Below are 113717 nucleotides of genomic sequence, written 5' to 3'. Positions count from 1 at the left end.
GACCGCGACGCGGCCGAAGAGGCGGTCCATGCAGCGTTCGCCGTAGTAGGCCCAGCCGAGGAGGGTGGAGTAGGCGAAGAAGACCAGGCCGATGGTGACGACGATGCCGCCCCATTGGCCGGGCAGGCCGTCGCTGAAGGCCAGGGTGGTCAGGGGGGCGCCGGTCTCGCCGCTCTTCCAGGCGTCGGTGACGACGATGGCCAGGCCGGTCATGGTGACCACGATGAGGGTGTCGATGAAGGTCTGGGTCATGGAGACCAGGGCCTGGCGGACGGGCTCGGCGGTCTTGGCGGCGGCGGCGGCGATGCCGCCGGTGCCCAGGCCGGACTCGTTGGAGAAGATGCCGCGGGCGACGCCGTACCGGATGGCGAGCAGGATGGTGGAGCCGGCGAAGCCGCCGGTGGCGGCGGTGCCGGTGAAGGCGTCGGTGAAGATGAGCGCGATCGCCGAGGGCAGGTTGCCGATGTTGGCGATGATGATCCACAGGGCGCCGAGGATGTAGAAGACGATCATCACGGGGACGAAGGCGCTGGTGACGGTGCCGATGCTCTTGATGCCGCCGAGGATGACGGCGGCGGACAGCACGGTGATGATGATGCCGGTCAGCCACATCGGGACGCCCCATTGGGCGTTGATGGCGTCGGCGACGCTGTTGGACTGGACCATGTTGCCGATGCCGAAGGCGGCCAGCGCGCCGAAGACGGCGAACAGGATGCCCAGGATGGCGCCGAACCTGCCGCCGACGCCGTAGGTGAGGTAGAACATCGGGCCGCCGCTCTGCTCGCCCTTGGCGTCCTTGCGGCGGAAGCGCACGCCCAGGAACGCCTCGGCGTACTTGGTGGCCATGCCGACCAGGCCGGTGACCCACATCCAGAACAGCGCGCCCGGCCCGCCCAGGTGGATGGCGGTGGCCACGCCGGCGATGTTGCCGACGCCGACGGTGGCGGCCAGGGCGGTGGCCAGCGCCTGGTAGTGGGTGATGTCGCCTTCGCCGCCGGGTTCGCTGCGCCGCACCAGCGCGAGGTAGAGCGCGTGGAACAGCTTGTGGAACTGCAGTCCCCGCAGCCGGACCGTGAGGTAGAGGCCGGTGAGCAGGAGCAGGGGGATCAGCAGCGCCGGTCCCCAGACGAAGTCGGCGATGGCGGTCAATGTCTGTTGCACGCGTGCTCCTCATCGTCATGACGATCACAGGGCGTGAGCCGGGAGGTCCCGGCGATGATCCACCTTTCACCCCGATTTCGGGAACCCCCAATCCGGCATTGCCTCCCAACCTTTTCTCAGGCGTTATCACCCGATATCGGGATGCGTGGGGCGTCTGAGCAGGCGGGCCTGGCGTGCTCACCCCCGCTGACCTGCTGCGAACGCCTCGCTCCGGGGCCGCCCGGGGCACGGGCTTGACCTTGCCCTCGGGGGCAGGGTCTAGAGTCCGCCGGGTGAGCGCCCATGAAGATCAGTGAGATCGCCCGCGACGCGGAAGTGACGACGAAGGCCATCCGCTACTACGAGTCGCTCGGCCTCCTCACCCCCGCCAGGCTCGGCAACGGCTATCGCGACTACTCGGCCGAGGACGTCCGGAGGGTTCGCGAGATCCGCGACCTCAACCGGCTGGGCATCCCCGTGGAACGCACGCGCCCGTTCCTGGAGTGCCTGGAGGTCGGCCACGAGCACGGCGACGACTGCCCCTCGTCGCTGGCCGGCTACCGGGCCGTCATCGACGAGCTGACCGGGTGGATCGAGGCGCTCACCGAACGCAGGGCGGTGCTGGTCCGGCGGCTGCGAGACGCCGCGGCCCGCAACATGCCCGGAGAACCCGACGATGACCTGGAGACGATCACCATGACGGACGTCCACGACCTCCCCGCCGGACTGCCGGTGCCCGAGGACGACGGCGCCGCCGGTCACCTGCCCGGCATGACGCTGCCGGAGATCGAGCTGAGGAGCAGCACCGGGGAGACCGTGCGCCTCGACGCGCTGGGCGACGGCCGCCACGTGCTCTATGTCCTCCCGCTCATCGGCACCCCGGACGCCGACCTGCCCGACGGCTGGGACAACATCCCCGGCGCGCGCGGGTGCACCCCCGAGGCGTGCGATTTCCGCGACCACTACGAGGACCTCATCGGCGCCGGCGCGGCCGGGGTCTTCGGGATGTCCCTGCAGGAGGCCGCCTACCTGCGAGGAGTGGCGGAACGACTGCGCCTGCCGTACGCCATGCTCGCCGACACCGGCTTCCGGCTCGCCGACGCCCTGGGCCTGCCGACGTTCCACGCCGGCGGGCGGCGCTTCTACCGGCGCCACACCCTCATCCTGCGGGAGGGGCGGATCGAGCACGTGTTCTACCCCGTCTTCCCGCCGAACGAGCACGCCCAGCAGGTCCTCGCCTGGCTGAAGGACAACCCGCTCTAGCCGCCGCGGGCCGCCGCCCGGGCCGTACGCCACGGGGGGCGTGGCGCCGGAGCGCCCTCGGGGGCCGTTCCGGCGGCCCGCCGCGGCCGCCACCCGTGAGGGGGATGGGCGCGCCGGGCGGGCGGCCGGATCGCGCGCGTCCCCTCATCCGGCCGGGCCCCGGGGACCGGGCGTGTCGCCGAGGGACGCGGGGCCGGGGGAGCCGGCGGGGGAGAGCCCGGGGCGGGCGGCGCCGGCGCGGGAGAGGCGCGGGCCTGCGGGGGTGGTGACGCGGCCCGCGTCGAGCACGACGACCTGGTCGACGGCGCGCAGGGTCGCCGGCCGGTGGGTGATCCAGACGGTGGTGCGGCCGGCCGAGTCACGGCGCAGCCGGTCCAGGAGGCGTGCCTCGGTGGCGGCGTCGAGCTGGCCGGTGACCTCGTCGCAGATCAGCAGCGCGGGGCGCCGGAGCAGCGCCTGGGCGAGGGACAGGCGCTGCAGTTCGCCGCCGGACAGGTCGGCGCCGTGCTCGGCGAGCCGTGTGCGCAGGCGGCCGGGCAGGGCCCGGACCGCTTCGGCCAGGTCCACGGTCTCGAGCACGTGCCAGAGCAGGTCCTCATCCGCGCCGGGATCGGCGAGCCGGAGGTTCCCGGCGATGGTGTCCGAGAAGACGAACGGCCGCTGGTCGGCGAGCGCCACCCGGCGGCGGATCAGGTCCTCGGGGAGGTCGCGCAGGTCGGCGCCGTCGAGGGTGATCGTGCCGTGCGTCGGGGTCAGGACGGCGGCCAGCAGGTACCCCAGCGACGACTTGCCGCTGCCGGTCGCGCCGAGGACGGCCGTGGTCGATCCCGGCGGCAGGTCGAGGTCCACCCCGGCGAGGACCGGCGGCGAGCCGGGATACGCGAAGCCCACTCCGCGCGCGGACACCGCGGCGGCACGCCGTTCGGCGGCCGCGGGCGAGGCCGCACCGGTGACGGTCGGCCCGATGACGGTCGGCCCGATGATGGTCGGCCCGATGATGGTCGGCCCGGTGGTGGTGGCCGGCCCGGTGGTGGCCGCGCGCGCCGGGGGAGCGGGACGAGGCGGGGCGGAACCAGACGGCCCGGGAGGCGCCGGTGCGGGAGGCGGCGGGACGCGAGGCCGCGGGACGTCGATGATCTCGAAGATCCGCCGGGCGGCGGCCACGGTGGTGCCGGACTCCCCGGCGAACGCCTCGACCGCGGTCAGGGCGGGCGCCATGGCCAGCGTGACCGCGATCGCGGCCCACCAGGACTGGCGGTCGAGCTGCCCGTCCCGCCACAGGCACGCCCCGGCGACCGCGACGGCGGACACGGTGGCCGCCAGGACGGCGGTGTTCGCGGCCCGGCGGATCGCGAGGCGGGCCGCCAGCGCGCGGGTGTCGCCGGCGGCGCGCTCCTCCAGCGCGCCAAGCCGCCGTTCCCACCGCCCGGCCGCCCCGAGCAGGGCCAGGTCCCGCAGCCCGCCGACGGTGTCGGCGACGTGGGCCGCGATGAGCCCGCGCGTCTCCTGACGCCGCCGGGCCGCCTGCCGCACCGGGCGGCGGCCGAGCAGCGGCACCGCCAGGCCGGACACCGCCGCGCCCGCCAGCGAGATCACCGCCAGGGCCGGGTGGGCGGCGGCGGCCAGGTACCCGGCCGATCCGAGCGCGACGACGACGGCGGCGAGAGCGGGCGCGATCGTGTGCGCGTAGAACACCTCGACCCGGTTGACGTCGGCCGTGGCCCGGGCGGCCAGATCGCCGGAACGGTGCCGGTGGAGCACCCCGGGCGCCTGCCGCGCGAGGGCGTCGAAGAAGTCGGTCCGCAGCCGCGCCAGCACGGTGAAGGCCACGCGGTGGCCGAGGTACTGCTCCCCGTAGTGGGCGGTGCCCTTGGCGGCGGCGAGTACGACGATCGTCCCGGCCGTCGCGACGGCGTCCGCGCCGGCGGCGAGCGCGCGCGCCGCGACCGTCAGGATCGCGATCCCCAGGGCCAGGTGCAGCACGCGCAGCGCGGCCGAGGCCGCCAGCCACGCCGAGAAGGGCCGGGCGAACGCGGCCAGCCTGCGGATCACGCGGTCACCGCCGGTGCGCCGGTGACCGCCACGACCCGGTCCGCGGCCCGCCGCAGGGCCGCCGAGTGGGTGGCGACGAGGATCGTCCGCTCGCCGCGCAGCCGCCGCAGGGACTCGATGATCAGCTCTTCGGCGCGCGGGTCGATGTGGCTGGTCGGCTCGTCCAGCAGCAGGACGCAGGCGTCGAGGAGCAGCGCGCGGGCCAGCGCCAGCCGCTGCGCCTGGCCGCCGGAGAGGGTCAGGCCCTCGTCCCCGACACGCGCGCCGAGGCCGCCGGGCATGGCGCGCACCTCCTCCGCCAGCCGCGCCCGCTCCAGGACCTCCCACAGCCGCCGCTCACTCGCCGCCGGGTCGGCCAGCCGCAGGTTGCCCGCGACGGTGCCGGTGAACAGCCACGGCCGCTGGGGCACGAGCGCGGCCCGCGCCGCGCCGCCGCCGGGGCCCGGCAGCCGGACCGTCCCGCTCCGCGGGGTCAGTTCGCCGGCCACCACCGACAGCAGCGTGGACTTGCCCGCGCCCGAGGGGCCCGCCAGCGCCACCATCTCGCCGCGGCCGACGCGCAGCGTGATCCCCTCCAGCACGGCCGGGCCGTCCCCGTGCCCGGCCGTGACCTCCACCAGCTCGATCGCGGTACCGCCGCCCTCGCGCGAGTCCGCCCCGCGCGCGGCGGCGCTCCCGCCCGCCGCAGGCGCGGCCCGCCCGGCCGCCGCCCCGGATGCCGTACGCCGGGCCGGGTCCGCCGGGGTACGGCCACCGGCCGCGTGCGCCGCCGGCACGGCAGCGCCGGGCGCGGCGGCCGTACGGCCGCCGGACAGGACGCCGAGGATCTGGCGGCCCGCGGCCCGGCCCGTCATGGCGATGTAGAAGAACCGGCCCATGACGCCGATCGGCTCGGTCAGCAGCACCGAGATCAGCACCAGGGCGACGGCCGTGCCGGCGGAGATCGCGCCCGACGCGTGCCGGGACAGGGCCAGGGCGGCGCCCGCGCCGATCAGCCCGCCGTGGAACACCACGTCGGTGACGAGCAGGACCACCTGGTTGCCGGCCAGCAGGCGCATGGTGGCCCGCCGCTGCCGCTCGCTCTCGGCGGCCAGCAGCCGCGATCGCCGTTCGGCCGCGCCCAGCAGCGTGAGCAGCCGGAGCCCCCGCACGGATTCCAGGAAGTGCGCGGCCAGCCGCCGGGAGCGGGCCTGGTGGCCGTTGGAGGAGGCGCGGGACAGCCGCAGGAACCCGCCGATCACCGGCGGCACGGTCACCACGACCGCCAGCAGCGTCAGCGCCGCCGCCGTGCCGGCGAGCCACGCGACGATCGCCACCACGACCAGCGGGGTGGTGGCCGAGGAGACGAGCGCGCCGAGGAACCCGCCGCGCCAGGCGGCGACCTTGGCGGCCCCGTCGGTGGCCAGCGAGGCCAGGCCGCCGGCGACGGGACCACCGGCCCCGGCGGGCTCTCCGCGCGCGCCGCCCGCGAGGACGAACCGGTGGATGCGCGCGCGCACGGCGGCCTCGGCGGCGGCCTCCCCGCGCCCGTTCGCGAGACCCTGGCCGAGGACCCCGGCCGCCGCCAGGGCGATCCCCGATCCCATCAGGGCCGCCGCCTGCCAGGGCCGCCCGGTCCCCGCGATGTCGTCGATGAGGCGGCCCGTGCCCACATGGCACACGCCCAGGCCCGCCGCCGTCAGCCAGCCGCAGCCCAGCGCGGCCAGGACGTGGCGCCGCACCGGCACCTCCAGCCGGGGCGCGGCGCCCGCCGCGCGGGTCACCGGAACGATCCGGGGTGCAGCCAGCGGGCGATCTCGTCGAGCCCGTCGGCGATGCCCGCCCCTCCGGTCCCGTAGGAGATCCGCGCCGGCAGCAGCTTGACGCGGCCGTCGCGGACCGCGGGCAGGCCGGCCACGGCGGGGTTCCCCAGGACGGACTCGAACGAGGCGCGGCCCTTGCCCGTGACGTCCACCAGCAGGATCGCGTCCGGGCGCGCGGCGATGAGCTGCTCGGCGGTGACCGGCGCGGTGGCGCGGAGCCCGATCCGGGCGGCCACCGGCTCGCCGCCCGCCCGCCTGACCAGATCGGAGGTCAGCACGTCGGCGGCGTTGATGAACGGCCGGCCGGCCTGGTTGGACAGGATCGCCACGCCCGGCCTGGCGGCGACGCGCCCGATCTTCTCGGCGACGCCGCGCGCCCGCCGGTCGAGCCCCGCCACCAGCTCGGCGGCCTTCGCCTCGGCGCCCAGCGCCGTGCCGAGGAGGGTCAGGTTCCGCTGGACCTCCTCCAGGGTGCCCCAGTTGTTGCCGATGGCGATCATCGGGATGCCGGCCCGGGCGAGGGTGGCCCGGGCGTCCCGCTCCCCGCCGTGCCGGGTGGTGATCAGGATCAGGTCGGGGTTCAGGGAGATGATCTGCTCGGGGTCCGGGTCGGTGCCCGGGGGCAGCTTGGTCGCGACGGAGGCCATCGCCCGGGCGTGGCCGGACAGCGAGGGGTTGGCGGCCGAGGCGGGGACGGCGATCAGGCGCCCGGCGCCGGCCAGTTCCACGGCGGCCTCCGCCACGTCCGCCGAGAGCGCGGCGATGCGCTGGGGCCGGCGCGGGATGGTCACCGGGCCCGCCGGGTCGCCGGGCACCTGGACCGTACGCGGGTAGGACGCCGCCGCCGGGGCGGGGGCGGGCGGGCCCCCGGTGGCGTCCCGGGCGCAGCCGGCGAGCAGGCCCAGGCCGAGCACGGCCGCGCACAGCCTGGTGAGGAGGTGGTTCACGGGTTCTCCAATGCGGTGACGGTGAGGGATCCGGTGAGGTCGTCGGGGCGGACCATCGCGCGTATCCCGTAGGCCCCGTCCAGGTGGGCGGGGGTGAGCACGTGCGCCGGCGCGCCGGTGGCGACCAGGCGGCCGCCGGCCAGCAGGGCCAGTTCGGTGCAGTAACGGGCGGCGAGGTTGAGGTCGTGCAGCACCACCAGCACGGTCCGGCCGGCGTCGGCGCGGTCGCGCAGCAGCCGCAGGACGCCGAGCTGGTGGCGCAGGTCCAGGGCGGAGACCGGCTCGTCGGCCAGCAGCACGGGGGTGTCCTGCGCGAGGGCCTTGGCCAGGAGCACGAGCTGGCGTTCCCCGCCGGACAGCGTGGTCACGTCGCGCCCGGCCAGGTGGGCGGTGCCGGTGGCGGCCATCGCGCGCTCGGCCGCGCGGTGGTCGGCGGGCCCCTCCAGGGCGAAGCGGCCCAGGCGCGGGTGCCGTCCCATGAGCGTCACCTCGTAGGCGGTGAAGGGGAAGGCCAGTGCCGTCTCCTGCGGCACGTGGGCGATGACGCGGGCCAGCTCCCGGGGCCGGAGGTCGTGCGCCGCGCGGCCCTCGACCGTCACCCGCCCGCCGGCGGGCCGCCGCAGCCCGGCGATCGTGTGGAGCAGGGTGGTCTTGCCGGCGCCGTTGGGGCCGACCAGCCCGAGCATCCGCCCGGCGGGCACGCGCAGCTCGACGCCGTCGAGGAGCGCCCTGCCGTCCGCCTCGACCCGCAGGCCCTCGGCGGCGATCACCGCGTCCTCCGCCGGGTCCACAGCACCAGCAGCAGGAACACCGGGGCGCCGACGAACGCGGTGACCACGCCGGTCTGGAGCGTCACCGGGGCGAGTGTCATCCGCGCCACGGTGTCGGCCAGCACCAGGAACACCGCGCCCAGCAGCGCGCTCGCCGGGAGCAGCAGCCGATGGTCGGCGCCCAGGGCCAGCCGGATCACATGCGGGGCGACCAGCCCGACGAACCCGATCACCCCGCTGACGGACACCGCCACCCCCGTCAGCAGGGACGCCAGGAGCAGCAGGGCGTGCCGGGTGCGGGTGACGTCCACGCCGCCGGCGCGGGCGGCGTCGTCCCCGAGCAGCATGACGTTCAGGTCGCGGGAGAAGACCAGCGTGACCGCGACACCGGCGAGGACCGGCCACAGCACCAGCCGGACGTGCTCCCAGGTGCGGGCGTCCAGGTCCCCCTGCAGCCAGAAGACGACGCCGCGCAGCGACTGCTCGTCGGGTGCGTTGGCCACCAGCGCGGACACCAGCGCCCCGAGCAGCGCGTTGAGCGCGATCCCCGCGAGCAGCACCGTGGCCGGCCCGCGGCTCATCGCCCCGATCGCGTGGATCACGGCCACGGTGGCCAGCGCGCCGGCGAAGGCGGCGGCGGGCACGACCGCGGTGCCCGCCGCCCCGGAGGTGATGGCCAGCACCGCGCCCGCCGCCGCGCCCGCCGACACCCCGGTCACCCCCGGTTCGGCCAGCGGATTGCCGAACAGGGCCTGCATCACCGCGCCCGCCACGCCCAGCGCCGCGCCGACCAGCGCCGCGACCAGCACGCGCGGCAGCCGGATCTGGCCGACCACGAGGGCGTCGCGGGCGGCCACCTCGCCCGCGGGCAGGCCGAGCAGGCCGCCCAGGGCGCTCACGACGTCGCCCGGGGAGACCGGGACCGGCCCGAGCGCGATCGCCAGGCCGCCCACCGCCGCGAGCAGTACGGCCAGCCCGCCCGCGGTCCAGGCCGGCAGGGGGCCGAGGGCGCGCCCGGGCCTGGGCCGGACTACCCGCACGAGGCGACCACCCCGGCCGGCCCGGCGGGGGCGGGGGCGCACGACGTGGACGGCGGGGGTGCGGGCCAGGGCATGGATGTGACGCCTTCCTCGACAGGTGGGGTCACCCGGCCGTGACGCGGGCATGGCGCCGCCCGCGGCCGGGTCGAGCCGACATGAGGAGGATGAGGATAATGAAAACCGTTATCGTTCGCTACCTGACGAATCGCCCGGATGTCGCGCGCGGCGGCTCTGGGCGGCGGAAGGAAACGGAGAGTGATCGGCGGTGACGCCGGGAAACCTGAGGGCGATGCCCCGGGCCCGGGCCGGGCTGGAGCGCGGCGACCCGGCGGCCCGGCCCTTCCCGTACGGCGGGGCCGCCGCGCCGGGGGTGGGACCGCCTGTCCCGGCTGCGGGAGAGGCGGCGGGGGCCGGCGTCCCGGGGCGGCCCAGGTGTCACGCGCGGGCGGGCGGGGTCTCCGTCTCGCGGCGGGTGAGGACCAGGGGGCCGTCCTCGGTGACGGCGACCGTGTGCTCGGAGTGGGCCGTGCGGGAGCCGTCCGCCGAGCGGATGGTCCAGCCGTCGGGGTCGTAGACGATCCGGTCGGTCGTGCGCGCGAACCACGGTTCGAGGGCGAGGGTCAGTCCCGGGCGGAGCTTCAGCCCGTGGCCCGCCCGGCCCCTGTTGGGGACGTGCAGGTCCTCGTGCATGGTGCGGCCGATGCCGTGGCCGCCGAACTCGGTGTTGACCGGGTAGCCGTACTCCCGGGCCACCGCCCCGATGGCCGCCGAGATGTCGCCCAGCCGGTTGCCCGGTCGCGCCGCCTCGATCGCCGCCTCCAGCGCCTCCTCCGTGGCGCGGATGAGCCGCAGGTCCTCCTCGGCGGGGGTGCCCACGATGATCGTGCGCGCCGAATCGGCCACCCAGCCGTCGATGCCGACCGCGAGGTCCGCGGTGAGCACGTCCCCGTCGCGCAGCGTGTAGTCATGGGGCAGGCCGTGCAGGACGGCGTCGTTGACGGACAGGCAGATGACGTTGCGGAACGGGCCCCGCCCGAAGGACGGCGCGTAGTCCCAGTAGCACGACTCCGCCCCGCGCCGCTTGATCATGCCGCGCGCGTGGTGCTCCAGGTCCATCAGATTGACGCCGACGTCGGCGAGCCGCCCGATCTCGGAGAGCACTTCGGCGACGAACCGCCCGGCCACGTGCATGCGCCGGATCTCCGCGGGCGACTTCAGTTCGATCACGTGAGCCTCATCTCAAGGTGCTGGTATTACTATACCGTCACCCTAACACTTGCCGGTATAGTAATACCAACCGTATCCTGGGGGCATGGTCCGCCAACCGCTCACCCCTGAGCAGATCGAAGCCGGAAAGCGTCTCGGCGCCCTGCTGCGCCACGCGCGAGCGGGACGCGACCTGGCCGAGGTCGCGCACGCGGCCGGCGTCTCGCCGGAGACCCTGCGCAAGATCGAGACCGGGCGCCTGCCGTCCCCCGGCTTCGGCACGATCGTCCGCCTCTGCGAGGCGCTCGACCTGCCGGTCCAGGACCTCGCCGCCGCCTGGCGCGGCGCCCCCCTCTCCCTCGGAGCCGTCTCCTAGCCCCGGCCACGCCCCGCATCCTGTCCGCCCGCCGGCGATCCCCGCTCCCGTGGACCGCCGGCGGGCTTGTTCGTTCGTCTCGTCGCGGTGATGGGGGATGGAGGGTTGTCGGGGCCGCACATTACATGCAATGTGTAGGAAACGGAGGGAGAACACATGTCCCTGACCCGGCCCGGCGCTGACGCCGTCGACTCCGTCCCCCGTCTCCGGACCCTCGTCCCCCTGAGCCTGCAGCACGTGCTGATCGCGTACTCGGGCATGGTGACCGTGCCGCTGCTGATCGGCAGCGGGATCGGGCTGCCCCCCGCCCAGATCGCCGTGCTCATCACCGCCAACCTGTTCGTCAGCGGGGTCGCCACGCTGCTGCAGACCCTCGGCGTGTGGAAGGTCGGCGTCCGGCTGCCCATCCTCATGGGCTCCACGTTCACCGGCATCGGGCCGGGCATCATCGTCGGCCGCGAGGGCGGGCTGCCCGCGGTCTTCGGCGCCACCGTGGTCGCGGGGCTGCTGACCTTCCTGGCCGCGCCGTACTTCAGCCGGCTGCTGCGGTTCTTCCCGCCCGTGGTGACCGGCTCGGTCATCGCGATCATCGGGTTCTCGCTGGTCCCCTCGACCGCCTCGCTGATCGCCGGGCCCGACCCGGCCGCCCCCGGGTACGCCCAGGCCGGGCACATCGGGCTGGCGGCGGCGACGATCCTGCTCGTGCTGCTGCTGGAGCGGTTCGCGCCCGCCGGCGTGGCCCGGCTGGCCGTGCTGATCGCGCTGGTCGCGGGCACGCTGGCGGCGCTCCCGCTCGGCATCGCCGACTTCTCGCAGGTCGGGCGCGCGCCGCTGTTCGGGTTCGTGCTCCCGTTCGAGTTCGGCTGGCCCACGTTCGCCCTGTCGGCGGTGCTGCCGATGGTGATCGTGCAGCTCGTCAACATGGTCGAGTCGGCCGGCGACACCCTCGCCATGGGCCAGATCGCCGGCCGTCCCGTCGGGCCGCCCGAGGTCGCCAAGGCGCTGCGCGCGGACGGCGCGGCCACCGCCTTCGCCGGCGTCTTCAACTCCTTCACCATCGTCACCTTCGGCGAGAACGTCGGGCTGGTCAGCATGACCAAGGTGCTCAGCCGGTACGTCGTGGCGGCGGCCGGGCTGCTGCTGGTGCTGCTCGGCCTGCTGCCCAAGCTGGGCGCGGTGATCGCCGGGCTGCCCGGGCCGGTGCTCGGTGGAGTCGGCGTGGTGATGTTCGGCATGGTCGGCGCCGTGGGGCTGCGCATCCTGGCCCAGGCCGACCTGACCGACGCGCGCAACCTGCTGGTGATCGCGATCTCGTTCGGGCTCGGCTTCCTCCCGGTCGGGGCGCCGCACCTGTACGAGAACTTCCCGGCGTTCGCCCAGACCGTGCTGGGCAGCGGCATCGCGGCCGGCGGCATCGCCGCGTTCCTGCTGAACCTGCTCCTCAACGAGACCCGCCGCGCCGCGGCCGAGCCCGCGTGAGCCGTACCCGGCGGGGCGCCCGCGCGAACCAGGAAGGACCGCGATGCTGACCATCAGGGACACCACGGTGTGGTCGGACGGCCGCTGGCGGGCGGGCGCCGACGTCGTCGTCGAGGCCGGGCGGGTGAGCGCGCTGGTCCCGCACGGCGCCGCGCCCGCCACCGGGCGCGTGATCGACGGCACCGGCGGGCATCTCGTCCCCGGCCTGGTCAACACCCACACCCACCTGCACCAGTCGATCATGCGCGGGATCGCCGAGGGCGAGCCGCTCCTGCGCTGGCTGCGGTACGTCGCCGAGGGCACCGTCGCCCTCACCCCGGAGCAGGCGCACACCGCCGCCACGGCCGCGGCCGTGGAGGCCCTGCGCTCGGGCACGACCGCGCTGGTCGAGCACATGTGGCCGCACCCCTCGCGCGAGGTGCACGACGCGGTGCTGCGGGCGCTGGAGGAGGCCGGCGTGCGCGCCGTGGTGTGCCGCGGCGTCGCCGACCGGCCCGACCCCACCCGCAGGTGGGGCTTCGAGCCGCGGCTGATGGAGCCCCTGGAGGACGCCCTGGCCCACGCGGCCGCGCTGGCCTCCCGCCACCCGCCCGGCGGCCGGATCACGATCGGCCTGGCCGTGCCCAACCCGCGTTCGCTCACGCCGTACGGCCTGCGCCGGGTGCGGGAGTTCGCCGAGGAGCACGCGATGCCGGTCAGCATCCACCTGCTGGAGACCGGCACCGACGAGCGGATGTGCCGCGAGCACGCGGGCGCCGGGGCGGTGGAGTACCTGGCGCGGGCCGGGTTCCTGTGGCCCGGGCTGATCGCGGTGCACTGCTGCGAACTCGACGAGGCCGGGCGCCGCGCCCTGGCCGAGCACGGCGTTGCCGTCTCCTACAACCCGCTCAGCAACATGCGCCTGGGCAGCGGGATCGCCCCGGTGCCGGAGATGCTGGCCGCCGGCATCCGCGTGGGCCTGGGCGTGGACGGGGCGGCCAGCAACGACACCCAGGACATGCTGGAGGCCATGCGGATGGGGGCCTACCTCCAGCGGGCCGCGCACCGCCGCGCCGACCTGCTGGGGTTCGCCGAGATGTTCGCGATCGCCTCGACCGGGGCCAACGCGGCCGCCGGGCTGGAGGACCGCCCGCGCGGCGTCGTGCCCGGCGCGCAGGCGGACCTGGCGCTGCTGCGCTTCGACCGCGACCTGGCGTGCGTGCCCGTGCTCGACCCCGGCGCCACGCTGCTCACCAGCGGGCGGGCGGGCGCCGTGGACACGGTCCTGGTGGCGGGGGAGGTGCTCGTCGCCGGCGGCAGGCACACCCGGATCGACGAGAAGGACCTGATCGCGCGGGTGGCGGCCGCCGCCCCCGACCCCGCCCGCCTCGTGCCCGACCTGGCCTGCCCCCGCGCCCGCGCCTGACCGGAACCGCCCGTACGGCTCACCGCCGGATTCCGCCCGGAAAGGGGGTAGGCGAGATTGCACATTACATGTAATCTGGCGGTGAGCCGATCGAGGACGGACATGACCACGACCTACGAGCTGGTGAACCGCATCCCGCCGGGCGCGCTGCTGGCCGACCGGGCCTACGCCGAACTGCGCGCCTCGATCCTGGAGAACCGGCTGAAGCCGGGCACGCCGCTCAGCGTCCCGGCGCTGGCCGAGCAGCTCAACGTCAGCCGCAGCCCCGTCCGCGAGGCCGTGCAGCGGCTCATCCACGACGGGCTCGCCACCCACGTGCCCCACCGGGGCGCCGAGGTGAGCCGGGTGGACGTCGCCGACCTGCGCCACCTCTACCTCGTGCGCGAGGAACTGGAGGGCCTGGCCGCGCGGCTGGCCACCGAGCGGCTGGACGTGTCGGACCTGGCGGAGCTGGACGCGGTCCTGGCCGAGCACGAGGAGGTCGCCACCGCCGGCGGCGGGGAGGGCGCGCACGTCCGGCAGGACATGCGCTTCCACCGGCTGATCCGCCGCCTCAGCGGCAACCCGCACCTGATCGCGATCCTCGACCAGATCGAGGGCAAGGCCCACCTGGCCCTGCACTCCCTGTGGCGGCACCCCCACGCCCCGGCGCTGGCCGTGGAGGAGCACCGCCGCATCTACGACGCCATGGCCGCCGGCGACCCGGCCGAGGCCGAGCGCGCCGCCCGCGCCCACGTCGCCCGCCTGCGCGTCCGCCTGTCCCAGGCGGCCGAGCTCCAGGCGGCGGAGGACACCGGGCCCGTCCGCCCCTCCTGACCCCGGTCGCCCGGCCCCGCCCGGCGACCCCGAGATCTCCACCCCGTCCACGACAGTTCCACCGATTCCACCGATTCCACCGATTCCACCGATTCCACCGATTCCACCGATTCCACCGATTCCACCGATTCCACCGATTCCACCGATTCCAGCGACTCCACCGGCTCCGGACGAACCGGACCGGCCCCGGCCGGAGACCCAACTCCGCGTCCGGGCCGTCCCCGGTCCCGCGAGCCGAAGATCGCGCGCCCCGGCACAGGGCCGGGCCGCGCAAGCCGTACCTCCTGATCCGCGCGGCGAGTAGGCGGCCGCCACCCCACCCGCAGCCATCGGCCCCGCCCGCCGCGCGCCCGCGCCGGGACCCGGGCCGGCCCGGTGACGCAGACGAGGGAGGACGGTTCCGCGTGAGCACGATGACGACCCGGCGGACGGCCCGGGGCACGGCCCAGGGGGTCGGGGCGAGCGCGCCCCGCCCCGACGGCCGCGCCAAGGTGACCGGGCGGTTCGCCTACTCCTCCGACCTGCGCCGCGACGGCATGCTCTGGGGCGCCACCCTGCGCAGCCCCCACCCGCACGCGCTGATCCGCCGCCTGGACGTGACGCCCGCGCTGGCCCTGCCCGGTGTCCACGCGGTCCTGACCGGCGAGGACGTGCCCGGCAGCCGCACCTACGGGATGAAGGTCAGCGACCAGCCGGTGCTCGCCACCGGCGTCGTCCGCCACCACGGTGAGCCCGTCGCGGTCGTGGCCGCCGACCACCCCGAGACCGCCCGCCGGGCGCTGCGCCTGATCAGGGCCGAGTACGAGCCGCTCGCCCCGCTCACCGACCCCGAGGCCGCGCTCGCCGCCGGATCCCTGGTGCGGCACGTGCGCATCCGGCACGGCGACCTGGCCGCCGCCCGCGAGCGCGCCGAGGTGGTCGTGGCGGGCGAGTACGAGGTGGGGATGCAGGACCAGGCCTTCCTCGGCCCCGAGTCGGGCCTGGCCGTGCCGCTGCCGGACGGGGGAGTGGAGCTGCACGTCTCCAGCCAGTGGCTGCACACCGACCGGCGGCAGGTGGCCGCCTGCCTCGGGCTGCCCGAGGAGCGCGTGCGGCTGGTCCTGGCCGGGGTCGGCGGCGCGTTCGGCGGCCGGGAGGACCTGTCCGTGCACGTCCACGCCTGCCTGCTGGCACTGCGCACGGGCCGCCCGGTCGCCATGTCCTACGGCCGGGAGGAGTCCTTCCTCGGGCACGTCCACCGGCACCCGGCCCGGCTGCGGATCGAGCACGGCGCCACCCGCGACGGCCGGATCGCCTACGTCACCGCCCGGCTGCTCCTCGACGGCGGCGCCTACACCTCGACCTCGCCGGTCGTCATCGCCAACGCCTGCTACTTCGCCGCCGGGGCCTACGAGGTGCCCGCCGCCGCGATCGACGGGTACACGGTCTTCACCAACAACCCGCCCTGCGGGGCCATGCGCGGCTTCGGCGCCGTGCAGTCCTGCTACGGCGTCGAGTCCAACCTGGACCGGCTCGCCGCGGCGCTCGGCGCGGACCCGCTGGACCTGCGGATCCGCAACGCCATGCGGCCCGGGACGATCCTGCCCACCGGCCAGGCCGTGGACGGCCCCGCCCCGGTGGCCGAGCTGCTGCGCCGCCTGGCCGCGCGGCCGCTGCCGCCGCGCGAGCCGTACGACCCGCGGGCCATGCCCGGCGGGGTCGGCAACGCGACCCGGGGCGAGTCGGTACGGCGGGGCGTGGGCTACGCCGTCGGGGTCAAGGCGATCGGGTACTCCGGCGGCGTGGACGACGGCTCCGTCGCGCGGGTGACCCTGGCGGTGGACGCCGGCGGGCCCGTCGCGCGGGTGCGCAGCGCCGCCGCCGAGTGCGGCCAGGGCATCGTGACCGTCCAGGCCCAGATCGCCCGCACCGAGCTGGGCGTCGAGCGCGTCGAGGTGCTCGGGGCCGACACCGGCGCCGGCGACGCCGGGTCCTCCTCGGCTTCCCGCCAGACCTGGATGACCGGCGGGGCCGTGCGGGGAGCCTGCGCGGCCGTGCGCGAACGGGTCCTCGGCCGGGCCGCCGCGCTGCTCGGGACCCCCGCCGGAGCCCTCGCGCTCGACGGCGGCGCGATCGTGCGCGCGGACACCGGCGAGGTGGCCCTGGAGCTGGAGGAGGCGCTGGCCGGCGGGGAGATCACCGCCGAGCACGAGTACCGCCACCGGCCCACCACCGGCATCGACCCCGAGACCGGGCAGGGCGACGCGCACGTGGCGTTCGCGTTCGCCGCCCACCGAGCCGTGGTGGACGTGGACGTCGAGCTGGGGCTGGTGCGCGTCGTCGAGATGGCCACCGCCCAGGACGTCGGCACCGCGATCAACCCGCTCGCCGTCGAGGGCCAGATCGAGGGCGGCACCGCCCAGGGCCTCGGCCTGGCGCTGATGGAGGAGATGCGGGTCGAGGACGGGCGGGTGCTCAACCCCTCCTTCACCGACTACCTGATCCCCACGATCCTCGACATGCCGCCGGTGCGCATGGACCTGCTGCACCTGCCGCACCCCGACTCCCCGTACGGCGTGAACGGGGTGGGCGAGCCGCCCAGCCTGTCGTCCACGCCGGCCGTCGCCAACGCGCTGCGGAACGCGACCGGCCTCGACCTGCCCCGCGTCCCCGTCCGGCCCGAGCACATCGCGGGCCGGGCCGAGGAGGTGAGGCCCGGCACGACCTGACATCCGCCGGTCCCCGCGCCGCCGCGCGGGCGGACCGGCGAGGCGCGTCACCCACCGCACGAACGAGGCGTGAGAAAGGCGACACCATGATCATCGACACCCACATGCATCCGACCAACATCGTGGACCAGGCCTGGCGGCACGACGGCGAGCCGTTCACCGGCGAGCGCACGATCGAGATGATGAACGGCCCCTACATGATCAACGGCAAGCCGCGCCGGATCGACTACGGCTGCATCATGCCGCCGCCCGGCAACAGCGTCTGGCAGGACGGCATGCCCGGCGGCCGCGAAGGCATCCGCAAGTACATGGCGTACATCACCGAGCTGGTCCAGCGGTACCCGGACCGGTTCATCGGCAACTTCATGTACAACCCCCGCTTCGGGCCCGAGAACGGGGCCAAGGAGCTGGAGTTCCACGTCAAGGAATACGGCTACAAGATGATGAAGCTCCACGCCAACATGCACGCCTACCGGCCGGACCGGGCGCTGGACTGGCTGCGGCCGGTGCTGCGGGTGTGCGACGAGCTGGGCGTGGTCGTCCTCATCCACACCGGCGACGGGCCGTACTCCATCCCGACGCAGTTCTACCCGATCATCCGGGAGTTCCGGGACGTCAACTTCATCCTCGCCCACTTCGGCGTGCAGACCGGCGGGGTCTACTGCTTCGAGGCGCTCTACATGATCCTCGACAGCCCCAACGTGTACGGCGAGTCCGGCTGGCTGCTCCAGTCCCGCATCGTGGAGTTCGCCCAGCAGATGGAACGGCACCAGCTCGTGTTCGGCACCGACTCGCCGCCGAACGAGCCGGGCATGTGGGCGCGGGAACTGGAGGTCCTGTGCGGGCCGCCGCCGCAGGGCATGAACCTGTCGGAGGAGGACCTGGAGGGGTACCTCGGCAACAACATGGCCAAGCTGCTCGGCCTGAAGCCGACGCCGCCGCCGCGCACGATGGAGGAGGCCCAGGCCCGGCTGCTCGACACCTACGCGACGGTCGACCCGGTCCCCGCCTCCTGACGTCCCCGTACGGCGGGCGCGGCCCGTCCGGTACGGCTCCCGCCCGCCCCGGCGGGAGCCGTACCGGGCCCGGCCCGCCCTCGCGGCGCCGGCGGCCCCGCCCCGCCGTACGGGCCGAACCGGGGGTCCCACCCGCAGGAGCCGCGGCTCCGCCATGGCGCTTTGGAGGCCGCCGTGGAAAGGCATCCCGTCGACGAGGTCCCGCGCCCGGCCCGGCTCGTCCCGCTCGGCGCGCAGCACGTGCTCGTCATGTACGCGAGCACCGTCGCCGTCCCGTTCATCGTCGCGGCCGGGCTCGGCCTCCCGGCCCGCGACGTCGTCTACCTGGTCGCCGCCGACCTGCTCCTGTGCGGCGTGGGCACGCTGCTCCAGTCGCTCGGGATCTGGCGGATCGGCGCCCGGCTGCCGCTGGTGATCGGCGCGGCCTATAACGGCGTCGTCCCCATGGTGCTGATCGGCTCCCAGCACGGGCTGCCCGTGATGTACGGGTCCGTGCTGGTGGCGGGGCTGTTCATGGTCGCCTTCTCGCCGGTGTTCGGGCGGCTGCTGCGGTTCTTCCCGCCGGTGGTCGTCGGCACCACGATCACGCTGATCGGGATCACGCTGGTCCCGGCGGGCGCCCGGCTGGTCTTCGGGGGGAAACCGGGCGAGCCGGGGTTCGGCGCGCTGCCGGGCGTCGGGCTCGGGCTGCTGACGCTGCTGGTGGTCGTGCTGCTGTACCGCTTCCTGCCCGCGCCGCTCGGGCAGCTCGCGATCCTCCTGGCGATGGCCCTGGTGACGCTGGCCGCGGTGGTCACCGGGCAGGCGGACTTCGGCGCGGTGGGCCACGGCCCCCTGGTCCAGGCGCCCGAGCCGTTCCACTTCGGGCTCCCGGCCATCGACCCGGTGGCCTGCCTGTCCCTGGTCGTCATCCAGTTCGTGCTGATGGTGGAGACCGCCGGGCAGGTGACGGCCGTCGGGGAGGCCGTGGACCGGCCCGCCGGGCCGCGCGAGATCGGCGCCGCGCTCCGCGCCGACGGGCTGATCACCGCGCTCGGCGGCGTCGTGCAGTCGTTCGTCTACATCACCTTCACCCAGAACATCGGCGTCGTCACCCTCACCCGGGTGCGCAGCCGGTACGTCACCGCCGCCGCCGGGGTCATGCTGATCCTGCTCAGCCTGTTCCCGGTGTTCGGCCGGGTCGTGGCCGCCGTCCCCGAGCCCGTCCTGGGCGGCGCCACCCTGGCCATGTTCGCCACGGTCGCCGTGATCGGCGTCCGCATGCTCGCCGCCGTGCCGCGCGACACCCCCAACCTGGTGATCGTCGCCGTCTCGCTCGCCGTCGGGCTGATCCCGATGGCCCTGCCCGGGGCGTACGGCGCGCTGCCGGCCGGCGCGCGGCTGTTCCTCGACGGCGGGGTCGCCGCCGGGACGGTCACCGCGCTGCTGCTCAACCTGCTGTTCCACCACCTGCCGTCGCGGCGGCGGGAACGAGTCGGAGAGGGGTCCTCATGACGGACCGCCTGGTCGTGGGCGTGTCGGGGTCCAGCGCCCCGCAGTACGGCATCGCCCTGCTGGAGGCCCTGCGCAAGCTGGGCGCCGTGGAGACCCACCTGATCGTGTCCGCCGGGGCGCGGCGCACCATCGAGCTGGAGGCCCGCCGGGACCCGGACGAGGTGTGCGCGCTGGCCGACGTCGTCCACGACGCCCGCGACCTGGCCGCGGCCGTGGCCTCGGGGTCGTTCCCCACGCTCGGGATGGCGGTCGTGCCGTGCTCGATGAAGACCCTGGCCGCCATCGCCCACGGCTACACCGACGACCTGCTCAGCCGCGCCGCCGACGTCACCCTCAAGGAACGGCGGCGGCTCGTCCTGGTGACCCGGGAGACCCCGCTCGGCCTGATCCACCTGCGCAACATGACCGCCGTCACCGAGGCCGGGGCCACCGTCCTGCCCCCGGTCCCCGGCTTCTACACCCGCCCCCGCACCATCGACGACCTGATCGCCCACACCGTCGGCAAGGTGCTCGACCAGTTCGGGATCGCGCACGACCTGTTCCGGCGGTGGACGGGCCCGGAAACGGAGCACGCGTGAACCAGGACCTGCACGTCTTCCTCTGCGAGTACGGCGAGGCCAACCCCGGCGACGTCCTCGTGGTGGACGAGGAGATCTCCGCCGAGGAGGAGGTGACCGCGCTCGCCGCCGAACTGGCCGCCCGGGGCCGCGAGCCGCTCATCTGCTGCCCCAAGGTGACCGGCCTCGGGGTGGAGCTGGTCACCAACGTCTTCGCCTCCCGCGACCGCATCGCCTCACTCTTCGGCACGACCCCCGCCGGGCTGCACGCCGCCTACCAGGCCCGGGCGCGCGCGGCCACCCCGCCGCGGCTCCTGCCGTACGGCCCGGCCCTGGACGAGGTCGCCACCGGCGACGCGGCGGACCTGGCGGCGGTGCCGATGATCCGCCACTTCGCCTCCGACCTCGGGCGCTACATCACCAGCGGGATCGTCGTGGCCGAGGACCCGGACGGGGAAGCGGGCAACCTCAGCTACCACCGCGCCACCCCCCACTCCCCGCGCGAGCTGGCCCTCAGCCTGCACTCGCGCGGCGACCTGTGGCGGCTGCTCGGCCGCGCCGCCGAGCTGGGGCGGCCGCTGCCGGTCGCGATGGTGCTGGGCGGGCACCCGCTGTTCATGCTCGCGGCCTCCGCCCGGGTCGGCCCCGGCGTGGACGAGCGCGACATCGCCGGCGGCCTGTTCGGGGCGCCGCTGGACGTGGTCCGCACCCCCGTGCACGGCATTCGGGTCCCGGCCACCGCCGACTTCGTCATCGAGGGCGTGATCGACCCCGCCGCCCGCGCGCCCGAGGGGCCCTTCGGCGAGTTCTCCGGCTACTCCTCCCACCGCTCCACCAACAACGTCCTGCGCGTGGACGCCATCTGCCGCCGCCGCGGGGCGCTGCTCCTGGACGTCGTCGCCGGGAACTCCGCCGAGCACCTCAACCTCGCCCGCGTCCCTCGCGAGTCGGAGATGGCCGAGCAGCTCAGGACCCGCTTCCCCGACGTGACCGCCCTGCACTACCCGGCCTCGGGCACCCACTTCCACGCCTACGTCGCCCTGCGCGGGCACCGCCCCGGCCAGGCCCGCCAGGTCATGCTGGGCCTCCTCGGCTGGGACCCCTACCTCAAGACCGTGATCGCCGTGGACGAGGACGTGGACGTCACCGACGACCGCGCGGTCCTGTGGGCCCTGGCCGCCCACTTCCAGCCCCACCGCGACCTGTTCGTCGTCGACGGCCTCCCCGGCAGCCCCCTCGACCCCTCCGCCGGCCCCGACGGCACCACCTCCCGCATGGCCCTGGACGCCACCCGCCCGCCGGGCTTCGAAGGCGACCCCATCCGCCTCTCGCCCTCGGCGATCGCCCGCGCCCGCTCCCTCCTCCAGACGCTGTGACCCTCCGCCCGCGGCGATCCCGCCGTACGGCGGTGCGATGCCGTACGGCGGGCGGGGTGAGCGGAGGGGCGATGCCGTACGGCGTGGCCGGGGTGGGCGGCGGGCGATGCCGTACGGCGTGAGCGGGGCGGACGCCTGCGGGGGAGTCGGGAGGAGGCCCGTCAGCGGGCGGGGCGGGGCTCGGACCCGGCCCGCCGCCGGTCGGGGGCGGGCGCGGGCGTCTGCGCCGTCAGCAGCCGCAGGGCGTCGGACGAGGGCCGGTCGTGGGCCGTGTAGATCTCAAGCCGGTGGTCGGGGCTGTCGGGCTGGAGCCAGACCTGGTAGTCGACGACGAGGTCGCCGACCGTCGGGTGGTGGAGCCGCTTGACGCCCGCGGTGCAGTCGCCGACGTGACCGGCCGCCCAGAGCGCGGCGAACTCGCGGCTGCGCATGGTGAGTTCGCCGATGAGCTCGGCGAGGCGGGCGTCGCCGGGGTGGCGGCCGCCGACCAGGCGCAGGTAGGCGACGTGGGACTTGGCGAGGTCGTCCCAGTTGCGGTGCAGGTCCCGCGCGTGGGGGTCGAGGAAGAACCAGCGTGAGAGCGACGGGCGGGCGGCGGCGTCGGCCGGGGCCGCGAAGTCGAGGTGGGGTGTGAGCAGGGCGTGGCCCGCGCGGTTCCAGGCGAGCACGTCGTTGCGCCTGCCGAGGACGAGGGCGGGGGTGCTCTCGCCGAGGGCGTCGAGCAGGGCGAGCACCCGGGGGCTGACGCGCTCCGGCCGGGGGCGGGTCAGGGTGGCCGCGGGGCGGCGGCGGGCCAGGTTGCGCAGGTGGACCTTCTCGGTCTCGTCGAGGCGCAGGACCCGGGCGAGCGCGTCGAGGACCTGCTCCGAGGCGCCGTCGGCCTGGTCCTGTTCGAGCCGGATGTAGTAGCTGATGCTGATGCCGGCGAGCTGGGCGAGCTCCTCGCGCCGGAGCCCGGGCACGCGGCGGGCCGTGCCGTAGTCGGCGATGCCCGCCTGCGCCGGGGTCACCCGGCCGCGGCGGCTGCGCAGAAACGCCCCGAGGCTCTCTCGTTCCACGCCTCGATGGTAGGCGCGGGCGGCGGATGGGTGCCTGCCCATGTCAGTGGTACCCACGGCGGTGATCTGGCCCGCCCGCGGGGGGCGGCCGCACGGTGGATCCCATGACACAGGTGACGCACGCGCCCTCCGCGGTCGACGACCGGGAGGAAGCGACTTCTCATACTCGGCGGGGCTCGTCGTGGACACTGCTGGCCCTGGCCGTCAGCGCCTTCGCGATCGGCACGACGGAGTTCATGACGAACGGGCTGCTGCTCACGCTCGCGGACGAGTTCACGGTGCCCGTGGCCACGACCGGGCTGCTGAGCACGGGGTACTCGGCCGGGGTCGTGGTGGGCGGCCCGATCCTGGCGGCCCTGACCCTGCGCACCCCGCGCAAGCGACTGCTCGTGATCCTGCTGGCGATCTTCATCGCGGGCAACGCCGTCTGCGCGATCGCGCCGTCCTTCGGCGTCCTCATGGCCGGGCGGTTCGTCTCGGCGATCAGCCACGGCGCCTACTTCGGCGCCGCCGCCGTGGTCGCGGCGTCCCTCGTGCCGGCACAGCGCAGGGCGGGGGCCATCGCGTTCATGTTCACGGGGCTGACGCTGGCCAACGTGCTCGGGATGCCGCTGGGCACCTTCGTCGGCCAGCGGCTCGGCTGGCGCGAGGCGTTCGGGCTGGTGGTCGTTCTCGGGCTGGTCGGCCTCGCCGGCGTCCTCGTCCTCACCCCGGCGGATCGGGCCGCCGTAACGGCGCGGCTGCGGGACGAGCTGCGTCCCTTCCGCTCCCTGCCGGTGTGGGGAGCGCTGATCACGACGGCGATCGGCTTCGGCGGGCTCTTCGCCTCCTTCACCTACATCACGCCGCTGCTCACGACCGTCACCGGGTTCTCGCCCGGCGCGCTGACCTGGCTGCTGATGGTCTACGGAGCGGGCCTGGTCGCCGGCAACTGGCTCGGCGGGCGCGCCGCCGACAGGCACCCGAACGCCACCATCGCGGTGTTGCTCGTCCTCCTCATCGCCGCGCTGGCCGCGCAGTCGGCGCTCGCCGAGGTCCCGGCCGCCGCCGTCGTGCTGCTGTTCGTGGTCGGCGCCGCCGGATTCGGGCTGATCCCGCCGTTGCAGAACCGGGTCCTGGCGGTGGCGGGGAACGCGGCGACCATGATCTCCACGGCCAACATCGCCGCCTTCAACTTCGGGGCGACCGTCGGCAGCCTCGCCGGCGCGGCCACCCTCGGCGCCGGACTCGGCTACACCGCCCCCGGATACGCCGGAGCGGTCATGAGCCTCGCCGGCCTGGCCGTCTTCGCCCTCACCGCCCGAGCCCGCACATCCCGCCGCCACAGGCCCGCCCCGGCACCCGCCGGTGCTCCCGAGCCGGCGATGACGAGGCGGTAACACGCGCCCCGCCCATCGCCCGCCCCCCGCAGGCCGGTCCGACTCGATCCAGCCCTCGCCACCGAGCTGATCGAGCCGGCCCGGCGGCCCCGGAACCGGCAGCGGGTACGGCGCCCCGCCCGGGCCGGCCCCGGCGAAAACCGAGCCGCCGTCCCGCCACCCGCCCCCCTCACCGCCCAGGAAGATCGAGACCGCGCCCCCTCGCCAATCCGTGCCCAGCGACGCCCACGGCTGAGACCAGCGCGCGCGGCTCACAGTCACCCCGTTCAGCGGCCAGGGGGCTGTCCGGCCGGGCTCAGGGGGCGGAGCAGGTGGGATGGGTGAGGTCGCCCTCGGGGTTGAGGAGGCGGTGAGGGGGAGGTCGTGGGCGCGCGACGATGGACAGGCCGGGCCGGGGGCTCCGGGGCGGTGCGGGCGGGTCAGGTGGCGGGACGGCTCGGACGGCTCCGCGATCAGGTGCGGCGGAAGATGAGCTGGCCGGCGGCGGTGGCCAGGAGGGGGCCGGACTCGGCCCGGACGGCGGTCCGGAAGGCGGCCAGGCCGTCCTCGGCCAGTTGCGAGAACCCCTCGGCGTACAGCCACTCGGTCTTGGCGGGGGAGCGGTGGAACTGGACGGACAGGTCGAGGTTGGGGGCGGTGTAGGGGGTGTCCGGGGGATGGGCGTGCCAGGCGGCGGACCAGGCCATGGCGTCCAGGAGGATGAGGAGGCGGGTGGTGTCGGCGAGCGGGTCGGCGCACGTGGGGCGGGGGCGGTAGCGGTACCAGCCGTCCCAGCGGGGCTCGGCGGGCGGGCGGGAGTCCCAGTCGTCGTACCAGAACGTGGGGCGGTGCTCGATGTGACGCCAGAAGGGGATGACGTACTCCCCGTCCCAGTCGCCCCGGCTCAGCTCCTCGGAGGTCGGCAGGCCGTGCGGGCCGGGCCGCCCGATCGGGGGGACGGCGTCGTGGGTGAGGCCGTCGAGGCCCTCGGCCACGAACCAGCACAGCGCCTCGGCGATCGCCCGCCCCCGCTGCGTCATCGAGACCCGCAGCGACTGGGACCGCCGCCCCCGCCGCAGCGTGACGACCTCCAGGTCCACGGGGCCGAACTCGGCGACCGAGAGGAAGTGGCACGTCATCGACGCCGGCCGCGGCCAGGCGGACTCCCGCCCCGCCGCCCTGAGCAGGACCCCGGCCACGTATCCGCCCTGCGGCCCCCACGCGGCCCACTCCGGCGACAGCTCCGCCGTGTAGTGCCCGCCCGCCCCCGACACCGCCGTGTCGATCTCCAGATCACCCATCAGTCCGCTTCCGATCCCGTGAGCCCGATCCTCCGCGCAGCCTAGGCACACCCCGCCCGGCGGCGCGATCGGATTTCCGCGCCCGCCGCCGGCCCGCCCCGCCCGCTCCTTCGCGCCCATGGCGACTCGCCCGCCCCGCCGTACGGCCCCGCCCCGCCGTACGGCAGGGCCGCCCGGGGGCCGCCCGGGGGCCGCCCGGGGGCCGTACGGCCGGGGCGCGGCGCGGTCAGCGTTGCAGGAGGAGGCGGAGGCGGGTGTGACCGCCGGGGTGGTCGAGGCGGACCTCGTCGCACACCTGGCGGATGAGCCAGAGCCCCCAGCCGGGGCCGTGGCCGGGATCGGGGGCGCGGGTCAGGTGGCGGTGAGAGAGGGCGCCGCTGTCGTCGATGACCTCGACGTGGACGGCGTCGGCGTCCGCGCGGACGACGAGGACGCCCCTGGCGCCGCCGTGCAGCACCACGTTGGTCACCGCCTCGTTCACGGCGAACAGCAGGTTCCTCAGGGGGAGCCCGGCCAGCCCGGCCCGGGCGGCGTACTGCCGGACGTCGCGGCGCAGGCGGCGCAGCACGGCGGGGTCCTTGGTGAGCGGGCGGCGCAGCTCGGGGAGGTCGTTCACGTCGGTCTCGCAACGGGTCGGGGCTCGCCGCTGTGGTGGTTCCCCTCCCGCGGGGGAGCATGCCGGGCGTCCCCGAAGCCCACGGGCGGTCTCCTCGCGGGGCGGCCGGAGACGCAGGTGAGGGGATCTGTTCACGACGGGGCGGCGCGCGTAGGCTCCGGTCACCCGGACACACACTCCTGGCGAGGGGCAAGACGATGGTCTTCTCCTACGACGACGGCCAGCTCCGGGTCACGCTGACCGACGACCCGCCCCGGGTGACCGTGTACGGCACCGTCGATCTGAGCAACGTCGCCTTCTTCGGTTGCCTGCTCGGCACGGCGGGGCGGCTGTGGGCCGGCGATCTCGTCGTCGACGTGGGCGGCCTGGAGTTCATCGACGTGGGCGGGCTGCGGGTCCTGGCCGCGCTGGCGCTCACCGAGCACGCCCGTGACCGCCGGCTCGTCCTGCTGCGCGCCTCGCCGTACCTGCGGCACCTGCTCACCATGGCCGACTGGCACGCCACTCCCGGGCTGGAGCTCGCCGACGCGCCCGGCGACCCTCCTGCCCCACCCTGATCCGGCCCCGCGCACTGCGGGGGACGGTCGCACGCGGGGGCCGCACGCCGGGGACGGAGGTGACGACCCCGCCGAAACCTCGATGGAGGACGGCCCGAAACGTCTAGTCTGACCCGCATGATCCCCTTGGACAATCTCCTGGCCTTCACCGCCGCGGCGACCGTGCTGATCCTGATCCCCGGGCCGAGCGTGCTCTTCGTCATCGGCCGCGCCCTGGCGCACGGCAGGCGCGTGGCCCTGCTCTCGGTCGTCGGCAACGAGGTGGGGGGCGTGGTGACGGCCGCCGCCGTGGCGCTCGGCGTGGGCTCGCTGGTGACCCTGTCCGCGACGGCGTTCACCGCGCTGAAGCTGGCGGGGGCGGCCTATCTCGTCTACCTGGGCGTCCGCGCGTTCACCCAGCGGCACGGCAAGGTCGACCTGGAGGCCGTCGCCGCCGGGCCCTCCGACGGGGTCCGCGCGCTGCGCGACGGGTTCCTGGTGGGCGTGACCAACCCCAAGTCGCTGCTGTTCTTCGCCGCCGTCCTCCCGCAGTTCGTGGACCGCGCCGCCGGTCACGTCCAGGCGCAGATGCTGCTCCTCGGCCTGGTGTTCACCCTGATCGCGCTGCTGCTGGACGGCATGTGGGGCCTGGCCGCCAGCGCCGCCCGCACCTGGTTCGGCCGCTCCCCGCGCCGCATGGCGGCCCTCGGCGGCGCCGGCGGCCTGGCCATGATCGGCCTCGGCGTCACCGTCGCCTTCACCGGCCGCAAGGACTGACCCCCAAGGACTGACCCCCGGCCCGGACCGCCCCGTACGCCGGCCGGGGCGGGGCGGGGGCGGCGGGAGGCGTCAGGACAGGGGGGCCTCGCCGCCGGGGTAGGCGAACGAGGAGCGCGGCGAGTAGAAGCCCCAGGTGACCTGGAGCGGGTCGGCGGGGCGCAGGGCGTGGACGGGGTGGTCCGGCTCCAGGAACTCCAGCGACTCGACCTCGAAGGGCTCCACGGGCTCGGCCACGAAGGGGTAGACGCCGCTGAGGAAGCCCCCGCCCACCCGGGTGATGTACCGGAGCTGCCCGCGGTTGACCGCCTCGCCGGTGCGGCCGACGCGGGCCGTCGTGCGGATCACCGGGACGCCGTCGGCCTCGGTCGTGGCGACCAGGCGCCGGCCGGTGACCTCGATGGTGGTACGGCCCGGCGTCGCGGGCACCCCGCGCTCGGCGGCGTACTCGCGCACGACCTCGCTGGAGTTGAAGTAGTGCGTCCACCAGCGGCCGGGGGTGACGCCGTCCGGGGCGTCCAGGCCCGAAAGGTCCGGGCCGAGGTAGGTGAGCGAGTACGCGCCGAAACCGGAGGTCTGCCCCGCGTCGTCCACGACGTACTGGTTCATGAAGACCTGCCGGTCGGCCGCCGGCTTCAGGCCCTCGGGCACGAGCGCGGCGACGGCGCCGGGATCGGCGGGCAGCCACCCGAAGTAGATCATCCGGCTGTTGACGACGAGCTGCGGGGCCACGAGTCCGGGCACGGGCGCCTCCTCCGGCGGGGGATCTAGGCGGAACATACGTCCCGGCGCCCCCACCGGCAAGGACGTCAGGGAAGGGTCCGGGAAGGCCGGCGCGGCGTGGGCCTCACCGCTTGAGGCCCACGCCCCCGATGATCTGCGCGTCGGCGGGCTCGGAGTCCTCCGGCCGGTCCGGCCGCCACTGGGAGACCTCGACGAGGCCGGGGTCGACCAGCTCGAACCCGGAGAACAACGCGGCGATCCGCTCCCGGCCCCGCGGGTGGATGGGTGTGGCCCCCCGGTTGTAGACTGCCAGCGCCTCGGCGAACGCCTCCGGATCCATGAGGTCGGGGCAGGCGTGGGTCATCACCAGCGCGGAGCCGGGCGCCATGGCCTCGGCGAACCGCGCGACCAGGGCCGCGGGATCCTCCTCGTCGGGGACGAAGTGCAAGAGCGCGACCGCCAGCACCGCCACCGGCCGGGAGAGGTCCAGGAGGCGGCGCACCGGCGCGCTGGCGAGGACGGCCTCCGGGTCCCGCGCGTCCGCCGCGACGACGCCCACGTCGGCGTCCTCCAGCAGGGCGTGCGCGTGCTGGACGACGACGGGGTCGAAGTCGACGTACACCACGCGGCAGGCCGGGTCGACGGCCGCAGCGACCTGGTGCACGTTGTCCTGGGTGGGGAGGCCGGACCCCAGGTCGAGGAACTGCCGGATCCCCCGGGACGCGCAGAAGCGGACCGCCCGGCCGAGGAAGGCCCGGTTGGCCCGGGCGATGCGGCGCGCCTCCGGCATGAACGCCATCATCCGCTCGGCCGCCTGGCGGTCCGCCGCGAAGTTGTCCTTGCCGCCGAGCAGATAGTCGTAGATCCGCGCCGCGTTCGGCCTGGTCACGTCGAACCCCAGCGCCCCGCCCTCGCCCGTCGACTCGGTGCTCACCCTGCCTCCTCAGCGGACGGGGGACGGATCGCGAACCCGGGGCCCCGGGCCCCGGCGCCGATCGCCGCGCGCTCACGATCAACGCGAACGCGACCAGATCCTAAGGGCGCCGGAGCGCGCCCCGGAAGCGATCAACGAAACCGGTCTCGGCCCGCCCGCCCCTCCGCCCGGCAGGACCGCGCGGAGGGGGCCCGCCACGCCGTACGGCGCGAGCCCGCCCCGCCATGCCGTACGGCGCGAGCCCGCCCCGCCCCACGTCGCCCGCGCGCCCGCGACGCCGTGCCGGCAGGGGGTCGGGAGGGCCGGGAATTCCGGTGACCACCTGCGGAAACGCGTCCTCCCGCCCGCCCCGCGCAGGGCGAGGGCGATGGGGGTCTTGACGTATGCCCATATGGGAATATGATCGTGGCATGGCACGAGCGGCGACGACGACAGACGCGTTCAACGCGATCGCCGAGCCCCGGCGCCGGGAGATCCTGGACCTCCTCCTCGGCGGCGAGCGCTCGGTGAACGAGCTCGCAGGCATGCTCGGGCTGGCTCAGCCGCAGGTGTCCAAGCACCTGCGAGTGCTGCGCGAAGTGGGACTGGTGGACGCGCGCGACGACGGCCGGCAGCGGCTGTACCGCGTGGTCGGGAGCGCGCTGAAACCCGTCCACGACTGGGTCGGCAGGTACCAGCGGACCTGGTCGGAGCGGTTCGACGAGTTGGACGCCGTACTGGAAGAGCTCAAGGACGAGGAGAAGTGAGATGACCAGCACGACGAACGGCGGCGGGAACGCGATCGTCACCCTCCCGGCGGACGATCAGATCCTCATCACGCGGGAGTTCGCCGCGCCCAGGCACCTGGTCTACCGCGCCTGGACCACCCCCGAGCTGGTCAAGCGGTGGTGGGCCGGGCAGCGCGGCAAGATGACCAGCGTCGAGATCGACCTGCGGGTCGGCGGCCGGTGGCGGTACGTCATGGACGTCAACGAGGGCGGCGAGGTCGCCTTCCACGGCGAGTACCGCGAGATCGTCCCCGGCGAGCGCATCGTCTACACCGAGACGCTGGACATGCCGGGCGTCCCGGACGGGCCCGGCGACGCGCCGGTCAACACCGCCACGTTCACCGAGCGCGACGGGCGCACGACCCTGACCCTGCTGACCCAGTGCAAGGACAGGGAACTGCGCGACATGATCCTCGCCTCCGGCATGGAGGGCGGCATGCAGGAGGCGTGGGACCTCCTGGAGGAACTGGCCGTCTCCCTCGCCTGACACGCGCGCCCCACCCGCCCGCCCATGCGGACCGCCCCGGGCGCCACCACGGCCCTCCCGCCCGGGGCGGTCACCCCCCGTATGCCAAGGAACAGGAAGGAAGCCCCGATGTCGCACCCGATCTCGTCCGCAGTGCCCGCCGCCCCCGCCGCGAACGGGACCGCCGCCCCCTCGCTCACCTGCGGGATCGTGGCCGGCCCGCTGTTCCTGGCGGTGTGGCTGGCCCAGGCGCTGACCCGCGACGGCTACGACCTGACCCGCCACCCCCTGAGCCTGCTGAGCCTCGGTGACCTCGGCTGGATCCAGATCGCCAACTTCGTCCTGTGCGGGTCGCTCTTCCTGGCGCTGTCCGCGGGCCTGCGGCGGCGCCTGGAGACCGGGCGGGGCCACCGGTGGGCGCCGATCCTGGTCGGCTTCCACGGGGTCGGCCTCATCGTGGCCGGCGTCTTCCCCACCGACCCCGGGGCCGGCTTCCCCGAGGGGGCGCCGGCCGGCGCGCCCGTCATGAGCTGGCACGGCATGGTGCACGAGTTCGGCTTCCTGATCGCCCAGGTGGCCTGGTTCTCCGCCGCCGTGGTGTTCGCCCGCAGGTTCTCGGCCCTCGGCGAGAAGGCGTGGGCGCGCCTGTGCGCCGCCGCGCCGGTCGCGGTCCTCCTCGTCCTCGCGGTGCCCCACATGGACAGCCTCAGCCCGCGGATCGTCCTGGCGACGGCGATCGAGTTCGCGCTGCTGACCGCGCTCGCGCGGCACCACGCGCGGCGCTGACCGGAGGCACGGCGGCGCGGGCGGGACACGATCCCGCCCGCGCCGCCGTGCGCGTGCGCGCCGCCGTACGGGCGCGCGTGAGGCCCGCGGGGCCCGCGGGGCGCACGGGGCGTGGGGGTGGCAGGGGGCGAGGGGGAGGGGCCGTCGTAGGCTGGGGTGAACGGGGGAAGCGCGGGGCGGGGGTCTTGATGCGCGCACGGTGGGTGGCCTTGGGCGTGCTCACGCTGGCCGTGCTGCTGATCGCGATCGACGCGACGGTGCTGGTGCTGGCGATCCCGTTCCTGGCCGAGGACCTGCGGCCGTCGAGCATCGAACTGCTGTGGATCGGCGACGTGTACTCGTTCGCGATCGCCGGGCTGCTGGTGACGATGGGGACGCTGAGCGACCGGATCGGCCGCAAGCGGCTGCTCATGATCGGGTCGGCCGCCTTCGGCGCGATGTCGGTCGCGGCGGCCTATGCGCCCAACCCGCCGCTGCTGGTGGTGGCGCGGGCGCTGCTGGGGATGGCGGGCGCGACGCTGATGCCCTCCAGCCTGTCCCTGATCCGCAACATCTTCACCGACCCGAAGGAGCGCACGACGGCGATCGGCGTGTGGGGCGCGGCGGCCTCGGCCGGCGCGGCGATCGGGCCGCTGGTGGGCGGGGCGCTGCTGGAGCACTTCTGGTGGGGATCGGTGTTCCTGATCAACCTGCCGGTCATGGCGCTGGTCATCGGGGTGGGGATCTGGGCGCTGCCGGAGTCGCGGGACCCGAACCCCGGGCCGTGGGACCCGCTCAGCGTGGTCATGTCCATGGTCGGCCTGATAGGTGTGATCTACGCTGTAAAGGAGCTGGCCGGAGGGTCGGGCGTCCGCCCCGACTTCGTGGTCGCGGCCGTCGCCGGTGTCACCGCCCTGACCGTCTTCGTGCGCAGGCAGCTCCGGCTCCCCGTGCCCCTGATCGACGTGCGGCTGTTCCGCGACCCGCCGTTCGCCGCCGCCGTCACCGCCGCGCTCCTGGCCATGCTGGGCCTGTCCGGCGTGCTGTTCTTCGTCAGCCAGTACTTCCAGCTCGTGCTGGGCTTCTCGCCGCTGGCCGCGGGCGCCGCCGAACTGCCCACCACCGCCGGGTCGATGGCCGCGGGCCTGCTCGCCGGGGTCCTGGTCGGCCGGTTCGGCGGGCGGCCGGTGCTCACCGCCGGGCTGGCGCTCACCTGCGTGGGGCTGGGCTGCTTCATGTTCCTGCACGCCGACACCCCCTACGTCCTGCCGGGCGCGGCGCTGCTCGTCCTCGGGCTCGGGGCCGGCGCGGCGTTCACCGTCGCCACCGACATGGTGCTCGCCAGCGCCCCGCCGGAGAAGGCCGGCGCCGCCTCCGCCGTGTCCGAGACGGCGTACGAGCTCGGCACCGCCCTCGGGATCGCCCTGCTCGGCTCGCTGCTGACCTTCGTCTACCGCAGCGAGCTGCCCCAGCGGGTGCCGCGCGGCGTGCGCGAGTCGCTCGCCGAGGCGTCCGGGGCCTCGCCCGGGCTCCAGGCCATCGCCCGCCAGGCGTTCGTGGACGGCATGCGCACGTCCGCCGCCATCGCCGCCGCGCTGCTCGCGCTGGCGGCGGTCGCGACGTGGTTCATGCTCCGCCGTACACGATCAGAGGCACCCCCGGCTCCTGGGTAGGCTGCATGGACATGAGCACGCCCGCACAGCGGTACGCCGATTTCCGTCGCCAGCAGGACGAGAGCGGGCCCGCTCTCCGCTCCTTCCGCGGCCTCTACGACTTCGAGCTGGACGAGTTCCAGCTCGACGCCTGCCGGGCCCTGGAGGCCGGCGACGGGGTGCTCGTCGCCGCCCCCACCGGCTCGGGCAAGACGGTGGTCGGGGAGTTCGCGGTCCACCTGGCGCTGGAGCAGGGCCGCAAGTGCTTCTACACGACCCCCATCAAGGCGCTGTCGAACCAGAAGTACAACGACCTCGTCCGCCGGTACGGCGCCGCCAAGGTGGGCCTGCTGACCGGCGACAACAGCGTCAACGGCGAGGCCCCGGTGGTGGTGATGACCACCGAGGTCCTGCGCAACATGATCTACGCCGGGTCCGGCACCCTGTCCGGCCTGGCCCACGTCGTCATGGACGAGGTGCACTACCTGTCCGACCGGTTCCGCGGGGCGGTGTGGGAGGAGGTCATCATCCACCTGCCCGAGTCGGTCAACCTGGTCGCGCTCAGCGCCACCGTCAGCAACGCCGAGGAGTTCGGCGAGTGGCTCGGCGAGGTGCGCGGGTCCACGACCGTGATCGTGGACGAGCACCGCCCGGTCCCGCTGTGGCAGCACATGCTGGTCGGCCGCCGAATGTACGACCTGTTCGTCACCGACGAGGACGGCTCCCGCCCCCGGATCAACCCCGATCTCGTACGGCTGTCGCGCGACGACGCCCGCGACCACGCCCTGCGGCAGCGCCGCGGCCGCCGCGGGTACAGCCGCCAGGGCCGGTTCCTGACGCCCACCCGCTCGGACGTGATCGAGCGGCTCGACGCCGAGGGGCTGCTGCCGGCCATCACGTTCATCTTCAGCCGCGCCGGCTGCGACGCCGCCGTCCAGCAGTGCCTGTACGCCGGGATCCGGCTCACCTCCGACGCCGAGCGGCGCGAGATCCGCGCGATCGTCGAGGAGCGCACCCGCCACCTGCCGGACGAGGACCTGCGGGTGCTCGGCTACGACGAATGGCTCGACGGCCTCGAACGCGGGCTGGCCGCCCACCACGCGGGCATGCTGCCCACCTTCAAGGAGGTCGTGGAGGAGCTGTTCGTCCGGGGCCTGGTGCGCGCCGTCTTCGCCACCGAGACCCTGGCGCTCGGCATCAACATGCCCGCCCGCTCCGTCGTGATCGAGAAGCTCGACAAGTGGAACGGCGAGACCCACGCCGACCTCACCCCCGGGGAGTACACCCAGCTCACCGGCCGCGCCGGCCGGCGCGGCATCGACGTCGAGGGCCACGCCGTCGTCCTGTGGCAGCCCGGCACCGACCCGGTCGCGGTCGCGGGCCTGGCCAGCACCCGCACCTACCCGCTGCGCTCCAGCTTCCGCCCCTCCTACAACATGGCCGTCAACCTCGTCGGGCAGGTCGGCCGCGAGCGCGCCCGCTCCCTGCTGGAGGCCTCCTTCGCCCAGTTCCAGGCCGACCGCGCCGTCGTCGGCCTGGCCCGCCAGGTCCGCCGCGCCCAGGAGAGCCTCGCGGGATACGCCGAGGCCATGACCTGCCACCTCGGCGACTTCCAGGAGTACGCCGCGCTGCGCCGCCGCCTCACCGACCGCGAGTCCGACCTGGCCCGCGAGCGTACGGCGCAGCGCCGGGCCGAGGCGGTGCGCTCCCTGGAACGGCTGCGCCCCGGCGACGTCATCCGCGTCCCCGGCGGGCGGCGGGCCGGCCTGGCCGTGGTCCTCGACCCCGGGCTGAACTTCCGCGGGGAAGGGCCCTCGCCGCTCGTGCTCACCATCGGCAGGCAGGTCAAGCGGCTGCCCGCGACCGACTTCCCGGTGCCGGTGGAGCCCGTCGAGCAGCTCCGCCTCCCCAAGGGCTTCAACCCGCGCGTCCCCAAGCACCGCGCCGACCTGGTCTCCACGCTCCACGCCAAGATCGGCGACCGCGACCTGGGCAAGCCGGCCCGCGTGCGCGACCACACCGCCGAGGACGAGGAGATCAACCGGCTCCGCCGCGAGCTGCGCCGGCACCCGTGCCACGGCTGCCCGGACCGCGAGGACCACGCCCGCTGGGGCGAGCGCTACCACAAGCTCCTGCGCGAGACCCAGGCGCTCGAACGCCGCGTCGAGAGCCGGTCCAACGTGATCGCCCGCACCTTCGACCGCGTGTGCGGGGTGCTCCAGCAGCTCGGCTACCTGACCGGCGAGACGGTGACCGCCGAGGGGCGCCGCCTGGCCAGCCTCTACACCGAGAGCGACCTGCTGGCCGCCGAGTGCCTGCGCGGCGGCGTCTGGGAGAGCCTGGACCCCGCCGAGCTGGCCGCCTGCGTGTCCTCCCTGGCCTACGAATCCCGCCAGTCCGACGACTCGCGGGCGCCGCGCCTGCCCGCCGGGGAGACGCGCGAGGCCATGGCCGCCATGATCCGGCTGTGGGCGGATCTGGAGGCCGTCGAGTCCGACAACGGCCTGTCGTTCCTGCGCGAGCCCGACTTCGGGTTCGCCTGGGCCGCGTTCCGGTGGGCCAAGGGCCACACCCTGGACGCCGTCCTCACCGACTGCGACATGGCCGCCGGCGACTTCGTCCGCTGGATCAAGCAGCTCCTGGACCTCCTGGACCAGGTCGCCACCGCCGCCCCCGAGGGCAGCAAGGTCCGCGGCAACGCCCGCAAGGCCATGGACGCCATGCGCCGCGGCGTCGTCGCCTACAGCTCCGTCGCCTGACACGCCCGGCCAGGGACACCCATCGGCCCGGCCCCCGCTCCGGGGCCGGGCCGATCCGCGCGGCCGCCCAACGTGCCGGTTCCCGGCAAATGGTGAACGTGCCGGTTCGCGACAAATCTGGCGCGGCGTTTCTGTCGATCACGACGCCTGCCCCGCCCCGCCGTGCCCTGCCATCGTGGCCGGTACGGCGGAGCGCCCGCCGCGGAAGCCGACGTGAGGGGGGTCATCGCCATGGGCGGGACGGACGGGATCGCGGTCACCGGGCTCGGAGCCACCACGCCGCTGGGCGGGCGGACCGGTCCGACCTGGGAGGGCCTGCTCGCCGGGAGCTCCGGGGTCACCGCGATCGAGGAGGACTGGGCCGGGAGCGTGCCCGTGCGGATCGCGGCGCGGATGCGCGTGGACCCGGCCCAGGTCCTGGGGCGGGTGCGGGCACGCCGCCTCGACCGCTGCCAGCAGGCCGCCCTCGTCGCCGCGCACGAGGCGTGGGCCGACGCCGGCGCCCCGGACGTCGATCCGGTCCGGCTGGCCGTGGTGATCGGCACGGGCGTCGGCGGCATCCAGACCGCGCTCGCCCAGGACGACCTGCTGGAGGAGGCCGGGCAGCGCCGCGTCTCGCCGTACACCATCCCGATGATGATGCCGAACGGCCCGGCGGCCGCGGTGAGCATGGAGTTCGGGGCGCGCGCCGGAGCCCACACGCCCGTCAGCGCCTGCGCCTCCGGGGCCGAGGCGATCGCGCTGGGCCTGGACCTGATCCGGCTCGGCCGCGCCGATGTGGTGATCGCCGGGGGAGTGGAGGCGTGCCTGCACCCGCTCATCGTCGCCGGGTTCGCCCGGGCCCGGGCGCTGTCCCCCTTCGCCGGCGACCCGCGGGCCGCGTCCCGGCCGTTCGCGCGCGACCGCGACGGGTTCGTCCTCGGCGAGGGCGCGGCCGTGCTCGTCCTGGAACGCCCGGAGTTCGCCGCCGCCCGGGGCGCCCGGGTGCACGCCGCCCTCGCCGGCGCGGCGTGCGGCTCGGACGCCTTCCACATCACCGGCGCCGACTCCGCCGGTCAGGCGCGCACCATGCGCGGGGCCCTGGCCTCGGCCGGGCTCGGCCCCCGCGACGTCCAGCACGTGAGCGCCCACGCCACCTCGACCCCCAGCGGCGACGCCACCGAGGCCAGGTCGATCGCCGAGGCGATCGGAGATCACCCCGCGGTCACCGCGATCAAGTCGATGACCGGGCACCTGTGCGGGGCCGCGGGCGCCCTGGCCGCGCTCACCGCCGTCCTCACCCTCCGGGAGGGCGTGATCCCGCCCACCCGCAACCTCGCCGAGCAGGACCCCGGGATCCCCCTCGACGTCGTCACCGAGCCCCGCCGCGGCGCGTGGACCACCGCGCTGGTCAACGCCTTCGGCTTCGGCGGCCACAACGCGTCCCTGCTGTTCACCGCCGTCTGAGCCGTACGGCGGAGCGGGGTCAGGCGGGGCGCGCGGACAGGGCGGACAGCAGCCGGTTGAGGGGGGCGTCCAGGCCCCAGCGCTCGGACAGGGCCACGAGGGCCTCGGGGTCCTTGGGGGCGCGGGGCAGGGCCGTGGGGACGTCCGGGAGGGGCACGTCGGTGGCGACGCGGACGACCGTGGGGGCGACCGCCAGGTAGTCGCGGGCCTTGGCGAGCTTGGTGCGTGCCCCGGCGGGGAAGCCCTCGGCCTGGCCGGCGTCCAGGGCGGCGAGCATGGCCTCCAGGGAGCCGAAGCGGGTGATCAGGGCGGCGGCGCTCTTGTCGCCGACGCCGGCCACGCCCGGCAGCCCGTCGCTCGGGTCGCCGCGCAGGGTGGCGAAGTCGGCGTAGGAGCGGCCGGGGACGCCGTAGCGCTCGGTGACGCGGGCCTCGTCCACGACCTCGAGGTTCTTCAGGCCCCGCACGGTGTACAGGACGCGGACCGGGACGGAGTCGTCGACGAGCTGGAACAGGTCGCGGTCGCCGGTGACGATGTCCACCGGTCCCTTGGCGGCGGTCGCGCAGGTGCCGATGACGTCGTCGGCCTCGTAGCCCGGGACGCCCACCCGCGCGATCCCGACCGCGTCGAGCACCTGCTCGATGATCGGGACCTGCGGGGACAGCGTGTCGGGGACCTGGTCGCCGCCGTCCTCGGCCACCCGGTGCGCCTTGTAGGACGGCAGCGCCTCGACGCGGAACGCCGGCCGCCAGTCGGCGTCCATCGTGGCGATCATCTCGTCGGGGGAATAGGCGCGCACCAGCGTGGCGATCATGTCGATGAGGCCCCGGACGGCGTTGACGGGCGTGCCGTCGGGGGCGGTCAGGGATTCGGGCACGCCGTAGAACGCGCGGAAGTAGAGCGACGGCGTGTCGAGGAGCATCAGCCCGGGCATGCCGACAGTCAACCATCTGCCGCCGACAGTCACGAACACCCCCGGCCCGCTCACCCCGGCCCGCTCACCTCGGCCCGCTCACCTCGGCCCGTTCACCCCCGGCGCGCGGGGGGCGCGGCCGGCCGCCCGGTGACGTGGATCGCCAGCACGCAGGTGTCGTCCTCGGGGTTGGCGCCGCCGATGTCGTCGAGCAGCCGCTCGATCCCCGGCTCCAGGGCGTCGCCGGTCAGCCGCAGCGCCGCGCGCCGGATCCGCTCCAGGCCGGCCTCGATGTCGTCGCCGCGGCGCTCGGCCAGCCCGTCGGTGAACATCAGCAGCACGTCGCCGGGCCGCAGCGGCGTCTCGGCCAGCTCGTAGGGGACGTCCACGGTCGCCCCCAGCAGCGTGCCCTGCGGCGGCTCCAGCGGGGTCGCCTCGCCGTCGCGGACCAGGATCGGCGCCAGGTGCCCGGCCTGGCCCCAGACCATCCGGCTCCCGTCGGGGGAGAAGTGGGCGATCAGCGCGGTGCCCGTGGACTGCGCGGGCCGGTGCAGGACCAGCAGGTTGAGCAGCGTCAGCAGCCCGTCGGCGCGCTCGCCCGTCATGGCCAGGCCGACGACGGCGTTGCGGACCTGCGCCATGCGCGCGGCCGCCCACAGCCCGTGCCCGGACACGTCGCCGATGGCCAGCATGACGCGCCCGTCGGGCAGGACGGCCGCGTCGTACCAGTCGCCGCCCACGCTGGTGGCGCTCTCGGCGGGCAGATAGCGCACGGCGACGCGCAGGCCCGGCAGCTCGATGGGGCGGGCGGGCAGCGGCAGGATGGCCCGCTGCAGCTCCAGGGCGACCATCTGGTCGCGCGCGGTCCGCTCGCGCTGCGCCCGGAGCTGCTGGCGCGACTCGGACGCCGCGCGCTCGGCGCGGCGGCGGCCGGTGATGTCCTGGAGCACGCCGCGGACGCTGACCACGTTGCCGGTGCCGCCGAAGCCCGGTTCGACGACCAGGCGCAGGTCGCGCAGCTTCCCGCGGCGGCGCAGCCGGAACCCGGCGTTGGCGGTCTCGCCCGCGGTGACGCGGCGGAACAGCTCCGCGAGCACGGGGACGTCCTCGGAGGGCACGAGGGCGGCCAGCTCGTGCCAGCTCGCCGGCCCGTCCTCCGGGTCCCGGTCGAGGATCACATAGATCTGGTCGGACCAGTGGATCTCGCCGGTGACCAGGTTCCACTCGCCCCAGCCGAGGTTCCCCAGCCGCTGCGCCAGCGCGACCTGCACCGCCAGGGTCTCCTCGTCGTCGTGCAGCCGCCAGCTCGCCACCAGCCCGTCGCCCAGCCGCGCGGCCCGGACGCTGAAGGCCCGCCGCTCGGTCGCGCCGGCCATCGAGAACCGGTCGGTGTGCACCGGCTCGCCGGTGAGCATCGCGCCGCGGAAGAGCTGGAGCAGGCCGGTGCCGGTGACGCTGGGGAAGATCTCGCACAGGCGGGTGTCGGCGAAGTCGCCCACCGCGCAGGCCGGGATCTCCTCGCGGGCGGTCCGGTTGGTGTGGGCGACGTGGAAGTCGAGGATCTCCCCGTGCTCCCCGTCCTCGCGGATCGGGGTCAGGTAGAGCGCGGGGAACGGCAGCGCCTCCAGCACCGACGCCAGCGGCTCGGGCGCGGCGGGCGGGGGGCCGCCGGGCGCGGGCGCGACGGCCGGGGCCGGGCGGCGGGTGGCGCGCCGGGACCGGGGCACCAGGCCCGCGGCGTACTCGGCGACGGGGGCCGAGGCCTCGGCGGCCAGCCGGGCGAGCCGGTCGGCGGCCTCCTCGACGTCGCAGCCCAGGCGTTCGGCGAGGACGCCGGTGGCCTGGTCCACGAGCGCGCGGCGGCTCTCCCCGGCGCGCTGCCGGTCGAGCTGTTCGCGCAGGCGGCGTACCATCCCGGCCAGGGTGATCAGCGGGATGGCCGGGACCCGGGGCTCCCCGGGCGCGGCCGGCTCCAGCGGCAGGGCGTGCCGCTCGTGCGGGTCGCCCGCCTGGACGGCCGCGTGTGCCTTGGCCAGCAGGGCCCGCTCGGCGTCCTCGGCGACGTCCGGCCCGCCGGGTTCACCCGAGCCGCCGGACCCGCCGGACTCAACGGACCCGCCGGGCGGGACGGGCGGCGCGGCCGGGGCGGAGGAGCCGGGGGAGACAGGGGAAACAGGGGAGACAGGGGAGACAGGGGAGCCGGGCTCGGCGGGCGACGGCCGGGGTACGGCGCGGCGCCCGCCGCGGGAGTGGGCGGCGCCGGGAGAGAGGGCGCCGGAGGCGTCGGCGGGGGCGGGGGCGGGGGAGACGTCCGGCTCGGGAGAGCCGGACGGCGGCGGTGCGGGGGCCGTGCGGGGGTCGCGGCCGCGCGCGACCCTGCTGGACGGGGCCCCAACGGCTTCGGCCATGTCAGTCGTTTCCAGCGCTCCGGATCCGGGGACGAAATGTGATCGCAGCTATGCGGAGTGTAGTCCTCGTCCGGGCGGCGTTCCCGGGTTTCCCCTGGATCGCCCCGGCGGCCGCGACCGGGCGCCCTCACGTTAGATTGGCCGGGTGACAACGGAGTCTTCCCACCAAGTGTCTTCGCAGGACCTGTACCCGGCGTCCCGGCTCGCGGACGTCCAGGAGGCCACCGCCCGCTCGGGGCTCGGCGCGCTGCTGCTGACCCCCGGCCCCGACCTGCGTTACGTCAGCGGCTACGACGCGCTGCCGCTGGAGCGGCTGACGTGCCTGGCGATCCCCGCCGAGGGCGCGCCGTTCATGCTGGTGCCGCGGCTGGAGCTGCCCGCCGCGCAGCACTCCCCGGCCGGCGGGCTGGACCTGGAACTGGTGCCCTGGGACGAGACCGACGACCCGTACGCCCTGGTGGCGAGCCGGCTGCCTGGCGTGGAGAAGGTGGGCCTGGCCGACCGCATGTGGGCGATGCAGTCGCTGCGGCTGCGGGCCGCGATGCCCGGCGCCGAGCAGGTGCTGGCCGGGACGGTGCTGCGGGAGCTGCGCATGCGCAAGAGCCCGGCGGAGGTGGCGGCGCTGCGCGAGGCCGGCGCGGCGATCGACGCGGTGCACCGTCAGGTGCCGCTCTTCCTGAAGGCCGGCCGCACCGAGCGCGAGGTGGGCCGCGACATCGCCGACGCGATCATCGCCGCGGGCCACTCCACGGTGGACTTCGTGATCGTGGGCTCGGGCCCGAACGCCGCCAGCCCGCACCACGAGCTGTCGGACCGGGTCATCGAGCCGGGCGACGTGGTCGTGGTGGACATCGGCGGCGTCATGCCGAGCGGCTACTGCTCCGACTGCACCCGCACCTACGCCGTCGGCGAGGCCCCGGCCGACTTCCTGGAGTACTACGAGGTGCTGCGCCGCGCCCAGGACGCCGCCTGCGCCGCCGTACGGCCGGGCGTGGCGAGCGAGGACGTGGACCGGGCGGCCCGCGACATCATCGCCGGCGCGGGCTACGGGGAGCTGTTCATCCACCGCACCGGGCACGGCATCGGCCTGGAGACGCACGAGGAGCCCTACATCGTGGCGGGCAACCGCGAGCCGCTGGAGCCCGGGCACGCCTTCTCGGTCGAGCCCGGCATCTACGTCTCGGGCCGCCACGGCGCGCGCATCGAGGACATCGTCGTCTGCACGGAGGACGGCGGCGAGCGGCTGAACAACGAGAGCCGCGAACTGGTGGTCGTCGAGGCCTGAGCCACCGCGGCGATCGCGCCGCGCGACCGCGCCGAGACCCGTGCCGAGACCCCCGCCGAAACCCGGCGGGGGTCTCGATCGCGTTACACCAAGATCATCGCTGTAAAGGGTCTATAACAATCCGCGGAACTCTCGTCACCGGATCTTCGGTGGGGTAGATGTGTCATCACGGATCGGCCGCCAGTGCGGGGCGGCGGTGTTCGGGGGGTGTTGTACACGCACCGGCGTGGCGACTGGCGGCGTTTTCTCGGAGATGGTGGGAGATGCCGTGACGAATAGAAGATTGACCGCTCTGGCCGCAGTGGTGGCCGCCGGCGCGCTGGCGCTGGCCGGGTGTGGTGGCGGCGGCGGAGAGAAGAGCGGTGGCGGCGGCTCGTCGCCGGGCGGCGGCGGGAACAAGCCGCTGGCCGGGGTGACGCTTGAGGTGGCCGCCAAGTGGACCGGCACCGAGCAGGAGAACTTCCAGAAGGTCCTGAACATGTTCCAGGACCAGACCGGCGCTACCGTGAAGTACGTCCCCACCGGTGAGGACACCGGCGCCTTCCTGGGACCGCGCATCGCGGCCAAGACGCCCCCCGACATCGCGATCCTGCCGCAGCCCGGCCTCGTGCAGGAGTACGCCAAGCAGGGCGCGCTCAAGCCGCTCAGCGCCGAGGTCGTCGCCGAGATCGACAAGAACTACAGCCAGTACTGGAAGGACCTGGCCTCCGCCGACGGCAAGGTCTACGGGATGATGGTCAAGGCGGCCCACAAGTCCATCGTCTGGTACCTCAAGGAGGCCTACGACAACGCGGGCGTGCAGCCGCCGCAGACCTTCGACCAGCTCGTCGGCGAGACCGCGGACAAGCTGGCCGAGTCGGGCGCGACGCCGTTCTCGCTGTGCGGCGCCTCCGGCTGGACCCTCACCGACCTGTTCGAGAACGTCTACCTCTCCCAGGCCGGCCCCGAGAACTACGACAAGCTCGCCAAGCACGAGCTCAAGTGGACCGACGCCACGGTGACCAAGGCGCTCCAGACCATCGCCAAGATCAAGCCCGACCACGTCCTGGGCGGCTCCTCCGGCGCGCTCCAGACCGACTTCCCCACCTGCGTGACCCGCGTCTTCGGCGAGAAGAAGGCCGCGATGGTCATCGAGGCCGACTTCGTCGCCGCGACCGTCTCCACGACCAAGGAGAAGGTGGGCGAGGGCGCCCAGTTCTTCCCGTTCCCCAAGGCCGGTGACACCGCCCCGGTCGTGCTCGGCAGCGACATCGCGGTGGCGATGACCGAGGAGAAGGGCGCGATGGAGCTGATGCGGTTCCTGTCCTCGGCTGAGGCGGCGACCGCGTGGGCCAAGCTCGGCGGCTACCTGTCGGCGAACAAGAACGTCTCGCCCGACTCCTACCCCGACGCGCTGACCAAGGAGCTGGGCCGCACCATCCAGGCCTCGGCCGACACCGCCCGCTACGACATGTCCGACCTGGCCCCCAGCGCCTTCGGCGCCACCGACGGCAAGGGCGAGTGGAAGCTGCTGCAGGACCTGCTGCGCAACCCGGGCGACGTCAAGGGCATCCAGTCCAAGCTCGAGAGCGAGGCCGCGAAGGCCTTCGGAGGTAGCTGACCGTGACCGGATCCGGGAAGGACGAGCGGTCTCCGGAATCCGGGGCCGTGCCTCCCGAACCCGCGCCACCCGCGCCCGCGTCCCCGTCCGGCTCCGGTACGGCTGACGCGGGCGGCCCCGGCGACCGCCCGGCCGAGCCCGGGCGGCCGGCGGGGGACCCCGGGGACGCGCGCGACGCGGAGGCGGGGGAACGGCGGGACCCGCTGACCCCCCGCGAGCCGGCGGGAGACGAGCAGGCCGCGACGGCCGGCCCGAGCGCGGCGGTGTCCGCGCCCGCGGGCCCGGCCGCCGGCCGTACGGACGACACCGGGGACGCCGGGGGCGGCGCCGGCGCGCCGGAGACGGCGGCCGCCGGCGGGCCGCCTGGGCAGGGCGGGCGGGCCGGGTCCGGGCGCGGGCCGTTCGGGCCGCCCCCGTGGGTGGCGTGGATGTTCCTGCTGCCCGCGCTGCTCCTGCTGGGCGCGCTCGTGCTGTACCCCACGATCTTCACCGCGGGGCGCAGCCTGTTCGACGCGGCCGGCCGGTTCACCGGGCTCGGCAACTACGTGGAGATGTTCACCAACTCCGCGACGTTCACCGCCGTGCGCAACAACGCGATCTGGGTCGTGCTCGCGCCCGCGATCGTGGTGCTGCTCGGCCTGATCTTCGCGGTGCTGACCGAGCGCATCCGCTGGGCCTACGCCTTCAAGCTGCTGCTGTTCATGCCGATGGCCATCTCCTTCCTGGCCTCGGGCGTGATCTTCCGCCTGGTCTACGAGCAGAGCCCGGACAAGGGCGTGGCCAACGCCGTGCTGACCACGATCCGCGACACCTTCGCCGGCGGCTCGCAGTACCCCGGCGCCCGCCCGCGCACCACCCCGCAGACTCCGGTGGCGCAGCAGGGCGGGGCGGTGGTGACCAAGCAGCCCGTGACCGCGGGGCAGCCGGTGCTGGTGCCGCTGGTGGGGCTGCGGCCCGACCAGATCCCGCCCAGCGCCGCCGCGCCGAAGGCGCCGCCCGGCGGGCCCGGCCTGTCCGGCACGGTCTGGTCGGACTTCACCCGGGGCGGCGGCGGCACGGTCAACCAGATGGACCCGACCGAGAAGGGCCTGCCGGGCGTGGCCGTCGAGGCCGTGCGCGGCGGCGGCGTCGTGGCGACGACCGAGACCGCCGACGACGGCACCTTCACCTTCCGCGACCTGCCCCCCGGCAGCTACACCGTGCGGCTGGCCGCCGAGAACTTCACCGCGCCCTACGGAGGGGTGAGCTGGCTCGGGCCGAGCCTGATCACCCCGGCGATCATCCTGGCGTACGTGTGGGTGTGGGCCGGGTTCGCGATGGTGCTGATCGGGGCCGGGCTGGCCACGCTGCCGCGTGACGTGCTGGAGGCGGCGCGGGCCGACGGCGCCACCGAGTTCCAGGTCTTCCGCAAGATCACGGTGCCGCTGCTGATGCCGGTGCTGGTCGTGGTGGTGGTCACCATGGTCATCAACGTGCTGAAGGTGTTCGACCTGGTGTTCATCATCGCGCCGGGCTCGGTGCAGCCGCAGGCCAACGTGCTCGCGCTGGAGATGTGGCGGGTCTCCTTCGGCGGCGGCAACGACCAGGGCCTGGGCAGCGCGCTGGCGGTGTTCCTCTTCCTGCTGGTCCTGCCAGCGATGATCTTCAACATCCGACGGTTCCGCCGGGAGCAGCGATGACGGCCGTAGCGGCAGGGGAACGGAGCACCGCGGCGGGAGCGCCGCGCAGGAGCGCCGCCGGGCGGATCGTGGACCGGCTCGGGTCGGGGCTGGTCCAGCTCGTGATGATCGTGGTGGCGCTGTTCTGGCTGGTGCCCACGCTGGGCCTGCTGGTGGTGTCGCTGCGCGAGGAGACGGCGAACAACGCCAGCGGCTGGTGGACGGTGTTCACCAAGCCGGCCGAGCTGACGCTGAACAACTACGCGCGGATCCTGGGCAACGAGGCGTTCACCTCCTCCTTCTGGAACACCGTCCTGATCGCGGTGCCCACCACGGTCCTGGTGGTGGTGATCTCGGCCTGCGCGGCCTACGCGTTCGCCTGGATCGAGTTCCCCGGCCGCGACTGGATGTTCCTGATCGTGGTCAGCCTCCTGGTGGTCCCCATCCAGGTGGCGCTGATCCCCGTCGCCCAGTTGTACGGCGTGCTGGGGATCTTCGGGTCGATCCCCAGCGTGGTGGCGTTCCACGTGGCCTTCGGCCTGCCGTTCGCCATCTTCCTGCTGCGCAACTACTTCATCGGCATCCCCCGGGAGCTGCTGGAGGCCGCGCGCATGGACGGCGGCGGCGAGGTCACCATCTTCCTGCGGGTGATCTTCCCGCTGGGCGGCCCGGCGATCGCGTCGCTGGCGATCTTCCAGTTCCTGTGGGTCTGGAACGACCTGCTGGTGGCGCTGGTCTTCGCCGACACCGACGCGCAGCCGATGACCAAGGCGCTGCAGTCGGAGATGCGGCAGTTCGGCACGAACATCGACATCCTCGCCCCCGGGGCGTTCCTGTCGCTGATCGTCCCGCTGATCGTGTTCTTCGCCTTCCAGCGCTACTTCGTCCAGGGCGTCCTGGCCGGCTCGGTCAAGTAGCACTTAGGGCGCCAGGAGAGGCGGGACGGCGGCCACCGTCCCGCCTCTCCCCGCGTCCGGGGCCGGCGCGGGAAAACGGGTCGCGGCCGGCGGCGGGGGCCTGTGACAGTGGGGTATGGGACTCGCGCCGGAGATCCTCGCCTTCTACGAGCGGGGCACCGAGGACGCGCGGCTGCGCGCGGGGGCCGGCCGCCTGGAGTTCTGGCGGACGCGCGACGTGCTGCGCCGGGTGCTGCCCGCGCCGCCCGCCGCGGTGCTGGACGTGGGCGGCGGCAGCGGCGTGCACGCCGAATGGCTGGCCCGCGACGGCCACCGGGTGCACCTGATCGACCCGGTGCCGCTGCACGCGCGGCAGGCCGCCCGGCTGCCCGGGGTGACCGCGCTGATCGGCGACGCGCGGGCCCTGCCGGTGGCCGCGGCCTCCCACGACGCGGTGCTCCTCCTGGGGCCGCTCTACCACCTGGTCCGCCGGGCCGACCGGGTGACGGCGCTGGCGGAGGCCGCGCGAGCCGTACGGCCCGGCGGGGTGGTCGCGGCCGCGCTGATCAGCCGGTTCGCCGGGCTGCACGACATGATCCGCAAAGGGCGCTACGCCGAGCCGGCCATGCGCGAGGGCATCGACGCCTCGGTGCGGGACGGGGTGCTGCGGCCGGGGGAGGCGGGTTTCACGCTGGCCTACTTCCACCGGCCCGAGGAGGCGGCGGGGGAGTTCGCCGCCGCCGGGCTGGGCGAGCCCGGGCTGTACGGGCTGGAGGGGGCGGCCTGGCTCATGCCGGGCACCGAGGCGTGGCTGGACGACCCGGGGCGGCGGGAACTGCTCCTGACGGCGCTGCGGCGGACCGAGCGCGAGCCGTCCCTGCTGGGCGTGAGCGGCCATCTGCTGGCGGTCGCGACCAAAAGGTGACGGTACGGCGGGCCGGGGCACGCGCCGGGCCCGCTACCGTGTGGGACGTGGAGGAGATCGATCGGCGCATCGTGACGTTGCTGGCCGCGGACGGGCGGATGAGCTTCACCGACCTGGCCAGGGAGACCGGGCTTTCGGTGTCGGCCGTGCACCAGCGGGTGCGGCGGCTGGAGAAGCGGGGGGTCGTCCGGGGCTACGCCGCGCTGATCGACCACGACCTGATCGGCCTGCCCCTGACCGCCTTCGTCTCGATCAAGCCGATCGACCCGGCCGCCCCCGACGACGCGCCGGAACGGCTCGCGGGCCTGTCGGCGATCGAGGCCTGCCACAGCGTGGCCGGGGACGAGAGCTACATCCTCAAGGTCCGCGTCGCCTCGCCGCTGGCCCTGGAGGAGCTCCTCCAGCAGATCCGCGCCGCGGCCAACGTCTCGACCCGCACCACGATCGTCCTCAGCACCCCCTACGAGCACCGCCCCCCGGTCATCCGCGAGGACACCCCCTGACCCCGGCCCGCCCCCGCTGAGCGGCGCCCCCGCCCACGCGGCCCGGCCCGGCGTCAGGTGAAGGCGGCGCGGAGCCGGGCGGCGGCCTCGGGCGGGGCGGCGAGGTGGTCGAGGCCGAGGAGGGCCGCGCCGACGACGGGCGGGGCGTCGGCGATCACGAGGGACGCGCGGGGGGCGCGGGCGGCGTAGCGGGACTCGATCGCGGCCATCAGCAGGGGATCGCGGGCGGTGAGGACGCCGCCGCCGAGGACCACCTCGGCCGGGGCGTCCAGGAGGCCGAGGCGGCGCAGGGCCGCCGACCCCAGCAGGGCGATCTCCTCGGCCAGGCGGCCGGCCAGGGCGCGGGCCGCCGGGTCGTGACGGGCCAGGGCCAGCACCCGGGGGGCCAGCTCGTGCAGCCGCTCGCGGGGCAGCTCGCCCAGGTGGATCGCGCGGGAGACGTCCTCGGCGCGGGCGGCGCCGAAGTGGCCGCGCACCGCGTCCAGCAGGGCGGTGGGGGCTCCCCGGCCGTCCTCGGCGCGGACGGCGTGCCACAGCGCCTCCTCGCCCAGCTCCTGGCCGCCGCCCCAGTCGCCGCTGATCCGGCCCAGCGCGGGGAACCGCGCGACCCGGCCCGCCGGGCCCACCCCCACGCAGTTGATCCCGGCCCCGCACACCACCGCCACCCCCCACCCGGCGCGCGCCCCGGCCCGCAGCAGCGCGAACGTGTCGTTGCCCACGGTCAGGCTCGGGCCGAACCCGCGCGCGGCGAACTCCGCCCGCAGCGCCTCCTCCTCCACCGGCAGGTCCGCCCCCGTCACGTACGCCGCCACGTGCTCGGCGTACGGCGGGGCCGCCGCGGGGCCCAGCGCCAGCCGTACGGCCTCGGCGGCGGCGTCCACCGCGCGGGGCACGCCCACGACCCACGGCAGGAACGCCGGGCCCCGACCGCGGGCGAGCACCGACCCGTCGCGGGCGACGAGCGCGACGTCCGTCTTGCTCCCGCCCCCGTCGATCGCCAGGACCCGGGCGCCCGTCCCCGCGCCCGGCGTCATCCCTTGACCCCGGTCAGCGTCACGCCCTCGATGAACACCCGCTGCGCGAAGAAGAACACGACGATCACCGGCGCGAGCACCAGGAGGGTGGCGGCCATCGTCAGGTTCCATTCCACCCGGTGCAGCGCGCGGAAGGACGCCAGCCCGACCGACAGCGTCCAGTTGTCCAGGTTCGTCGAGCCGTACAGCAGCGGCCCGTAGTAGTCGTTCCAGCAGTAGAAGAAGTGGAACAGCGCGACCGCCGCCACCGCCGGCCGGGCCATCGGCAGGATCACCCGCAGCAGGATGCGCAGTTCCCCGCACCCGTCCACCCGCGCGGCGTCGGAGTAGTCCGCCGGGATCGTCACGAGGAACTGCCGCAGCAGGAAGATCGAGAACGCGTTCCCGAACAGCGTCGGCAGGATCAGCGGCCACAGGGTGTCGGCGAGCCCGAACCGCGCCCACACGATGTACAGCGGCACGGCGGTGACCTGCGGCGGGAGCATCATCATGGCGATGACCAGCACCAGCGCCACCCGGCCACCGCGAAAGCGCAGCCGCGCCAGCGCGTACGCCACGGGGACCGAGGACACCAGCATGAACGCGGTGGCCAGCCCCGCGTACAGCAGCGTGTTCCCGAACCAGCGCGGCATCGGCGCCCGGGTGAAGACGGCGGCGAAGTTCCCCCACTCCCAGGTGTCCGGCCACAGGTCGGCGGTGAGCGCCTGCCGGTTGGACATCAGCGCGGTGAGCGCGATGAACACCAGCGGCCCGAGGAACATCAGCGCCAGCGCGATCGCCAGCGAGTGCTGGGCGATCCAGACCAGCCGGGCGCGGGTACGGCGGCGCCGCGGCACGGCCCGGCGGCCGGGGGCGGCGCGGCGTCCGAGGACCGCGGTCATGCGAGGTCTCCTTCGGTGAACGCGCGGAACCGGCGCAGCAGCACCAGCGTGGCCGCCATCGCGACGGCGAACAACAGCAGCGCCAGCACGCACGCGTAGCCCATCGCGAAGTCGCGGAAGCCCTGGTGGAACAGCCACTGCGGGAACGTCAGCGTGGACGTCTCCGGGTAGCCGGGCGTGAACTGCACCCCCGGCAGATCCGTCGTGCCGGAGGCGACCTTGGCGGCGACCATGGCCTGGGTGAAGTACTGCAGGGTCGTGATCACCTCGGTGACGGCGGTGAACAGCAGCACCGGCGCGATCGTCGGCAGCGTGATCCGCCGGAACCGCTGCCAGGGCCCCGCGCCGTCGATCGCGGCGGCCTCGTACAGGTGCCGGGGCACGTCGAGCAGCGCCGCCATGAAGATCACCATGAGCTCGCCCACGCCCCACATGCCGAGCAGGGTCAGCCCCGGCTTGGCCCAGGAGGGGTCGCCGAACCAGTCGGGCGAGGAGATCCCGGCCGCGCCGAGCAGCGCGTGCACCGGCCCGGTCGCCGGGTTGAGGAGGAAGACGAAGCCGAGCGTGCCGGCGACCAGCGGCACCAGCGAGGGCAGGAAGAACACCGTGCGGAAGAAGGCCGTGCCCGCCTTCAGGTGCACGACGAGCTGCGCCACGCCCAGCGCGAACAGCAGCCGCGCCGGGACCATGACCGCGACCAGCCACAGCGTGTTCCGCACGGCCGTCCAGGCGTGCTCGTCGCGCAGCAGGTACTCGTAGTTCAGCAGGCCCACCCATTCCAGTGAGAACAGGTCGTACCGGTGGAAGGAGAAGTAGACGGTCGCGGCCAGCGGGTAGGCGCCGAGCAGGAGGAACCCGGCCAGCCAGGGCGACAGGAACGCCAGGACGGTCCAGGTCCCGCGGCGCCGGAGCGCCGCGGGGACGAGGCGGGTCATCCGCCCGCCAGGCGGAGCTTGTCGTCGATCTTGCGGTCCACGCCGCGCAGGCCCTCGGCCAGGTCCTTCACCCGGCCGGCCTCCCAGGCGGCCATGAACTCCTGGATGACCTCCTGGTTGAAGGCGCCGTTCACGTGGGCCGGGACGGTGCTGCTCGCGGGGTGGTTGAAGATGTCGATGAAGGTCTGGAAGTTGGCGTCCTTCTTCAGCTTGGGCGAGGTCAGCGCGGGGATCGTCGAGGGCACGTTGCGCAGGGCGTTGGACAGCGTGACCAGCGCGTCGGTGTCGGTGGTCAGGTGCCGCACCAGCTCCCACGCCGCCTGCGGGTGCCGGGAGCCGCGCGGGATGCCCACGATCGTGCCGGAGATGAAGCCCCCGCCGTACAGGTCGGGCCGGTCGTCGGCGACGGGCAGCGGGGCGGTGCCGTACTCCAGGCCGGGGGCGTCGCTGGCGATCATCGCGTTGCGCCACTCGCCGTCCAGGGCCATCGCGACCTTGCCCTTGTGGAACGGGTTGTCGGCGGCGAACTCCTGGCCGAGGCCCTTGCGGAACTTCTCCAGCCGCGCGTGGCCGTACCAGTCCACCAGCTCCTTCTGCCAGGTGAGCAGGCGTTTCCAGGCGGGGTCGGAGCCGATCGCCGAGGTGCCGTCCGGGTTGTACCACTTCGCGCCGGTCATGGGGGCGAGGTGGCCGGCGGTGTTCTCGTAGTACTGGCTGCTCGGGAGGAACCCGGCGACCTCGATGTCGCCGTTGGGCGCCCGCTTGGTCAGCTTCCTGGTGAGCGCGGACAGCTCGCTCAGGGTGCGCGGCGGCCTCTCGCCGTTCATGAGCCTCTTGTTGTAGTAGAGGCCGTACGCGTCGGCGAGCAGCGGCATCACGCACCGCCTGCCCTCGAACCGGGTGTAGTCGCGGACGGTCCTGGGCAGCAGGGCGTTCACGTCCACCTTGCTCGCCGCCAGGTAGGGGCCCAGGTCCTGGAAGATCCCCGCCTTGCAGAACTGGGCGACGTTGTCGGTGGTGAAGGAGGAGGCCACGTCGGGCGGGTTGCCCCCGCGGATGGCCTGGATGATCTTGTCGTCGTCGGCGCCGGGGGTGACCTTGACGGTGATGTGGGGGTTCTTGGCGGTGAAGGCGGCGATCGCGTCGTTGAAGGCCTTCACCTCGCTCTCGGCGGTGAACCCCACCCACAGGCTGATCGTCTGCCTGGCGTCCTTGGCCGGGCCGGACCCCGGCCCGCCCCGGTCGCCCGCCGTGCAGGCGGTGGCGAGCAGCGCGGCGGCGCATCCCGCCGCGAGAACCAGTCGGTGACGTCGATCCACGGGTGCCTCCTCGGGGAGAGGGCGGTTCGGGGGTGGTGGATTGAGCGGGTGGTTCCTGGGGCCGCGCCCCGGGGGTGGGGCGGGCGCGGCGGGGCGGGGTGGTCGTCAGAGGGTGGAGCCGAACACCTCGTTCCTGACGGCGGCCAGGGCGAGGTCGAGCGCCCCGGCGAGCACGCCGTTGCCCTCGACCCGCGACAGCCGCAGCGGCGGCCGGGGCACGGTGAGCGCGTGCACCTCGCGTTCGACGAGCGCGCGCAGCGGTTCCCCGCCCGCCAGCAGCACGTCCCCCGCGAGCACCACGAGCGCGGGGTCGAGCACGGACACGGTGGGCGCCAGACCGGCCGCCATCCGCCGCGCCACCTCCTCCAGCGCCGCCGAGGCGCGCTCGCGCCACACCGCCTCGCGCCGCTCGGCCGCGCGCCCGCCTTCCCCGGTACGGCTCGCGCCCGCCGTACGGCCGTCGCCGGGCGGGACGGGGGAACCGGGGGAGCCGGGCGAGCCGGGGGCCTGCGGGGCGGCGGGGCGCAGCAGGCGGGCGGCGGCGCGGACGGCGGCGGCGGGGGAGGGGTGGCCCCGGAAGCCGTGCGCCCGCATGACCTTGTGGATCGCGGGGCCCCCGGCCAGGGACTGCAGGCCGTGGCCGGCGCCGCGGCCGGCGTCGCGGCGGGTGGGCGCCCCGGGCACGGTCATGTATCCGATCTCGCCGGCGCCGCCGGTCGCGCCCCGGTACAGCCGGCCGCCCACGACGACCGCCATGCCCAGGCCGTCGGCGGCCCAGAGCAGCGCGAAGTCGTCCACCCCGCGCGCGGCGCCGTGCGCCTGCTCGGCCTGGGCGACCAGGTTCACGTCGTTCTCGATGTCCACGGGCACGCCCAGGCCCTCGCGCAGCGTCGCGGCCAGGCGCGGGACGTGCCAGCCGGGGATGTGGGCGGCGTACCCCAGCCGGCCGGTCCGGGGGTCGAGCGCGCCCTGGATGCCGATCACGGCGCGGCGCACGCGCCCGGGGCCGAGCCCGGCGGCGGCGCAGGCCCCGGCGATCGCCTCGCGCACGCGCGCCACCACGTCGCCGCCCGAGCGGCCCGGGGTGGCCAGCCGGTGCTCGCCCGCGACGTTCCCGGCCAGGTCGGCCACGCGCACCAGGATGCGCCCGGGGTCCACGTCGAGCCCGGCCACGTGGGCGGCCTCCGGGTTGACCCGGTAGCGCTCGGCCGTGCGGCCCGGGCCGTCGCCGCGCGTGAAGCCGTCGAGCACCACGAGCCCGGCCTCCTGCAGGCGGGCGAGCAACTGGGAGGCGGTCGGCTTGGAGATCCCCATCAGCGCCGCGATCTGCGGCCGCGTCAGCGGGCCCCGCTCCAGCAGCGTCTCCAGCGCGGCGCGGTCGTTGATCGCCCGCATCCGGCTCGGCGTCCCCGGGACCACCTGCTCCATGAACCCACCCTAATAAGGAAGGTTAACTAACTTAAGGTGAAAAGTAAGGACTCCTACCGAAAGCGTCAACCCCTCCGCGCGCACTCTCGCGAGGAACCCGCGGCCTCCGGGCGGGAACCCGCGGCCTCCGGGAGGGAATCCGCGCCCTCCGGGAGGGAATCCGCGGCGTCTGGGCAGGGAGCCGCGGCCTCTTCGCGGGGAGCCGTGAGCCCGGCGCGGGGAGGGCGCGAAACCGGGAACGCCGCCCCGGTCACCGGGCGGTGATCGGGGCGGCGTGGTCGGATCGCGTGCGGGGCGGTCAGCCGAAGGCGGCGCGGAGGCGGCTGTCGGCCCCCGGCGGCGCGCCCAGGTGGTCGAGGCCGAGGAGGGCCGCGCCGGCGATCGGCGGGGCGTCCACGACGACCAGCTTGGCGTGGGGCGCGCGCTCGGCGTAGCGGGCCTCGACGGCGGCCGTCAGGCCGGGGTCGCGGGCGGTGAGGACGCCGCCGCCCAGCACGACCTCCGCCGGGGTGCCGAGCAGGTCCAGGCGCTTGAGCATCGCCGTGCCCAGCGCGCACACCTCGTCGGCCATGCGGTCCACGATGGCGCGGGCCACGGGGTCCCCGGCCGCCGAGACCGCGAAGAGCGGCGGGACCAGCTCGTGCAGCCGCGAGGGCGGGATGTAGCCCAGGTGCAGGCCGACGGTGACGTCCTCGACCCGCTCGGCGTCGAACTGGCGCAGCACCACGCCCACCAGCTCGGTGTCCTCGCCGCGGCCGTCCTCGGCGCGGATCGCGTGCCAGAGCACCTCCTCGCCCAGGTGTTGCCCGCCGCCCCAGTCGCCGCTGATCCGCCCCAGCGAGGGCAGGCGCGCGATGGAGCCGTCCGGGCCGATCCCGGCCGCGTTGACGCCGGCGCCGCACACGACCGCGACCCCCCAGCCCTGGGAGGCCCCGGCGCGCAGGAGCGAGAACGTGTCGTTGCCGACCCGCACCTCGCGCCCGTAGCCGCGCCGGGAGATCTCGGCGGCCAGGGCCTCCTCCTCCTGCGGCAGGTCGGCCCCGGCCACGTACGCCGACACCAGGTCCGCGTACGGCGGCGCGGCGTCCGGGCCGAGCGCCAGCCGTACGGCCTCGCCCACGACGTCGATAGCGGCCGCCACGCCCGAGCTCTGCGGCGTGAAGCCGCCCGCCCGGGCCCGGGCCAGGACCTCGCCGTCCTCGGTCACGAACGCGACGTCGGTCTTGCTGTTGCCCCCGTCGATCGCCAGGATCGTCCGCACGGTCACGCGGAGGCCCAGGGCAGGTGGGCGCGGTTGGCCTCGATGAGCCGGGCGGCCAGGTCGTCGGACAGGGAGGCCTGGCCGATGAGCGGGTGGGCCAGCAGCGCGTCCGACACCAGGCCGGCCCCGCCGTTCAGCGCGGCCTTGAGCGCCAGCTCCTCGTAGGCGGACACGTGCGCGATGAGCCCGGCGTACAGCGGCTCGACCGGCGCGACCGGCTCGGGCACGGCCCCGGTGGCGGTGATCCGGGCGGGGACCTCGACGACGGCCTCGTCCGGCAGGAACGGCAGGGCGCCGCCGTTGCGGACGTTGACCACCTGGACGTCGCCGCGGTCGTTGACCAGCGAGGCGACCAGGGCCACGGCCGCCTCGGAGTAGAACGCGCCGCCGCGCTTCTCCAGCAGCTCGGGCTTGGTGTCCACGGCGGGGTCGCCGTACATCTCCAGCAGCGTCGCCTCCATCGCGGCCACCTCGGCGGCGCGCGACGGCTTGGCCTTCTGCTCCTCGACCACGAGGTCGTGCTCGTAGAAGTACCGCAGGTAGTACGACGGCACCACGCCCAGGCGCCGGATCAGGGCGGCGGGCAGGCCGATGTCCTCGGCGATCGCGTCGCCGTGCTCGGCCAGCAGGGCGGGCAGCACGTCCCGGCCGTCCACGCGGACGGCGCGCTCCCACGTCAGGTGGTTGAGGCCGACGTGGTCGAGCGAGACGCGGGCCGGGTCCACGCCCAGCCGGGCGGCGAAGCGGCGCTGGAAGCCGATCGCCACGTTGCACAGCCCGATCGCGCGGTGCCCGGCGTCCAGCAGCGCCCGGGTGACGATGCCGACGGGGTTGGTGAAGTCCACGATCCAGGCGTCCGGGGCGATCCGCCGTACGCGCTCGGCGATGTCGAGCACGACGGGGACGGTGCGCAGGGCCTTGGCCAGGCCGCCGGCGCCGGTGGTCTCCTGGCCGACGCAGCCGCACTCCAGCGGCAGCGTCTCGTCCACGTCGCGGGCGGCCTGCCCGCCGACGCGCAGTTGCAGGAGCACGGCTCCCGCCCCGGCGACGCCGTCCTCGATCGTGGTGGCGGTGGTGACGCGGGCGGGGTGGCCCGCCCGGGCGAGCATGCGCGCCGAGACGCCCGCGACCAGGGCGAGACGGCGCTCGTCCGGGTCGATGAGGGCGATCTCGGTGAGCGGGAGTTCGTCGCGCAGGCGCGCGAACCCGTCGATCAGCTCCGGAGTGTAGGTGGAGCCGCCCCCGACGACGGCGAGTTTCATTTGACTGCTCCTGCGGTGAGGCCGGCCTGGATCTGCCGCTGGAAGATGATGTAGATGATCAGCACGGGCAGGATGGCCATGGTGAGCGCCGCGAAGAGGCTGGCCCAGTCGGCCTGGTAACCCGCGCTGGTGGAGATGTTGGCGATGCCCTGGGTGAGCAGCCACTTGTCCTCGACGTTGCCGGGCAGCAGCACGATCGGCAGCAGGTACTGGTTCCACTGGCCGAGCACGTTGAAGATCGTGATGCTGATCAGGCCGGGCTTGGCCATCGGCACCATGATCGAGAAGAACGTGCGGGTGTGGGAGCAGCCGTCGATGAACGCCGCCTCGGCGACCGAGGTGGGCAGCGTCTTGAAGAACGCCGCCAGGAAGAAGATCGTGAACGGCAGGGAGTAGGCGATGTAGACCAGGATGACGCCGGTGTGGGTGCCCAGCAGGCCCAGGTTCTTCACCACGAAGAACAGCGGGACCAGCGCCAGGAACACCGGGAAGGCCATGCCGGAGACGAACGCGAAGTAGATGAACCGGTTGCCGAAGAACTTGTACCGGGCCAGCACGTACGCCGCCATCGACCCGAACAGCATGGTCCCCGCGGTGCTGAAGAACACCACGATGACACTGTTGATCATGTACGTGCCGATGTGGGCCTTGTCCCAGGCGCGGCCGAAGGCCGCGAACGAGTAGTCGGCCGGCATCGTGAGCGGGTCGCCGAAGATCTCGGTGTTGGTCTTGAACGAGGACAGGAACGTCCACAGGATCGGCACGATCACCATGAGCGCCCAGATGGCGAGCGCGACGTGGGACAGGCCGGAGAAGACGCTGAACTCGCGCCGGCGGCGGGCGTCGGCGGGGACGCCCGCGCGGCGGGCGCCCGGAAGGGGCTCGGGAATGGAAGTCATCGGCTGTCCTAGAACTCGATCCGCTCGCGCCGCGTGACGCGCAGGGTCAGCACGGCGAAGGTGAGGGTCAGGAAGAAGAGCGCGACCCCCATCGCCGACGCGTAGCCGAACTTGGAGTAGGTGAACGCGTTGCGCCAGATCTCCAGCGGCAGCACGGTGGTGGAGCCGTCGGGGCCGCCCCGGTCCACCGAGAGCACCTGCACGATCGCGAACGCGTCGAACGCCGCGATGCCGAGGTAGACCCAGGCGACCTGGAGCGTGTCCCACAGCAGCGGGAGCGTGATGCTGAAGAAGAGCCGGAACCGGCCGGCCCCGTCCAGCGCGGCCGCCTCGTAGACGTCGCGCGGGATCGAGGACATGCCGGCCGAGAACAGCACCACGTAGAAGCCGACGGCCTGCCAGACCATGACGCCGATGATCGACCACAGCGCCAGGTTCGGGTTGGTGAGCCAGCCGACCGGCTCGATGCCGACGAGGGCGAGGAAGCCGTTGAGCACGCCGTTCTGGTCCGGCCGGTAGATCGACTGGAACAGGACGGCGACCAGGGCGACGGCCAGGAGCTGGGGGAAGAAGAAGACGACCTTGTAGAAGGCCGACCCCTTCACGCCCGTCATGGTGCCGCCCTTGCTGCCCCCGGCCACGTTCAGCATGAAGGAGAAGAACAACGCGATCGCTATGACCAGGATCGGCAGGGCAAGCAGCAGTAGACCGTGATGGCGGACCGCCTGCCAGAACACCTCGTCCTCGAACAACCTGGTGAAGTTCTCGAAGCCGATGAACTGGGGGTTGGCGGTGATGCCCCGCCAGTTGGTCATCGCGATGTAGAAGGCCTGCGCGTACGGGCCGATCACGAAGACCGCGTACAGGATCACCGGTACGGCGAGGAAGCCGACGATGAACGGATACTTGCCCTGCCGCATGGTCACGCCGTCCGGTTCTGCTTGGTGATCGAGGAGTCCTTCTTCACCGCGTCGGCCTTGGCCTGCATCTTGGCGCAGAACTCATCGGCGGAGATACGCCCGAACATGAGCGCGTTGGTCTGCTTGCGCAGCTCCGTCTCCAGCTCCTTGTACCAGCCCTCGAAGCTGGAGAAGGTGACGTTGTTCTGGCCCGCGGCCTTCTGGACCTCCAGCACGGCCTTGGTGCCCGGCGAGAGCGACAGGCCCTCGGCGGCGCCGGCGACGACGGTCAGGTTGCCGGTCTTCTCGGTGAAGCCCTTCGCGCCCTCCTTGGAGAGCATGAGACGGGCGTACTCCAGGCCGCCGGGAGTGTTCTTGCCCTTGGCCGGGATGATGTAGCCCTCGCCCGCGACGGTGCGGGTGGCCTCGAACGGCATCTTGTCGGCCGAGGTCACGCTCGGCGTGGGGATGATGCCGTACTCGAAGCCGGAGGGGATCTCCTTCTTCTGCTCGTTCTCCAGCCAGGAGCCCGACGGGTAGAAGGCGACCTTGCCCTGGTTCTGCTGGGTCTGGACCTCGGTGTGGATCAGGCCCTCCATGCTCTTGGGCATGTAGGCCTTGCCGATCTCGGCCCAGGCCGCGGCGGCCTGCTTGACGGGCTCGGCCGTCCAGGCGCCGTCCGCGAGGTTGTCGATGTTGACCAGGACCTCGTTGCCGCCGATCTTGGCCGCGGAGATCAGGATCATCCAGTACTGGTAGTACGAGGCGTTCTTGCCCGCGTACGCGTACGGGGTGATCCCCTTGGCCTTGATCTTGTCGCAGAGGGCCTTGAACTCGTCGAAGTTCTTCGGCGGGGTCCAGCCCTCCTTCTCGAAGAGCTTCACGTCGTACCAGAGGCCGTACGTCACCGAGACGTAGTTGAGCACGTACGGCTTGCCCTGGATCAGGCCGGTCTCGACGGTGCCCGGGAGCAGCGTGTCGCGGACCTTCTTGCTCGGGTCGTCCACCGACGGGGCGTCGAACAGCGGGGTCAGCTCCAGGAGCTGGCCCTCGGTCTGCAGCGCGGCGTTGTCCATCAGGTCGGTGCCGGAGTTGGCGATGAAGTCCGGCACGTCGCCGCTGGCGAAACGCGGCTGGAGGGTCTGGGCGATCTGCTGGGTCGCCACGTGCTTGATGTTCGCCTGGGGGAACTTCTTCTTGAACATCGGCTCGTGGAGCTGGGTGGCGTAGTCGTCGCCCAGGCCACCCTTGAAGATCACGACCTCCAGGGTCCCGTCGGCCTTGACGCCGAACGGGTTCTGCGGGCTGGTCGCGCCCTTGGGAGCCTGCGACGGCGCGGCGTCGTTGCCGCCGCCGCCGGTCGCGCACGCCGACAGCACACCGGCGCCGGGGCCGGCCACGAGCGCCGTCATGCCGATCCGGCGCAGCATCTGCCGCCGGTTCAGATCCGCGTTGGACATTCCTTCTTCTCCTTGGTTAAGGGGAGCGGGGGTGTGAAGGTCTGAGGGACGTGAGGAGTGCCGGGTCACGTCGCCGCCGCCGGGACGGTGGAGGCGAACAGTTCGTCCTGCGCACGGCGGAGCGCCAGCGCGAGCGCCCCGTCGAGCACGGGCTCGGGGCCCAGGGCGGACAGCCGCAGCGGCGGGCGGGCGAGCGACATCGTGTGCAGCTCGCGTTCCACCCGGGCCCGCAGGGCCTCGCCGCCCCCGAGCAGGACCCCGCCGGTGAGCACCACCAGGGCGGGGTCCACGACGGTGATGATGGAGGTCAGCCCGGTGGCCACGCGCGCGGCCACCTCGTCCAGGGCGGCCCCGGCCCGGGCGCGCCGGTCGGCCGGGCCGTGCTCGTCCAGCGCCCGCACCGCCGCCCGCACCGCCTCCGCGGGGCCGTGGCCGCGGAATCCGTGCGCGCGCATGATCCGGTGGACGGCGGGGCCGCCGACCAGGGCCTGCATGCCGTGGTTGGCCGAACGGCCCAGCTCGCGGGCGGTGGGCGCGCCGGGCAGGGGCATGTACCCCACCTCGCCCGCGCCGCCGGTGGCGCCCCGGTGCAGGCGGCCGCCGATCACGCTGGCCAGGCCGATGCCCTCGCCGACCCAGAGCACCACGAAGTCGCTCTCCCCGGCGGCCACGCCGTGCGCCTGCTCGGCCTGGGCGATGAGGTTGACGTCGTTCTCGACCTGGACGCGCACGCCCAGCCCGTCGCTGAGGGTCTGCACCAGCCGGGGGATGTGCCACCCGGGGATGTGGGCGGCGTAGGTGAGGCGGCCGGTGGCGGGGTTGACCGCGCCGCCGATGCCGATGACGACCCGGTTCAGGTCGGTGACGCGCAGCGGGCCCAGCGCCTCCGTGAGCGCGGTCCGCAGCCGCGCCACGACGTCGCCGGCCGCGCGCCCCGGGGTGGGCAGCACGTGCTCGCCGAGCACCTCGCCGGTCAGGCCCGCGACCTTGACCGCGATCCGCGCCGACGTCACGCCCACCCCGGCCACGTACGCCGCGCGCGGGTTGACCGCGTACAGCTCCGCCGTACGGCCGGGGCCGCCCTCGCGCAGCCCGCCGGCGACCACCAGGCCCGCCCGCTGGAGCCGGGTCAGCAGTTGCGAGGCGGTGGGCTTGGAGATGCCGGTGACGGCCGCGAGCTCCGCGCGGGTCAGCGGTCCCCGGTCGAGCATGACCTCGAGCGCGGCGCGGTCGTTGATGGCGCGCAGCAGGCTCGGGGTGCCGGGGGTTGGCTGGCTCACGATGTCCCTTCACTGCCGGGCGGGGCCGGCTCGGAATCGCGGACGGGGGGACGGGGAACGCTCGGGAAGGCGGGCAGGAGGGAAGGACGGGCCGGGGGAGGCCAGTTAGGAAAGTTTCCTAACTGGCGAAAAAGTAAGGATTGTTTTCCGTTGCGTCAAGTGCCGTCCCACCTGCCGCAACCAAGCCGTGACCTGCGCCCGGCCGCGCCTCCCGCCCGTTACCGGATCATGCCGATCCGGTGATTGCGCGGCCCCGCCGGGGGAAGAGGCGGTCGGAGGGGACGAAGGCGCGGCGCGGCGGGGAGGCGGCCGATGGGGGGAACGGGGACGGCCCCGGCCGGCGGCAGCGTGGTCACCGTCCTGGTCGCCGGCGGCGCCAACCTGGCCATCGCCTGCGCCAAGGCCGTGGCGGGCGCGATCAGCGGCTCGGGCGCGATGCTGTCGGAGGCCGCGCACTCGGTCGCCGACACGCTCACCGAGGTGCTGCTGCTGATGGCGCTGCGCCGGGGCAGCCGCAAGGGGGATCGGCGGCACCCCTTCGGCTACGGCCGCGAAGGGTACTTCTGGGCTTTCCTGGCGGCGCTCGCCACGTTCGTGCTCGGGGCCGGCTTCTCGATCACCCACGGCGTGCACACCGTCCGCGACGGGGAGGAACTCGGCTCTTTCGGCGTCTCCTACCTGGTGATCGCGGCGTCCCTGGTGCTGGAGGGCATCTCCTGGGTCCGCGCCTACCGCCAGGCAAGCAGCGCCGCCAAGCGCTGGCGGGCCAACCTGTTCCGGTTCGTGCGGCTGTCGGCCGACACCCCGCTCAAGGCCGTGCTGTTCGAGGACACCGCCGCGCTCATCGGCCTGCTGCTCGCCGCCGGCGGCCTGGGACTGTCCCAGCTCACCGGCAACCCCATGTGGGACGGCCTGGCCTCGATCCTCATCGGCGTGCTGCTGCTCGTCGTCGCCATCACCCTGGGCCGCGACAACATCTCCTTCCTCATCGGCCGCTCGCTGCCCCGGGAGATGGAGCACGCGATCGCCGAGGAACTGGAGTCCATCCCCGAGATCCGCTCGGTCGTGCTGCTCTACACCAGCGTGCTCAGCCCCACCGCCGCCATGGTCGCCGCCAAGGTGGACTTCGCGGACTGCTTCACCGCCGCCCAGATCGAGGCCGCCGCCTCCGAGGCCGAGCGCCGCCTCCGCGAGGCCATCCCCCTCATCCGCTACGTCTTCCTCGATCCCACGTCGGCCGCGCGCACGCGGTAGCCGTACGATCATCTCGTGCCAGTTCGCATCGTCGCGCCGCCCGCCCGCTAGCGGGCGGTGATCCCTCGCAGGCCGCCGGGCCCTCGCCCCGCGGCCCGGTGACCGCTGCCCGCTCCGGTGCACGTTCCGGTCACCGACGCGGGAGACACACGCGTGAAGGCACACACTTCTGGACTCATCCATGTCACCGTCGCCGCGATCGCCTGGGGCACAGGCGGTCCGGTGGCGGCGGTCCTCTACCGGGACGGCGGGCTCGGCCCGCTCGCCGTCTCCTTCTGGCGCTTCGCCCTGGGCGCCCTCCTCCTGGCCGCCCTCCACCCTCTCCTCCGCCGCGCGGCGCACCGTCCCGGGGCCGCGCCGTACGGCGGCGGCGTGGCGGCGGCTCCGGGGAACCTCCGGGCCGCCGGCGCCCGCCCGCGCCTGCGCCGCGCGGCGCTCGGGGTGCTGGCCATGGGGGCCGGGCTCGGAGTGTCTCAGGCGGCGTACTTCGCGGCCGTGGAGGCGGCGGGCGTCGCGTTCGCCACGGTCGTGACGCTCGGGGTGTCGCCGGTCGCGGTGGCGCTCGGGGCCGCCGGATGGCTCGGCGAGGGGCTGGGACGGCGCGACGTGATCGCCCTGGCCCTCGCCGGCGCCGGGCTGCTGCTGCTCAGCGGCGAGGCGGCGGGCGGCCCCGACCCGGCGGCCGGGGTGCTGCTGGCCCTGGTCTCCGGGGTGGCCTACGCGGGCGTGACGCTGCTGTCCCGGGCCGCCGGGCCCGGCGGGGACCCGCTCGGCTCGGCGATGTACGGCTTCGCGGCCGCCGGGGCGTTCGTGCTCCCGGCGGCGCTGGCCGAGGGGGCGCTGCCCCTGGGCGGCGCGGGCGCGTGGGCCTGGCTGCTGTTCCTCGGCGCGGTGCCGACGGCCCTGGCCTACACGCTGTATTTCACCGGGCTCACCCGGGTCCGCGCGGCCACGGCGGCCGTGGTCGCCCTGGGCGAGCCGGTGGTGGCGGCGCTGATCGCGGTCGCGGCGCTGGGGGAACGGCTCACCCTCGCCCTGATCGCGGGCTCGGCCGTCCTCGGGTGCGCGGTGCTGATCCTGACCGGCGCGCGCCGTTGATCCCGGCCCGCGCCCGGCGCTGACCCGCCCGGCGGCCGCCGTACGAGCGCGTGCGGCGGCCGCCGGGCGGCGCGGGGCGGCGGCCGCGGGACGTCAGGAGACCTCGGGGCGTCAGGAGGCCGTGGGTGTCGGAGAGCCGTGGGTGTCAGGAGGCCGCGGCGGCGGCCGCCGTGCGGGACCTCCACCAGTCCTGCCCGGACTCGGGCAGCGTGTGGATGGGGTCGTAGTAGGGGTAGTGGCGTTCGAGCGCCGCCTCGTCGGCGGCCTCCAGCGCGGTCCGGTAGTTCTTGGTCCACGTGGATACGCCCAGCTCGCGGTCGTAGGTCGCGGCCTGGTGGACCCAGCGCTTGCCGACGAACGGCACGTCGCACACGATCCGGGGCGTGGCGAACCCGGGCAGGTAGCCCATGATCCCGTGCTGGAGCTCCTGCGCCTCCCACAGCGCCAGCCGCCAGTGCTCGCTGCCCGGGATCATGTCGCACATGTAGAAGTAGTACGGCAGGATGCCCTCGTCCTCGATCGCGAAGCACAGGTCGAGGAGCTGCTCGACCGAGTCGTTGACCCCGCGCAGCAGCACGCCCTGGTTGCGCACGTCGCGGATCCCGGTCTCCAGGAGGCTCCGCGCGGCGCGCGCCACCAGCGGGGTCACCGAGTTCGCCGAGTTGATGTGGGTGTGGACCGCGATCTGCGCCCCGCGCTCGCGCGCCTTGGCGGCCAGCCGCTCCATCCCGGCCCGCACGTCGTCGGCGAGCCAGTGCTGCGGCAGCCCCATCAGCGCCTTGCTGGCCAGCCGGATGTCGCGGATGCCCGGGATGTCCAGCAGGGCCGAGACGAACGCCTCCAGCCTCGGCCACGGCACGTTCGCCACGTCCCCGCCCGAGACCACCACGTCCCGCACCTCCGGGGTGCGCTTGAGGTAGTCGAGCATGGCCTCGTACCGGTCCGGCGGCTTGAGCTCGAAGCGGTGCTTGTCCACGCTCGGCGTCGGGTTGCCCACCAGGTCCATGCGGGTGCAGTGGCCGCAGTACTGGGGGCACGTCGGGGTGATCTCCGCGAGCACCTTCGTCGGGTATCGGTGGGTCAGCCCCTCCACCGCCCACATGTCGCTCTCGTGCAGCGAGTCGCGGCTCGCGTGCGGGTGCGAGGGGTAGTCGGCCCGCCGGTCGCTGAAGACCGGCAGCATGTACCGCCGCACGGGGTCGGCGTAGAACGCCTCGGTGGAGGAGACGTCCATCGTGTTGAGCATCTGCGGCGGCAGCAGCATCGACATCGTCGCGCGTTCGCGCTGGTCGCGCTCCAGGTCCGCGTAGAACCGCTCGTCGAGCAGGTCGCCGGTGACCGCCCGGAGCTGCCGGAGGTTCTTGACGCAGTGGGCCCGCTGCCACTGGGCGGACTCCCAGTCGGCGCGGCTCACGTCCGCCCATCCGGGGAATCTGCGCCAGTCGGGTTCGACGAGTTCGCGGCGGCGGTAGCCGTACGGCTGCGCCGGGTGGATCTGCGCATCCATCGCGCCTCCCCATTGAGGTGCGTACGATCCACTGTCTACTACCCGGGGGCGTGTAAGGAATACGGTTCACCCCCTAAACCAGAGGAACTTTTTGCGTTCGGGGATAGGGGTGGACGCGAAAGGCCGCCGCCCCCCGGGGAGGGGGACGGCGGCCGGAGGCCGGGAGGGCGGCGGTCAGCTCCCCACGGCGTCGTCCGAGCGCCGGTGGGAGCCGGCGGCGCGGCGGTTGTCGCGGACCCGGACGAACACGAACGCGGCGATGGCCAGGAGCACCAGGCCCACGACCGCCTTCGACGCGATCCCGACGTACTCCTCGACGAGCCACCAGCTCTCGCCGAGGAGGTATCCGGCGAGCACGAACGCGGTGTTCCAGATCAGGCTGCCCAGGCCGGACAGCAGCAGGAAGAGCCCGACCGGCATGGCCTCGATCCCGGCGGGCACCGAGATCAGGCTGCGGAAGATCGGGATCATCCGGCCGAAGAACACCGCCTTGCCGCCGTGCTTGGCGAACCACGCCTCGGTCTTGTCCACGTCCGAGACCTTCATCAGCGGCAGCCGCGCCACGATGGCCCGGATGCGCTCGCGCCCGAAGACGCGGCCGATGGTGTACAGCGCGAGCGCGCCCACGATGGAGCCGACCGTGCACCACACGATCGCCTCCACCAGCCCGAGCTGTCCCCGGCTGGCCGTGAACCCGGCCAGCGGCAGGATCAGCTCGCTGGGGATCGGCGGGAAGAGGTTCTCCGCCGCGATCGCCAGCCCCGCCCCGGGACCGCCCATGGTCTCGACGAGCCCGATCACCCATTCGACGAGCCCGCCGGCCTCCACGGGCGGCTCCTCGCCCGCAATGATCATCATTTGCATGCCCATAACGCTACGAATCCACTCTGCCGAGAACCATGAAGCGGACCACCCGGCAGACCTGACGCCAACCACAGTCCCGCCCCTGCGGAAAACCTCATCCCCCTCCCCAACTCACCCGGTGCCCCCAAGGTTCCCACGAACCGGCACCCGGTGCGTCCCGGACGCCCGGGTCCCCGCGGCCGCCGCCCCGCCCGGGCGGGGTCTCCAGGGCGGGGCGGCGGGCCCCCGGGTTCCGGCGATCGACCGCTGGAAGGGCTCACGCCTCCGGGAGGGCGGCGGTCAGGTCGAGCTCCACGAGCTGGCCGGGGTACCCGAGGGCGGCGACGCCCAGGAGGGTGCTGGCGGTGGTGAACGCCGGGCCCAGCGGCGAGGCGTTGAGCCGGTCCCACACACCGGCGAGGACCTGGCGGTCGCCGCTCGCGACGTAGATCACCGAGCGCACGACGTGCTCGGGGCCGGCGCCGGCGGCGGCGAGCGCGGTGAGGGAGTTGGCGATCACCTGGTCGGTCTGGGCGAGCGGGTCGTCCCCGCCCACCACCGCGCCGCTCGCGTCGAGCGGGCACTGGCCGGCCAGGTGAGCCTGGCGGCCGGCCTCGACGATGGTGACGTGGTGGTAGCCGGGGGTCTGGTGGAGGTTGCCGGGATTGATACGCGTGATGCTCATGTGATCATTCTTCCGAGGCCGCGCAACCGGTTTTCCGAGGTCACGCCGCGCGCGACGGCGGGGCCGGGGCGGGGGCGGGGGCGGCGTGACGTCGCCGGGGCCCGGGCCGTACGGCGGGCGGGGGAGCGCCCCGGGGCGGGAACGGGTGTGGGCACCGTCCTGAGGGGGCGGTGCCCACGGCGCTCGCGGCGAGGAGGCGCGTTTCCTGAGTCCACTGTGGCGCGCCCGGGCCGCCGGGTCTGCGTACAAATACCGGTAACGGCGGCCGTCGCCGGCGGCGTCAGGCGAGGACGCGGGCCTCCTCGGCCTCGACCTGCTGGTTCCACTCGCGCTTGGACGACTGCCAGCCGTCCTCGTCCTGGCCCCGCCGCCAGTAGCCGGAGATGGACAGGCGGTCCATCGGCAGGCCCCGCTCGACCCGGAGGTGACGGCGGAGCTCCTTGACGAACCCGGCCTCGCCGTGGACGAACGCGTGCACCGTCCCGCCCGGGAAGCCGAGCCCGCGCACGGCCCGCACGAGCTTGTCGCCGACGGGCGCGTCGCCCCGGTGCAGCCACACGATCTCCGCGTCGCCCGGCGTGGGCAGGACCTGCTCCTCCTCCGGCCCCGCCACCTCGACGAAGACCCGCGCGGGCGCCCCGGCGGGCAGCCGCTCCAGCGACGCCCCGATCGCGGGCAGGGCGCTCTCGTCCCCGGCCATCAGGTGCCAGTCCGCCTCCTGGTCGGGAGCGTAACCGCCGCCGGGCCCGAGGAACGAGATCTCGTCCCCGGGCCGCGCGCCCGCCGCCCACGGCCCCGCCACGCCCGTGTCCCCGTGGTAGACGAAGTCGATGGTCAGCTCGCCCCTGGCCGCGTCCCAGGCCCGCACCGTGTAGGTGCGCACCACCGGCCACTGCTCCCGGGGCATCCGGGCCCGGATCTCGAAGATGTCGAACGGCTCGGGATAGACGACCCCCGCCCGCGGCCACAGAAGTTTCACGTAGTGGTCGGTGTACTCCCCGGCGGAGAACCCCGCGAGCCCCTCACCTCCCAGCACCACCCGGATCATGTGCGGCGTGATCCGGGTGGTGCGCACCACGACCCCCCGGCTCAACCGCCTGCCCCCACGCCCCGGCTCCGCCACCAGACCCCCTCCAAACCCATCGACTTAGGCAAGCCTAACCTACCTGGTCAACCTTCCATGATCGCCGGGGCGGCGCCTCGCGTCGGGGGAGCCCCGCCCGGGGAGGGCCGGGGTCAGCTTGTGGTGTGGATGAACGGGAGGGCGAAGGCGATCATGAGGAGGTGAGGGTGACGGGGAAGGGGATGGGGGTCTTGCGCGCCACGTAGGAGGCGAGCGGGCCGGAGCCTTCGCCCAGGAGGACGACCGGCAGGAGGAGCGGCGCGATCGTTCCCCGGGGGCCGGCGTGGAGAAGCAGGAGGATCAGGGCCTGGAAGAGGGTGTCCATCGCGCCTCCTCGGCGTTCCTGGAGCGCATCGTCCATCATCTGGCCGCCTCGCGCCACCACGGCGGAGGCGCTGCCGGCCGGCGGGCTTCCGGGGGCTCGGGCCGGGCGAGGCGGGGTGGCGGCCGCGCGGGGCGGGCCGCCACGGTCAGGGGGTCGTCTGGGGGGCGATGAGGGCCAGGAAGGCCAGGATGAGGATCAGGACGGTGGCGGCGATCGCGAAGCCCAGGAGGTAGGGGTGGCGTTCGGGCCAGCGGAACAGGCCCGGGTAGGTCTTGGAGAGTTCGGCGGCGGTCACCGGGTGGGCCGGGCCGGAGCAGGGGACGCCGAGGGCGGCCACGAGGTGGTCGATCTGCTCGCGGCCGTACATGCTCGCGCTCACCCTCAGGAGGACGTTGTGGTGGGCGTCGAGGATGAAGAGGGTGTCGCCGGGGCCGCCCTTCGGCCCGGTGAGGGTCGCGCGGACCGCTCGCGCCGCCCGCGCGCGGGGCCGGCGGCGCTCGGAGATCGGGCCGCGCAGGATGATCTCGTGGGAGGTCAGGACGACGCGGCTGCGGAGGAGGGAGGCGGCCGCCAGGGCGATCAGCGCGGCGAAGAAGCCGCCCATGATCGCGGCCAGCGCCGCCGGGGCGTCGCCGATCAGGATGGCGGCGACGATCGCCACGGCGGCGGCCCCCGCCGTGACCAGGACGGCCAGCCCCTTGCGCACGTCCGGCCGGATCGTCAGGTCGCCCTGGACCTCTCGCATGCGCCTATCGCCCCCTTTGCCCTCGTATTGGTAATTCTGCCCGATGGGGCGGCCGTCCGGCCGCCGGGGACGAGCGCTCGGCCCCGGCGGCCGTACCGGCCCGCCCGCCCCGCCTGGACGCCGGAAGCCTGCCGTACTGCCCCGCCCGCCCCGCCTGGACGCCGGAAGCCTGCCGTACCGGCCCGCTCGCTCCGCCTGGACCGGGAAGCCTGCCGCGGCGGCCGGGGCACACGGAGGGCGGCCGGGCGCGACACACCGGTCGGGGGCCCTGGAAAGCGGGGGAGGCGTGCCGATAATGAGGGATGCCCGGCGATTACTCGATCGGATTGGGGCGTGTGGTGGCGCCGCGAGGGGTGCTGCCGCAGGCGGCCGAACGGCTGGACGCCGATCCCCGGATCGGGGACGACGAGGTCCGCGTCCGGCTGGAGTGGCTGAACCTGGACGCCGCGTCGTACCGGCAGCTCGCCGGCGAGCACGGCGGGGACGGCGCGCGGATCCGGGCCGAGGTGCTGCGGATCGTGGCGGCGCGGGGGAAGATGCACAACCCCGTGACCGGGTCGGGCGGGATGCTGGTCGGCGTCGTGGACGAGGTGGGCCCCCGTTCGCCGCTCGGGCTCGGGCCGGGGGACCGCGTGGCGAGCCTGGTGTCGCTGACCCTGACCCCGCTGGTGATCAGCGACGGGCTGCGGCGGTGGGACGGCCGGTCCGAGCGGATCCCCGCCGAGGGGCACGCGATCCTGTTCGGGCGTTCGATCGCGGCCGTGCTGCCCGACGACCTGCCCGCCGAGACCGCGCTCGCCGTGCTCGACGTGTGCGGGGCCCCGGCGCTGACCGCCCGCGTCGTACGGCCGGGGCAGGCGGTCACCGTGATCGGCGCCTCGGGCAAGAGCGGGTCCCTGACCCTGGCGGCCGCGCGGCGGGCCGGGGCGGGACCGCTGGTGGGCGTGGTGCCGGACGCCCGGCAGGCGGCGCTGCTGGGCGAGTCCGGGCTCGCCGACGTCGTGGTCGAGGCCGACGCGCGCGACCCGGTGGGGCTGGCGGCGGCCGTGCCCGGTCCCGCGGACGTGACCGTGGTGTGCGCGGACGTGCCGGGGTGCGAGCACGGCGCGATCCTGTGCACGCGGCAGGGCGGCACCGTCGTGTTCTTCTCCATGGCGACCTCGTTCAGCGCCGCGGCGCTCGGCGCGGAAGGACTGGCCGCCGACGTGACCATGCTCATCGGGAACGGGTACGTCCCCGGGCACGCGGACCACGCGCTCGACCTGTACCGCGCCGAGGCCGGCGTGAGGAGGCTGTATGAAGCTCGGGCTTGACCCGGAGACGATCGCGCGGGCGCGCGCCCTGGCGGCCCGCGCCGCCGAGCCCATCATCCAGATGGCGCGCACCCACACCACGGTGTCCGTGGAGCGGGCGGTGCTGCGCCTGGCCGGCCTGACCGGCGCGGACCAGGACGGCATGCCGTACGTCAACCACCTGGTGGAGGCCGTGCGGGACCAGGTGGGGCTGGAACTCGGCGTGGCGCTGCCGGTCTTCCACGCGCTGGGGGAGGAGGGCGATCTGGCGGCGCTCGCGCGCGACGCGGCGGCGGGGCGGGCGCGTTTCACGATCCCGGCCGACCCGGGCCCGGCCGCCGCCCGGGCCCGCCGCGCCGTGGCCGCCGGCGTCTCCCGGATCGACGCGCGCCGCGCCGAGCGCGACCGGCTCGTGACGCGGTACGGCGACCCGCCCCGGCCGTGGATCTACCTGATCGTGGCCACCGGCGACATCCGCGAGGACATCCCCCAGGCCAAGGCGGCGGCGCGGGCCGGGGCCGACGTGATCGCGGTGATCCGGTCCACCGGGCAGTCGCTGCTGGACTACGTGCCCGAGGGCGAGACCCGGGAGGGCTACGCCGGGACCTACGCCACGCAGGAGAACTTCCGGCTCATGCGCGCGGCGCTGGACGAGGTGTCGGCCGAGCTGGGCCGCTACGTGCGGCTGACCAACTACGCCTCAGGGCTGTGCATGCCGGAGATCGCCGCGCTGGCCGGGCTGGAACGCCTGGACATGATGCTCAACGACTGCATGTACGGCATCGTCTTCCGCGACATCAACCCGCGCCGGACGTTCATCGACCAGCGGTTCTCGCGCATGGTGCACGCCCGCGCCGGAATCGTGATCAACACCGGCGAGGACAACTACCTGACCACGGCCGACGCCGTGGACGCCGCCCACACGGTGATCGCCTCGCAGCTCCTGAACGAGCGGTTCGGGCACGAGGCGGGGCTGTCGGACGCGCAGCTCGGGCTGGGGCACGCCTTCGAGATCAACCCGGACGTCCCGGACTCGTTCCGGCTGGAGCTGGCCCACGCGCAGCTCGTCCGCGAGCTGTTCCCGCACGCGCCGCTGAAGTACATGCCGCCCACCAAGCACATGACCGGGGACATCTTCGCCGGCTACCTGCTCGACGCGTTCTTCAACCTCTGCGGGCTGATGACCGGGCAGTCCATCCTGCTCGTCGGCATGATGACCGAGGGCATCCACACGCCGTTCCTGTCCGACCGGGACCTGGCCCTGGCCAACGTGGCCTACGTGCGCCGCGCCGCCGGGTCCCTGGCCGAGGACTTCACGCCCGGGCCGTTCATCCGCGAACGCGCCGGACGCGTCCTGGGCGAGGCCGTGGACCTGCTCGCCCGGGTCGCCGACGAGGGGCTGCTCGCCGCGATCGCCGAGGGCGCGTTCGGCGTCACCCGCCGCCCCGCCGACGGCGGCAAGGGCCTGGACGGCGTCGTCGAGCGCGCCGAGGGCTACCTCAACCCGGCCGAGGAGATCCTGTCCGCGCCGCCGGAGTCGCCCCTGCCGCAGGAGCCCGCCGGGCGCGCCGCGGGCCTGACCGGGGAGGTGCCCGCGTGAGCCGTACGGGACCTGAAGGGGCGGGCGCGGGCCGCACGGGACGGGGACGCCCGGGCGGGACGGACTGGGAGGTGCCGGGATGACGCGGCTGATCAGGCCCTACGGGGACACCACCGGCGACGGGATGGTGCAGCTCTCGTTCACGCTGCCCGTGCCGTACGGCGCGCGCGCGAGCGCGGCCGCGGTGCGGCTGGCCGGGGAGATGGGGCTGGAGCCCGCGAGCGTGGTGCACTCGCGGGCGATGGGCCCCGACTTCACGTTCTTCATCCTGTACGGCAAGGCGCGGCACCTCATCGACTTCGACGCGATCGAGGAGCCGGCCGGGCGGGAGTACCCCGCGCTGTCGGTCAAGCAGGTGAACCTGGCGATCCGCGGCGGGCTCGGGCGGCGGCTCGTGGTGGTCGGCGCGTGCGTGGGGACCGACGCGCACACCGTCGGCATCGACGCGATCCTCAACGTGAAGGGATTCGCGGGGGAGAAGGGGCTGGAGCACTACCGGGAGATGCGCGTGGTGAACCTGGGCGCGCAGGTGCCCGTGGAGGAGCTGGCCGCGCGCGCCCGCGCCGAGGGGGCCGACGCCGTCCTGGTGTCGCAGGTGGTCACGCAGCGGGACGCGCACCTGCGCAACGCCCGCGAGCTGGCGGCGGCCTTCGGCGAGCCCCGGCCGCTGCTGGTGGTCGGCGGCCCCAGGTTCGACACGGTGACCGCCGCCGACCTGGGGGTGGACCGGGTGTTCGGGCGCGGGACCACGCCGGGGGAGGTGGCGTCGTACCTCGTGCACGCCCTCGGGCTCCCGGTCCCGGGGGAGTCCCCGGAGGGGGAGACGGGCGCCGCGCCCGCGGGCTCAGGTACGGCGGGCTCAGGTACGGCTGGCCCGGTCACGGCGGGCTCTGGGACGGAGGGCGCTCATGAGTGAGGGGCTGACGGTGACGCACCGCCGCTATGTGCCGTACTCCCACGCGCACTACGGCGGGAGCCTCGTGGACGGGGCGTACGTCCTCGGCCTGTTCGGCGACGTCGCGACCGAGCTGTGCGTCCGCCACGACGGCGACGAGGGGCTGCTCGCGGGGTACTCCGCGGTGGCGTTCCGGGCCCCGGTGCGGGCCGGGGACGTGGTCGAGGTGACCGCGCGGCTGACGCGGGTGGGCCGCCGCAGCCGCGACCTGGAGTTCGAGGCGCGCGTGGTGTGCCGGGCGCGGCCGGACCGGTCGGAGTCGGCGGCCGAGGCGCTGCCCGAGCCGATCGTCGCGGTGACGGCGTCGGGGACGGTCGTCGTACCTTGAGGCCATAGCGGGCGGAGCGGGTCACGTCCGACAATCGGTGACCCGGGGAGCCGCTCCGGCCTGCCCGGGCTGCCGGACGACCCCGGGGGTGCCCGATGACCCAGCCGCGCCAGTCCCGTCTACCGAGGCCGCGGGTGCTCGCCGCCCTGGCCGCGCTCGCCCTGATCTACGCCGTGGCCGCCGCCTGCCTGCTGGTGGCGGGGGTCCCGGCGCTCGGCGTGGCGGTGCTGGCAGCGGCCGTGTTCGCCGCCCAGTGGATGTGGACCGAACGGCTCGCGCGCCGCCTGACCCGCGCCCAGCCGGTGTCGGCGGCCGAGGAGCCGGAGCTGCACGCCGTGGTGGACCGGCTCTGCGCCCTCACCCACCACCCCAGGCCCCGCCTGGCGATCAGCCCGGACCCGGCCCCCAACGCCTGGACCGTCGGCCGTTCCGCCGACCACACCACGATCATCGTGACGCGGGCGCTCCTGCGCCGCCTGGACCCCTCCGAGCTCACCGCGGTGCTGGCCCACGAGGTCGCCCACATCGCCCACCGCGACGTCTCCCTCATGACCCTGATCAGCGCGCCCGCCCTGGCCATGACCTGGTTCGCCCGCACGGTCGGCCGCGGTCTCGGCCGCGCCCCCGGCGCCTTCTTCCAGCTCGGCTTCTTCGGCCTGGTCACCCTCGCCGCCGCCGTCGTCGCCGGCCTGCTGGGCGCCCTGTCGCAGCTCCCCCTGCGCGCCCTCAGCCGGGCCCGGGAGTCCGCCGCCGACGCCACCGCCGCGGCCTACCTCGGCCAGCCCGCCCTCCTGTCCTCCGCCCTCCTCAAGCTCCACGAGGGCGCCGAGATCCCCCGGACCGACCTCCGCGCCGCCGTGGCCGCCCTGGGCGTCATCGCGGCCACCCCGCCCAGGAACCGCTGGCTGGCCACCCACCCCTCCCTCGAAACCCGCCTGGCCGACCTCGCCCGCCTCCCCCACTGACCACCCCGCCCCGCCCACGGCGCCCCCTCCGGGGTCTCCACAGGCAGGCCGCCGCGGTCCATTCCGCCCCGCCCTCGGCGCCGGCCCCTGCCGCACGGCCTCCGTGTCTCCCCGTCATCCCGATGTCCCCCCGGCATCCGGCGGCGGGACCAGGCCGCCCAGCCGTACGCCGCCACCGCCCGGAGCGCCCCCGGCGACCGCCCCCATCCGGCGGTGGCTCCCCTCCCGCGGGCCCCGCCCACCCGGACCGGCGCGATCCCCGCGGCGTGTGAATCGGTGGTGCGGGCGGGAGCCGCCGGCGGCCGGAGTGCGGGAGGTCCCGGCCAGGCTGTTCTCTCCCATTTCCGGCCAGGCTGTAATCCTGGGCGCTCCGGAGGGAGTACTGGGTGAACGGCGGCGTGAACGCCGCGAACCCGATCGATAGGACAGAGATGACGTGGACGATCCGGAGGGCCGCTTCACCGCGCTCTACGACCGGCACTACCGCAGCCTGCTCGGCTACGCGCTGCTGCGGGCCGAGCAGGGCGTGGCCGAGGACGTGGTGAGCGAGACCTTCCTCGTCGCGTGGCGGCGGCTGCCGGAGGTGCCGGAACCGGCGCTGCCGTGGCTGATCGGCGTGGCCAGGAACCTGCTGCGCAAGCAGCGCGACTCGCGGCTGCGCGGGGAGTCCCTCGTGGACCGCTTCGCCGCGCTGGGCGGGGAACCGGCGGCCGCCGACGTCGCCGAGCACGTGGTGGCGCGCGAGGCGGCCCTCGCGGCCCTCGCCGCGCTGCCCGAGCGCGACGTCGAGGCGCTCGTGCTGACCGTCTGGCACGGCCTGACCCCCGCCGAGGCGGCCCTGGCGACAGGGTCCTCGCGGGCCGCCTTCGCCGTACGCCTGCACCGGGCGCGCCGGCGGCTGGCCCGAGCCCTCGACGAGGCCCCCGCCGCGCCCCGTGTCCTCTCCATGACCTCCCAGGAGCAGAGGTGCCCATGAGCAAGGAATCCGACGAGCTCTTCGCGGCGTTGCGCCCCGCCGGGCTCGACGAGCTGACCGCCGAGGCGTACGGCAGGCGCCGCGAGGGCGATCTGGCCCGCGCGCTGGCCTCGCCCCGTGGCGCCGCGGAGGGCCGCCGCGACCCGCTGCCCGCCCGTCCGGCCTGGCGGCTCCGGCTCGCCGTCGCGGGCACGGCGGCCGCAGGGCTGGCCGCCGCCGCGGTGGTCGTGCCGGGCGCCGTCGGCACGGGCGCGGACCCGGTCCCCGGGGGCTCCGGCCGCGCCGCCGCCACGCCCGCCGCGCCGCCCCGGTCCGTACGGCTGGACGCCCGGTCGGTCTTGCTCGCGAGCGCGACCGCGGCCGAGCGCGCCTCTGAGGAGACGGGGGCGTACTGGTACAGGCGGGAGCGGACCTTCGAGCGGATCCGGTTCCCCGGGGCGGGGACCGGCAAGCCGGCGCGGCGGCAGGAGCTGCCCTACCGCGCCTACGCGGCGCACACCCAGGAGTCGTGGTTCGCGCGCGACGGGGGCGCGCGCAGCCGTACGGTGACGGGGCAGGACGTGAAGGTCACCTTCGCCTCGGAGGCGGACGAGGCGGCGTGGCGGAAGGCGGGCTCCCCCGAGCTGTGGCGGGCGGAGCGGTCGGTGAACGACTACGACATGGCGCTCAAGTGGCTGATCGGCGCGCATCGGATGACGATGGCGGACCTGCGCGCGCTGCCCCGCGACGAGGCGGGCCTGGAGGCGGAGCTGCGTCGGCTGCACGCCGCGGAGAAACCGGCCGACTGGGACGAGGTGCCGGACTTCCCGTCCTATGTCTGGTCCACCGCGCAGGACCTCCTGGCCGGCCCGATCAGGCCCGCGACGAAGGCCGCGCTGTACCGCGTGCTCGCCCGGCAGGACGGCATCCGCGCCCGGGAGCACGTGCGCGACCCGCTGGGCCGTACCGGGGTGGCCGTCGAGACGACCTGGGACGGGGAGGACGGCCGCCGCCCGGCGCGGCTGATCGTCGACCCCGGGAGCGGCGAACTGCTCGCCTTCGAGTCCCGCGTCTCCAGGACCGGGGAGGCCGACCTGCGCGTGGCGTACGCCGACAGCGGCTGGTCCGACTCCCTCGGCGAGCCCCCTGGGGACTGACCCGCGGGGGCCGGAAACGCCTTGGGACGGCCGGGCCAAGTAGGGGTGTAAGGGCGGACGACGGAGGGAGCCGGGATGCGGTTCGACGAGAGTTCCGCCGCCTTCGAGGCGTTCTACCGGCGCAATTTCGAGGCGGTGCTGCGGTTCGTGACGCGGCGGGTGGACGACCCCCACCTCGCCGGTGACCTGACCGCGGACGTGTTCCTGGCGGCGCTCGACTCGGCGCACACGTACCGGCCGGGACGCGGGAGCGAGATCGCCTGGCTGTACGGCGTGGCCCGCAACGTCGTGTCGGCGCGGCGGCGGCGGGACGCGCGGGAGGCCCGGGCGAGCGGGCGGATCGCGGGGCGGCGGCTGATGGACGACGACGACGTGGGCCGGATGGAGGAGCGGATCGACGCCGAGCGCGGCATGCGCGAGGCGCTCGCGGCCATGCAGGCGCTCCCCGAGGGGGAACGGGCGGTGCTCGAACTCGTGGCCGTCGACCAGCTCACCGTCGCCGAGGCCGCCGCCGCGCTCGGGATCCGCGCGGTGACCGCGCGGGTGCGGCTGCACCGGGCCAGGAAGGCCCTGCAGCGGTTCGTCCCGCCGTCGGCCGTGTTCACCGAGGAGATGGAGGGAACGGCATGAGCCGGTTCGAGGAGCGCCTGCTGACGGCGCTCAAGGAGGACCTGGCCGCGAGGCCCGCCCCGGTGCGGGCCAGGACGCGGCGCGTGCCCCGGCCGGTCGTCGCGGTCACGGGGGCCGCGGCGGCCGCCACGGCGGGATTCCTGGTGTACGGCGGGGCCGGCAGCCCGGCGTTCGCGGTCACCACGGACCCGGACGGCGCGGTGAAGGTCCGCATCGACGAGTTCCGCGACCCCGGCGCGCTGGAGGGGGAGCTGGCCAAGGCCGGGATCAAGGCCGTGGTCGACTACCTGCCCGCCGGCAGGATCTGCAAGTCCCCCCGGGGCGAGACGGCGCGCGGGGGCGGCCGGCTCGAGGTCGGCGTCGGCGGCGAGGGCGGCGGGATCACCTTCCGCGTCGGCAAGGGACAGATCGCCCGGGACCACACCCTGGTCCTGGCCGTCTCCCGCGACGCGGACGCCCCCGGGAAGGCCCCGGCGGCGACCTCACTGGAGATCGTCAAGGGCGCCGTGACGCCCTGCGAGCCCGTGGCCCCGCCCGCCGCCCCGCCCAGGGGCGGGGACGGCGCCGGCGGCGCGCAGGAGCGCGAGGGCGACGGCCCCGGCACCACGGAACGCGAGGACGACGACTCCGGCGGCCGGGGACCGGGCATCCGGCAGGACACGGACGGCTCCGGCACCCAGGAAAGGACCGAGGACGGGACCGCCCCCGGCGGCGGGCCGGCGACGCGGGAGAACCGCACCGGGGCCACCGTCCACTCCGGCTCCTGACGACCCACCCCGAGACGGGCCCGGCGGCCGGAGGACGGCCGCCGGGCCCCGGCATGCCCGCGTGCCGGGGTGTGCCCGCGTGCCGGGGTGTGCCCGCGTGCCGGGGTGTGCCCGCGTGCCGGGGCGTGCCCGCGTGCCGGGGCGTGCCCGCGTGGCACTGCCCAGTGCGCGGTGTTCCCGCGTGCCCGTGCGCCCCGGCCCGGCGGCGCGCCGTTCACCGCACGGAGGGGTGGCGACGGAGGACCGCCGGGGAAAACTCCTTGCGGAAGTGTCGGTGAAGCGGGTTAGGGTCTCTCCTCGTGTCGGACGAAGCGATGATCTACGCGCGGGGGCTGGTGAAACGCTTCGGCGACTTCACGGCCGTGGACGGGATCGACCTGGAGGTGGCCCCCGGCGAGGCGTTCGGGTTCCTCGGGCCCAACGGCGCGGGGAAGTCCTCCACGATGCGCATGATCAGTTGCGTGTCGCTGCCCACCGCCGGGGAGCTGCGCATCCTCGGCATGGACCCGGCGCGGGACGGCACCCGGATCCGGGGCCGGCTCGGGGTGTGCCCGCAGCTCGACACGCTCGACCCGGACCTGAACGTCCGCGAGAACCTCACCACCTACGCCCGCTACTTCGGCATCTCCCGGGCCGAGGCGCGGCGCAGGGCCGACGAGCTGCTGGAGTTCGCGCGGCTGACCGAGAAGGCCGCCAGCCCGGTCGAGCCGCTGTCCGGCGGCATGAAGCGCCGGCTGACGATCGCGCGGGCGCTGGTCAACGAGCCGGACCTGGTGCTGCTGGACGAGCCCACCACGGGCCTGGACCCGCAGGCGCGGCACCTGCTGTGGGAGCGGCTGTTCCGGCTCAAGCAGCGGGGCACCACCCTGGTGCTCACCACCCACTACATGGACGAGGCCGAGCAGCTCTGCGACCGCCTCGTCGTGATGGACGGCGGCCGCATCGTGGCCGAGGGCTCCCCGCGCTCGCTGATCGAGACCTACTCCACCCCCGAGGTGGTCGAGCTGCGGTTCGGCCTGGAGGAGCTGGACGGCTACGCCGGCAAGCTGGAGGGGATCGGCGAGCGCCTGGACGTGCTGCCCGACCGCATCCTGCTGTACGCCCCGGACGGCGACGGCGCGGCGGCCGAGGTGCACCGGCGCGGCGTCAACCCCTCCAGCGTGCTCGTGCGGCGGTCCTCGCTGGAGGACGTCTTCCTGCACCTGACCGGCCGGACCCTGGTGGACTGACATGGCGCATCCGACCGTGGCGGTGCTGGAACGCCACCTCACGCTCTACCGGCGGCTGTGGCGGGCCTCGGTGTTCGGCTCGTTCGTGCTGCCCGTGCTGTTCCTGCTCAGCATCGGCGTCGGCGTCGGCGGGTACGTCGGGGACGTCGGCGGCGTGAGCTACCTGGCGTGGATCGTCCCGGGCGTGATGGCCTCGAGCGCGTTCCAGATGGCGGCCGGGGAGTCCACCTATCCGGTGTTCGGCGACTTCCGGTGGACGCGGGCCTACCACGCCGCGCGGGCGACCCCGGTGGGCGTGCCTGACATCCTCCGCGGCTGGATGCTCTACATCCTGATCCGGGTGCTGGTGAACGCGCTGGTGTTCCTCGGGGTGACCGCGCTGTTCGGGGCGCTGCACTCGCCGCTGGCCGTGCTCGCGCCGCTCGCGTGCGGGCTGCTGGGGGTGGCCGTGTCGGCGCCGATCACCGCGTTCGCGGCCACGATCGGGCACGACAGCTACTTCGCGCTGCTGTTCCGGTTCGTGATGATGCCCTCCACGCTGTTCGCGGGCGTGTTCTTCCCGCTGGAGCAGCTCCCCGACTGGCTGGAGCCGGTCGCGATGGCCTCCCCGCTGTGGCACGCCGTGGAGCTGTGCCGGGCGGCCACGCTCGGGGCGGCGACCGCCTGGCCGGCCTGGCTGCACGCGGCCTACCTGCTGGCGTGGGCCGCGGGCGGGTTCGCCTGGGCCGTGCGCGCCTTCCGCAAGAGACTCGAGGACTGACCCATGGTGACGGCGATGGTGACGGCGCGGCTCTCCCCGGGGCGGGTGGGCGCGGTGATGGGCCGCAACGTGGACGCGCTGCGCAGCGGCCCCTCCTACCTGCTGGTGCTGGTGTCGGGGTTCTTCGAGCCGGTGCTGTACCTGCTGTCGATCGGCGTGGGCGTGGGCTCCCTGGTCGGGGACCTCACGGTGGACGGGCGGACCCTGTCGTACGCCCAGTTCGTGGCCCCGGCGATGCTGGCGGTGTCGGCGATGTCGGGGGCGCTGGCCGAGACGACCTTCAACTTCTTCTTCAAGCTCAAGTACGCCAAGGTCTTCGACGCGATCCTGGCCACGCCGGTGCGGCCGGTGGAGATCGCGTTCGGGGAACTGGGCTGGGCCATGGTGCGCGGCTCGATGTACACCGGCGCGTTCCTGGTGGTCATGACGGCCCTGGGGCTGGTCGAGCCGGTGTGGGCGCTGGCGGCGCTGCCCGCGGCCCTGCTGACGGGGCTGGCGTTCGGGGCGGCGGGCATGGCGGTGAGCACGCTGATGCGCGGCTGGCAGGACTTCGACCTGCTGAGCACCGGGCAGTTCGCGCTCTTCCTGTTCTCGGGCACGTTCTCGCCGGTGCGGGACTACCCGGCGGCGCTGGAGTGGGTCGTGCACGCGACGCCGCTCTACCACGCGGTGGAGCTGGTGCGGGCGCTGGCGATCGGGGCTCCGGGGTGGGGCCAGCTCGTCAACGCCGGGTACCTCGCGGCGATGGCCGTGGCCGGGCTGTGGTTCGCGGCGCGGCGGGTCGACAGGAAGCTGTGCGTGTGAGAGACATCCCCCTGCGGAGGAGGGATGCCGCCCCGAGTGGGAAAGGCACCGCCCCGCGCGGACGGGGAGTCGCCGCAGGCGGGCGGGGCACGGTCCTTGGCGGGAGAGATGCCGCCGCAGGTGGGGGAGGCGCGGAGCCCGGGAGCGGAAGGGTGACCCGGAGGGGCGGCGGGGAATCGCGGCCGTGACGCCGCTCTGGTAACCTTGGGGCCTCTTCACAGGCAGCACAAAGGCGCGGAGCACCCCATCAACACCGACGTTAACAGGTCCACAGACGCCCGTCAAACCGAACTGGCCCGTGAGCAGGCCTACGTGTCCCGGTTGTACGACCGGCTCGACCTGCTGCGGGAGCGCACTCAGGGACGCCTCGACGAGGTGCTGGCCCAGGGCGCGAGCGGCACCCACCAGGCCCGGTCGGAGCGCGACGGCTTCGCCGCGATGTACGCCGAGCGCCTGGCCCAGCTCTGGTCCGTGGAGAACGGGCTGTGCTTCGGCCGCATCGACCGCGCCCTTCCCTCCGGGGCGGACGGCGCCCCCGGCGGCGCGGGCGGCGTGAACGGCCCGCCGGCCGGAGACGCCGCGGCCGGGGACGCCGGGACCTCCGGGGCGGACACCTCGTCCGGCCCCGCCGGCGCCGGGGAGGGCGGGGCGGTCCCGGCCGCCGAGGCGCGGCTGTACATCGGCCGCATCGGGCTGTCCGACGACGACCAGGAGCGCCTGCTCGTGGACTGGCGCGCCCCCGTCGCCCAGCCCTTCTACCGGGCGACCGCCGCCTCCCCCGCGGGGCTGGCCCTGCGCCGCCACATCCGGACCAGGAACCGCCGGGTGATCGGCCTCGACGACGACCTGTTCGACATCGACGCCCTCGCCGAGGCCGACCGGTCCACGCTGAACGGCGAGGCCGCGCTGCTGGCCTCCCTCGCCGAGCACCGCACCGGCCGCATGCGCGACATCGTGGCCACCATCCAGGCCGAGCAGGACCGCGTGATCCGCTCGGGCCTGCCCGGCGTGCTCGTCGTCGAGGGCGGCCCCGGCACCGGCAAGACCGTCGTCGCCCTGCACCGGGCCGCCTACCTGCTCTACACCCACCGCGACAAGCTGAGCCGCGGCGGCGTGCTGATCGTCGGCCCCAGCAGCACCTTCCTGCGGTACATCGGCCAGGTCCTGCCCTCGCTCGGCGAGACCGACGTGCTGCTGTCCACCGTCGGCGAGCTGTTCCCCGGCGTGACGGCCGAGGCGGACGAGCCCGACGAGGTCGCCGCGCTCAAGGGCGACGCGCGCATGGCAGGGGTGCTGGCGCGAGCCGTACAGGACCGGCAGGAGCCCCTGGGCGCGCCGCTGGAGCTGCGGGTGGACCGCACGACGCTGCGGCTGGACCGGCGCACGGTGGACTCGGCGCGGACCAAGGCGCGGCGCTCGCGCAGGCCGCACAACCAGGCGCGGCGGGTGTTCACGCGGGCGATCCTGGCCGCGCTGACCAAGCAGGCGGCCAAGCACTACGGGGCGGACCTGCTGAGCGAGGCCGACGTGGCGGACCTGCGCGCGGAGATCCACGCCGAGCCGGCGGTGCGGTCGGCGATCAACCGGCTGTGGCCGTACCTGACGCCGCAGCGGCTGCTGCGCGAGCTGTACGCCGACCCGGCGCGGCTGGCCTCGGCCGCGCCCGAGCTGACCGGGCGGGAGCGGGACCTGCTGCGGCGCGAGCCGGACGCGCCCTGGACGCCGGCCGACGTGCCGCTGCTGGACGAGGCCGCCGAACTCCTCGGCGAGATCGAGGAGAGCGCGCTGCGCGGCGCCCTGCGCGCCCAGGAGGAGGAGAGCGAGGAGGTCAGGTACGCCCGCGAGGTCCTGGCGATCCTCGGCATGGAGGGCGTGGTGGACGCGGCGGCGCTGGCCGAGCGGCACCGCGAGGACGCGGCCCACCTGACCCTGGCCGAGCGGGCCGCGGGCGACCGCTCCTGGACGTTCGGGCACGTCATCGTGGACGAGGCGCAGGAGGTCTCGGCGATGGCCTGGCGGGCGCTGATGCGGCGCTGCCCGGCGCGCTCGATGACGGTGGTCGGCGACCTGGCGCAGGCGGGCACGGCGGCCGGGCCGCGCACCTGGGCCGAGGCGCTGGACCCCCACGCCGCCGGCCGCTGGCGGCTGGAACGCCTCACCGTCAACTACCGGACCCCATCGGCGATCATGGACGTGGCGGCGGACGCGCTCGCGGCGGTCGGTCCCGGCCTGGAGCCGCCCCGCTCGGTCCGGCAGGGGGACGAGGCGCCCTGGTCGCTGCGCGTGGACGACCTGGCCGCCGCGCTCCCGGGGGTGGTGGCCGCCGAGGCCGCCGCGCTCGGCCAGGGCCGGCTGGCGCTCATCGTGCCGGCCGCGCTCGCGGAGCGGCTGGCCCCGCTGGGCGTGACCGGCCCCGAGGGCCTGGACGCCCCGGTCGCCGTGCTCACGGTCGCGCAGGCCAAGGGCCTGGAGTTCGACGGCGTGGTGATCGCCGAGCCCGCCGCCGTCCTCGCCGAGTCCCCGCGCGGCCCCGGTGACCTGTACGTCGCCCTCACCCGCGCCACCCGCCGCCTGGGCGTCGTCCACACGACCGATCTCCCGCCGTTCCTGTCCCGCCTCACCCCCCGCCGCGAGACCGGCCGCGCCTGACCCCCACCTCCGCCTGACGCCCGCCGGCCGCCGGTCAGGCACGGCTGGTCACGCACGGTTGGTCACGCACCGTTGGTCACAGCGTGTGACGATAACGGCGTGATCGGCGCGGCGGGAGGGCTCGCCGCGCCTGAGGAGAGGCGGGGCGGGGCCTGGGGCCGTCATGACCCGGCGGGGGCCGCCCTTGCCGGGTCTTTGCCGGAGGGGTGCGGCGCCGGGGGATTGACGCGCGGCGAGGCGGGACACCGGCGCGGCGGGACCGCGCGCGAGGACGCGGGGCGGCGGATGAGGACGCCCGTGGCGTACGGCGTGTCGCGGAAACCGGTGACATCTGCGCCGGTTGTCCGGATTGAGGGGCTGGCCACGTCCGTCCTAGCTGCGAAAACTTGGTATTTCCCCTGATAGCCCAGCGGTTGACATCTGCGCGGAGCTGGGTAGTTTGCTGCACAGTCCAGCACGGGACTGGCCGGTCGGCTGGCTTTGACGCTGTCGGATCCTGCGTCCGTGACGGAGCGTGACTTCGTCCGTACAGCCAGACGCAGGGCCGATACGCGCTCAGGTCAGGGCACCCCGACCGGGCGGGGGGTTGGACCCGGAAGGGCCCGGACATCCAGTAGACAACGGAATCGCGCGCTCGCCGCCGACGAGACGGATCCGGTCCGAAGGGTCGTCCGGGCCCTCTTCCGCTTTGGCCTATTCTGCTCCCCGGGCTGATCTACGCTGTATCCGTCCGGCCTCCCCGCCACGGCTCTCGCCCCCCTGCTGGTTGGGGGACCCCTCCGGGGGCGGTAGCGTTCCGGCAGACACCCCACGGCGCCTTCGACGGCCGGGCGCCGAACGCAGCACGAGGAGAGTCCGCCGGTGGCGCAGGAGACGATGGCCCGCGAGGGCGGGCCCGGCGATCCCGCGGACGCGGGCGCGGCCGTGACGGGCGCGCCTCCGCCGTCGCGCGTCCGCCGCCTGCCGTGGCCGCGGATGCTCCTGGCGGCGGCCGGGGGAGTCCTGCTGTACCTCGCCTTCCCGCCCATCGACTGGTGGCCGCTGGCCCCGGCCGGCATCGCGCTGCTGACGCTGTCGCTGCGCGGCCTGCGCCCGCGCCGCGCCGCCTGGATCGGCATGCTGGGCGGGCTGGTCTTCTTCTTCCCGATGTTCCCCTGGACGCGTCCGATCGGCGAGGACGCCTGGGTGTTCCTGTCGGTCTTCGAGAGCCTGTACTTCCTGCTCCAGGGCATCGCCGTGGCCCTGGTGACGCGGCTGCGCTGCTGGCCGCCGTACGTCGCGGCCGTCTGGGTGCTCCAGGAGCTGGTGCGCGGCAACTGGCCCTACGACGGCTTCCCCTGGGCCCGCGTGGCGTTCAGCCAGACCGAGTCCCCCTACACCCCGTTCGCCGCGCTGGGCGGCGCACCCCTGGTCACCTTCGCCACCGCGCTCAGCGGCGCCCTCCTGGCCTGGGCGGCCGTACGGCTGGCGCCGGCGGTGACCGGCGCGCTGAGGGGCGCGAGGGGCGCGGAGGCCGCCGGGGACGCCGCGGGCGCCGGGAACGGCGCGCCGGAGGCCACCGCCGAGCCGGCGCGGCGGGCGGCCGGCACGCCGTACCGCTGGGCGGCGCTGGCGGTGCTCGGGGCCGTGGTGGTGCCCGCCCTGGCGGTCGCGGTGCCGCGCCCCGGCGCGCCGGGCAGGGAGCGCACGGTCAACATCGGCGTGATCCAGGGGAACGTTCCCGGCCACGGGATGTACTTCCTCGGCGACGAACCGGCGATCGTGCTGCGCAACCACGCGAACAAGACCCACGAGATGGCCGCCGCCGTGCGCGCGGGCAGGCTGCCCAGGCCGGACCTGGTGATCTGGCCGGAGAACTCCACCGACATCGACCCGTACAAGGACCGCGGCGCCTACGAGATCATCGACGCGGCCGTGCGCGACATCGGGGTGCCGGTGATGGTGGGCGCCGTCGTGCACCTGGACGACGGCGTGCACCGGCAGACCCGCAGCATCGTCTGGAACCCCGGGACCGGCCCGGGCCCGGTCTACAACAAGAAGAAGCTCGTGCCGTTCGGGGAGTTCGTGCCCATGCGCGCGCTCCTGGAGAAGATCTTCGAGCGGATCAGCCTGGTCGGCCGCGAGTCCCTGGCCGGGACGACCAGCGGCGCGATCCGGCAGGGGCCGGTGCTCATCGGCGCGGTCAACTGCTACGAGGTGGCCTTCGACGACGCGGTGCGCGACACCGTGCGCGACGGCGGAACCCCGCTGGCCGTCCAGACCAACAACGCCACGTATTCGTTCACCAGCCTGCCGCCGCAGCAGACGGCGATGTCCAAGCTGCGCGCGGTGGAGCACAACCGGGCGATCGTCACGGCGGCCACGACGGGCATCAGCGCCCTGGTGGACCCGGACGGCACCGTCCGCTGGCAGACGCGGGAGCGGGTGCCCGACATGCGGGTGGACTCGATCCCGGTCCGCACCGAGACCACGATCGCCACCCGCGTCGGGGCCGTCCCCGAGTGGGTGCTGACGCTGATTGGGGTAGGAGCAATAGTGTTCGCGGCACTTCGGTCACGCCGGGAGACGGCGGCGGGAGGGGCAGCCTGATGGGACACGCCACCGAGGTCGGCCGGGTGCTCGTCATCGTCCCGACCTACAACGAGCGCGAGAACCTGGAGCCGATCGTCGGCCGGGTCCGCGCCGCCGTCCCCGAGGCGCACGTGCTGGTCGCCGACGACAACAGCCCGGACGGCACGGGCGAGCTGGCCGACGCGATGGCCGAGGCCGACGACCACGTGCACGTGCTGCACCGGCCCGGCAAGCAGGGCCTGGGCGCGGCCTACATCGCCGGGTTCCGGTGGGGGCTGGCCGAGGGCTACGACGTGCTCGTGGAGATGGACGCCGACGGCTCCCACCCGCCGGAGCGGCTGCCGGCGATGCTGGAGCGCCTGGCGGCCGGGGCCGACCTGGTGATCGGCTCCCGCTGGGTGCGCGGCGGGCGGGTGGCCAACTGGCCGCTGCGCCGGGAGATCCTCTCGCGCGGCGCCAACACCTACGTCAAGCTGATGCTGGGCCTTCCGGTGCACGACGCCACCGCGGGCTTCCGGGCCTACCGGGCGGCGACGCTGGAGAAGATCGGCCTGGACGACGTGGAGTCCCAGGGGTACTGCTTCCAGGTGGACCTGACGCTGCGCACGGTGCGCAACGGCCTGCGCGTGGCGGAGGTGCCCATCACGTTCGTGGACCGGGTGCGCGGGGCGAGCAAGATGAGCGGCAACGTGGTCAAGGAGGCCCTGGTCCGGGTCACGGTCTGGGGCGTCACGGGGCTGCCGGCCCGGCTGGCCGCCGCGCGCCGCCCCCGCCGCTGAGCCGGGGCCGGGTCCTGAAGGGCCGCCCGGGCGGGCGGCCCGGGCGCGGAACGCCGCGGCGGTCCCGGGCGTTGGAGGTGACATGGGCATTCTGCTGTTCCTGGCCTTCCTCGTCGTGCCGGTGCTGGAGATCTGGATGATCATCCAGGTGGGCACCGTCATCGGCGGCTGGCAGACCGTGTTCGTGCTGCTGGCGATGAGCGTGCTGGGCTCCTGGCTCGTGCGCCGTGAGGGCCGCCGCGCCTGGCGGGCGCTGCAGGACGCGGTCTCCACCGGCGTGATGCCCGACCGGCAGCTCGTGGACGCCGGCATGGTCCTGGCCGGCGGCGTCCTCCTGCTGACCCCCGGCTTCCTGACCGACGTGGTCGGCATCCTGCTGGTGGTCCCGGCGACCCGCCCGCTCGTGCGCGGCCTGCTCCTGCGCGTCCTCAAGCGCCGCGTGCGCACCCTGGCCGAGCGCTCGCCGTACGCCTCGATGATGTTCCCCCCGGGCGCGCCCCAGGACCCCGGCGCCGCCCCCTGGCCCGGCGCCGGCCACGCCCCCGGCGGGACCGCGAGCCCGGGCCGGGGCCGTGTGGTCACCGGCGAGGTCGTCGACGACTAGATCGGGCCCGGCTGCATCGGGCCCGGCTGGATCGGGCCCGGCCCATTCGGTCGTTAGGGCCTGGTCTTTTCACCATGTCTTATTCGGGTCACCTGGCGTATTCCGCCCATTCATCTCACGCGGTCCCGCAGGTTTCACCGTTCGCGTCTGCCTCGGCACGGCGGGGCGGGGACCGGCCTCGCGTTCCTTCTGGCGGAGGAGCGAGAAGATCACACCGGGGTGTGATGACGGAGGGCGCGGCCTTTCCTAATTTTCATGGGAACTCGGGGCTTTCCTGATTCCCAGTGAAAAGAGGGCCTATGCCGGTCGTGCCCAACATTCCGGAACTGATGCATCGGACGCTTTTCCGTACGGTCTCCCTGCTCGCGCCCTCGCGGCAGGGGGAGATCCTGGGACGGTACTTCGACTGGTGGCACCGGAGCCCGGACCCCTGGCGGCTGTCCACCGACTCCTACGAGCGCGAGAAGTACGCGGCGACGCTGGCGGACCTGCCCGCCCGGCCGTACCGGGACATCGTCGAGGTGGGGTGCGCGGAGGGCGTGTTCACCCAGGCGCTGGCGGAGACGTTCCCCGAGGCGGAGATCACCGGGCTGGACATCTCCGGGCGGGCGCTGGCGCGGGCGCGGGCGCGGGTCAGGGAGGAGCGCGTGCGGTTCGTGCGCGCCAACATCCTCACGCACCGGGCGGACCGCCGCTTCGACCTGGCGTTCTGCGCCGAGACGCTGTACTACCTGGGCCGTGAGGAACGGCTGCGGCGCGCGTCGGACCGGCTGGGGGACCTGCTCGCGCCCGGCGGGGTGCTCGTGGCCGTGCACCCGTGGCCCGAGGCCGGGCGGCTGCACCGCTACCTGGACGCCCGCGCGGGCCTGACGCGGCTGAGCGAGCGCGTGCACCGGAACCCCCAGCGCCCGTTCACCGTCGCCGTCTACCGCGCCTGAGCCGGAGAGGGGCACGGCGCGGCGCCGTACCCCTCCGGACGCGCGAAAGCCGGACGCCCCGCACCCTGGCAGGGTGCGGGGCGTCCGGCCGCGTCGTCGCGAGAGGATCGCGAGGAGGGCCGCCCGCCGGGCGCTGGGCGCCCGCGGACGAGGGTCAGGCGCTCTTGCGGCGCTGAGCGCGCAGGATCGCCAGGCGCTCGTTCAGGACCTCCTCCAGATCCTCGATGGAGCGGCGCTCCAGCAGCATGTCCCAGTGGGTGCGGGCCGGCTTGGCCTTCTTCTGCTGGGGCTGCTCACCGTCGATGCGCAGTGCCGTCGAGCCGCAGTTGCGGCACTCCCACGTGGCCGGGATCTCGGCCTCCGCGGAGAGCGGTACGCTGAACTGATGGCCCCTCGGGCAGGTGTAGTTGACCTCCTGGCGCGGGGCCAGGTCGGTGTTGCGGTCGTTCTCGTAGCTAGTAGCCCCGAGACGGGTGCCGCGCAGTGCTCGCTCGGCCATCGTTCAATGCCTCCCCAGGGTCCGTCTCCCACGGAGTCCAACGCTTGATACCGTGTGTGGATTCCCACCTGAGCAGTGATCCAATCGCGCGTCTTCGCACCTTCGTGCCGAGCGCGTGTTTCGAGCCCACTGACCAGGGCATACCGGGACATTTCCCCGGTTGCGTCATCTCCGCACGTAGCTGAACGCTTTTGCCGTCCCGCTATTCCCTCGCGTCCCCGCCCGCGCCCCCTCCCGGGGCCGGCTCCCGCGCCTCCCGCCGCGCCCGCTCCGCGTCTCCCGGCCGCTCCGGGGGGACGGCTCCCGGCCGCGCCTTCCCCGGCCCCGGCGGGGATCCCGGCCTCCCTTGGCGGGGATTCGCGAGCCGCCGTACGCCCGAAATCGGGGGCGGAATGGGGTTATGGGCGGCTAAAGTGCGCGCGTGGAGGATCTGGAGAGCCTGATCATCACGCGCCGGCTGCGCGTGCCGCTCGGCGGCGAGCCCGCGACCGGACCCGGCTGGGGGGAGACGGCGGCGCGGCAGCTCGACGCCGCCCTGCTGAGCGTGGGCTTCACCTGCTCGCCGCGGCTGCTCGAACGGCTGTCGCGCCTGCCCGGGCCGGCCGTGGTCGACCTGGGGGTGCGGGTGCTGTCGGCCGTGCGCCGCCTGGCCGGCGACCACGTCGAGCACAACGCCTACTTCATCGATTTCCCCGCGAACGTCCCGGACACGCCGGAGTTCTGGGCCGGGCTCATGCGGCGGGCGCTGGTGGTCCCGGAGCACCTGCCCCCGTCCCCGGTGCTCAACCTGCTGGAGCTGCCCGGGTACGGCCGCTACCAGCACTCCTACGCCGACCTGGTGGCCGCGCACGCCGAGCTGGTGCCGCTGGCGGGGGACCGGGTGACCGTGCTGGAGGCCGGCGGGACCCTGGCCGAGGAGGCGCGGGACCTGTACCTGTCGCTCGCGGGCGCCGAGACGCCGCTCGCGGCCGAGGACCTGGCGGCCCTGCGCGCCCTGGCCGCGGTCTGCGACGCCGAGCCCGAGCGGATCCCGGTGCGGGAGAACCGGGCGATCGTCAACGAGGCGCGGCTGGCCGCCGGCCGCCCGCTCCTCGTGGACACCGTGACCGACGTCCTCCGCCTGGCCTGCGCCTGCTCCGGCGGCGACGTCACCCTGGCCGCGCCCACCCGGTTCCGCTCGTTCCGCCGCGCCGAGCGCCGCGCCCTCCTGGCCGCCCTGGACGCCGTGGCCACCCCGGCCAAGCTCGGGGACGTGCCGCGCCACCGGGAGCCGTGGAAGCGGCTCGGGGAGCGGCTGCACCCCCACGAGCACCCCCGCTACCCCGGGGCCGCGGCCGTCTTCGCGGTCGCGCGGGGCGAGCGCCGCGCCCAGAGCCTGGACGCCCGCGTCGAGGAGGCGCTGGCGGCCCGCCGTACGGCCGACGCGGTGGCGCTGCTGGAGAACGCCCCGGGGGCGCTGCTGCGCCGCCTGGACCACCTGCTGCGCCTCGGCGACCCCCGGGCCGTCCTGGACGCCGCGGAGGGGGCCGCCGCGCGCGCCTCGGGCCGCGTGCTGCTGTCCCTGAGCGAGCACCTGCGGAACCGGCTCGCCCCCGAGGCCGGGCGGGTCTTCACCAACCGGTACGGCCGCGCCTGGGCCGGCCCCGACACGCGCCCGCCGCTGGAGGAGGACGTGGTGGCCCGCGCGGCGGAGATCCTGGACGCCGAGATCGCCCGCCGGCTGCCCGACCCCGGGCGGCTGGTCGTCGACCCGGCCGCGCTGGACGTGGCGCTGCCGCTGTCGGGCAAGGCGGTCGCCCCGGGGCTGGGCATGCTGCCGCGCGGGTCGCTGTCGGAGGTGGACGGGGAGCTGCTGCGGTTCTTCGTGCACTGGCGGCAGGCCCGGCGGCGCACCGACTACGACCTGTCGGCGCTGATGCTGGACGCCTCCTACGGCTCCCCGGAGCACGTCTCCTGGACCAACAACCGCACCGGCTTCGCCACCTACTCCGGCGACCTCACCGAGGCGCCCGAGGGCGCGTCGGAGTTCGTGGACATCCGCCTGGCCGCCGCCACCCGGCCGATCGTCATCCCGCAGGTGCACGTCTACGCCGGGGAACCGTTCGACGAGGCCGCCGAGGCGTTCTTCGGGTACATGACGCGCGACGCCGCCCAGGAGGGCCGCCCGTTCGAGCCGCGCACCGTGCGCGCCAAGTCCGACCTGCGCGGCTCCGGCCGGGTGGCGCTGCCGCTGGTGTTCCTGCGCGGCGAGGACGGCCGGTGGCGGGCGAAGTGGCTGCACCTGTACCTGAAGGGCCATCCGGGCTTCAACCGGGTCGAGGGGAACCGCGTCACGGCCTCCCTGCTGGTGCGCTCCATCGTCGAACGCGACTACCTGCGGGTCCGCGACCTGGTCCGGCTGCTGGAGCCGAAGGCCACGGCGGCGGGGCGCACCACCTACATCGGCCTGGACGTCCCCGCCGGCCTTCCGGACGGCGCCCGGATCTTCACCCCGGCGACCCTGCACGAGCTGATCCCCGCCTGATATCGTGACGGTCCGCGAGGCCATGGGAGGGCTTCCTTCTCACCCTGATCTGGTTCCAGTCCTCCCGCCTTCCTCGCGTCCGGCCGCCAGGCCATCCGGGGGCTTCCTCCTCACTCCTCCGGCGGTCTCCCGAGCGGGACCGCCGGCCTTCTTTCCCTAGCTCCCGGGCTCTCCTGGCGGCCCGGTCCCCTCCGGCGGAGGGGGCCGCCCGGCCGGGAGGCCATCCGGGTGCTTCCTTCTCACCTGGTTCGATTCCAGGTAGGCCCCCGTCGGGCCTACTGGCCGCAGCTCCCGGGCCCTCCTCCCGGCCGGGCACATCCCGCGAGCGAACCCCGTCCCGCGCCGCCCGCCCCGCCGAGGGAGCGGGCGGGAGCCGTACGGCGGCGCCCCGAGGCGGCCGGGCCGGAGGCGGCGGGGCCGGGAGGCGGCGGGGCCGGGTCAGAGACGGCCGGGGACGTCGTTGCCGGCGGCGCGGATGGCCTTGGGGAGGTCGAGGGCGGCGAGGATGACGAAGCCGAGGGCGAAGAAGACGAGGAGGGAGAGGATGGCCAGGCGGTAGCTGTCGGTGACCTGGAGGACGGTGCCGACCACCAGGGACCCGAGGAACGTGGCCCCCTTGTCGCTGATCTCGTAGAGGCTGAAGTACTCCGCCTCCCGGCCGCGCGGGATCACCTGGGAGAACATCGAGCGGGACAGGGCCTGGGTGCCGCCCATGACGATGGCGATCACGAAGCCCATGGCGAAGAACTGCCACGCCGCGCCCGCCTGGAGGAAGTAGGCGGCGGCGACGACCCCGGCCCAGCCCACCAGGGAGACGAGGACCACGCGCTTGGCGCCGTGCCTGCGGGCCAGCGCGCCCAGGAGCAGCGCGCCGCCGAAGGCGACGAACTGCACCATGAGGATGGCGGCGGCCAGGGTGTCCTGCGACAGGCCCAGCCCCTCGGTGGCGAAGACCGACGAGAAGTTGATCACGGTCTGGACGCCGTCGTTGTAGAGCAGGTAGGCCACCAGGAAGACCAGCGTCAGCGGATACAGCCGCAGGCCCGCGATCGTGCGGCCGAGCTGCCGGAAGCTGCCGCTCACCGCCCGCCCGACGCTCTCGGAGCGCACCACGTGGCCCCGGTTGGTCAGCCGCAGCATCGGGATCAGCGTGAACCCCGCCCACCACAGGCCCGCCGAGGCCAGCGCCAGCCGTACGGCCATGGCGGCGTCCAGGCCCAGGGAGGCGTGGAAGGTGAAGACGAGCAGGTTGGCCAGCAGGAGCAGCCCGCCGCCGAGGTAGCCGACGCCCCAGCCGCGCGCGGAGACCGTGTCGCGCTCGTCGGGCCCGGCCAGGTCGTTGAGGAACGAGTGGGAGATCACCTGGGCGGCGGCGAAGCCGACGGTGGCCACGACCAGGAGGGCGCCGCCCAGCAGGTAGGCGTCGCCGGTCACGAAGAACATCGCCAGGGTCGCGAAGGCGCCCAGGTAGGCGAACGCGCCGAGCAGTTCCTTCTTGCGGCCGGTGTGGTCGGCCAGCGCGCCCGCGATCGGCATGACCACGATCTGGGCGGCCGCGGCCGCGCCGATCACGTAGGTGAAGTACGCCGAGGGCCGGATGCCCAGGATGAGCCCGCCCCGGGCCTCGGCGGCGGCCTCGGCGATCCCCGTGAGGTAGGGGCCGAAGAAGACCGTGATGACGGTCGTGTAGAAGGCCGAGTTGGCCCAGTCGTAGAGGTACCAGGCGCGGCGTTCGCGCCGGAGCTCGGCCGAGGTCCCGCCCGGGGGGGAGGCGGTGGCGGTCACCTGTCGCTCACGTTCTCATGCCATTGGCCCCGCTTGCGCAGCACGTCGCGCAGGCCGGTGACGTTGTCGGTCATCACGCCGTCCACTCCCAGGTCGAGCAGGCGTTCCATCTGCCGGGTGTCGTTGATCGTCCAGACGTGCACGTGCATCCCGAGCGCGTGCGCGGTGCGCACGAACGCCCGGGTGGTCACCTTGAGCGCCCCGATCCCGGCCGGGACCTGGGCGCAGGGGATTCCGGCGCGGGCCAGCCGGGTCAGCAGCCCCCCGTAGCCGGAGGTGAAGGAGGCCATCCGCAGCGCGGCCACGCCCTGCGGCCCGAGGGAGGTGCACACCTCGCGGCCGATCGCCCGCCGCGCCTGCGCCAGCCGCCGCTCGGAGAAGGAGGTGACGCAGACGCGGTCGTAGGCGTTGGTCCGCCGCAGCGCCGCGGCCAGCGGCGCGATCGCGGGGAAGTCCTTGACGTCGATGTTGAACCGGATGTCGGGCCAGGTGCCGAGCAGGTCCTCCAGCAGGGGGATCGGCTCGTCGCCGCCGATACGGGCGCGGGAGACCTCGCGGTAGGGCAGTTCGGCGATGCGGCCGCGCCGGTCGGTGACGCGGTCCAGGGTGCGGTCGTGGAAGGCCACGAGCACGCCGTCGGCGGTGGCGTGGGCGTCGGTCTCCAGGTACCGGTAGCCGAGCGCGACGGCGTGCGCGAACGCCGACATCGTGTTCTCCCGGCCCTCGGCCGCGCCGCCGCGGTGCGCGAACGGGAGCGGTCCCGGGTGGTCGAGGAAGGCGAAGTGACGTGGCACGAGAGGAGTATGCCGGTTACGCCCCTCCGGCGTCACCCGCCGGATCGGGCATGTCCTGCCATTCCCTGCGGCGGGCCTCGGTCATGGCGACGGCGGCGGCGACGGAGACGTTGAGCGAGCCGACGCGGCCGATCTGCGGGATGTAGGCCACGGCGTCGGCGGCGGCCAGCAGCGCGGGGGAGCAGCCGTGGTCCTCGGCGCCCACCGCCAGGCACACGTCGCCGTCCAGCGGGGCCAGGTGCAGCGGCAGCGCGTCGGAGGTCAGCTCGACGGCCACGACGCGGTACCCCTCCTCGCGGGCGTCCTTGACCGCCTCGGTCACCGGCACGGGCGGCCGCCAGTCGACGAACCGGTCGCAGCCGAGCACGAGCTTCTGCGCCTTGGGGTGGGTGGGCTCGGTGGCGTTCCCGGCCAGCCAGACGGTCTCGACGCCGAGCGCGGCGGCCGTACGGAAGATCGAGCCGATGTTGAACGGCCCCGTGACCGACTCCAGGATCAGGGACAGCCGCCCCTCGGTGGCGCGCCTCCAGGAGCGGTTGAGCCGCTTGACGTCGGTGGGGCGGAGCTGCCTGCGCGGCTGCTTGGGCGTGGTCATGGGCGTGCGTCGACCTTCAGGATGCGGTAGGCGGAACGGGACGTGAGACGGGTGGCGGGCCAGCCCTGCTCGGTGAGCCACCGCTGCAGGGAGTCCGACCCCAGGTGCTTCTGTACGACGAGGTGGGCGGTGCCGCCGGGGGTCAGCCGGCCGAGCCAGGTCGCGAGCATCTCGTGCATCGCGGCCTTTCCGATGCGGATGGGCGGGTTCGACCAGATGGCCGCGAACCGGACCCCGGGGTCCATCTCGTCGGCCAGAAGTGACCTTACATTGTCAAGGCCGTTGGCCTCGGCGTTACGGCGGCACAGCTCCACCGACCGCTCGTTGACGTCCACCGCCCACACCCGGGCGCCGGGGGCGCGGGAGGCCATGGCGAGGGCGATCGGGCCGTACCCGCAGCCCAGGTCGAGCAGGTCGCCCTCTGCGGGCGGCGGCGGCACCGTCTCCAGCAGGATCCTGGTGCCCAGGTCGATCCTCTCCGGGGAGAAGACGCCGCGGTCGGTCTCCAGCCGCAGGTGCAGGTCGGGCAGCACGAGGTTGACCGTGCCCGGGTTGCTCGCGACCTGGGGCCGCCGCTCGAAGTAGTGCGCCACGGCCACCGACGCTACCAAGCGCCGCCCACCCCTCGATCCACCCGCTCGCCGCGACGGGCCGGGCGCGTACTGATCACCCGTGTGGCGGTCCCATGGGATCGCCGGCCAGGGCCCGGGCGCGGCGTGGACCTGGGTCCGCTCTCCCGCCCGGACCCCGCCGATGCCGTACGGCGCGGCGGGCCGTACGGCATCGGCGGGGGATCCGGCGGAGAGCGAGGCGCGCGGGACGGGCGCGTGAAAGCCTGCGGGGAGGATGTCGGGAACGGCCCGGCGGCCCGTCCCAGGAGCGAGCGCGGCCACGGCGGCCGTGCCGGAGCGAGGAGACCTGGCATGGCGATCCAGCGGATGGACAACGTCCTCATCGTCGTCGACGACATCGACGCCGTCATCGCGTTCTTCGTGGCTCTCGGCATGGAGCTGGAGGGCCGGATGCCGGTCGAGGGACGGTGGGTGGAGCGGGTCATCGGCCTCGACGGCGTCCGCCAGGAGGTCGCCATGCTGCGGGTCCCCGGCGGCCCCGGCCGCGTCGAGCTGGCGCGCTTCCACACCCCGCGGGCGATCGCCCCCGACCCGGCCGACGCCCCCGTCAACACCCTGGGCATCCGCCGCCTCATGTTCGCCGTCGACGACATCGAGGAGACGCTCGCCCGCGTCCGCCCCCACGGCGCCCACCTCATCGGCGAGGTGGCGCGCTACGAGGACGCCTTCCTCCTCTGCTACCTCCGCGCCCCCGACAACATCATCGTCGCCCTCTCCCAGCGACTCCCCTGACCCACCCGGGTCACGGGGCGGACGGGGGCGTCGTGGTCTCGCTGGGCCGGGGGCGGGTGCTGATGCGGAGGAGGGTGTCCACGGCCTGGGGGCGGGGGAGGGCGGCGGCCTGGTGGTGGGCCTGGGTGTAGGCGGGGTGGCCCAGGCGGTCGATCAGGGCGGCCGTGAGGGTGGTCAGCTCCGTGTCGCCGCGGTCGGGGGTGCCGCGGATGGCCTCGGCCAGGCCGAGGGCGGTGGCGGCGCCGCCGGGGTCGCCCTCCAGGTGCAGGAGGCGGGCCAGGAGCTGGGCGGCCAGGGGGAGGTCCATGTTCGCCTCGGCGGCGCGGGCGGCGCCGGGCAGCGCCTGGCGGGCGCGGGCGGCGTCGCCGGCGGTGAGGAGGTTCGCGGTCCTGGCGGGCAGCAGGAAGCCGGCGGCCGTCTCGGCGGGCAGGGACAGCTCGCGGGCGGTCCGCTCCAGGAGGTCGAGCTCGCGGTCGGCCCGCTCGATCCGGCCGCGGCGGCGGTGCAGCTCGGCCGCGCAGGCGTGGACCTGGATCTCCAGCAGGGGCAGGCCGCGGTCCCAGGCGGCCCGTTCCGCGATCCGCAGGTCGCGCTCGGCGCCCTCCAGATCGCCGGCGCGCATGCGCTCGGTGGCCAGCCCGAGCCGGGAGGAGATCTCCTCCTGCCAGGCGAGGCCGGCGCTGATGGAGATGGCGCGCAGGTAGTCGGCGACCGCCTCGTCGTGCCGGCCCTCGACGCCGTGGATCCACGCCGTGCCGTTCAGCGTCATCGCGGTCCACCACAGGTCGCCCGTCTCCTCGAACGCGCGCAGCGCCCGGGCCGCGGCGGCCGCGCCGGCCGCCCAGTCCCCGCGCGTGTGGGCGCGCAGCGTCTCGACCAGGTGGGTGTGCGCGATGGCCCAGGCGTCCCCGCCCGCCCGGATCCGGGCGATCTCCCGGTCGGCCAGGTCGTCCAGGCCGGCCAGGGAGGCCGCCGTCAGCGTCATGGTGACCAGGACCGGGTAGCGCGACAGGGCCCCCGTCCGCGCGCAGTCCTCGATAGCCGCCCGCAACCGATCGGCGTCCCCTCCGCCGTCGGCCAGCAGGTGGATCGTGGTGAACGCGGCCCTGGCCACGGGGGGCAGCGCGTCGCCGTACTCCAGCGTCCTGGCCACGTAGCCGTCGGCGCGGCCGTCGTAGCGCAGCGTGTCCCAGTACCAGTACAGCGGTCCCAGGATCCGCGCGGCGGCCCCGGGGTCGCCGTCGTCGAGGGCGGCCTGGAGGGCGTGCACGAGGTTGCCGTACTCGGACTCGAACAGCCGCAGCGACTCCACCTGCCGGTGCGAGCGCAGCAGCGGCTCGTGCCGCTCGGCCAGGCCGGCGTAGTGGCGGATGAGCCCGCGCCGTACGGCTTCGCGCTCCCCGGCGGAGCGGAGCGCCCCGGCCGCGTAGGCCCGGATGGACTCCAGCATCCGGTAGCCGTCGCCGGTCCGCTCCACGATGGACTTGTCGACCAGGGAGTCCAGCAGCGAGGCGACGTCCCCCGCCACAGCCCCCGGGGAGACGGCGTCGTCCCCCGCCGCGACCCCCGAGGACGCGGCGTCGTCCGAGCACACCGCCTCGATCGGGCCGGGCCCGGCGGGCGCGGGGAAGGCCGACATCCGGCGGGCGAGGGCGCGCTCCGGCTCGGTGAGCAGGTCCCAGCTCCAGTCGATGACCGCCCGCAGGGTCCGCTGCCGGGGCTCGGCCGCCCGGTTGCCGGTGCCGAGCAGCCGGAAGCGGTCGTCCAGCCGCCGGGAGAGCTCCCCGGCGTCCATCGCGCGCAGCCGCGCGGCGGCCAGTTCGAGGGCGAGCGGCAGCCCGTCCAGCCTGCGCACGACGTCCACCACCGGCCCGACCGTCGTCTCGTCCAGCGCGAAGCCGGGCCGTACGGCGGCCGCCCGGTCCAGGAAGAGCCGCACCGCGGCCGACCGCGCGGCGCGGCCGGGATCGGCGTGCGCCGGGGGCGGCGCGAGCGGGGCCAGCCGGCACAGCGCCTCACCCATGACCTCAAGCGGCTCCCTGCTCGTGGCCAGGATCGTCAGGTCCGGCAGGCGTTCGAGCAGGCGCCCGGCGAACTCGGCCGCCGCCGCGGAGATCTGCTCGCAGTTGTCCAGCACGAGCACGCCCTCGCCCCCGGCCAGCAGCGCGGCCGACCGCTCCAGCGGTGTCCCCGGCGGCGGGGCCCCGGCCGTGGCGATCGTGCCGAGCACCGCCTCGGCCAGTCCGGAGGGCGTGGACACCTCGCCCAGGCGGACGAACCAGACGCGGGCCCGCCGGTGGGCCCGGTGCCGGCTCGCCGCCTCCACCGCCAGGCGGGTCTTGCCGACGCCCCCGGGGCCGACGACGGTGACCAGCCGCGAGCTCTCCAGCAGGCGGCCGAGCAGGTCCAGCTCCTCGCGGCGGCCGACGAAGCCGGTCAGCGGCGCGGGCAGCCGTCCCGGCGCCGCCCGGGGGCGCTCCCCGGGCCCGGCCTGGCCGCGCAGGATCGCCAGGTGAGCCTCGCGCAGGTCCTCGGAGGGGTCGACGCCCAGCTCCTCGGCGAGCGTGCGCCGCACCTGGTCGTACAGGGCCAGCGCCTCGAACTGGCGGCCCGCGGCGTGCAGCGCCCGCATCCGCAGCGCGGCCAGGCGCTCGCGCAGCGGATGGGCGGCGGTCATCGCCTCCAGATCGGCCAGGATCTCGCCGTGCTCGCCCAGCAGCAGCTTGGCCTCGAACCGGTCCTCGGCCGCCGTGGCGCGCAGCTCGTGGAGGCGGGCGGCGGCCGTACCGGCGAAGGGGGCGTCGAGCACGTCGGCCAGCGCCTCGCCCCGCCACAGGGCCAGCGCCTCGCCCAGCAGCGCGGCGGCGCGCGCCTCGGCGCCGGCGGCCAGCTCGGCGCGGCCCCGCGCGGCCAGTTCCTCGAAGCGGCGGGCGTCCACGTCCTCGGCGCGCACGCGCAGCCGGTATCCGCCGGTGGTCAGCTCGACCGCGCCGGGCTCGCCCAGCGCGCGCCGCAGCCGGTAGACCAGCGCGTGCAGCGCCCTGGCGCTCTCCCGTGGCGGCCGGTCGCCCCACAGCCCGTCGATGAGCGGATCGGCGGGCACCACCGCGCCGGCGGCCAGGGCCAGCCTGGCCAGCAGCGCCCGCACGCGGGTCCCGCCGACCTCGATCGGCGCTCCGCCGTCGCCGAGGGCCCGGACCGGCCCCAGCACCTCGATCCGCATGCGCACCAGGCTAGAGGGACCCGTGGCGAACCGGCCCGGCCCGGCCTCTCACGAGGGGGAGATGCTCAGCAGCATGCTCAGGTCCATGGCCGGAGCGCTGTGGGTCAGCGCGCCGACGGAGACGGCGTCGACACCGGTCTCCGCGACGGCGCGCACGGCGTCCAAGGTGATCGTGCCCGAGGCCTCCAGCCTGACGCCGGAATCGGGGGCCAGCTCGCGCCGAAGCCGGACGGCTTCGGCGAGCTGCGGCACGGTCATGTTGTCGAGCATGATCCAGGACGGCTCGGCCCGCAGCGCCTCACGGACTTGGGCGAGCGTGGCCACCTCCACCTCGATGGCCACGGTCCTGCCCTCCGACGCCATGTTCTCCCGGACGCTGTCGATGGCGGCGGTGACGCCGCCGGCGGCCGCGATGTGGTTCTCCTTGAGGAGCACCATGGCGCCGAGGTCCAGCCGGTGATTGTGGCCGCCGCCCGCGGCGACCGCGTACTTGTCCAGCAACCGGAGTCCAGGGGCGGTCTTGCGGGTGTCCAGGACGCGGACCGGCAGATCGCGCACGGCGGCCACATACCGATCGGTGAGTGTGGCGATGCCGCAGAGCCTCTGGAGGAGGTTCAGCACCGTCCGCTCGCCGGTGATGATCTGGCGTGCCGGGCCCGATATCCTCGCCAGGACGTCGCCGGCCTCGAGCCGAGTGCCGTCGGGCACCGACTCGTCGATCCGGGTTGCGCCGCCCAACCGGGCGTAGACCTCGGCGGCCAGGGGCATCCCGGCGGCCAGGCCCGGTTGGCGGGTGACGATGACCGCCGTCGCCCATTGCCCCGGCGGGACGCTCCATCGGGTGGTGACGTCATCGGCGGCCGCGTCTTCGGAGAGCGCGAGCGTCACGACGTTGCGGGCTGCCATGTGGGGGAACTGCATGCGGCGTCCTTTCACGGCGTGCTGGTGGTACGGCCGGCGCCTCCCGCCGGCTCCTCGATCGGGCCGGTCCCGGGCGAGCGGCGGGCGAGGGCGAGGGCGGCCAGGGTCGTGATCGCCATCGCGGCGAGGCCGACCAGCGCCGCCGTGGTGTAGGCGGCATCGCTCGGGAAGAGGTGGCCGGTGTCGGTGCCCGCGGCCAGCACCAGGCCGCCGACGGCGCTGCCCAGGGAGTACCCGACGCTCCGGACGACATAGTTGAAGCTCATGGCGCTCGACGTCTCGCTCTTGGGCGTGACGGCCAGGATGACGCCGGGCATGGCGGCCGAGAAGCCGCCGACGCCGAAGCCCAGCACGCCCATGGCCACGAACAGTTCGGCCAGGTTCGACCGGGCCGCCGCGAAGAGGACGAATCCGCAACCGACGACGACGGCGCTGCCGGCCAGGAGGAAGGGCGCGTCGATCCGCGCCCGGGCCCGGGGCGTGAGCTTGCCCGCGACGAACCCCAGCACGGAGAACGGAACCAGGACCAGCCCGGCGACGAAGGTGGTCAGCCCGAAACCGTAGCCGGCGTCGCGCGGCGTCTGCGCGTAGCGGGTGATCAGCGTGAGCAGGAGGTACATGCCGATCCCGCCGACGAACATGGCGATGTTCGCTCCGGCGACCGCCGGGTGCCGCACCGCGCGGACATCGACCAGGGGTGTCCGGCTGCGCAGTTCGGAGACGGCCCAGACGCAGAGCAGGAGCACGGCGACGACGGCCAGGCCCGCCGCCGCGGCGAGGTGGTGGCTCCAGAGACTCGTCTCGCCCGCGAGGAGCAGGACGAGGGACAGGCCACCCGACAGGACGAGCGCGCTCGCGACGTTCACGTGAGCTGAGCGGCCTTGGGGCGCCGCGGGCATCGAGCGCCACGCGGTCAGCAGAGCGGCGGCGGCGACGAGCAGGCCCAGGCCGTAGGCGGCCCGCACCCCGCCGAGCTGGGCGAGCAGCCCGGCGAGCGGGTACCCGACGCTGGCCCCGATGATCGAGACCACCGAGATCAGGGCGATCGTGGCGGCGCCGCGCCTCTCGGGAAGATGGTCCCGGGCCACTCCCATCATCAGGGCCGTCAGACCGAGCCCGACGCCTTGGGCCGCCCGGCCGGCGAGCAGCCATGCGAACGGCAGCGGGAGCACCGTGAGCGCACTGCCGGCGACGACCACCGCCAGCGTGGCGAGGATCGTGGCCCGCCGGTGCGGGCCGGCCCCGAGCCGGCCGAGGACGGGTGTGGCGACGGCGCCGCTGAGCAGCGCGATGGTCAGCGTCCACTGCGCGCTGTCCAGTGAGACGTGGAACGTCGTCGCCACGCTGGTGATGAGGGGTGTGCCGAGGCTGGCGACCGCCGCCACGACGAGGGCGACGAACATCAGGGACGGGACCAGCAGCCTCGCCTCGGAGCGCTCCGGGGACGCGGCCACCCCTTCGTCGGAGTTGGCGGGCCTCCCGCCGGGCGAGTCTCCCGTCACGGCTTCGGCCCTTCCCGGTCTTGGCTTTCGAGCGCCGCCAGATGCAGCAGCGCCGGAAGGGCCGCCGTCAAGGCCTCGATCTCGTCGCCGGGGAGTCTGTCGATCAACCCCGCGTAGGCCTGGACGCCCGCCTGGCGCCGCTCCCGGACGTAGGACGCGCCGGCCTCGGTCAGGCACACCAGCGTGACCCGCTTGTCGGAGGTGTCGCTCCTCCGCTCGACCAGCCCGGATTCCTCCATCACCCGGACCAGGACGCTCATCGCGGGCTGGGTGACGCCCTCGATCACGGCCAACTCGGTGATCCGTCGCGGGCCGGTCCTGTCCAGGGTGGCCAGCGTGGCGGCGGACGTGAGGCTCATGTCCCGCGGAAGCCGCCTCACGGCCCTGGTGGCCAGTTCGTAGAGGGCTGACCCGATCGTGGTGGAAGCGCCGCTCGCGGCGTCTGGACGGCCCATGCGCATAGCATAAAGCATTTATATTAAGTCTTTATGCATCTCCCCTCCCGGACTCGGTCCCGCGTCCCGCGCCCAGCCCGGGAGGCCGGCTCGCCGAGCGTCCTTTCCGCTGGTCACGCTGCTTTCATGACCCGTGCGCGATTCGGGCGCAGGCGGGTGAGGACGCGCCGGTTCTCGAAGCCGGCGAGCGGTTCTGGAGGGCGGCGAGCGGTTCAGGGGGCCGCGGCGGGAGGGGGTGTGACGGTCACGCGGTAGGTGCCGGGGGCGATCTCGGCGGAGGCGGCCCGGATCCGGGGCGCCAGGGCGGGCGGCCAGGTGGTCTTCTCGTCCCAGACGATCTCGGCGAGGATCGCCGGGTCGGGGGGTTCCAGGCGAGACAGGTCCGCCCCCGAGACGTCGAGCGGGGCGGCGGCGAGGTCGCGGGCGAGCTCGGCGGCCAGGACGTGGGCGCGGTCCATGGCGCGGGTGATCTCCCGGACCTCGGCGCGGGCGCGGTCGATGCTCTGGACCAGCGGGCGGCTCTCGCCCAGCCCGGCCGCGACGTAGTGGTCGGGGTAGTCGGCCAGGGAGTAGGCGAGGCCGAGGGCGTGGGACAGCTCGCGCTGGGCCGACTGGACCGAGGCGGCGGCCTGCCGCAGGGTCGCGACGAGCTCCCCGGCGCGGGCGGCGGCCTGGCCGGGCAGGTCGGTGGGGGAGCGGTGCAGCGTGGTCGCGTGGGTGCGGTCGATGATCAGGCCGCCGATCAGGTCCTCGGCGGCGGCGTACAGGGTGGTCAGCGACTCGATGGCCGCCAGCGCCCCGGCGTGGACGCCGTGCCCGGCGAGCGCGGCGGCCAGTTCGCGGGCCCGGGCCAGGTCCCGGCCGAGGGCGCGCAGCATGAAGTGGGCCTGCACGCGGAGCCGCAGGCCGGGCGGTACGCCGTTGGCCGGCGCGCGTCCCGCCGCCCGCGCCCGCCGTACCCCCTCCCCGTCCCGCCGCGCGTGCCCGGCGTCGCGCCGCCCGGCGCCGAGGATCCGGTACGGCGGGGCGGGCCCGGCCGGGGGCGGTTCCTCGGGACGCCGCGGGCCCGGGGCGGCCGTGCGGCGGGCGGGGGCGGAGGCGTTCATCTCGTGCTCGCGGGCGGTGATCCACAGCCGCAGGAACTCGGCGGGGTCCGCGCCGAGGGCCTCCACGACCAGCTCCAGCGGGCCCCAGCGGGGGAGCTTGGCGCAGCGCAGCACGGCGTGGACGGTGGCATGGCTGATGCTCCCCGTCCGCCGGGCGAGTTCCCGCGTGCTCGGCTGCCCCCGCTCCAGGTGCAGCCGCGCGAGCCGGGCGCGGAGCACCTCGAGCGGGAGGGACGGCCGCGGCCCGGATCCGCTCATGATGACCCGAGCATGGCAGAGCGTCAGAAACTGTAAAGACCTGTCACGCGGCGGACCGCGCGGTGTCAGGACGCGGGCGGGAAGCGGGTGATCGCGTCCGGGATCGTCAGATGGCGGCCGGCGCCGTCATCGCCCCGATCCGCGGGCGCACCCTGAAGGTGCGCCGCCCAGAAGGGGCGGCGGCCCCGCGCGGGAGCACGAGACCGCGGGTGACGGGGTAGGTCGCGGCACGGGACGCCTCATGAGCCTGGCGGAACTCCTCATGGCCGTGGTGGCCGGGGTGATCACCGAGGCCGCCGTGCGCCTGCTGATCGCCCTGCGGCCCGCCGGAGACCGGCTCGGGCGGCGCTGGCGGGACCGTCGCCGCCGACGCGGAAATCATGGTGTACAACGTATACCTTCGAGGTGTACGTTGTACACCATGAGTACGACGGAGACGGCCGACCGCGTGGCCGACGCGGCGCGGGAGATCCTGGCGGCCGAGGGGAGCCGGGCCGTGACCATGCGGCGCGTGGCCGAGGCCGCGGGGATCACCGCGATGGCGATCTACAAGCACTACCCCAGCCGGGAGGCGCTGCTGGGGGAGGTGGCCGACCGGGCGTTCCGCGACCTGGGGCGGACCTGGGGGAGGCGGGACACGGCGGGGGACTGGCAGAGCCGCGCGCTGGGCCTGCTGGACGACTTCCTGGACTTCGCGCTCGGCAGCCCGCACCTGTACGCGTTCTTGATGACCGAACGGCGTGAGCGGGCCCGGCGCTTCCCCGAGGGCTTCCGGGAGTCGGGCTCCCCGGCCTACTCGCGCGTCGTGGCGGCGGTGGAGGAGGGGATGGCGGCGGGTCTGCTGCGCCGCGACGACCCGCTGGAGGTCGCCCTGGCGCTGACCGCGCCCGTCCAGGGCCTCGTGCAGCTCTACCTCGGCGGCCGGATGGGCCTGCCCGAGGCGGAGTTCCGCGCGCTGTGCCACCGTACGGCAGGAAGGGTTCTCGATGGCATCCGCGCTTGAGAAGCGAAGCGAGCGGGACGGACTGGACGGACTGGACGGACTGGACGGGCGCGGCGCGCCGGAAGGGGGGTCCCGGCGCGGGCGCCGCCGCCGGAGGTGGGCGTGGACGGCCGCGATCACGGCCGTGCTCGCCCTTCTGGCCGGGGCGGGGTCCGTCGCCTGGTACGGCAGCGACGAGGCGATCGCGGTCCGCCGCTGGGGCACGGGCGACGTGGTCGTGCTCGGGGTGGGCCCGGGCACGGTGACACTGCGGGACTCCCCGGCCACGCGCCGGCCCGGGCTGTACTGGCTGGAGTGGGGCGGGGCCTGGACCATGCTCGGCGAGGTCGTCTCGCGGGCCCCCGGCCGCGTCACCCGCACCATGATCAAGGGGGCGACCCCCTACGTGGGGGCCGCGGGCGGCCTGTCGGTCGCCCCGCCCGGTGACCCGCGGGTCGGCTGGGGCCTGGACTACACCGAGGTCACCGTCCCGACCGAGCTGGGGCCCGCCCCCGCCTGGCTGGTCCCCGGCCGGGGCGACACGTGGGTGATCGCCGTCCACGGGAAGAACGCCCACCGCAAGGCCGCGCAGAAGATCCTCTCCGTGGTCCACGACCTCGGCCTGCCGTTCCTCAACATCACCTACCGCAACGACCACGGGGCCCCGGCCTCACCCGACGGGCTCATCCACCTGGGCGACAGCGAGTGGCGCGACCTGGAGGCGGCGGTGCGCACCGCCCGCGGCATGGGCGCGCGCCGGGTGGTCCTGTACGCCCCGTCGATGGGCGGGGTGATCGCGGGGCAGTTCCTGGCCCGCTCGCCGCTGGCGTCCGACGTGAGCGGCCTGATCATGGACGCGTCCCCGCTCGACCTCGAACGCACCACGGCCTGGAACGTCACCCAGCGCAACCTGCCGGCCCCCGTCGCCTGGCTCGCCGACCGGATGACGGAGTGGCGCACCGGGATCGACCTGTCCCGCCTCAACGTCGTCAGGCATCCGCCCGCCGTGCGCCCGCCGACGCTGCTGGTGCACACCGACACCGACCCCCAGGCCCCGGTCGAGACGTCGAGGGAGCTCGCGGCGAGGTCCCGCGCCCTGAAGTGGCCCCTGCGTTACGAGGAGTTCCACGGCGGCGGCCACACCGAGGCGTGGAACGTCGACCGCGCCCGCTACGACCGCCTGGTCCGCGACTTCCTGTCCCCCCACGCCCCACCCCGAGACTGAACGGCACACCGATGGCGTCCCTTATTTGATCTACATCGTAAAGGACCGTCTCTCTTCAAGAACTGCATCAGCTTCCCGTACGGCATCGCCACCGGCGAAGCGATCACCAAGACGGCGTCCCGCCCCTCCGCCCGGCGATCGGGCGGAGGGGCGGGACGTGCGCCGGCAACGGCCCAGGGGGATCAGCGGAAGGCGGCGGCGTTGCGCTGCGCCCAGGCGGCGAAGGTGCCGGGGGCGCGGCCGAGGATCTTCTCGACGTTGGGACTGACGCGCTGCTCGTGGGGGGTCGGGGCGCCGAGGACGTCGAGGGTGGTGTCGGCGACGGGGGCGGGCATGTGGGCGAGCATCTGGGCGCGGGCCTCCTCGCGGGTCTGGTCGAGGAAGGTGACGGGCTCGCCGATGGCGTCGGCGATGGCGGCCGCGCGCTGGCGCGGGGTGATCGGGGCCGGCCCGGTCAGTTCGTACGTCGCCTCGGCGTGACCGGGACTCGTCAGGGTGGCGGCGGCCACGGCGGCGATGTCGTCGGGGTCGATGTCCGGGATGCCGACGTCGCCGAAGGGGGCGGCCGCCGTTCGCGACGCCTTGATGGAGGGCGCCCAGGCGTAGGCGTTGGAGGCGAAGCCGCCCGGCCGCAGGATCGTCCATTCGGCGCCGGAGTCCATGACGGCCCGCTCGAAGGCGGCGAAGGCCCGGCCGTGTGACAGGGACTCCGGCCGGCTGGCCACGCCCAGCGAGGAGAGCAGGACGATCCTGCCGGAGCCGGCGAACGGGGCGACGACCCCGGCGGGGTCGCCGGTCATCATCAGATCCCCGCTCACCAGCAGGAAGACCGCGTCCGCCGCGGAGGGCGCCTCGGCGGACGGGCCGGAGAGGTCGGCGGCGACGGCGCGGACGCCGGAGGGCACGTCGGCGGGCGTGATGCGGCGGGAGACGGCGGTCACCTGGTGACCCTGCCCGGCGAGGAGGCGGACCAGCGTGCGGCCGACGTTTCCGGTGGCGCCAGTGACGACGATCATGTGAGCCCCAAAAGTTAGTTAGTTGGCTGACTGAAAAGACCCTAGCACGCCCGGGGCATATAGTCAGTCAGGTGACTGACTTGAGAGAGCCCGCCCGGGCCCGTGCCTCCAGCGCGAAGCGGCAGCGGCTCATGAGGGCCGCCGCCGAGGTCGTTCACCGGCAGGGCGCCGAGCGCACCACCATCGCCGACATCGCCCGCGCCGCCGAGGTGCCCGTGGGCAACGTGTACTACTACTTCAAGACCAAGGACGAGCTCGTCGCCGCCGCGCTGTCCGAGCACGCGCGGCGGCTCGGCCTGCTCACCGAACGGCTGGACCGGCTCCCCGAGCCCCGGGAGCGCCTCAAGGGCCTGATCGAGGGCTGGGTGGGCCAGCGCGACCTGGCGGCCCGCTTCGGCTGCCCGACCGGGACGCTGGCCGCCGAGCTGGGCAAGCGCGACGAAGGCGGCCTGGACGCCGAGGCGGGCGCGGTCATCCGGCTCCTGCTCGGCTGGGTGGAGCGCCAGTTCCGCGAGATGGGCCTGCCGGACCCCGGCGACCTCGCGATCACGCTGGTGGGCGCCTACCAGGGCATGTCGCTCCTGGCCAACGCCCTGCGCGAACCCCAGATCATGGAACGCGAGGGCGCGCGCCTGCTCGCCTGGCTCGACGCCCTCCCCGGCGGCTGAAGACCGCCTCACCGGGAACGGCCCTCCGACGCCCCGGGGGAGCTGTGAGCCATGTCACACGTGATTCCTGTCAGGGATGGCGGCGCCGCCCCGCTCAAGCCGGCGAGAGCAAGCGAACCGACAGGGGCACCACATGAAGCACCGCATCCTCGTCCTCGGCGCCGGCTACGCGGGGGCCTACGCGGCCGGGAACCTGGCCCGCCGGCTGTCCCCGGCCGGCACCGAGATCACCCTGGTCAACGCCGAGCCCGACTTCGTCCAGCGGCTGCGGCTGCACCAGCTCGCCGCCGGTCAGCGGATCGAGGCCCCCGAGCTCGCCGACATCTTCGCCGGCACGGGCGTACGGCTGCGCCTGGCCCGGGTCACCGCCGTCGATCCGGCGCGGCGGACCGTCACGGTGAGCGGCGCCGGCGGCGACGGCGAGCTGGGCTACGACACCCTCTTCTACGCGCTCGGCAGCCGCGCCGCCGACCACGGAGTCCCCGGCGTGGCCGAGCACGCCTTCGACGTCGCCGGCCGGTCCTCGGCGCTGCGCCTGCGCGAGCGCCTGGCGGCCCTGGACGCGGGCGGGCGGGTGCTGGTCGTCGGCGACGGGCTGACCGGCATCGAGACCGCCACCGAGATCGCCGAGTCGCGGCCCGGCCTGTCGGTGACGCTGATCGCCCGCGGCGAGCTGGGCGCGCGGCTCTCCGGCGGGGCCCGCCGGCACCTGCGCCGCGCCTGCGGCCGGCTGGGCATCACCGTCCGCGAGCACACCCTGGTCGAAGCCGTCGAGGCCACGGGCGTAGTGTGCGCCGGGGGAGCCGCCCTGGCGTCCGACGTGACGGTGTGGACGGCCGGTTTCGCGGTCAGCCCCATCGCCGCGGCCGCCGGGCTGGAGGTCACCGAGGACGGCCGGATCGTCGTCGATCGCGCGATGCGGTCGGTCTCGCACCCGGACGTCTACGCCGCCGGCGACAGCGCCTACGCCATCGGCGACAACGGGCTGCCGCTGCCGATGTCCTGCGCCTCGGCCGGCTTCACCGGACGGCAGGCCACCGAGGCGATCATCGGCCGCCTGACCGGCCACAAGATCGCGACCACCGGGCTGATCTACCCGGGCAACCACATCAGCCTCGGGCGGCGGGACGGCATCCTGCAACTGGTCGACAGGCGGGCGCGGGCGACGCCGCGGTACGTGAGCGGCAGGAAGGCCGCCCGGGTCAAGGCGGGCATCCTGGCCCTGTCGCTGTGGGCCACCGCGCATCCCACGTTCGGCCTGCCCACGCGCCGGCGCGCCCTGACCGCCGCCCCGGACGCGCCCGCCGAGATGGCGGTCGCGTAGCGGCGGCCTAGGGTGATCCCCATGGAAGGCGTCACGGCCGATCGCTTCGACGCGGACCGCTTCGAGGCCAGCCGGAACCGGCTGGCCTCGCTGGCGTACCGGCTGCTGGGCTCCGCGGCCGACGCCGAGGACGCCGTGCAGGACGCGTTCCTGCACTGGCAGGCCGCCGACCGGCAGCGGATCAAGGTGCCGGAGGCCTGGCTGACCCGGGTCGTCACCAACCTGTGCCTGGACCGGCTCCGCTCGGCGCGGGCCCGCCGCGAACGCGCCACCGGGGACTGGCTGCCCGAACCGCTCCTCGACGGCGACCCCATGCTCGGCCCGGCCGACACGTTCGAGCAGCGCGAATCGGTCTCCCTGGCCGTGCTGACGCTGATGGAGCGCCTGTCGCCCTTGGAGCGGGCGGTCTACGTCCTGCGCGAGGCGTTCGCCTACAGCCACGCCGAGATCGCCGGGATCCTCGACATCACCGAGTCGGCGAGCCAGCAGCACCTGCACCGGGCGCGGCGCCGGGTCACCGACGCGCGCCGCCCCGGCGCGGGGGAGTCCGACCCCGGGGCGGCGCGCAGGATCGTCGAGGCGTTCCTGGCCGCCGCATCCTCGGGCCGCACCGAACGCCTGGTGGCGCTGCTCACCGACGACGTCGTCGCGGTCTCCGACGGCGCCGGCCTGGTCGGGAGGCTGCTCAGGTTCGAGACCCCGCGGCGCGTGGCCGCCGTCGCGCGGGCGGGCTTCACCCCCACGGACGCGAAACGGCGGCTGGCCGGCGGCACGCCCGCCATCCACTACGCGCTCGTCAACGGCGCCCCCGCCATCCTGGCCGTGGTCGGCGGCAAGGTCGCCGGCTGCGTGACGTTCGACCTCGCCGACGGCAAGATCGCCGGGGTGCGCGGGATCGCCGCCCCCGCCCGCCTCGCGCGCCTCGCCGAGCGCTGGCGGCGCAGCGAACCGGGCACGCCGCTGATGGCCGAGTGGTGACCGCGCGGGCGCCGGGCCGGCGACCGAACGGCCGGCGGCGTCGGCGAGCCCTCGCCATGAGCGCGGCCCGGAGAGCCGGCTCGGCGTTCTCGGCCTCGTCCTGAACCGCGTCACCCTCCGGACGGCCGCCCACCCCGACGCCGCCGCCCGCCCCGACGCCGCCACCCGCCGGCTCAGGGCACAGGGCCGCCCGGTCCGGGATGAGCGTTCCGCCGCCGTGGGATAACTCCGCTATGCATGTGCTAACTTTTCTTTGCATATGGGGGGAGGGGGCATGACGACCGGCGACGAACTGCTGAGAGTGCTGGCCACGCTGGCCAATCCGCACCGTCTGCGGGTTCTGGCGGCGCTGTCCGCGAAACCCGACTACGTGAGCAGGCTCGCCCGCGAACTGGGCATCAGCCGGCCCCTCCTCCAGGTGCACCTGCGCAAGCTGGAGGCGGCCGGGCTGGTGACCGCGCGGACCGAGGTGTCGCCGGATGGGAAGGCGATGAAGTTCTACGAGGTCGGCCCGTTCCGGTTCGAGCTGACACCGCAGGCGATCCAGGTGGCCGTGCGCACGCTGACCCCGCCCGACGACGGCTCCGATAGCAGCAAGGGAGAACAGTGATGGACGAACACGCTCTGCTGGAGGTGGTCGGCGTGATCGGCCTGTTCGCCCTGGTGATATCGGTGATCGTGGTGAGTCTCGTCCAGGTGGGGGCCACCGTGCGGGCCCGCGCCGCGCTGGCCCGCGAACAGGAGTACCGCAAGCTGGCCGAGGTCGGCGCCCAGACCCAGCAGAACATCGAGGCGCGCCTCGATGAGACCGTCCAGCGGCTCGCCGCGATGGAAGAGCGGCTGAAGGCGATGGAGAAGATCCTGCAGACGGTCGAGTGACAGCGGGCTGGGCCGCCGAGCGGCAACTCGGCGGCCCAGTGAACGAAGAAGCACCATCCGCCCCTGAGGGCGGTTCTCACCGGTACACCTCTTCAACGGAAAGGACAGCACTTCATGCTGCCCGAAAGCAAACCGATCATCGAGCGAGTCGTGGGCTGGTCCGTCCGGCACCGGGCGCCGGCGATCGGCGGCTGGTTCACGCTGGTGATCGGGGCGCTGCTGCTCGGCGGTGTGCTCGGCCTGGATCAGAGGAACAGCACCGATCCGGGCGAGTCAGGCCGCGCTGACCGCATCCTGACCGCCCGGGACGCCTACATCCCGCCCCACGAGAACATCCTGATCCAGCCCAGAACCGGCACCACCCGGTTCGCCTCCGACCCCGCGGCGCGAGCGGCCACCCAGGACCTGGCCGCGGCCCTGCGCGGGCATGGCACCCTGCGCTCCCCGCTCGACCGCGACGGGGCGGATCTGATCTCCCAGGACGGGCGTTCCGGTCTGGTCACCATCCAGGTCGCCGGACCCCGGGAGGCCATCGCCGGGCACTACGCCGCGATCGCCAAGGGCGTGCTGGAGGTGTCGGCCCGGCATCCGGACGTACGGCTGGCCCAGGCCGGAGACCGGAGTCTGGCCAGGGCGGTGGACGAGGGCATCACCGGTGACATGAAGCGGGCCGAGTTCTTCTCGCTGCCGCTCACCGTGCTCATCCTGCTGGTGGTGTTCGGCTCACTCATCGCCGCCGGGATCCCGCTGCTGCTGGCGGTCACCACCGTCGCGGGCACGTTCGGCCTGCTGGAGGTCGTCGGGCACTGGATCCCGATCAACAGCGCCGCCTCCTCCATCGTGCTGCTGATCGGCATCGCCGTCGGCATCGACTACTCGCTGTTCTACCTGCGCCGGGTGCGCGAGGAGCGCGCGGCGGGCGCGTCCACCGCCGACGCCCTGCGGACCAGCGCTCGCACCTCCGGGCACGTGGTGGTCGTCTCCGGCGTGACCGTGATGCTGTGCCTGAGCGGGCTGCTGTTCACCGGGCTGGACAACTTCAAGGGCCTGGCCGCGGGCGCCGTCCTGGTGGTCGGGCTGGCCATGATCGGGTCGGTGACGGTGCTGCCCGCGCTGCTGGCCCTGCTCGGCCGCAACATCGACCGGGCCCGCCTGCCCTGGATCGGCCGCCGCCGCACCCGGCCCGAGCAGTCCCGGTTCTGGACCACCGTGGCACGTCACGTCGTGCGGCGCCCCGCGCTCTGGGGCGGGCGGCCACGCTCGCCCTGATCCTGATGACGCTTCCCGCCTTCGGGATGCGCCTTCAGGACGCGGCCGTCACCGACAGCCTGCCCCGCGGCGTCCCCGTCGTGGACGCGGCCGTCCGCCTGGAGCAGGCGTTCCCCGGCACCTCCGCGCCCGCGTCGGTGATCCTGTGGGAGAAGCGCGCCGGCGCGCTGGACGGCCCCGCCGTCACCGCGGCCGTCGCGGAGCTGCGCCCGATCGCGACCACCCGCGTGAACGGCCTCATGATCGTCCGAGTGCCGCTCGCGGACTCCGGCACCGGCGATCGGGCCAACCGGTCACTCCGCGAACTACGCCAGCGGACCACCGTGTTCGACCGCCTGCACATCGACCACGCCGTCGCGGGCAAGACCGCCTTCGCCTACGACTTCACCCAGGTGGTCAAGGAACGATCGCCGCTGGTCTTCGGGTTCGTGCTGGCCCTGGCCTTCGTCCTGCTGGCGGTCGCGTTCCGCTCGGTGGCCGTCCCGCTGGTGTCGATCCTGCTCAACCTGCTGTCGATCGGCGCCGCCTACGGCCTGCTCACGTGGTCCTTCCAGGACGGCCACCTCGGCCCGCTGCTCGGCTTCACGCCCTACGGCGGCGTGATCGGCTGGCTGCCGCTGTTCATGTTCGTGATCCTGTTCGGGCTGAGCATGGACTACCACATCTTCATCCTCAGCCGGATCCGCGAACGCCGTGCCGCCGGCGCCCCCGTCGCCGCCGCAGTCGTGTCCGGCGTCGGCACCAGCTCGGGCGTGGTGACCAGCGCCGCCGCCATCATGACCGCCGCCTTCAGCGTCTTCGCCGTCCTGTCCGCCATCGAGTACAAGATGATGGGCGTCGGCCTGGCCGCGGCCATCCTGATCGACGCCACCCTGGTACGCGGCATCCTGCTGCCCGCCGCGATGACCCTGCTCGGCGACCGCGTCTGGCCTCGGCCCGCCTCCCGCCGCCCCGCCGAGATCCCCGTCCACGCCTGACCCGCCCACCGGCCCCAGCGCATCGCCCCCAGCGCATCGCCCATGCCCAGCCCCCGCATGCGGGGGCTGGGCATCGCGAACGACTCGCCCGGCGCGGGTCCCCTCCTCGTCCTCCGCGAGGGCGTGACGGGCCGCGGGCGCGCGGGGCAGGCGTGGCGGCCGGCGCCGGGGCGCGGGCGCCGTCAGGCGGGCGTCTCGGCGGTGGCGGTCAGCACCGCGCGGCCGAGGGTGTGGCCGGCCATGGTGAAGCCGAGGAGGGCCGGGGTGGCGTCGGCGGGGATGCCGATGGCGTCGACGTCGAGGGCGTGGACCACGACGAAGTAGCGGTGCGGGCCGTGCCCGGCCGGCGGCGCGGCGCCGACGTAACGGGCCGAGCGGACGTCGTTGGGCAGCTGGAAGGCGCCTTCGGGCAGGCCGGAGCCGGTGTCGTCGCCGGCGCCCTCGGGCAGCTCGGTGACGGTGGCGGGGATGTCGGCGACCGCCCAGTGCCAGAACCCGGACCCGGTGGGGGCGTCGGGGTCGTAGACGGTGACGGCGTAGCTGCGGGTCCCCTCGGGGGCGCCGCTCCAGGACAATTGCGGGGAGACGTCCGCGCCGCCGGGGAGGCCGGTGGCGTGCTGCGCGGGCGGCCAGGGGGCCCCGTCGGCGACGGTGGTGCTGGTGACGGTGAACGGCGCCGCCTCGGGGAGCCGGGCGAACGGATCGTTGGCGATCATCGCGATCTTCCTTTCGGGGGTTGCGCGTCAGAGGGCGGTGGGCCTGCGCGGCCGGGACCGCGAAGCCGGCGGAGCGATGCCGCCGGAGCGTCTCGCCTACCACCTAAATCGACAGTAACACAGAAAATCGATTATTTGCCGGATCGTCTATGCTGAGCACATGACTGGTACGGCTCCCAGCCCGGCTCCCCCGGGGAAGCGGATGCTCTCCGAGCAGGTCTACGCCCACCTGCGGGACGCGATCATGCGCGGCGACTACGCCCCGGGCGACGCGCTCAAACCGCAGGACCTCGCCAGGGAACAGGGCGTGAGCCTGGCCGTCGTGCGCGAGGCGCTCGTGCGGGTGGTCGGCGAGGGGCTCGCCGACCGGCTGCCCAATCGCGGCTTCGCCGTACCGGCCTTCTCCGACCGCCGCTGGCAGGAGATCGCCGAGGCCCGGCGGACCATCGAGCCGGTCGTGCTGCGCATGTCCATCGAACGCGGTGACCTCGACTGGGAGGCCCGCGTGCGCGCCGCGCACCACCGCCTGGCCCGCACCCCGCCGTACGCCCCGGGGGAGGGGGAGCACTACAGCGGCGCGTGGGCCGAGGCCCACCGGGTCTTCCACCGCACGCTCCTGGAAGGCTGCGGCAACCCCGTGCTGCTCGAGACCTTCGACCGGTTGTGGACCGCGAGCGAGCTGGCGCGGCGCTGGTCGGCGCTCCGCGCCCCCGGCAGGGACGGGGCGGCGGAGCATCGCCGGCTGGAGGAGGCGGCGCTCGCGCGTGACGCCGACACCGCGGCCGGGCTCCTGGTCCAGCACCTCACCCAGACCGCGGACGCGCTCATCGGCCCGCCGGGAGCGGGCCGATGAGAAGAGCCTGACGCCCCCCGCCCCTGGAAGCGATCAGCCCGGCCATCCCCGGGGGCCGGGGGCCGCGGTGGGCCGGGTTCCGGGCCGGGCCTGATCGCCGTACGACCGCGCGGTGGTGTGGCGGTCAGTGTCCCGCCGTGGCGCGCAGGGCGGAGGCGAAGGTGCGCAGCGCCCTGCGGGCGGCCGGCTCGGACGGGCGTGATTTCAGGACGACGCTGCGGGTGGGCAGCGGGGGGAGGCCGAGTGCCTCGCCCCTGTCCATGGTGCCGGGCGGGGCCACGCGCGGGCTGAGCGCAGCCACGGCCAAGCCCGCCGCCGCGGCCGCGCCGACGCTCGCGAGTCCGCCGCCCACGAACACCTCCTGCCAGGCGATGCCCGCTTCGTCCAGCGCGGTCACCGCCATCTGGTGCACATGGCAGGACTCGGCCTGCAGGGCGAGGCGCAACGGCTCGCCGGAACGGCGTTCGAAGTCGGATGAGGCCATCCAGCCGAAGGACTCCTCCATCAGGACCTCACCGTCGGTGCGGCGGCCCTCGTGGCGCAGCACGATGGCCGCGTCCAGCGCACCGCTGTCGAACAGGTCGAGGAGCTCCCATGAGCTGGCGATGCTCACCTCCAGCGTCAGGTCCGGCGCGGTCCGCCCGATCTGCCGCAGGAGGTGGGGCAGATCGGCGCCGGCGACGTGGTGGCTCAGGCCGATCGACAGGCGTTGCCGCGGGACGCCGAACGAGCTCAGCGCGCCCGCGTGCGCGGCCAGCAGTTCACGCGCGGGCCCGAGGAAGGCGGCGCCGTCCTGCGACAGGCGGACCAGGCGGGGCGTCCGGTCCAGCAGGCGGCGGCCCAAGGCGTCCTCCAGCCGCTTGATCTTCAGGCTCACCGCGGACTGGGTGGAGTCCATCGCCTCCGCCGCGCGCGTGAAGCTCCTCAGCTCGGCGGTCAGCACGAAGGCCTGCACGGCGTCCAGGGCGAGCATCTTCATCGGCACACCGATCATTGGGATATGTAATGACTGAAATACTCTAAGATGTCTTTTTTCAATGATCAAGTGATGGCTAGGCTGCGAACGTCCCGAGGAACGGAGTCAGGCCATGCCCTTGGTCCAAGTGTCGTTGCGGCGAGGCAAGTCCGCCGAGTACCACCAGGCCCTCTTCGAGGGCGTCTACCGCGCCATGCGGGAGACCTTCGACGTGCCGGAAGACGACCGCTTCATGACGATCACCGAGCACGACGCCGCCACCTTCTGCGTCAGCCCCACCTACCACGGCGTCCAGCGGAGCGACGAGGCGGTCATCATCCGGATCACCGCCAACAACACGCGCGGCCTCGCCCAGAAGCGGGCGCTGTACCTGCGCATCGCCGAACTCTTGCGGGCGGACCCCGGCGTGCGCCCCGAAGACGTGTTCATCAACCTGGTGGAAGTGCTGCCGGAGAACTGGTCCCTCGGCCACGGCCTCGCCCAGTACGCGGCGCGGCAGGACTGAGGGGGAACGGCCGAGCCGCCGAGGGGCCGGTGGCGGACCCCGGCGGCCGGTGATCTACTTTGTAAAGGCGCTGACTGTCAGGGGAAACGCGATCCCAGAAGCATCGAAGACCCCGCGACGCCAACGGCGCAGAGCAGGGCCCACAGGACGAAGGTGTGGCCGACCTCCTGATGGACGATGCGGTACCCGAGCGAGGTGCCGATCTGGCGGTACACCTCGGTCAGCTCCGCGCCGGACTCGGCCTCGTACGGGCGCCCGCCGGTGGACTCGGCGAGCTCGCGCAGGGCCTCCTTGTTCACCGGGACGGGC

General features: G+C 74.6%; 103 protein-coding genes (2 of these 103 cut by a window edge). 57 read left to right on the top strand and 46 right to left on the bottom strand.

Annotation, left to right across the window (positions count from 1 at the left end; genetic code table 11):
• Positions 1-1161: the 5' portion of an alanine/glycine:cation symporter family protein gene (locus tag D5H75_RS01035; RefSeq protein ID WP_119924402.1), read on the bottom strand. 204 nt of this gene lie to the left of the window's left edge; 1161 of the gene's 1365 nt are visible here — the first part of the coding sequence; it begins with the start codon at positions 1159-1161; its stop codon lies off the left edge, out of view.
• 282 nt (positions 1162-1443) lie between these two features.
• On the opposite strand from D5H75_RS01035, the gene D5H75_RS01030 reads away from it, so the two are divergent.
• Complete coding sequence (locus tag D5H75_RS01030) at positions 1444-2403, top strand: MerR family transcriptional regulator (protein ID WP_119924401.1); 960 nt, start codon at positions 1444-1446, stop codon at positions 2401-2403.
• Between the two features lie 144 nt (positions 2404-2547).
• On the opposite strand, the gene D5H75_RS01025 is transcribed toward D5H75_RS01030, so the two are convergent.
• The 6 genes from D5H75_RS01025 to map all read right to left on the bottom strand — a co-directional run bounded on the left by D5H75_RS01025 (position 2548) and on the right by map (position 10241).
• Positions 2548-4455, bottom strand: coding sequence for an ABC transporter ATP-binding protein (locus D5H75_RS01025; protein ID WP_119924400.1), 1908 nt, complete (start codon positions 4453-4455; stop codon positions 2548-2550).
• On the bottom strand, positions 4452-6218 hold the full coding sequence (locus D5H75_RS01020) for an ATP-binding cassette domain-containing protein (protein WP_119924399.1): 1767 nt from the start codon (positions 6216-6218) through the stop codon (positions 4452-4454). Before D5H75_RS01020 ends, D5H75_RS01025 begins: the two co-directional genes overlap by 4 nt.
• Positions 6215-7204, bottom strand: a complete 990-nt coding sequence (locus D5H75_RS01015; protein WP_119924398.1) for an ABC transporter substrate-binding protein — start codon at positions 7202-7204, stop codon at positions 6215-6217. Before D5H75_RS01015 ends, D5H75_RS01020 begins: the two co-directional genes overlap by 4 nt.
• Positions 7201-7995, bottom strand: a complete 795-nt coding sequence (locus D5H75_RS01010) for an ABC transporter ATP-binding protein (protein ID WP_119924397.1) — start codon at positions 7993-7995, stop codon at positions 7201-7203. Before D5H75_RS01010 ends, D5H75_RS01015 begins: the two co-directional genes overlap by 4 nt.
• Positions 7971-9014: a FecCD family ABC transporter permease gene (locus D5H75_RS01005; protein ID WP_202637707.1), complete on the bottom strand. Its 1044-nt coding sequence runs from the start codon at positions 9012-9014 to the stop codon at positions 7971-7973. Before D5H75_RS01005 ends, D5H75_RS01010 begins: the two co-directional genes overlap by 25 nt.
• Before the next feature lie 435 nt (positions 9015-9449).
• Positions 9450-10241 (bottom strand): type I methionyl aminopeptidase, encoded by a 792-nt coding sequence (map, locus tag D5H75_RS01000; RefSeq protein ID WP_119924395.1) that lies wholly within the window; start codon positions 10239-10241, stop codon positions 9450-9452.
• Between the two features lie 85 nt (positions 10242-10326).
• On the opposite strand from map, the gene D5H75_RS00995 reads away from it, so the two are divergent.
• The 9 genes from D5H75_RS00995 to D5H75_RS00950 all read left to right on the top strand — a co-directional run bounded on the left by D5H75_RS00995 (position 10327) and on the right by D5H75_RS00950 (position 21447).
• Complete coding sequence (locus D5H75_RS00995; RefSeq protein ID WP_119924394.1) at positions 10327-10596, top strand: helix-turn-helix transcriptional regulator; 270 nt, start codon at positions 10327-10329, stop codon at positions 10594-10596.
• A gap of 156 nt (positions 10597-10752) precedes the next feature.
• Positions 10753-12075 (top strand): nucleobase:cation symporter-2 family protein, encoded by a 1323-nt coding sequence (locus D5H75_RS00990; RefSeq protein ID WP_119924393.1) that lies wholly within the window; start codon positions 10753-10755, stop codon positions 12073-12075.
• Between the two features lie 43 nt (positions 12076-12118).
• Positions 12119-13480, top strand: coding sequence for an amidohydrolase family protein (locus D5H75_RS00985; protein ID WP_119924392.1), 1362 nt, complete (start codon positions 12119-12121; stop codon positions 13478-13480).
• A 102-nt stretch (positions 13481-13582) separates the two neighbouring features.
• Positions 13583-14296: a GntR family transcriptional regulator gene (locus D5H75_RS00980; RefSeq protein WP_119924391.1), complete on the top strand. Its 714-nt coding sequence runs from the start codon at positions 13583-13585 to the stop codon at positions 14294-14296.
• Positions 14297-14709: 413 nt separating this feature from the next.
• Positions 14710-17004, top strand: a complete 2295-nt coding sequence (gene pucD / locus D5H75_RS00970) for a xanthine dehydrogenase subunit D (protein WP_119924390.1) — start codon at positions 14710-14712, stop codon at positions 17002-17004.
• Between the two features lie 86 nt (positions 17005-17090).
• Entirely contained in the window at positions 17091-18020 is a 930-nt protein-coding gene (locus D5H75_RS00965; RefSeq protein ID WP_119924389.1) for an amidohydrolase family protein, read from the top strand.
• A 174-nt stretch (positions 18021-18194) separates the two neighbouring features.
• Positions 18195-19514 carry a nucleobase:cation symporter-2 family protein gene (locus D5H75_RS00960; RefSeq protein ID WP_147425025.1) on the top strand — a complete coding sequence of 440 codons (1320 nt, stop codon included), beginning with the start codon at positions 18195-18197 and terminating at the stop codon, positions 19512-19514.
• Positions 19511-20092: a UbiX family flavin prenyltransferase gene (locus D5H75_RS00955; protein WP_119924387.1), complete on the top strand. Its 582-nt coding sequence runs from the start codon at positions 19511-19513 to the stop codon at positions 20090-20092. The genes D5H75_RS00960 and D5H75_RS00955 overlap by 4 nt, the downstream gene beginning before the upstream one ends.
• A complete protein-coding gene (locus D5H75_RS00950; RefSeq protein ID WP_202637706.1) occupies positions 20089-21447 on the top strand; it encodes a UbiD family decarboxylase in 1359 nt (452 codons plus the stop codon). The genes D5H75_RS00955 and D5H75_RS00950 overlap by 4 nt, the downstream gene beginning before the upstream one ends.
• Positions 21448-21608: 161 nt before the next feature.
• Here the strand turns inward: D5H75_RS00950 and D5H75_RS00945 are convergent, their stop codons facing one another.
• Positions 21609-22505 carry a helix-turn-helix domain-containing protein gene (locus D5H75_RS00945; RefSeq protein WP_202637705.1) on the bottom strand — a complete coding sequence of 299 codons (897 nt, stop codon included), beginning with the start codon at positions 22503-22505 and terminating at the stop codon, positions 21609-21611.
• Between the two features lie 104 nt (positions 22506-22609).
• Here D5H75_RS00945 and D5H75_RS00940 point away from each other — a divergent pair, with 104 nt between their 5' ends.
• Positions 22610-23884 (top strand): MFS transporter, encoded by a 1275-nt coding sequence (locus tag D5H75_RS00940; RefSeq protein ID WP_119924384.1) that lies wholly within the window; start codon positions 22610-22612, stop codon positions 23882-23884.
• A 452-nt stretch (positions 23885-24336) separates the two neighbouring features.
• Here the strand turns inward: D5H75_RS00940 and D5H75_RS00935 are convergent, their stop codons facing one another.
• Positions 24337-25164, bottom strand: a complete 828-nt coding sequence (locus D5H75_RS00935; protein WP_202637704.1) for a thioesterase family protein — start codon at positions 25162-25164, stop codon at positions 24337-24339.
• A 226-nt stretch (positions 25165-25390) separates the two neighbouring features.
• Positions 25391-25780 (bottom strand): ATP-binding protein, encoded by a 390-nt coding sequence (locus D5H75_RS00930; protein WP_202637703.1) that lies wholly within the window; start codon positions 25778-25780, stop codon positions 25391-25393.
• Positions 25781-25977: 197 nt separating this feature from the next.
• On the opposite strand from D5H75_RS00930, the gene D5H75_RS00925 reads away from it, so the two are divergent.
• Positions 25978-26337: an STAS domain-containing protein gene (locus tag D5H75_RS00925; RefSeq protein WP_202637702.1), complete on the top strand. Its 360-nt coding sequence runs from the start codon at positions 25978-25980 to the stop codon at positions 26335-26337.
• A gap of 117 nt (positions 26338-26454) precedes the next feature.
• Positions 26455-27093 (top strand): LysE family translocator, encoded by a 639-nt coding sequence (locus tag D5H75_RS00920; RefSeq protein ID WP_119924381.1) that lies wholly within the window; start codon positions 26455-26457, stop codon positions 27091-27093.
• Between the two features lie 72 nt (positions 27094-27165).
• Here D5H75_RS00920 and D5H75_RS00915 read toward each other — a convergent pair whose 3' ends face one another.
• Together D5H75_RS00915 and D5H75_RS00910 are read right to left on the bottom strand one after the other, a co-directional pair.
• The gene (locus tag D5H75_RS00915; protein WP_242453926.1) at positions 27166-27837 is read right to left on the bottom strand and encodes an acetoacetate decarboxylase family protein; all 672 of its coding nucleotides are present in this window, start codon (positions 27835-27837) and stop codon (positions 27166-27168) included.
• A 103-nt stretch (positions 27838-27940) separates the two neighbouring features.
• Positions 27941-28750 carry an SAM-dependent methyltransferase gene (locus tag D5H75_RS00910; RefSeq protein WP_242453925.1) on the bottom strand — a complete coding sequence of 270 codons (810 nt, stop codon included), beginning with the start codon at positions 28748-28750 and terminating at the stop codon, positions 27941-27943.
• 410 nt (positions 28751-29160) lie between these two features.
• On the opposite strand from D5H75_RS00910, the gene D5H75_RS00905 reads away from it, so the two are divergent.
• From D5H75_RS00905 to D5H75_RS00880, 6 genes are all read left to right on the top strand, one after another.
• Positions 29161-29496, top strand: coding sequence for an ArsR/SmtB family transcription factor (locus D5H75_RS00905; RefSeq protein WP_119924379.1), 336 nt, complete (start codon positions 29161-29163; stop codon positions 29494-29496).
• A gap of 1 nt (position 29497) precedes the next feature.
• Entirely contained in the window at positions 29498-30004 is a 507-nt protein-coding gene (locus D5H75_RS00900; protein ID WP_119924378.1) for an SRPBCC family protein, read from the top strand.
• Between the two features lie 108 nt (positions 30005-30112).
• The gene (locus D5H75_RS00895) at positions 30113-30769 is read left to right on the top strand and encodes a DUF998 domain-containing protein (RefSeq protein ID WP_202637701.1); all 657 of its coding nucleotides are present in this window, start codon (positions 30113-30115) and stop codon (positions 30767-30769) included.
• 188 nt (positions 30770-30957) lie between these two features.
• Complete coding sequence (locus tag D5H75_RS00890; RefSeq protein WP_119924376.1) at positions 30958-32421, top strand: MFS transporter; 1464 nt, start codon at positions 30958-30960, stop codon at positions 32419-32421.
• A gap of 11 nt (positions 32422-32432) precedes the next feature.
• Complete coding sequence (locus tag D5H75_RS00885; RefSeq protein WP_119925150.1) at positions 32433-35159, top strand: DEAD/DEAH box helicase; 2727 nt, start codon at positions 32433-32435, stop codon at positions 35157-35159.
• 231 nt (positions 35160-35390) lie between these two features.
• A complete protein-coding gene (locus tag D5H75_RS00880) occupies positions 35391-36605 on the top strand; it encodes a beta-ketoacyl-[acyl-carrier-protein] synthase family protein (RefSeq protein WP_119924375.1) in 1215 nt (404 codons plus the stop codon).
• Between the two features lie 19 nt (positions 36606-36624).
• On the opposite strand, the gene D5H75_RS00875 is transcribed toward D5H75_RS00880, so the two are convergent.
• Together D5H75_RS00875 and D5H75_RS00870 are read right to left on the bottom strand one after the other, a co-directional pair.
• Positions 36625-37539, bottom strand: a complete 915-nt coding sequence (locus D5H75_RS00875) for a 5'-3' exonuclease (protein WP_119924374.1) — start codon at positions 37537-37539, stop codon at positions 36625-36627.
• Positions 37540-37631: 92 nt separating this feature from the next.
• Positions 37632-39926, bottom strand: coding sequence for a PP2C family protein-serine/threonine phosphatase (locus D5H75_RS00870; RefSeq protein WP_119924373.1), 2295 nt, complete (start codon positions 39924-39926; stop codon positions 37632-37634).
• 169 nt (positions 39927-40095) lie between these two features.
• Here D5H75_RS00870 and D5H75_RS00865 point away from each other — a divergent pair, with 169 nt between their 5' ends.
• The 6 genes from D5H75_RS00865 to D5H75_RS00840 all read left to right on the top strand — a co-directional run bounded on the left by D5H75_RS00865 (position 40096) and on the right by D5H75_RS00840 (position 46793).
• Complete coding sequence (locus tag D5H75_RS00865) at positions 40096-41211, top strand: M24 family metallopeptidase (protein ID WP_242453924.1); 1116 nt, start codon at positions 40096-40098, stop codon at positions 41209-41211.
• 268 nt (positions 41212-41479) lie between these two features.
• Positions 41480-42811 carry an ABC transporter substrate-binding protein gene (locus tag D5H75_RS00860; RefSeq protein WP_242453923.1) on the top strand — a complete coding sequence of 444 codons (1332 nt, stop codon included), beginning with the start codon at positions 41480-41482 and terminating at the stop codon, positions 42809-42811.
• Positions 42812-43074: 263 nt separating this feature from the next.
• Positions 43075-44490, top strand: a complete 1416-nt coding sequence (locus tag D5H75_RS00855; protein ID WP_119925148.1) for an ABC transporter permease subunit — start codon at positions 43075-43077, stop codon at positions 44488-44490.
• Entirely contained in the window at positions 44487-45386 is a 900-nt protein-coding gene (locus tag D5H75_RS00850; protein WP_119924371.1) for a carbohydrate ABC transporter permease, read from the top strand. Before D5H75_RS00855 ends, D5H75_RS00850 begins: the two co-directional genes overlap by 4 nt.
• A gap of 115 nt (positions 45387-45501) precedes the next feature.
• Positions 45502-46290, top strand: a complete 789-nt coding sequence (locus tag D5H75_RS00845; protein ID WP_119924370.1) for a class I SAM-dependent methyltransferase — start codon at positions 45502-45504, stop codon at positions 46288-46290.
• A gap of 47 nt (positions 46291-46337) precedes the next feature.
• Positions 46338-46793 (top strand): Lrp/AsnC family transcriptional regulator, encoded by a 456-nt coding sequence (locus tag D5H75_RS00840; RefSeq protein WP_119925147.1) that lies wholly within the window; start codon positions 46338-46340, stop codon positions 46791-46793.
• A 53-nt stretch (positions 46794-46846) separates the two neighbouring features.
• Here D5H75_RS00840 and D5H75_RS00835 read toward each other — a convergent pair whose 3' ends face one another.
• The 11 genes from D5H75_RS00835 to D5H75_RS00785 form a co-directional block, all read right to left on the bottom strand.
• Positions 46847-47827, bottom strand: coding sequence for an N-acetylglucosamine kinase (locus D5H75_RS00835; protein ID WP_119924369.1), 981 nt, complete (start codon positions 47825-47827; stop codon positions 46847-46849).
• A complete protein-coding gene (locus tag D5H75_RS00830) occupies positions 47824-48708 on the bottom strand; it encodes a carbohydrate ABC transporter permease (RefSeq protein ID WP_119924368.1) in 885 nt (294 codons plus the stop codon). Before D5H75_RS00830 ends, D5H75_RS00835 begins: the two co-directional genes overlap by 4 nt.
• Entirely contained in the window at positions 48705-49643 is a 939-nt protein-coding gene (locus D5H75_RS00825; protein ID WP_119924367.1) for a carbohydrate ABC transporter permease, read from the bottom strand. Before D5H75_RS00825 ends, D5H75_RS00830 begins: the two co-directional genes overlap by 4 nt.
• Positions 49640-50962, bottom strand: a complete 1323-nt coding sequence (locus tag D5H75_RS00820; protein WP_202637700.1) for an ABC transporter substrate-binding protein — start codon at positions 50960-50962, stop codon at positions 49640-49642. Before D5H75_RS00820 ends, D5H75_RS00825 begins: the two co-directional genes overlap by 4 nt.
• A 105-nt stretch (positions 50963-51067) precedes the next feature.
• Positions 51068-52390: an ROK family transcriptional regulator gene (locus D5H75_RS00815; protein ID WP_119924366.1), complete on the bottom strand. Its 1323-nt coding sequence runs from the start codon at positions 52388-52390 to the stop codon at positions 51068-51070.
• 298 nt (positions 52391-52688) lie between these two features.
• The gene (locus D5H75_RS00810; protein WP_242453922.1) at positions 52689-53657 is read right to left on the bottom strand and encodes an N-acetylglucosamine kinase; all 969 of its coding nucleotides are present in this window, start codon (positions 53655-53657) and stop codon (positions 52689-52691) included.
• Complete coding sequence (locus tag D5H75_RS00805) at positions 53654-54913, bottom strand: 6-phospho-beta-glucosidase (protein ID WP_119924365.1); 1260 nt, start codon at positions 54911-54913, stop codon at positions 53654-53656. The genes D5H75_RS00810 and D5H75_RS00805 overlap by 4 nt, the downstream gene beginning before the upstream one ends.
• Positions 54910-55812 (bottom strand): carbohydrate ABC transporter permease, encoded by a 903-nt coding sequence (locus D5H75_RS00800; protein ID WP_119924364.1) that lies wholly within the window; start codon positions 55810-55812, stop codon positions 54910-54912. The genes D5H75_RS00805 and D5H75_RS00800 overlap by 4 nt, the downstream gene beginning before the upstream one ends.
• Positions 55813-55820: 8 nt before the next feature.
• Positions 55821-56732, bottom strand: a complete 912-nt coding sequence (locus D5H75_RS00795; RefSeq protein ID WP_119924363.1) for a carbohydrate ABC transporter permease — start codon at positions 56730-56732, stop codon at positions 55821-55823.
• Between the two features lie 2 nt (positions 56733-56734).
• Complete coding sequence (gene ngcE, locus D5H75_RS00790; RefSeq protein WP_119924362.1) at positions 56735-58171, bottom strand: N-acetylglucosamine/diacetylchitobiose ABC transporter substrate-binding protein; 1437 nt, start codon at positions 58169-58171, stop codon at positions 56735-56737.
• A 65-nt stretch (positions 58172-58236) separates the two neighbouring features.
• The gene (locus D5H75_RS00785; protein WP_119924361.1) at positions 58237-59451 is read right to left on the bottom strand and encodes an ROK family transcriptional regulator; all 1215 of its coding nucleotides are present in this window, start codon (positions 59449-59451) and stop codon (positions 58237-58239) included.
• A 312-nt stretch (positions 59452-59763) separates the two neighbouring features.
• On the opposite strand from D5H75_RS00785, the gene D5H75_RS00780 reads away from it, so the two are divergent.
• Together D5H75_RS00780 and D5H75_RS00775 are read left to right on the top strand one after the other, a co-directional pair.
• Positions 59764-60705 (top strand): cation diffusion facilitator family transporter, encoded by a 942-nt coding sequence (locus tag D5H75_RS00780; RefSeq protein WP_119924360.1) that lies wholly within the window; start codon positions 59764-59766, stop codon positions 60703-60705.
• A 153-nt stretch (positions 60706-60858) separates the two neighbouring features.
• Complete coding sequence (locus D5H75_RS00775; protein WP_119924359.1) at positions 60859-61803, top strand: DMT family transporter; 945 nt, start codon at positions 60859-60861, stop codon at positions 61801-61803.
• 145 nt (positions 61804-61948) lie between these two features.
• On the opposite strand, the gene D5H75_RS00770 is transcribed toward D5H75_RS00775, so the two are convergent.
• The 6 genes from D5H75_RS00770 to D5H75_RS00750 all read right to left on the bottom strand — a co-directional run bounded on the left by D5H75_RS00770 (position 61949) and on the right by D5H75_RS00750 (position 67031).
• Positions 61949-63310, bottom strand: coding sequence for a KamA family radical SAM protein (locus D5H75_RS00770; RefSeq protein WP_119924358.1), 1362 nt, complete (start codon positions 63308-63310; stop codon positions 61949-61951).
• A gap of 174 nt (positions 63311-63484) precedes the next feature.
• Positions 63485-64174, bottom strand: coding sequence for a DedA family protein (locus D5H75_RS00765; protein ID WP_242453921.1), 690 nt, complete (start codon positions 64172-64174; stop codon positions 63485-63487).
• 256 nt (positions 64175-64430) lie between these two features.
• Positions 64431-64838, bottom strand: coding sequence for a RidA family protein (locus tag D5H75_RS00760; RefSeq protein WP_119924357.1), 408 nt, complete (start codon positions 64836-64838; stop codon positions 64431-64433).
• A gap of 280 nt (positions 64839-65118) precedes the next feature.
• Entirely contained in the window at positions 65119-65931 is an 813-nt protein-coding gene (locus tag D5H75_RS00755) for a siderophore-interacting protein (RefSeq protein WP_277949907.1), read from the bottom strand.
• Between the two features lie 181 nt (positions 65932-66112).
• Complete coding sequence (locus D5H75_RS41160; RefSeq protein ID WP_202637699.1) at positions 66113-66286, bottom strand: hypothetical protein; 174 nt, start codon at positions 66284-66286, stop codon at positions 66113-66115.
• A 145-nt stretch (positions 66287-66431) separates the two neighbouring features.
• A complete protein-coding gene (locus D5H75_RS00750) occupies positions 66432-67031 on the bottom strand; it encodes a hypothetical protein (protein WP_119924355.1) in 600 nt (199 codons plus the stop codon).
• A gap of 335 nt (positions 67032-67366) precedes the next feature.
• Here D5H75_RS00750 and kdd point away from each other — a divergent pair, with 335 nt between their 5' ends.
• The 17 genes from kdd (at position 67367) to D5H75_RS00665 (ending at position 86014) form a co-directional block, all read left to right on the top strand.
• A complete protein-coding gene (gene kdd / locus D5H75_RS00745; protein WP_242453920.1) occupies positions 67367-68344 on the top strand; it encodes an L-erythro-3,5-diaminohexanoate dehydrogenase in 978 nt (325 codons plus the stop codon).
• A complete protein-coding gene (gene kamD, locus D5H75_RS00740; RefSeq protein ID WP_119924353.1) occupies positions 68328-69923 on the top strand; it encodes a lysine 5,6-aminomutase subunit alpha in 1596 nt (531 codons plus the stop codon). Before kdd ends, kamD begins: the two co-directional genes overlap by 17 nt.
• Positions 69924-70002: 79 nt before the next feature.
• Complete coding sequence (gene kamE / locus D5H75_RS00735) at positions 70003-70839, top strand: lysine 5,6-aminomutase subunit beta (RefSeq protein ID WP_119924352.1); 837 nt, start codon at positions 70003-70005, stop codon at positions 70837-70839.
• The gene (kal, locus tag D5H75_RS00730) at positions 70832-71206 is read left to right on the top strand and encodes a 3-aminobutyryl-CoA ammonia lyase (protein WP_119924351.1); all 375 of its coding nucleotides are present in this window, start codon (positions 70832-70834) and stop codon (positions 71204-71206) included. Before kamE ends, kal begins: the two co-directional genes overlap by 8 nt.
• 95 nt (positions 71207-71301) lie before the next feature.
• Positions 71302-72171, top strand: coding sequence for a M48 family metalloprotease (locus D5H75_RS00725; RefSeq protein ID WP_119924350.1), 870 nt, complete (start codon positions 71302-71304; stop codon positions 72169-72171).
• A gap of 436 nt (positions 72172-72607) precedes the next feature.
• Positions 72608-73147: an RNA polymerase sigma factor gene (locus tag D5H75_RS00720; protein ID WP_119924349.1), complete on the top strand. Its 540-nt coding sequence runs from the start codon at positions 72608-72610 to the stop codon at positions 73145-73147.
• A complete protein-coding gene (locus tag D5H75_RS00715) occupies positions 73144-74283 on the top strand; it encodes a CU044_5270 family protein (protein WP_119924348.1) in 1140 nt (379 codons plus the stop codon). The genes D5H75_RS00720 and D5H75_RS00715 overlap by 4 nt, the downstream gene beginning before the upstream one ends.
• A gap of 75 nt (positions 74284-74358) precedes the next feature.
• Positions 74359-74913, top strand: a complete 555-nt coding sequence (locus D5H75_RS00710; protein WP_119924347.1) for an RNA polymerase sigma factor — start codon at positions 74359-74361, stop codon at positions 74911-74913.
• On the top strand, positions 74910-75680 hold the full coding sequence (locus D5H75_RS00705) for a hypothetical protein (protein WP_119924346.1): 771 nt from the start codon (positions 74910-74912) through the stop codon (positions 75678-75680). The genes D5H75_RS00710 and D5H75_RS00705 overlap by 4 nt, the downstream gene beginning before the upstream one ends.
• Before the next feature lie 299 nt (positions 75681-75979).
• A complete protein-coding gene (locus D5H75_RS00700; protein WP_206781943.1) occupies positions 75980-76909 on the top strand; it encodes an ABC transporter ATP-binding protein in 930 nt (309 codons plus the stop codon).
• Position 76910: 1 nt separating this feature from the next.
• The gene (locus D5H75_RS00695; RefSeq protein ID WP_119924344.1) at positions 76911-77669 is read left to right on the top strand and encodes an ABC transporter permease; all 759 of its coding nucleotides are present in this window, start codon (positions 76911-76913) and stop codon (positions 77667-77669) included.
• Positions 77670-77672: 3 nt separating this feature from the next.
• Positions 77673-78473 (top strand): ABC transporter permease, encoded by an 801-nt coding sequence (locus D5H75_RS00690; protein WP_119924343.1) that lies wholly within the window; start codon positions 77673-77675, stop codon positions 78471-78473.
• Positions 78474-78785: 312 nt separating this feature from the next.
• Positions 78786-81122 (top strand): HelD family protein, encoded by a 2337-nt coding sequence (locus D5H75_RS00685; protein ID WP_242453919.1) that lies wholly within the window; start codon positions 78786-78788, stop codon positions 81120-81122.
• Positions 81123-81983: 861 nt separating this feature from the next.
• A complete protein-coding gene (gene lnt, locus D5H75_RS00680) occupies positions 81984-83711 on the top strand; it encodes an apolipoprotein N-acyltransferase (RefSeq protein ID WP_242453918.1) in 1728 nt (575 codons plus the stop codon).
• Entirely contained in the window at positions 83711-84472 is a 762-nt protein-coding gene (locus D5H75_RS00675) for a polyprenol monophosphomannose synthase (RefSeq protein WP_119924342.1), read from the top strand. Before lnt ends, D5H75_RS00675 begins: the two co-directional genes overlap by 1 nt.
• A gap of 82 nt (positions 84473-84554) precedes the next feature.
• Complete coding sequence (locus D5H75_RS00670; RefSeq protein WP_119924341.1) at positions 84555-85076, top strand: FxsA family protein; 522 nt, start codon at positions 84555-84557, stop codon at positions 85074-85076.
• A gap of 329 nt (positions 85077-85405) precedes the next feature.
• Positions 85406-86014 carry a class I SAM-dependent methyltransferase gene (locus tag D5H75_RS00665; protein ID WP_202637698.1) on the top strand — a complete coding sequence of 203 codons (609 nt, stop codon included), beginning with the start codon at positions 85406-85408 and terminating at the stop codon, positions 86012-86014.
• A 154-nt stretch (positions 86015-86168) separates the two neighbouring features.
• On the opposite strand, the gene D5H75_RS00660 is transcribed toward D5H75_RS00665, so the two are convergent.
• On the bottom strand, positions 86169-86513 hold the full coding sequence (locus tag D5H75_RS00660; protein ID WP_119924339.1) for an RNA polymerase-binding protein RbpA: 345 nt from the start codon (positions 86511-86513) through the stop codon (positions 86169-86171).
• Positions 86514-86934: 421 nt separating this feature from the next.
• Between D5H75_RS00660 and D5H75_RS00655 the strand changes: the two genes are divergently transcribed.
• Positions 86935-89037, top strand: a complete 2103-nt coding sequence (locus tag D5H75_RS00655) for a TerD family protein (RefSeq protein WP_119924338.1) — start codon at positions 86935-86937, stop codon at positions 89035-89037.
• A gap of 438 nt (positions 89038-89475) precedes the next feature.
• Here the strand turns inward: D5H75_RS00655 and D5H75_RS00650 are convergent, their stop codons facing one another.
• Genes D5H75_RS00650 through D5H75_RS00635 form a run of 4 tightly spaced genes read right to left on the bottom strand, consistent with a single transcriptional unit; the run spans position 89476 to position 92804 of the window.
• The gene (locus D5H75_RS00650) at positions 89476-90822 is read right to left on the bottom strand and encodes an MFS transporter (RefSeq protein ID WP_119924337.1); all 1347 of its coding nucleotides are present in this window, start codon (positions 90820-90822) and stop codon (positions 89476-89478) included.
• On the bottom strand, positions 90819-91616 hold the full coding sequence (locus D5H75_RS00645; RefSeq protein ID WP_119924336.1) for a glycerophosphodiester phosphodiesterase family protein: 798 nt from the start codon (positions 91614-91616) through the stop codon (positions 90819-90821). Before D5H75_RS00645 ends, D5H75_RS00650 begins: the two co-directional genes overlap by 4 nt.
• A gap of 16 nt (positions 91617-91632) precedes the next feature.
• Positions 91633-92211, bottom strand: a complete 579-nt coding sequence (locus D5H75_RS00640) for a TrmH family RNA methyltransferase (RefSeq protein ID WP_119924335.1) — start codon at positions 92209-92211, stop codon at positions 91633-91635.
• Positions 92208-92804 carry a class I SAM-dependent methyltransferase gene (locus D5H75_RS00635; RefSeq protein ID WP_119925141.1) on the bottom strand — a complete coding sequence of 199 codons (597 nt, stop codon included), beginning with the start codon at positions 92802-92804 and terminating at the stop codon, positions 92208-92210. The genes D5H75_RS00640 and D5H75_RS00635 overlap by 4 nt, the downstream gene beginning before the upstream one ends.
• A 330-nt stretch (positions 92805-93134) precedes the next feature.
• Here D5H75_RS00635 and D5H75_RS00630 point away from each other — a divergent pair, with 330 nt between their 5' ends.
• Positions 93135-93575 carry a VOC family protein gene (locus D5H75_RS00630; RefSeq protein WP_119924334.1) on the top strand — a complete coding sequence of 147 codons (441 nt, stop codon included), beginning with the start codon at positions 93135-93137 and terminating at the stop codon, positions 93573-93575.
• 10 nt (positions 93576-93585) lie between these two features.
• On the opposite strand, the gene D5H75_RS00625 is transcribed toward D5H75_RS00630, so the two are convergent.
• The 6 genes from D5H75_RS00625 to D5H75_RS00600 form a co-directional block, all read right to left on the bottom strand.
• Positions 93586-96798, bottom strand: coding sequence for an AfsR/SARP family transcriptional regulator (locus D5H75_RS00625; RefSeq protein ID WP_119924333.1), 3213 nt, complete (start codon positions 96796-96798; stop codon positions 93586-93588).
• Positions 96799-96846: 48 nt separating this feature from the next.
• Positions 96847-97719, bottom strand: coding sequence for a carboxylating nicotinate-nucleotide diphosphorylase (gene nadC, locus D5H75_RS00620; protein WP_202637697.1), 873 nt, complete (start codon positions 97717-97719; stop codon positions 96847-96849).
• 11 nt (positions 97720-97730) lie between these two features.
• A complete protein-coding gene (locus tag D5H75_RS00615) occupies positions 97731-99221 on the bottom strand; it encodes an MFS transporter (RefSeq protein ID WP_202637696.1) in 1491 nt (496 codons plus the stop codon).
• Positions 99218-99676, bottom strand: a complete 459-nt coding sequence (locus tag D5H75_RS00610) for a MarR family winged helix-turn-helix transcriptional regulator (RefSeq protein ID WP_242453917.1) — start codon at positions 99674-99676, stop codon at positions 99218-99220. Before D5H75_RS00610 ends, D5H75_RS00615 begins: the two co-directional genes overlap by 4 nt.
• Positions 99677-99888: 212 nt before the next feature.
• A complete protein-coding gene (locus tag D5H75_RS00605) occupies positions 99889-101040 on the bottom strand; it encodes a hypothetical protein (RefSeq protein ID WP_147425024.1) in 1152 nt (383 codons plus the stop codon).
• Between the two features lie 106 nt (positions 101041-101146).
• Positions 101147-101422, bottom strand: a complete 276-nt coding sequence (locus D5H75_RS00600; protein WP_147425023.1) for a hypothetical protein — start codon at positions 101420-101422, stop codon at positions 101147-101149.
• A 39-nt stretch (positions 101423-101461) separates the two neighbouring features.
• Between D5H75_RS00600 and D5H75_RS00595 the strand changes: the two genes are divergently transcribed.
• Together D5H75_RS00595 and D5H75_RS00590 are read left to right on the top strand one after the other, a co-directional pair.
• Positions 101462-102043, top strand: coding sequence for a TetR/AcrR family transcriptional regulator (locus D5H75_RS00595; RefSeq protein ID WP_119925137.1), 582 nt, complete (start codon positions 101462-101464; stop codon positions 102041-102043).
• Positions 102027-103247: an alpha/beta hydrolase family protein gene (locus tag D5H75_RS00590; protein ID WP_202637695.1), complete on the top strand. Its 1221-nt coding sequence runs from the start codon at positions 102027-102029 to the stop codon at positions 103245-103247. Before D5H75_RS00595 ends, D5H75_RS00590 begins: the two co-directional genes overlap by 17 nt.
• A 182-nt stretch (positions 103248-103429) precedes the next feature.
• On the opposite strand, the gene D5H75_RS00585 is transcribed toward D5H75_RS00590, so the two are convergent.
• The gene (locus D5H75_RS00585) at positions 103430-104263 is read right to left on the bottom strand and encodes an SDR family oxidoreductase (RefSeq protein WP_119924330.1); all 834 of its coding nucleotides are present in this window, start codon (positions 104261-104263) and stop codon (positions 103430-103432) included.
• 71 nt (positions 104264-104334) lie between these two features.
• Between D5H75_RS00585 and D5H75_RS00580 the strand changes: the two genes are divergently transcribed.
• The 7 genes from D5H75_RS00580 (at position 104335) to D5H75_RS41150 (ending at position 110358) form a co-directional block, all read left to right on the top strand.
• Positions 104335-104931 carry a TetR/AcrR family transcriptional regulator gene (locus D5H75_RS00580; RefSeq protein WP_119924329.1) on the top strand — a complete coding sequence of 199 codons (597 nt, stop codon included), beginning with the start codon at positions 104335-104337 and terminating at the stop codon, positions 104929-104931.
• A gap of 133 nt (positions 104932-105064) precedes the next feature.
• Positions 105065-106255, top strand: coding sequence for an NAD(P)/FAD-dependent oxidoreductase (locus tag D5H75_RS00575; RefSeq protein WP_119924328.1), 1191 nt, complete (start codon positions 105065-105067; stop codon positions 106253-106255).
• Between the two features lie 21 nt (positions 106256-106276).
• Positions 106277-107233 (top strand): sigma-70 family RNA polymerase sigma factor, encoded by a 957-nt coding sequence (locus D5H75_RS00570; protein ID WP_119924327.1) that lies wholly within the window; start codon positions 106277-106279, stop codon positions 107231-107233.
• Positions 107234-107492: 259 nt separating this feature from the next.
• On the top strand, positions 107493-107843 hold the full coding sequence (locus tag D5H75_RS00565) for an ArsR/SmtB family transcription factor (RefSeq protein ID WP_242453916.1): 351 nt from the start codon (positions 107493-107495) through the stop codon (positions 107841-107843).
• Positions 107843-108112 (top strand): hypothetical protein, encoded by a 270-nt coding sequence (locus D5H75_RS00560; protein ID WP_119924325.1) that lies wholly within the window; start codon positions 107843-107845, stop codon positions 108110-108112. Before D5H75_RS00565 ends, D5H75_RS00560 begins: the two co-directional genes overlap by 1 nt.
• A 114-nt stretch (positions 108113-108226) precedes the next feature.
• Positions 108227-109381 carry an MMPL family transporter gene (locus D5H75_RS41155; RefSeq protein WP_202637694.1) on the top strand — a complete coding sequence of 385 codons (1155 nt, stop codon included), beginning with the start codon at positions 108227-108229 and terminating at the stop codon, positions 109379-109381.
• A gap of 5 nt (positions 109382-109386) precedes the next feature.
• A complete protein-coding gene (locus D5H75_RS41150; RefSeq protein ID WP_202637693.1) occupies positions 109387-110358 on the top strand; it encodes an MMPL family transporter in 972 nt (323 codons plus the stop codon).
• A 182-nt stretch (positions 110359-110540) separates the two neighbouring features.
• Here D5H75_RS41150 and D5H75_RS00550 read toward each other — a convergent pair whose 3' ends face one another.
• The gene (locus D5H75_RS00550) at positions 110541-111074 is read right to left on the bottom strand and encodes a YbhB/YbcL family Raf kinase inhibitor-like protein (RefSeq protein ID WP_119924324.1); all 534 of its coding nucleotides are present in this window, start codon (positions 111072-111074) and stop codon (positions 110541-110543) included.
• Between the two features lie 160 nt (positions 111075-111234).
• Here D5H75_RS00550 and D5H75_RS00545 point away from each other — a divergent pair, with 160 nt between their 5' ends.
• A complete protein-coding gene (locus D5H75_RS00545) occupies positions 111235-111927 on the top strand; it encodes a GntR family transcriptional regulator (RefSeq protein WP_119924323.1) in 693 nt (230 codons plus the stop codon).
• Between the two features lie 124 nt (positions 111928-112051).
• Here the strand turns inward: D5H75_RS00545 and D5H75_RS00540 are convergent, their stop codons facing one another.
• Positions 112052-112921, bottom strand: a complete 870-nt coding sequence (locus D5H75_RS00540; protein WP_202637692.1) for a LysR family transcriptional regulator — start codon at positions 112919-112921, stop codon at positions 112052-112054.
• A 94-nt stretch (positions 112922-113015) separates the two neighbouring features.
• On the opposite strand from D5H75_RS00540, the gene D5H75_RS00535 reads away from it, so the two are divergent.
• Complete coding sequence (locus D5H75_RS00535) at positions 113016-113408, top strand: tautomerase family protein (protein WP_119924321.1); 393 nt, start codon at positions 113016-113018, stop codon at positions 113406-113408.
• Between the two features lie 77 nt (positions 113409-113485).
• Here the strand turns inward: D5H75_RS00535 and D5H75_RS00530 are convergent, their stop codons facing one another.
• Positions 113486-113717, bottom strand: partial view of a VWA domain-containing protein gene (locus D5H75_RS00530; RefSeq protein WP_119924320.1) — the 3' portion only. The gene runs 716 nt beyond the window's last position; only the last 232 of its 948 coding nucleotides appear in the window; its start codon lies off the right edge, out of view — the gene reads right to left on this strand; the stop codon is at positions 113486-113488.

The sequence above is a fragment of the Bailinhaonella thermotolerans genome (assembly GCF_003594875.1).
GTDB lineage: Bacteria > Actinomycetota > Actinomycetes > Streptosporangiales > Streptosporangiaceae > Bailinhaonella > Bailinhaonella thermotolerans.
The sequence above is the reverse complement of the archived record's forward strand: the minus strand, read 5'-3'. Positions and strand labels throughout refer to the sequence as shown.

What these genes read in the sequence shown, in the direction of transcription:
- D5H75_RS01030 (WP_119924401.1), top strand. Translation starts at nt 1,444, where the DNA reads ATGAAGATCAGTGAGATCGCCCGCGACGCGGAAGTGACGACGAAGGCC.
- D5H75_RS00995 (WP_119924394.1), top strand. Translation starts at nt 10,327, where the DNA reads ATGGTCCGCCAACCGCTCACCCCTGAGCAGATCGAAGCCGGAAAGCGT.
- D5H75_RS00990 (WP_119924393.1), top strand. Translation starts at nt 10,753, where the DNA reads ATGTCCCTGACCCGGCCCGGCGCTGACGCCGTCGACTCCGTCCCCCGT.
- D5H75_RS00985 (WP_119924392.1), top strand. Translation starts at nt 12,119, where the DNA reads ATGCTGACCATCAGGGACACCACGGTGTGGTCGGACGGCCGCTGGCGG.
- D5H75_RS00980 (WP_119924391.1), top strand. Translation starts at nt 13,583, where the DNA reads ATGACCACGACCTACGAGCTGGTGAACCGCATCCCGCCGGGCGCGCTG.
- pucD (WP_119924390.1), top strand. Translation starts at nt 14,710, where the DNA reads ATGACGACCCGGCGGACGGCCCGGGGCACGGCCCAGGGGGTCGGGGCG.
- D5H75_RS00965 (WP_119924389.1), top strand. Translation starts at nt 17,091, where the DNA reads ATGATCATCGACACCCACATGCATCCGACCAACATCGTGGACCAGGCC.
- D5H75_RS00955 (WP_119924387.1), top strand. Translation starts at nt 19,511, where the DNA reads ATGACGGACCGCCTGGTCGTGGGCGTGTCGGGGTCCAGCGCCCCGCAG.
- D5H75_RS00940 (WP_119924384.1), top strand. Translation starts at nt 22,610, where the DNA reads ATGACACAGGTGACGCACGCGCCCTCCGCGGTCGACGACCGGGAGGAA.
- D5H75_RS00935 (WP_202637704.1), bottom strand. Translation starts at nt 25,164, where the DNA reads ATGGGTGATCTGGAGATCGACACGGCGGTGTCGGGGGCGGGCGGGCAC.
- D5H75_RS00925 (WP_202637702.1), top strand. Translation starts at nt 25,978, where the DNA reads ATGGTCTTCTCCTACGACGACGGCCAGCTCCGGGTCACGCTGACCGAC.
- D5H75_RS00920 (WP_119924381.1), top strand. Translation starts at nt 26,455, where the DNA reads ATGATCCCCTTGGACAATCTCCTGGCCTTCACCGCCGCGGCGACCGTG.
- D5H75_RS00905 (WP_119924379.1), top strand. Translation starts at nt 29,161, where the DNA reads ATGGCACGAGCGGCGACGACGACAGACGCGTTCAACGCGATCGCCGAG.
- D5H75_RS00900 (WP_119924378.1), top strand. Translation starts at nt 29,498, where the DNA reads ATGACCAGCACGACGAACGGCGGCGGGAACGCGATCGTCACCCTCCCG.
- D5H75_RS00895 (WP_202637701.1), top strand. Translation starts at nt 30,113, where the DNA reads ATGTCGCACCCGATCTCGTCCGCAGTGCCCGCCGCCCCCGCCGCGAAC.
- D5H75_RS00890 (WP_119924376.1), top strand. Translation starts at nt 30,958, where the DNA reads ATGCGCGCACGGTGGGTGGCCTTGGGCGTGCTCACGCTGGCCGTGCTG.
- D5H75_RS00885 (WP_119925150.1), top strand. Translation starts at nt 32,433, where the DNA reads ATGAGCACGCCCGCACAGCGGTACGCCGATTTCCGTCGCCAGCAGGAC.
- D5H75_RS00880 (WP_119924375.1), top strand. Translation starts at nt 35,391, where the DNA reads ATGGGCGGGACGGACGGGATCGCGGTCACCGGGCTCGGAGCCACCACG.
- D5H75_RS00875 (WP_119924374.1), bottom strand. Translation starts at nt 37,539, where the DNA reads ATGCCCGGGCTGATGCTCCTCGACACGCCGTCGCTCTACTTCCGCGCG.
- D5H75_RS00870 (WP_119924373.1), bottom strand. Translation starts at nt 39,926, where the DNA reads ATGGCCGAAGCCGTTGGGGCCCCGTCCAGCAGGGTCGCGCGCGGCCGC.
- D5H75_RS00850 (WP_119924371.1), top strand. Translation starts at nt 44,487, where the DNA reads ATGACGGCCGTAGCGGCAGGGGAACGGAGCACCGCGGCGGGAGCGCCG.
- D5H75_RS00845 (WP_119924370.1), top strand. Translation starts at nt 45,502, where the DNA reads ATGGGACTCGCGCCGGAGATCCTCGCCTTCTACGAGCGGGGCACCGAG.
- D5H75_RS00835 (WP_119924369.1), bottom strand. Translation starts at nt 47,827, where the DNA reads ATGACGCCGGGCGCGGGGACGGGCGCCCGGGTCCTGGCGATCGACGGG.
- D5H75_RS00830 (WP_119924368.1), bottom strand. Translation starts at nt 48,708, where the DNA reads ATGACCGCGGTCCTCGGACGCCGCGCCGCCCCCGGCCGCCGGGCCGTG.
- D5H75_RS00825 (WP_119924367.1), bottom strand. Translation starts at nt 49,643, where the DNA reads ATGACCCGCCTCGTCCCCGCGGCGCTCCGGCGCCGCGGGACCTGGACC.
- D5H75_RS00815 (WP_119924366.1), bottom strand. Translation starts at nt 52,390, where the DNA reads ATGGAGCAGGTGGTCCCGGGGACGCCGAGCCGGATGCGGGCGATCAAC.
- D5H75_RS00805 (WP_119924365.1), bottom strand. Translation starts at nt 54,913, where the DNA reads ATGAAACTCGCCGTCGTCGGGGGCGGCTCCACCTACACTCCGGAGCTG.
- D5H75_RS00800 (WP_119924364.1), bottom strand. Translation starts at nt 55,812, where the DNA reads ATGACTTCCATTCCCGAGCCCCTTCCGGGCGCCCGCCGCGCGGGCGTC.
- D5H75_RS00795 (WP_119924363.1), bottom strand. Translation starts at nt 56,732, where the DNA reads ATGCGGCAGGGCAAGTATCCGTTCATCGTCGGCTTCCTCGCCGTACCG.
- ngcE (WP_119924362.1), bottom strand. Translation starts at nt 58,171, where the DNA reads ATGTCCAACGCGGATCTGAACCGGCGGCAGATGCTGCGCCGGATCGGC.
- D5H75_RS00780 (WP_119924360.1), top strand. Translation starts at nt 59,764, where the DNA reads ATGGGGGGAACGGGGACGGCCCCGGCCGGCGGCAGCGTGGTCACCGTC.
- D5H75_RS00770 (WP_119924358.1), bottom strand. Translation starts at nt 63,310, where the DNA reads ATGGATGCGCAGATCCACCCGGCGCAGCCGTACGGCTACCGCCGCCGC.
- D5H75_RS00765 (WP_242453921.1), bottom strand. Translation starts at nt 64,174, where the DNA reads ATGCAAATGATGATCATTGCGGGCGAGGAGCCGCCCGTGGAGGCCGGC.
- D5H75_RS00760 (WP_119924357.1), bottom strand. Translation starts at nt 64,838, where the DNA reads ATGAGCATCACGCGTATCAATCCCGGCAACCTCCACCAGACCCCCGGC.
- D5H75_RS41160 (WP_202637699.1), bottom strand. Translation starts at nt 66,286, where the DNA reads ATGGACACCCTCTTCCAGGCCCTGATCCTCCTGCTTCTCCACGCCGGC.
- D5H75_RS00750 (WP_119924355.1), bottom strand. Translation starts at nt 67,031, where the DNA reads ATGCGAGAGGTCCAGGGCGACCTGACGATCCGGCCGGACGTGCGCAAG.
- kamD (WP_119924353.1), top strand. Translation starts at nt 68,328, where the DNA reads ATGAAGCTCGGGCTTGACCCGGAGACGATCGCGCGGGCGCGCGCCCTG.
- kamE (WP_119924352.1), top strand. Translation starts at nt 70,003, where the DNA reads ATGACGCGGCTGATCAGGCCCTACGGGGACACCACCGGCGACGGGATG.
- kal (WP_119924351.1), top strand. Translation starts at nt 70,832, where the DNA reads ATGAGTGAGGGGCTGACGGTGACGCACCGCCGCTATGTGCCGTACTCC.
- D5H75_RS00725 (WP_119924350.1), top strand. Translation starts at nt 71,302, where the DNA reads ATGACCCAGCCGCGCCAGTCCCGTCTACCGAGGCCGCGGGTGCTCGCC.
- D5H75_RS00715 (WP_119924348.1), top strand. Translation starts at nt 73,144, where the DNA reads ATGAGCAAGGAATCCGACGAGCTCTTCGCGGCGTTGCGCCCCGCCGGG.
- D5H75_RS00710 (WP_119924347.1), top strand. Translation starts at nt 74,359, where the DNA reads ATGCGGTTCGACGAGAGTTCCGCCGCCTTCGAGGCGTTCTACCGGCGC.
- D5H75_RS00705 (WP_119924346.1), top strand. Translation starts at nt 74,910, where the DNA reads ATGAGCCGGTTCGAGGAGCGCCTGCTGACGGCGCTCAAGGAGGACCTG.
- D5H75_RS00695 (WP_119924344.1), top strand. Translation starts at nt 76,911, where the DNA reads ATGGCGCATCCGACCGTGGCGGTGCTGGAACGCCACCTCACGCTCTAC.
- D5H75_RS00690 (WP_119924343.1), top strand. Translation starts at nt 77,673, where the DNA reads ATGGTGACGGCGATGGTGACGGCGCGGCTCTCCCCGGGGCGGGTGGGC.
- D5H75_RS00675 (WP_119924342.1), top strand. Translation starts at nt 83,711, where the DNA reads ATGGGACACGCCACCGAGGTCGGCCGGGTGCTCGTCATCGTCCCGACC.
- D5H75_RS00670 (WP_119924341.1), top strand. Translation starts at nt 84,555, where the DNA reads ATGGGCATTCTGCTGTTCCTGGCCTTCCTCGTCGTGCCGGTGCTGGAG.
- D5H75_RS00665 (WP_202637698.1), top strand. Translation starts at nt 85,406, where the DNA reads ATGCATCGGACGCTTTTCCGTACGGTCTCCCTGCTCGCGCCCTCGCGG.
- D5H75_RS00660 (WP_119924339.1), bottom strand. Translation starts at nt 86,513, where the DNA reads ATGGCCGAGCGAGCACTGCGCGGCACCCGTCTCGGGGCTACTAGCTAC.
- D5H75_RS00640 (WP_119924335.1), bottom strand. Translation starts at nt 92,211, where the DNA reads ATGACCACGCCCAAGCAGCCGCGCAGGCAGCTCCGCCCCACCGACGTC.
- D5H75_RS00630 (WP_119924334.1), top strand. Translation starts at nt 93,135, where the DNA reads ATGGCGATCCAGCGGATGGACAACGTCCTCATCGTCGTCGACGACATC.
- D5H75_RS00625 (WP_119924333.1), bottom strand. Translation starts at nt 96,798, where the DNA reads ATGCGGATCGAGGTGCTGGGGCCGGTCCGGGCCCTCGGCGACGGCGGA.
- nadC (WP_202637697.1), bottom strand. Translation starts at nt 97,719, where the DNA reads ATGCAGTTCCCCCACATGGCAGCCCGCAACGTCGTGACGCTCGCGCTC.
- D5H75_RS00610 (WP_242453917.1), bottom strand. Translation starts at nt 99,676, where the DNA reads ATGGGCCGTCCAGACGCCGCGAGCGGCGCTTCCACCACGATCGGGTCA.
- D5H75_RS00605 (WP_147425024.1), bottom strand. Translation starts at nt 101,040, where the DNA reads ATGAGCGGATCCGGGCCGCGGCCGTCCCTCCCGCTCGAGGTGCTCCGC.
- D5H75_RS00600 (WP_147425023.1), bottom strand. Translation starts at nt 101,422, where the DNA reads ATGATTTCCGCGTCGGCGGCGACGGTCCCGCCAGCGCCGCCCGAGCCG.
- D5H75_RS00595 (WP_119925137.1), top strand. Translation starts at nt 101,462, where the DNA reads ATGAGTACGACGGAGACGGCCGACCGCGTGGCCGACGCGGCGCGGGAG.
- D5H75_RS00590 (WP_202637695.1), top strand. Translation starts at nt 102,027, where the DNA reads ATGGCATCCGCGCTTGAGAAGCGAAGCGAGCGGGACGGACTGGACGGA.
- D5H75_RS00585 (WP_119924330.1), bottom strand. Translation starts at nt 104,263, where the DNA reads ATGATCGTCGTCACTGGCGCCACCGGAAACGTCGGCCGCACGCTGGTC.
- D5H75_RS00575 (WP_119924328.1), top strand. Translation starts at nt 105,065, where the DNA reads ATGAAGCACCGCATCCTCGTCCTCGGCGCCGGCTACGCGGGGGCCTAC.
- D5H75_RS00570 (WP_119924327.1), top strand. Translation starts at nt 106,277, where the DNA reads ATGGAAGGCGTCACGGCCGATCGCTTCGACGCGGACCGCTTCGAGGCC.
- D5H75_RS00565 (WP_242453916.1), top strand. Translation starts at nt 107,493, where the DNA reads ATGGGGGGAGGGGGCATGACGACCGGCGACGAACTGCTGAGAGTGCTG.
- D5H75_RS00560 (WP_119924325.1), top strand. Translation starts at nt 107,843, where the DNA reads ATGGACGAACACGCTCTGCTGGAGGTGGTCGGCGTGATCGGCCTGTTC.
- D5H75_RS41155 (WP_202637694.1), top strand. Translation starts at nt 108,227, where the DNA reads ATGCTGCCCGAAAGCAAACCGATCATCGAGCGAGTCGTGGGCTGGTCC.
- D5H75_RS41150 (WP_202637693.1), top strand. Translation starts at nt 109,387, where the DNA reads ATGACGCTTCCCGCCTTCGGGATGCGCCTTCAGGACGCGGCCGTCACC.
- D5H75_RS00550 (WP_119924324.1), bottom strand. Translation starts at nt 111,074, where the DNA reads ATGATCGCCAACGATCCGTTCGCCCGGCTCCCCGAGGCGGCGCCGTTC.
- D5H75_RS00545 (WP_119924323.1), top strand. Translation starts at nt 111,235, where the DNA reads ATGACTGGTACGGCTCCCAGCCCGGCTCCCCCGGGGAAGCGGATGCTC.
- D5H75_RS00540 (WP_202637692.1), bottom strand. Translation starts at nt 112,921, where the DNA reads ATGATCGGTGTGCCGATGAAGATGCTCGCCCTGGACGCCGTGCAGGCC.
- D5H75_RS00535 (WP_119924321.1), top strand. Translation starts at nt 113,016, where the DNA reads ATGCCCTTGGTCCAAGTGTCGTTGCGGCGAGGCAAGTCCGCCGAGTAC.